At 55.8% G+C, this 115,343-nt stretch carries 97 protein-coding genes, 3 rRNA genes and 6 pseudogenes (2 of these 106 running past the window's edge); 66 read left to right on the top strand and 40 right to left on the bottom strand.

The window, feature by feature from the left end; translation table 11 throughout:
* From CIP100161_RS11450 to dnaB, 8 genes are all read left to right on the top strand, one after another.
* On the top strand, positions 1–268 hold the 3' portion of the coding sequence (locus CIP100161_RS11450) for a DUF5318 family protein (protein ID WP_155874397.1). The gene continues 95 nt to the left of window position 1, outside the view; 268 of the gene's 363 nt are visible here — the last part of the coding sequence; its start codon lies off the left edge, out of view; it ends in the stop codon at positions 266–268.
* A gap of 86 nt (positions 269–354) precedes the next feature.
* Positions 355–2,562 (top strand): transglycosylase domain-containing protein, encoded by a 2,208-nt coding sequence (locus CIP100161_RS11445; RefSeq protein ID WP_155874396.1) that lies wholly within the window; start codon positions 355–357, stop codon positions 2,560–2,562.
* Between the two features lie 212 nt (positions 2,563–2,774).
* Complete coding sequence (locus CIP100161_RS11440) at positions 2,775–4,178, top strand: glycosyltransferase family 87 protein (RefSeq protein WP_232053167.1); 1,404 nt, start codon at positions 2,775–2,777, stop codon at positions 4,176–4,178.
* Positions 4,178–4,357, top strand: coding sequence for a hypothetical protein (locus tag CIP100161_RS11435; protein ID WP_155874395.1), 180 nt, complete (start codon positions 4,178–4,180; stop codon positions 4,355–4,357). Before CIP100161_RS11440 ends, CIP100161_RS11435 begins: the two co-directional genes overlap by 1 nt.
* Before the next feature lie 193 nt (positions 4,358–4,550).
* On the top strand, positions 4,551–4,838 hold the full coding sequence (gene rpsF, locus CIP100161_RS11425; protein ID WP_003853145.1) for a 30S ribosomal protein S6: 288 nt from the start codon (positions 4,551–4,553) through the stop codon (positions 4,836–4,838).
* A 123-nt stretch (positions 4,839–4,961) separates the two neighbouring features.
* Positions 4,962–5,543, top strand: a complete 582-nt coding sequence (locus CIP100161_RS11420) for a single-stranded DNA-binding protein (RefSeq protein ID WP_155874394.1) — start codon at positions 4,962–4,964, stop codon at positions 5,541–5,543.
* A gap of 131 nt (positions 5,544–5,674) precedes the next feature.
* Positions 5,675–6,127, top strand: a complete 453-nt coding sequence (gene rplI / locus CIP100161_RS11415) for a 50S ribosomal protein L9 (RefSeq protein ID WP_003853141.1) — start codon at positions 5,675–5,677, stop codon at positions 6,125–6,127.
* Between the two features lie 574 nt (positions 6,128–6,701).
* The gene (dnaB, locus tag CIP100161_RS11410) at positions 6,702–8,222 is read left to right on the top strand and encodes a replicative DNA helicase (protein WP_155874393.1); all 1,521 of its coding nucleotides are present in this window, start codon (positions 6,702–6,704) and stop codon (positions 8,220–8,222) included.
* 3 nt (positions 8,223–8,225) lie between these two features.
* On the opposite strand, the gene CIP100161_RS11405 is transcribed toward dnaB, so the two are convergent.
* The 3 genes from CIP100161_RS11405 to CIP100161_RS11395 all read right to left on the bottom strand — a co-directional run bounded on the left by CIP100161_RS11405 (position 8,226) and on the right by CIP100161_RS11395 (position 12,275).
* The gene (locus tag CIP100161_RS11405; protein WP_155874392.1) at positions 8,226–9,551 is read right to left on the bottom strand and encodes an MFS transporter; all 1,326 of its coding nucleotides are present in this window, start codon (positions 9,549–9,551) and stop codon (positions 8,226–8,228) included.
* Positions 9,552–9,648: 97 nt separating this feature from the next.
* Positions 9,649–11,904 (bottom strand): heavy metal translocating P-type ATPase, encoded by a 2,256-nt coding sequence (locus CIP100161_RS11400; protein ID WP_155874391.1) that lies wholly within the window; start codon positions 11,902–11,904, stop codon positions 9,649–9,651.
* A 167-nt stretch (positions 11,905–12,071) separates the two neighbouring features.
* Positions 12,072–12,275, bottom strand: a complete 204-nt coding sequence (locus CIP100161_RS11395; protein ID WP_155874390.1) for a heavy-metal-associated domain-containing protein — start codon at positions 12,273–12,275, stop codon at positions 12,072–12,074.
* A 214-nt stretch (positions 12,276–12,489) separates the two neighbouring features.
* Here CIP100161_RS11395 and trxA point away from each other — a divergent pair, with 214 nt between their 5' ends.
* Both trxA and CIP100161_RS11385 read left to right on the top strand, forming a co-directional pair.
* Complete coding sequence (gene trxA / locus CIP100161_RS11390; protein WP_088267105.1) at positions 12,490–12,864, top strand: thioredoxin; 375 nt, start codon at positions 12,490–12,492, stop codon at positions 12,862–12,864.
* 173 nt (positions 12,865–13,037) lie between these two features.
* Positions 13,038–13,802 carry a PspA/IM30 family protein gene (locus CIP100161_RS11385; RefSeq protein WP_155874389.1) on the top strand — a complete coding sequence of 255 codons (765 nt, stop codon included), beginning with the start codon at positions 13,038–13,040 and terminating at the stop codon, positions 13,800–13,802.
* Positions 13,803–13,874: 72 nt separating this feature from the next.
* On the opposite strand, the gene CIP100161_RS11380 is transcribed toward CIP100161_RS11385, so the two are convergent.
* Positions 13,875–15,200 carry an NYN domain-containing protein gene (locus CIP100161_RS11380; RefSeq protein WP_155874388.1) on the bottom strand — a complete coding sequence of 442 codons (1,326 nt, stop codon included), beginning with the start codon at positions 15,198–15,200 and terminating at the stop codon, positions 13,875–13,877.
* Between the two features lie 240 nt (positions 15,201–15,440).
* Here CIP100161_RS11380 and CIP100161_RS11375 point away from each other — a divergent pair, with 240 nt between their 5' ends.
* The 6 genes and pseudogenes from CIP100161_RS11375 (at position 15,441) to rrf (ending at position 22,477) form a co-directional block, all read left to right on the top strand.
* Positions 15,441–15,815, top strand: coding sequence for a GntR family transcriptional regulator (locus tag CIP100161_RS11375; protein WP_155874387.1), 375 nt, complete (start codon positions 15,441–15,443; stop codon positions 15,813–15,815).
* Positions 15,812–15,984: pseudogene (locus CIP100161_RS11370) on the top strand (ATP-binding cassette domain-containing protein); the annotation flags it as partial. The gene CIP100161_RS11375 and the pseudogene CIP100161_RS11370, both read left to right, overlap by 4 nt.
* A gap of 163 nt (positions 15,985–16,147) precedes the next feature.
* Positions 16,148–16,710: pseudogene (locus CIP100161_RS11365) on the top strand (hypothetical protein); the annotation flags it as partial.
* A gap of 544 nt (positions 16,711–17,254) precedes the next feature.
* Positions 17,255–18,776, top strand: a 16S ribosomal RNA gene (locus CIP100161_RS11360).
* 358 nt (positions 18,777–19,134) lie between these two features.
* Positions 19,135–22,217, top strand: a 23S ribosomal RNA gene (locus CIP100161_RS11355).
* A 140-nt stretch (positions 22,218–22,357) separates the two neighbouring features.
* Positions 22,358–22,477: ribosomal RNA gene (gene rrf / locus CIP100161_RS11350) — 5S ribosomal RNA — on the top strand.
* Together the 16S, 23S and 5S rRNA genes form the textbook arrangement of a ribosomal RNA operon.
* Before the next feature lie 317 nt (positions 22,478–22,794).
* On the opposite strand, the gene CIP100161_RS11345 is transcribed toward rrf, so the two are convergent.
* Positions 22,795–23,844, bottom strand: coding sequence for a pseudouridine synthase (locus CIP100161_RS11345; RefSeq protein ID WP_155874386.1), 1,050 nt, complete (start codon positions 23,842–23,844; stop codon positions 22,795–22,797).
* Between CIP100161_RS11345 and CIP100161_RS11340 the strand changes: the two genes are divergently transcribed.
* From CIP100161_RS11340 to CIP100161_RS12280, 4 genes are all read left to right on the top strand, one after another.
* Positions 23,780–23,917, top strand: coding sequence for a hypothetical protein (locus tag CIP100161_RS11340; RefSeq protein WP_166443178.1), 138 nt, complete (start codon positions 23,780–23,782; stop codon positions 23,915–23,917). The two genes, CIP100161_RS11345 and CIP100161_RS11340, sit on opposite strands and share 65 nt — an antisense overlap.
* A 165-nt stretch (positions 23,918–24,082) precedes the next feature.
* Positions 24,083–24,985, top strand: coding sequence for a universal stress protein (locus tag CIP100161_RS11335; RefSeq protein WP_155874385.1), 903 nt, complete (start codon positions 24,083–24,085; stop codon positions 24,983–24,985).
* A 281-nt stretch (positions 24,986–25,266) separates the two neighbouring features.
* Positions 25,267–25,530, top strand: coding sequence for a GlsB/YeaQ/YmgE family stress response membrane protein (locus tag CIP100161_RS11330; protein ID WP_004567434.1), 264 nt, complete (start codon positions 25,267–25,269; stop codon positions 25,528–25,530).
* A gap of 243 nt (positions 25,531–25,773) precedes the next feature.
* Positions 25,774–26,400 carry a TetR/AcrR family transcriptional regulator gene (locus CIP100161_RS12280; RefSeq protein ID WP_155874384.1) on the top strand — a complete coding sequence of 209 codons (627 nt, stop codon included), beginning with the start codon at positions 25,774–25,776 and terminating at the stop codon, positions 26,398–26,400.
* Here CIP100161_RS12280 and yidC read toward each other — a convergent pair.
* Positions 26,330–27,538, bottom strand: a pseudogene (gene yidC / locus CIP100161_RS11325) (membrane protein insertase YidC); the annotation flags it as partial. The gene CIP100161_RS12280 and the pseudogene yidC sit on opposite strands and share 71 nt — an antisense overlap.
* Positions 27,539–27,705: 167 nt before the next feature.
* Here yidC and CIP100161_RS11320 point away from each other — a divergent pair.
* Both CIP100161_RS11320 and CIP100161_RS11315 read left to right on the top strand, forming a co-directional pair.
* On the top strand, positions 27,706–28,527 hold the full coding sequence (locus tag CIP100161_RS11320) for a class E sortase (RefSeq protein ID WP_155874382.1): 822 nt from the start codon (positions 27,706–27,708) through the stop codon (positions 28,525–28,527).
* Positions 28,528–28,533: 6 nt separating this feature from the next.
* Positions 28,534–28,686, top strand: a complete 153-nt coding sequence (locus CIP100161_RS11315) for a hypothetical protein (protein WP_166443177.1) — start codon at positions 28,534–28,536, stop codon at positions 28,684–28,686.
* A 61-nt stretch (positions 28,687–28,747) separates the two neighbouring features.
* Here CIP100161_RS11315 and uhpT read toward each other — a convergent pair whose 3' ends face one another.
* Positions 28,748–30,157: a hexose-6-phosphate:phosphate antiporter gene (gene uhpT / locus CIP100161_RS11310; protein ID WP_155874381.1), complete on the bottom strand. Its 1,410-nt coding sequence runs from the start codon at positions 30,155–30,157 to the stop codon at positions 28,748–28,750.
* A 133-nt stretch (positions 30,158–30,290) separates the two neighbouring features.
* The gene (locus tag CIP100161_RS11305) at positions 30,291–30,815 is read right to left on the bottom strand and encodes a DUF2020 domain-containing protein (RefSeq protein ID WP_232053205.1); all 525 of its coding nucleotides are present in this window, start codon (positions 30,813–30,815) and stop codon (positions 30,291–30,293) included.
* On the opposite strand from CIP100161_RS11305, the gene hrrS reads away from it, so the two are divergent.
* Both hrrS and hrrA read left to right on the top strand, forming a co-directional pair.
* Entirely contained in the window at positions 30,697–32,139 is a 1,443-nt protein-coding gene (gene hrrS, locus CIP100161_RS11300; protein WP_155874379.1) for a heme-responsive two-component system sensor histidine kinase HrrS, read from the top strand. The two genes, CIP100161_RS11305 and hrrS, sit on opposite strands and share 119 nt — an antisense overlap.
* A gap of 81 nt (positions 32,140–32,220) precedes the next feature.
* Positions 32,221–32,859, top strand: coding sequence for a heme-responsive two-component system response HrrA (gene hrrA / locus CIP100161_RS11295; protein ID WP_155874378.1), 639 nt, complete (start codon positions 32,221–32,223; stop codon positions 32,857–32,859).
* A gap of 57 nt (positions 32,860–32,916) precedes the next feature.
* On the opposite strand, the gene CIP100161_RS11290 is transcribed toward hrrA, so the two are convergent.
* Together CIP100161_RS11290 and CIP100161_RS11285 are read right to left on the bottom strand one after the other, a co-directional pair.
* Positions 32,917–33,234 (bottom strand): histone-like nucleoid-structuring protein Lsr2, encoded by a 318-nt coding sequence (locus CIP100161_RS11290; RefSeq protein ID WP_155874377.1) that lies wholly within the window; start codon positions 33,232–33,234, stop codon positions 32,917–32,919.
* Between the two features lie 158 nt (positions 33,235–33,392).
* Positions 33,393–34,025 carry a DUF6474 family protein gene (locus CIP100161_RS11285; RefSeq protein ID WP_155874376.1) on the bottom strand — a complete coding sequence of 211 codons (633 nt, stop codon included), beginning with the start codon at positions 34,023–34,025 and terminating at the stop codon, positions 33,393–33,395.
* A gap of 112 nt (positions 34,026–34,137) precedes the next feature.
* On the opposite strand from CIP100161_RS11285, the gene CIP100161_RS11280 reads away from it, so the two are divergent.
* Complete coding sequence (locus tag CIP100161_RS11280; protein ID WP_155874375.1) at positions 34,138–35,706, top strand: TM0106 family RecB-like putative nuclease; 1,569 nt, start codon at positions 34,138–34,140, stop codon at positions 35,704–35,706.
* Positions 35,707–35,722: 16 nt separating this feature from the next.
* Positions 35,723–37,072 carry a glycosyltransferase 87 family protein gene (locus CIP100161_RS11275; protein ID WP_155874595.1) on the top strand — a complete coding sequence of 450 codons (1,350 nt, stop codon included), beginning with the start codon at positions 35,723–35,725 and terminating at the stop codon, positions 37,070–37,072.
* Here the strand turns inward: CIP100161_RS11275 and CIP100161_RS11270 are convergent.
* Both CIP100161_RS11270 and CIP100161_RS11265 read right to left on the bottom strand, forming a co-directional pair.
* A complete protein-coding gene (locus CIP100161_RS11270; protein ID WP_155874374.1) occupies positions 37,069–37,605 on the bottom strand; it encodes an NADPH-dependent FMN reductase in 537 nt (178 codons plus the stop codon). The two genes, CIP100161_RS11275 and CIP100161_RS11270, sit on opposite strands and share 4 nt — an antisense overlap.
* A 248-nt stretch (positions 37,606–37,853) precedes the next feature.
* Positions 37,854–38,453: a superoxide dismutase gene (locus CIP100161_RS11265; protein ID WP_014311038.1), complete on the bottom strand. Its 600-nt coding sequence runs from the start codon at positions 38,451–38,453 to the stop codon at positions 37,854–37,856.
* 153 nt (positions 38,454–38,606) lie between these two features.
* Between CIP100161_RS11265 and msrA the strand changes: the two genes are divergently transcribed.
* Positions 38,607–39,269 carry a peptide-methionine (S)-S-oxide reductase MsrA gene (msrA, locus tag CIP100161_RS11260; protein WP_155874594.1) on the top strand — a complete coding sequence of 221 codons (663 nt, stop codon included), beginning with the start codon at positions 38,607–38,609 and terminating at the stop codon, positions 39,267–39,269.
* Between the two features lie 338 nt (positions 39,270–39,607).
* A complete protein-coding gene (locus CIP100161_RS11255) occupies positions 39,608–40,735 on the top strand; it encodes an ATP-binding protein (protein ID WP_155874373.1) in 1,128 nt (375 codons plus the stop codon).
* On the opposite strand, the gene CIP100161_RS12275 is transcribed toward CIP100161_RS11255, so the two are convergent.
* Together CIP100161_RS12275 and CIP100161_RS12270 are read right to left on the bottom strand one after the other, a co-directional pair.
* Positions 40,732–41,151 carry an HAD family hydrolase gene (locus CIP100161_RS12275; RefSeq protein WP_232053163.1) on the bottom strand — a complete coding sequence of 140 codons (420 nt, stop codon included), beginning with the start codon at positions 41,149–41,151 and terminating at the stop codon, positions 40,732–40,734. The two genes, CIP100161_RS11255 and CIP100161_RS12275, sit on opposite strands and share 4 nt — an antisense overlap.
* Positions 41,152–41,253: 102 nt before the next feature.
* Positions 41,254–41,403: an HAD hydrolase-like protein gene (locus CIP100161_RS12270; RefSeq protein ID WP_232053161.1), complete on the bottom strand. Its 150-nt coding sequence runs from the start codon at positions 41,401–41,403 to the stop codon at positions 41,254–41,256.
* 211 nt (positions 41,404–41,614) lie between these two features.
* Between CIP100161_RS12270 and CIP100161_RS11245 the strand changes: the two genes are divergently transcribed.
* The 3 genes from CIP100161_RS11245 (at position 41,615) to CIP100161_RS11235 (ending at position 44,317) form a co-directional block, all read left to right on the top strand.
* Positions 41,615–42,571 carry an L-lactate dehydrogenase gene (locus tag CIP100161_RS11245; protein ID WP_004567410.1) on the top strand — a complete coding sequence of 319 codons (957 nt, stop codon included), beginning with the start codon at positions 41,615–41,617 and terminating at the stop codon, positions 42,569–42,571.
* A 145-nt stretch (positions 42,572–42,716) separates the two neighbouring features.
* A complete protein-coding gene (locus tag CIP100161_RS11240; RefSeq protein WP_155874372.1) occupies positions 42,717–43,400 on the top strand; it encodes a glycerophosphodiester phosphodiesterase in 684 nt (227 codons plus the stop codon).
* A gap of 11 nt (positions 43,401–43,411) precedes the next feature.
* Positions 43,412–44,317 (top strand): DUF5926 family protein, encoded by a 906-nt coding sequence (locus CIP100161_RS11235; RefSeq protein ID WP_155874371.1) that lies wholly within the window; start codon positions 43,412–43,414, stop codon positions 44,315–44,317.
* A 61-nt stretch (positions 44,318–44,378) separates the two neighbouring features.
* Here CIP100161_RS11235 and CIP100161_RS11230 read toward each other — a convergent pair whose 3' ends face one another.
* Complete coding sequence (locus CIP100161_RS11230; RefSeq protein WP_155874370.1) at positions 44,379–46,172, bottom strand: acyltransferase family protein; 1,794 nt, start codon at positions 46,170–46,172, stop codon at positions 44,379–44,381.
* 191 nt (positions 46,173–46,363) lie between these two features.
* Here CIP100161_RS11230 and CIP100161_RS11225 point away from each other — a divergent pair, with 191 nt between their 5' ends.
* A complete protein-coding gene (locus CIP100161_RS11225) occupies positions 46,364–47,854 on the top strand; it encodes an alanine/glycine:cation symporter family protein (protein ID WP_155874369.1) in 1,491 nt (496 codons plus the stop codon).
* Positions 47,855–47,982: 128 nt separating this feature from the next.
* On the opposite strand, the gene CIP100161_RS11220 is transcribed toward CIP100161_RS11225, so the two are convergent.
* Genes CIP100161_RS11220 through CIP100161_RS11210 form a run of 3 tightly spaced genes read right to left on the bottom strand, consistent with a single transcriptional unit; the run spans position 47,983 to position 51,144 of the window.
* The gene (locus CIP100161_RS11220; RefSeq protein ID WP_155874368.1) at positions 47,983–49,287 is read right to left on the bottom strand and encodes an LCP family protein; all 1,305 of its coding nucleotides are present in this window, start codon (positions 49,285–49,287) and stop codon (positions 47,983–47,985) included.
* Positions 49,288–49,315: 28 nt separating this feature from the next.
* Positions 49,316–50,011, bottom strand: a complete 696-nt coding sequence (locus tag CIP100161_RS11215; RefSeq protein WP_155874367.1) for a CPBP family intramembrane glutamic endopeptidase — start codon at positions 50,009–50,011, stop codon at positions 49,316–49,318.
* On the bottom strand, positions 50,008–51,144 hold the full coding sequence (locus tag CIP100161_RS11210) for an amidase family protein (protein ID WP_155874366.1): 1,137 nt from the start codon (positions 51,142–51,144) through the stop codon (positions 50,008–50,010). The genes CIP100161_RS11215 and CIP100161_RS11210 overlap by 4 nt, the downstream gene beginning before the upstream one ends.
* A gap of 35 nt (positions 51,145–51,179) precedes the next feature.
* On the opposite strand from CIP100161_RS11210, the gene pheA reads away from it, so the two are divergent.
* Both pheA and CIP100161_RS11200 read left to right on the top strand, forming a co-directional pair.
* Positions 51,180–52,082, top strand: a complete 903-nt coding sequence (pheA, locus tag CIP100161_RS11205) for a prephenate dehydratase (RefSeq protein ID WP_155874365.1) — start codon at positions 51,180–51,182, stop codon at positions 52,080–52,082.
* A 44-nt stretch (positions 52,083–52,126) separates the two neighbouring features.
* A complete protein-coding gene (locus CIP100161_RS11200; RefSeq protein ID WP_155874593.1) occupies positions 52,127–52,753 on the top strand; it encodes a histidine phosphatase family protein in 627 nt (208 codons plus the stop codon).
* Between the two features lie 29 nt (positions 52,754–52,782).
* On the opposite strand, the pseudogene CIP100161_RS11195 reads toward CIP100161_RS11200, so the two are convergent.
* The 4 genes and pseudogenes from CIP100161_RS11195 to CIP100161_RS11180 form a co-directional block, all read right to left on the bottom strand.
* Positions 52,783–53,460: pseudogene (locus tag CIP100161_RS11195) on the bottom strand (DUF4143 domain-containing protein); the annotation flags it as partial.
* A 58-nt stretch (positions 53,461–53,518) separates the two neighbouring features.
* On the bottom strand, positions 53,519–53,866 hold the full coding sequence (locus tag CIP100161_RS11190; protein WP_155874364.1) for a metallopeptidase family protein: 348 nt from the start codon (positions 53,864–53,866) through the stop codon (positions 53,519–53,521).
* A gap of 6 nt (positions 53,867–53,872) precedes the next feature.
* Positions 53,873–54,874, bottom strand: coding sequence for a septum formation family protein (locus tag CIP100161_RS11185; RefSeq protein WP_155874363.1), 1,002 nt, complete (start codon positions 54,872–54,874; stop codon positions 53,873–53,875).
* 1 nt (position 54,875) lies between these two features.
* Positions 54,876–55,649 carry a GntR family transcriptional regulator gene (locus tag CIP100161_RS11180; RefSeq protein WP_166443176.1) on the bottom strand — a complete coding sequence of 258 codons (774 nt, stop codon included), beginning with the start codon at positions 55,647–55,649 and terminating at the stop codon, positions 54,876–54,878.
* 97 nt (positions 55,650–55,746) lie between these two features.
* On the opposite strand from CIP100161_RS11180, the gene serS reads away from it, so the two are divergent.
* The 6 genes from serS (at position 55,747) to glpK (ending at position 63,907) form a co-directional block, all read left to right on the top strand.
* Positions 55,747–57,006: a serine--tRNA ligase gene (gene serS, locus CIP100161_RS11175; RefSeq protein ID WP_155874361.1), complete on the top strand. Its 1,260-nt coding sequence runs from the start codon at positions 55,747–55,749 to the stop codon at positions 57,004–57,006.
* 29 nt (positions 57,007–57,035) lie between these two features.
* Positions 57,036–57,863: a Cof-type HAD-IIB family hydrolase gene (locus tag CIP100161_RS11170; protein WP_155874360.1), complete on the top strand. Its 828-nt coding sequence runs from the start codon at positions 57,036–57,038 to the stop codon at positions 57,861–57,863.
* Positions 57,864–57,875: 12 nt separating this feature from the next.
* On the top strand, positions 57,876–59,708 hold the full coding sequence (locus CIP100161_RS11165) for a lysophospholipid acyltransferase family protein (RefSeq protein ID WP_155874359.1): 1,833 nt from the start codon (positions 57,876–57,878) through the stop codon (positions 59,706–59,708).
* Between the two features lie 195 nt (positions 59,709–59,903).
* On the top strand, positions 59,904–61,628 hold the full coding sequence (locus CIP100161_RS11160; protein ID WP_155874358.1) for a glycerol-3-phosphate dehydrogenase/oxidase: 1,725 nt from the start codon (positions 59,904–59,906) through the stop codon (positions 61,626–61,628).
* On the top strand, positions 61,628–62,368 hold the full coding sequence (locus CIP100161_RS11155; protein WP_155874357.1) for an MIP/aquaporin family protein: 741 nt from the start codon (positions 61,628–61,630) through the stop codon (positions 62,366–62,368). Before CIP100161_RS11160 ends, CIP100161_RS11155 begins: the two co-directional genes overlap by 1 nt.
* An 18-nt stretch (positions 62,369–62,386) precedes the next feature.
* Complete coding sequence (gene glpK / locus CIP100161_RS11150) at positions 62,387–63,907, top strand: glycerol kinase GlpK (RefSeq protein ID WP_155874356.1); 1,521 nt, start codon at positions 62,387–62,389, stop codon at positions 63,905–63,907.
* 628 nt (positions 63,908–64,535) lie between these two features.
* Here the strand turns inward: glpK and CIP100161_RS11145 are convergent.
* The 6 genes and pseudogenes from CIP100161_RS11145 to CIP100161_RS11125 all read right to left on the bottom strand — a co-directional run bounded on the left by CIP100161_RS11145 (position 64,536) and on the right by CIP100161_RS11125 (position 67,632).
* The gene (locus tag CIP100161_RS11145; RefSeq protein ID WP_232053160.1) at positions 64,536–64,784 is read right to left on the bottom strand and encodes a hypothetical protein; all 249 of its coding nucleotides are present in this window, start codon (positions 64,782–64,784) and stop codon (positions 64,536–64,538) included.
* Complete coding sequence (locus CIP100161_RS12265) at positions 64,777–65,037, bottom strand: hypothetical protein (protein ID WP_232053159.1); 261 nt, start codon at positions 65,035–65,037, stop codon at positions 64,777–64,779. Before CIP100161_RS12265 ends, CIP100161_RS11145 begins: the two co-directional genes overlap by 8 nt.
* 393 nt (positions 65,038–65,430) lie before the next feature.
* Entirely contained in the window at positions 65,431–65,646 is a 216-nt protein-coding gene (locus CIP100161_RS11140) for a hypothetical protein (protein ID WP_155874353.1), read from the bottom strand.
* A complete protein-coding gene (locus tag CIP100161_RS11135) occupies positions 65,643–65,792 on the bottom strand; it encodes a hypothetical protein (protein WP_166443175.1) in 150 nt (49 codons plus the stop codon). Before CIP100161_RS11135 ends, CIP100161_RS11140 begins: the two co-directional genes overlap by 4 nt.
* Before the next feature lie 246 nt (positions 65,793–66,038).
* A pseudogene (locus CIP100161_RS11130) lies at positions 66,039–67,280 on the bottom strand (IS256 family transposase).
* Between the two features lie 139 nt (positions 67,281–67,419).
* A complete protein-coding gene (locus tag CIP100161_RS11125; RefSeq protein ID WP_155874352.1) occupies positions 67,420–67,632 on the bottom strand; it encodes a hypothetical protein in 213 nt (70 codons plus the stop codon).
* Between the two features lie 312 nt (positions 67,633–67,944).
* On the opposite strand from CIP100161_RS11125, the gene relB reads away from it, so the two are divergent.
* Complete coding sequence (relB, locus tag CIP100161_RS11120; RefSeq protein WP_155874351.1) at positions 67,945–68,178, top strand: type II toxin-antitoxin system RelB family antitoxin; 234 nt, start codon at positions 67,945–67,947, stop codon at positions 68,176–68,178.
* A 239-nt stretch (positions 68,179–68,417) separates the two neighbouring features.
* On the opposite strand, the gene CIP100161_RS11115 is transcribed toward relB, so the two are convergent.
* Positions 68,418–70,211 carry an N-acetylmuramoyl-L-alanine amidase gene (locus CIP100161_RS11115; protein WP_155874350.1) on the bottom strand — a complete coding sequence of 598 codons (1,794 nt, stop codon included), beginning with the start codon at positions 70,209–70,211 and terminating at the stop codon, positions 68,418–68,420.
* 125 nt (positions 70,212–70,336) lie between these two features.
* Here CIP100161_RS11115 and CIP100161_RS11110 point away from each other — a divergent pair, with 125 nt between their 5' ends.
* The 6 genes from CIP100161_RS11110 (at position 70,337) to CIP100161_RS11085 (ending at position 75,622) form a co-directional block, all read left to right on the top strand.
* Positions 70,337–70,972, top strand: a complete 636-nt coding sequence (locus CIP100161_RS11110; RefSeq protein ID WP_155874349.1) for an iron chelate uptake ABC transporter family permease subunit — start codon at positions 70,337–70,339, stop codon at positions 70,970–70,972.
* 21 nt (positions 70,973–70,993) lie between these two features.
* Positions 70,994–71,257 carry an ATP-binding cassette domain-containing protein gene (locus CIP100161_RS11105; RefSeq protein WP_232053158.1) on the top strand — a complete coding sequence of 88 codons (264 nt, stop codon included), beginning with the start codon at positions 70,994–70,996 and terminating at the stop codon, positions 71,255–71,257.
* 100 nt (positions 71,258–71,357) lie between these two features.
* Positions 71,358–72,383, top strand: a complete 1,026-nt coding sequence (locus tag CIP100161_RS11100) for a type IV toxin-antitoxin system AbiEi family antitoxin (protein WP_155874348.1) — start codon at positions 71,358–71,360, stop codon at positions 72,381–72,383.
* A 203-nt stretch (positions 72,384–72,586) separates the two neighbouring features.
* Positions 72,587–73,750, top strand: coding sequence for a UDP-galactopyranose mutase (gene glf / locus CIP100161_RS11095; RefSeq protein ID WP_155874347.1), 1,164 nt, complete (start codon positions 72,587–72,589; stop codon positions 73,748–73,750).
* Positions 73,751–73,841: 91 nt separating this feature from the next.
* Positions 73,842–74,129 carry a hypothetical protein gene (locus CIP100161_RS11090; RefSeq protein WP_155874346.1) on the top strand — a complete coding sequence of 96 codons (288 nt, stop codon included), beginning with the start codon at positions 73,842–73,844 and terminating at the stop codon, positions 74,127–74,129.
* Positions 74,130–74,986: 857 nt separating this feature from the next.
* Positions 74,987–75,622, top strand: a complete 636-nt coding sequence (locus tag CIP100161_RS11085) for a DUF6923 family protein (protein WP_408609468.1) — start codon at positions 74,987–74,989, stop codon at positions 75,620–75,622.
* Positions 75,623–75,848: 226 nt separating this feature from the next.
* Here the strand turns inward: CIP100161_RS11085 and CIP100161_RS11080 are convergent, their stop codons facing one another.
* The 3 genes from CIP100161_RS11080 to betA form a co-directional block, all read right to left on the bottom strand.
* The gene (locus CIP100161_RS11080; protein ID WP_155874344.1) at positions 75,849–76,433 is read right to left on the bottom strand and encodes a PIN domain-containing protein; all 585 of its coding nucleotides are present in this window, start codon (positions 76,431–76,433) and stop codon (positions 75,849–75,851) included.
* A 23-nt stretch (positions 76,434–76,456) separates the two neighbouring features.
* Entirely contained in the window at positions 76,457–76,897 is a 441-nt protein-coding gene (locus CIP100161_RS11075) for a helix-turn-helix domain-containing protein (RefSeq protein WP_155874343.1), read from the bottom strand.
* Positions 76,898–77,020: 123 nt separating this feature from the next.
* Complete coding sequence (gene betA / locus CIP100161_RS11070; RefSeq protein ID WP_155874342.1) at positions 77,021–78,814, bottom strand: choline dehydrogenase; 1,794 nt, start codon at positions 78,812–78,814, stop codon at positions 77,021–77,023.
* 270 nt (positions 78,815–79,084) lie between these two features.
* On the opposite strand from betA, the gene betT reads away from it, so the two are divergent.
* From betT to CIP100161_RS12255, 17 genes and pseudogenes are all read left to right on the top strand, one after another.
* Positions 79,085–81,310 (top strand): choline BCCT transporter BetT, encoded by a 2,226-nt coding sequence (betT, locus tag CIP100161_RS11065; RefSeq protein WP_155874341.1) that lies wholly within the window; start codon positions 79,085–79,087, stop codon positions 81,308–81,310.
* A gap of 66 nt (positions 81,311–81,376) precedes the next feature.
* Positions 81,377–82,954, top strand: coding sequence for an aldehyde dehydrogenase family protein (locus CIP100161_RS11060; protein ID WP_155874340.1), 1,578 nt, complete (start codon positions 81,377–81,379; stop codon positions 82,952–82,954).
* Positions 82,955–83,023: 69 nt separating this feature from the next.
* The gene (locus CIP100161_RS11055; protein WP_155874591.1) at positions 83,024–83,509 is read left to right on the top strand and encodes a phosphatase PAP2 family protein; all 486 of its coding nucleotides are present in this window, start codon (positions 83,024–83,026) and stop codon (positions 83,507–83,509) included.
* A gap of 84 nt (positions 83,510–83,593) precedes the next feature.
* Entirely contained in the window at positions 83,594–85,579 is a 1,986-nt protein-coding gene (locus tag CIP100161_RS11050; protein ID WP_155874339.1) for a glycosyltransferase, read from the top strand.
* On the top strand, positions 85,579–86,073 hold the full coding sequence (locus tag CIP100161_RS11045; RefSeq protein ID WP_045143503.1) for a phosphatase PAP2 family protein: 495 nt from the start codon (positions 85,579–85,581) through the stop codon (positions 86,071–86,073). The genes CIP100161_RS11050 and CIP100161_RS11045 overlap by 1 nt, the downstream gene beginning before the upstream one ends.
* Positions 86,070–87,047 carry a decaprenyl-phosphate phosphoribosyltransferase gene (locus CIP100161_RS11040; RefSeq protein ID WP_155874338.1) on the top strand — a complete coding sequence of 326 codons (978 nt, stop codon included), beginning with the start codon at positions 86,070–86,072 and terminating at the stop codon, positions 87,045–87,047. The genes CIP100161_RS11045 and CIP100161_RS11040 overlap by 4 nt, the downstream gene beginning before the upstream one ends.
* 30 nt (positions 87,048–87,077) lie before the next feature.
* Positions 87,078–88,751, top strand: coding sequence for an arabinofuranosyl transferase C (locus CIP100161_RS11035; protein ID WP_155874337.1), 1,674 nt, complete (start codon positions 87,078–87,080; stop codon positions 88,749–88,751).
* A 148-nt stretch (positions 88,752–88,899) separates the two neighbouring features.
* On the top strand, positions 88,900–89,916 hold the full coding sequence (locus CIP100161_RS11030) for an alpha/beta hydrolase (RefSeq protein WP_155874336.1): 1,017 nt from the start codon (positions 88,900–88,902) through the stop codon (positions 89,914–89,916).
* Positions 89,917–90,065: 149 nt separating this feature from the next.
* A pseudogene (locus tag CIP100161_RS12620) lies at positions 90,066–90,161 on the top strand (IS3 family transposase); the annotation flags it as partial.
* 451 nt (positions 90,162–90,612) lie between these two features.
* Positions 90,613–92,529 carry an alpha/beta hydrolase-fold protein gene (locus CIP100161_RS11020; protein WP_155874334.1) on the top strand — a complete coding sequence of 639 codons (1,917 nt, stop codon included), beginning with the start codon at positions 90,613–90,615 and terminating at the stop codon, positions 92,527–92,529.
* On the top strand, positions 92,529–93,044 hold the full coding sequence (locus tag CIP100161_RS11015; protein WP_155874333.1) for a hypothetical protein: 516 nt from the start codon (positions 92,529–92,531) through the stop codon (positions 93,042–93,044). The genes CIP100161_RS11020 and CIP100161_RS11015 overlap by 1 nt, the downstream gene beginning before the upstream one ends.
* Before the next feature lie 5 nt (positions 93,045–93,049).
* Complete coding sequence (locus CIP100161_RS11010; RefSeq protein WP_155874332.1) at positions 93,050–93,961, top strand: cutinase family protein; 912 nt, start codon at positions 93,050–93,052, stop codon at positions 93,959–93,961.
* A gap of 74 nt (positions 93,962–94,035) precedes the next feature.
* Positions 94,036–95,850: a FadD32-like long-chain-fatty-acid--AMP ligase gene (locus CIP100161_RS11005; protein ID WP_155874331.1), complete on the top strand. Its 1,815-nt coding sequence runs from the start codon at positions 94,036–94,038 to the stop codon at positions 95,848–95,850.
* 99 nt (positions 95,851–95,949) lie between these two features.
* Positions 95,950–100,710, top strand: a complete 4,761-nt coding sequence (gene pks13, locus CIP100161_RS11000) for a polyketide synthase Pks13 (RefSeq protein ID WP_155874330.1) — start codon at positions 95,950–95,952, stop codon at positions 100,708–100,710.
* A gap of 11 nt (positions 100,711–100,721) precedes the next feature.
* Positions 100,722–102,272 carry an acyl-CoA carboxylase subunit beta gene (locus CIP100161_RS10995; protein ID WP_155874329.1) on the top strand — a complete coding sequence of 517 codons (1,551 nt, stop codon included), beginning with the start codon at positions 100,722–100,724 and terminating at the stop codon, positions 102,270–102,272.
* Between the two features lie 70 nt (positions 102,273–102,342).
* Complete coding sequence (locus tag CIP100161_RS12260) at positions 102,343–103,458, top strand: EndoS/ChiA family endoglycosidase (protein WP_232053157.1); 1,116 nt, start codon at positions 102,343–102,345, stop codon at positions 103,456–103,458.
* A gap of 41 nt (positions 103,459–103,499) precedes the next feature.
* The gene (locus CIP100161_RS12255) at positions 103,500–103,787 is read left to right on the top strand and encodes a hypothetical protein (protein WP_232053156.1); all 288 of its coding nucleotides are present in this window, start codon (positions 103,500–103,502) and stop codon (positions 103,785–103,787) included.
* 793 nt (positions 103,788–104,580) lie between these two features.
* On the opposite strand, the gene CIP100161_RS10985 is transcribed toward CIP100161_RS12255, so the two are convergent.
* The 5 genes from CIP100161_RS10985 to trmB are packed head-to-tail and all read right to left on the bottom strand — an operon-like array spanning position 104,581 to position 109,630.
* Entirely contained in the window at positions 104,581–104,937 is a 357-nt protein-coding gene (locus CIP100161_RS10985; protein ID WP_155874328.1) for a DUF3054 domain-containing protein, read from the bottom strand.
* Complete coding sequence (locus tag CIP100161_RS10980) at positions 104,934–105,977, bottom strand: lysylphosphatidylglycerol synthase transmembrane domain-containing protein (RefSeq protein ID WP_155874590.1); 1,044 nt, start codon at positions 105,975–105,977, stop codon at positions 104,934–104,936. Before CIP100161_RS10980 ends, CIP100161_RS10985 begins: the two co-directional genes overlap by 4 nt.
* Before the next feature lies 1 nt (position 105,978).
* Entirely contained in the window at positions 105,979–108,219 is a 2,241-nt protein-coding gene (locus CIP100161_RS10975; protein ID WP_155874327.1) for an MMPL family transporter, read from the bottom strand.
* Between the two features lie 14 nt (positions 108,220–108,233).
* On the bottom strand, positions 108,234–108,854 hold the full coding sequence (locus tag CIP100161_RS10970; RefSeq protein ID WP_010935644.1) for an NYN domain-containing protein: 621 nt from the start codon (positions 108,852–108,854) through the stop codon (positions 108,234–108,236).
* On the bottom strand, positions 108,851–109,630 hold the full coding sequence (trmB, locus tag CIP100161_RS10965) for a tRNA (guanosine(46)-N7)-methyltransferase TrmB (protein WP_155874326.1): 780 nt from the start codon (positions 109,628–109,630) through the stop codon (positions 108,851–108,853). The genes CIP100161_RS10970 and trmB overlap by 4 nt, the downstream gene beginning before the upstream one ends.
* Positions 109,631–110,086: 456 nt before the next feature.
* On the opposite strand from trmB, the gene CIP100161_RS10960 reads away from it, so the two are divergent.
* Positions 110,087–111,925 carry a phosphoenolpyruvate carboxykinase (GTP) gene (locus tag CIP100161_RS10960; protein ID WP_155874325.1) on the top strand — a complete coding sequence of 613 codons (1,839 nt, stop codon included), beginning with the start codon at positions 110,087–110,089 and terminating at the stop codon, positions 111,923–111,925.
* Positions 111,926–111,949: 24 nt separating this feature from the next.
* Here the strand turns inward: CIP100161_RS10960 and CIP100161_RS10955 are convergent, their stop codons facing one another.
* Positions 111,950–112,684 (bottom strand): class I SAM-dependent methyltransferase, encoded by a 735-nt coding sequence (locus CIP100161_RS10955; protein WP_155874324.1) that lies wholly within the window; start codon positions 112,682–112,684, stop codon positions 111,950–111,952.
* A gap of 71 nt (positions 112,685–112,755) precedes the next feature.
* On the opposite strand from CIP100161_RS10955, the gene CIP100161_RS10950 reads away from it, so the two are divergent.
* A complete protein-coding gene (locus CIP100161_RS10950) occupies positions 112,756–113,880 on the top strand; it encodes a glycosyltransferase family 4 protein (protein WP_155874323.1) in 1,125 nt (374 codons plus the stop codon).
* Here CIP100161_RS10950 and CIP100161_RS10945 read toward each other — a convergent pair.
* Positions 113,763–115,175 carry a hypothetical protein gene (locus tag CIP100161_RS10945; protein WP_155874322.1) on the bottom strand — a complete coding sequence of 471 codons (1,413 nt, stop codon included), beginning with the start codon at positions 115,173–115,175 and terminating at the stop codon, positions 113,763–113,765. The genes CIP100161_RS10950 and CIP100161_RS10945 overlap by 118 nt on opposite strands.
* Positions 115,166–115,343, bottom strand: the end of a protein-coding gene (locus tag CIP100161_RS10940) for a DUF3068 domain-containing protein (RefSeq protein WP_155874321.1). 917 nt of this gene lie beyond the right edge of the window; 178 of the gene's 1,095 nt are visible here — the last part of the coding sequence; the start codon falls outside the window, past its right edge; it ends in the stop codon at positions 115,166–115,168. Before CIP100161_RS10940 ends, CIP100161_RS10945 begins: the two co-directional genes overlap by 10 nt.

Genomic DNA, 115,343 nt, shown 5'->3' with positions numbered 1-115,343 from the left:
CGACGCCGACTTCGTGCTCGTCACCGCCTCCAAATTTCACGGAAGTCGCGTCCCAACACCTTGCCCAGTCTGCGATAGTGACCAGTTGCGCCATGTCCTGTGGGTGTATGGCGAAAACCTCGGCAGAGCTTCCGGCAGCGCTCGCACGATGGAAGAAATTGCAGCCTTTGCGCAATCCGGAAAAGAATTTACGGTGCACACGGTCGAAGTGTGCCCTGATTGTCGATGGAATCACCTACTGAATTCGGTGACAGCTATGCCACAGTAGCGCCTGTGTGCATCTCCCGTTGGACTATTTTGGTATGTAAAGTGTGGGTATTGAGCTCAACCGCAATCAAGGAAGCATGAACAAAGTTGGCAGATTCAGGTAAAGGCAAGCCATCTCCCAAGCGGAAGAAGGCCAGTGCCCAAAGTAGTGCGAAGCGTCGTCCAGCACGGGCACCGCAGGCGCGTCGCCCGAAGAAGAAATGGGTTAAGCCAGCTATCGGTGGCAGTATCGCCGCAGTGCTGCTGGCCCCCTTCCTCGTGTTCATGGTCGCATACATTGTGACCGATGTTCCCGAGCCTAGCGAGTTGGTGACCAAGCAAGTTTCCCAGATTTTTGCCTCCGACGGTCAAACGCAGCTGGCACGCATCGTGCCTCCGGACGGAAACCGCACCGAGGTGCCTATCGACAAGATCCCCGAGGTGACCCGCAACGCAGTCCTCGCAGCTGAAGACCGTGAGTTCTACACCAACTCCGGCTTCTCTTTCACTGGCTTCGGCCGCGCTATCTTGGGCCAGCTCACCGGCAACGCTTCCGCCGGTGGTGGTTCGACAATTACTCAGCAGTATGTGAAGAACATGGTGGTGGGTAATGACTACTCCTACATGCGTAAAGCAAAGGAGCTGGTGTACTCCGTCAAGATGGCCAATGAATGGTCCAAAGACGAAGTCCTCGGTGCGTACCTCAACACCATTTACTTCGGCCGCAATGCCTACGGTATCGACGCCGCCGCCCACGCCTACTTTGGTGTTCCCGCTTCCGAGCTCAATGTAGGGCAGTCTGCCATGTTAGCTGCCGCCATTCAGCGTCCTAGCCAGCTAGATCCGTGGAGCAATCGCGTCGAAGCAGAGCAACGCTGGAACTACGTGCTCGACGGCATGGTGAGCGAAGGCTGGCTCGACCCCAACGAGCGCGCTGGTGTTGTATTCCCCGAGGTCACTGACCCTGCTCAGAACCAGGCCTACACCGAGGCCACCGGCGCAAACGGCCTGATCAAAAACCAGGTCATGAATGAGCTGACCACCCTAGGTATCACCGAGTCTGATGTGCAGACCCTTGGCCTGCGGATCACCACCACTATCGACGACGCCACCCAGAAGTCTATGGTGGAGGCCGTCGACCGCAACATGGCCGATGAGCAATCCAATACCCGTGTTGCCGCCGTTAGCGTGGACCCCAAGACCGGCGCTGTGCGCGCCTACTACGGCGGCGACGATGCCACTGGCTACGACTTTGCCAACGCACCACTGCAAACCGGTTCGACCTTTAAGATCTTTGGTCTTGCCGCAGCAGTTCAACAAGGCATCCCAACGTCGACCTACTACAGCTCTGATTCGTACCAACTCCGTGGCGGCATTACCGTCACTAACGTGGACAGCGGCTGCGGTAGCTGCTCGCTCAAAGAAGCCCTGAAGAATTCCTACAACACCAGCTTCCTGCGTCTGCAAGATGACTTGAAAAACGGCAGCCAAGACACCGCCGACATGGCGCACGCCCTTGGCGTGGCACGCTCTCTCCCAGGGATTGAGAAGACCCTGACCGAAAACGGCCAGCAGCCTTATGAAGGTGTAATCCTCGGCCAGTACCTCTCCCGCCCACTCGACATGGCACACGCCATGGCTACCTTGGCTAACTACGGTGTGTGGCACCAAGAGTACTTCGTGGAAAAGATCGAAACCGCCGAAGGAAAACTGCTCTACCAGCACGAAGGTACCCAAGGTGAACGACGCGTTTCCGAGAAGGTAGCCACCAACGTGCTTGACGCAATGGCACCTATCGCAGCATGGTCTGGCGGAAACGGCCTCGCAGGTGGGCGTCCGTCGGCAAGCAAAACTGGCACCACCCAGCTTGGCGACACCGGCTCCAACAAAGATGCCTGGATGATCGGCGCCACCCCACAACTGGCTACCGCGGTGTGGGCCGGCACCTCTGATAACTCGCCACTGCTGAACTCCTGGGGCGGCCTCATGTACGGCTCCAACTTGCCAGCACAGCTGTGGAAAGACATTAACGACTCTGCCCTTGCCGGCAAGGATTGGGAGAACTTCAAACCAGCACAACGTATTGGCTGGGCGAAGTATGGTTACGGAACTGTTCCTCGGGCTACTACTGATAAGACTCGAACTGAGACCTCGACCAGCTCGGCGGTGGCTACCAGCCCTGCAGCACCAGGAACACCTGGCGCACCAGCAGTGCCAGGCGCACCAGAGTCCGCATCAGAGCCCGCACCGACACAGCCTGCGCCAGCTCCGGAAGGCATTGAGATTCTGCCAGGCGTAGTCCTGCCGGTCCCATAACCTAGCCCTCTCGAAGTGCCTCCTGATCCTTACAGGGGGCACTTTTTGTATGCCACGCGCCAGCCCGTGACGAATTTTTGTACCCTAAGAAAATCTGAAGCCCTGTTTCCGCAGGTCGCAATTTGTGGTCGCGCTCTTAGGGCACAAAAATGTGTCATGAACCTTGTCCGAGAGCGCAACCCAGCAGCGCCAACTATTGGAAGAACAGCTTCGTGACCCCACCTAGCAACCACATCATTACCCGTATCGGCGGCCCCGCCGGACGTTTTGCGCTCCCGCACCGCTGGTGGAGCCCCCTTCGCATCATCATCCTGCTAGGTCTACTTACTTTCAGCATGGCGTATCTTGCCAAGGCGAATTGCCTGCACGGTGTGTTTGTCAACGGCGTAGCGCAGTTGGATTGGAGTGGGAATCGCCAGTACACCTCTGCCTGCTATAACGACATTGTGCCGTTGTACAAGGCGCGTGGCCTTGATCAGGATGGCTTTCCTTATGCCTATTCATGGTTGGAAAATGGCCATACTCGTTATATGGAGTACCCAGTGCTTGCGGGTCTGTTTCAGTGGTTCATGGCGATGATCACGCATGTTGTGTATCCCGTGGTGTCTGGGATTGCTTCGGCTATTCCGCAGGCTTCGGTCTATTTCACGATCACTGCTGTTGTGTTGGCGGCAGTGTGGGTGGTGGTGCTGCAGATGGTGGTGGCGCTGGCGGGGCGTCGTCAGTGGGATGCGGTGATGGTGGCGGTGTCGCCGCTGGTAGTTGCGCATGGGTTGACTAACTGGGATGTGGCGTCGATTGCTTTTGCGGTGGGTGCGTTGTGGGCGTGGTCGCGTGGCCGTCCTGGGCTTGCTGGTGTGTTGATTGGTGCTGGTGCTGCGTTTAAGTTGTGGCCGCTTTTTCTGCTGGGCGCGTATTTGGTACTGGCGGTGCGTAGTGGTGCCTTGCGTGTATGGCTGCGGGCGGTGGGGGCGTCGATAGTTGTGTGGTTGGTGGTGAACCTTCCGGTGGCGTTGGTGTTTCCGCAGGCGTGGGGCGAGTTTTTGCGGTTGAATTCTGAGCGTGGTTGGGAGTGGACCACGGTGTATGCGGTAATGTCGCGTGAGTTGGGGTGGGCGGTGTCTGTTGATGTGCTTAATGCGGTGTCGTTGGGGCTTTTTGTTGTGGCGTGTGTGGGGATCGCGTTGTTTGGGTTGTGTGTGCGCCGGCGGCCGCGGGTGGCGGAGTTGGCGTTTTTGATTGTGGCGGCGTTTTTGTTGGTAAATAAGGTGTGGAGTCCGCAGTATTCGCTTTGGTTGGTTCCTCTTGCGGTTTTGGCGTTGCCGTGTTGGCGGCTTGTGCTGTGGTGGGGGCTTATCGACGCCCTCACGTGGCCGGTTTTGATGTGGCACATGATGGGAAGTGACGCCAAAGGTGCGCCGGCGGGGTTGTTGGATCTGTTTGTTGTGGGTCGTGATGTGGCCATTGTGGTGATTGCGGCGATGATCATCTGGCAGATGTTGGGCAAAAATGAGGATAAAGTGCGAAGGGACAACGATGGATGTGATCCTTTAAGCGGCAGCTTGGGGGATCATGATGTGTGGGTGTTGCCCCGCAGAATAGGAACGGTGAACTGATGCTAAGCCCTGTCATGATGATGACTATCGGGAGTGTATTTTTGGGGTTTTTCCTGTTCACGGGTGCATTTGCAAGCTATTCCTATAAGAAGCCGCAGGCGTTGACGTGGACCCTTTTTGCCTTCGCAGTTTTGTTTGTCACCCTCATTCCTGTGACATTGGCCCTGATCATCGCCTAGGATGTTGCTTTGGCTTAACTAGCCAACAGGCTCGTTGCGGTGGTAGCCGTCATAAATTTTCCCGTCGTGCCTATCGACTTTTCGCAGGCGATGGGGTATCTTGGAACGGTTGCTGACGCAACGACCCTCCTGCTACATCCAACCGGGATGTAGCCGATTCAAAAATACAAGACCATAGGAGGTGATGAGGTCCGTGCGTCACTACGAAGTAATGATTATTCTGGATCCTTCCCAGGATGAACGCACTGTAGCCCCGTCCCTGGACAAGTTCCTCGAGATCGTCCGCAAGGAAAACGGCACCGTGGAAAAGGTTGATATCTGGGGCAAGCGCCGTCTTGCTTACCCGATCGCCAAGAAGGAAGAGGGCATCTACGCCGTCGTTAACCTGACCTGCGAATCCGCAACTGTTCTAGAGCTCGACCGCGTGTTGAACCTGAACGACAGCGTTATGCGCACCAAGGTTCTGCGTGGCGACAAGTAATCCGTCACGGATTGCTTACGCGCAGCACGAATCAAACTAGCGCACAGCGAAGAAACCTCGCTTACCGCGCACAATCACACTGGACGCGTTCAACTAGTTCAGTGTTGTACAGAAAGGCAGAACATGGCACAAGGAGATGTCAACATAACCGTTGTCGGCAACCTCGTTGCTGACCCGGAGCTTCGCTTCACCCCTAGTGGTGCAGCGGTGGCAAACTTCCGCATTGCCTCCACCCCACGTCGTTACGACTCTCAAACGAACCAGTGGGTAGACGGCGAAGCCTTGTTCCTGCAGTGCAACATTTGGCGCCAAGCTGCCGAGAACGTCGCAGAATCCCTGACCAAGGGCATGCGCGTGATCGTCACTGGCCGTTTGCGTCAACGCTCCTACGAAACTCGTGAGGGCGAAAAGCGCAGCGTCATGGAGTTGGAAGTCGACGAAGTCGGCCCATCCTTGCGCTATGCAGCCGCAAGCGTGAACCGTAACCCTCGCGAGGGTGGAAACGGCGGAGGAAACTTCGGCGGCTCCCAAGGTGGTTTCGGCGGAAACACCGGAGGCAACTCAGGTGGCGGATTCGGCGCTCCTCAAGGTGGATTCGGAGGTGGCCCGCAGAACTCCCCGAGTGCTGCACCAGCTAACGATCCATGGAGCAGTGCCCCGCAAGCAGGTGGATTCGGCGGTGCGGAGCAAGATCCACCGTTCTAAATCACTTAAAACGGCGAATCTCTTTGCACCACATATCAACTTTTTAATCAAACTTCACCGAGCCGCTTCGGTTCCCACCACATAAGTGATGAGAAATCGGGTCTCGGTTAGTACCACGAAAGGCAGGGATCATGAAGCTGATCCTCACCGCTGACGTTGAAAACCTCGGTGTCGCTGGCGACATTGTCGAGGTTAAGGACGGCTACGGACGTAACCTCCTGCTTCCTCGCGGCTTGGCAATCGTTGCCACCCGCGGCGCAGAGAAGCAGATTGAGGGCATCAAGCGCGCCCAGGAAGCTCGCGAGATTCGCGACCTGGACCACGCACGCGAAGTTAAGGCTCAGCTGGAAGCACTTGAGGGTGTTTCTGTTGCAGTCCGCACTTCTGAGAAGGGTAAGCTCTTCGGTTCTGTTAAGGCCGAGGATGTCGCCGCTGCCGTTAAGAAGGCTGGCGGTCCGAACCTGGACAAGCGTTCCATCGAGCTGCCAAAGAGCCTTGTTAAGGCAACCGGCGCTTACAAAGTGAACGTGAAGCTGCACTCCGACATCGCAGCAACGGTTAACTTCGAGGTCGTAGCCGCTTAACAAGCGTCTGACGACGGCTACATGAGATGTAGCCCAACGACAACAGCAACCTTAAGGCCCCCGCCTAGATCTATACGATCTGGGTCGGGGCCTTAAGGCTATTTCGGGGTGGCACTACTTGGGGATAACTTTCTTCTAGAAGCGTGTAAAAGTGCTGTTACCTCCAATTCTCACATTCTGTGGGGTGACACGCCGAGAAGTGGAATGTCTCGAGTCAAGTTGTCAAACTTGCTGGTTGAAAAGCTGGACCAAAGTTATCCACAGTGTGTGCAGTTGCCAGATATACGGTTTGACCTGCATATATAGAAAAACAAGCAACATGAACCGCACAACTATCCCCATATTTTCCACAGAGATTGTGGATAACTTGTGGATAGTTGACGTGCGATTCTGTAGGAAAATCACACCCCTGTGTATAAACCTGTGGATAACTTTGTGGGGTAAGAAATATCACGTAGAATAAGCGCGATGTTTTCGGGGTAAAAATGCGTGTTGGAACGAAGAGGAGTACGAACACGCACAAAGATCCCACAAGAAATAGTGATAAGGCCGTGTCGATGGAGGATGTGTAGGAATGACCACGCCCAGTTTTGATGACGATTACGTCCCACCGGGTGATGCGGGTGTTCCTTCCGATACCGCAGATTATGCGGAGACAGAGTACGCCGAGGTAGAGGTGTACGATCCGGCCCCGCCGGCTTCCTCGGATGTGCCAGTGCAGCGGGAGCACAGGGGCTATAAGCGTCGTGAAGCGGCGATGGCGAGCACTGAGTTCCGTCAGCCTCCTCATGACGCGGAGGCTGAGCAGGGCGTGTTGGGGGCGATGCTGCTAAGCCCGCAAACGGTGATCGATACGGTGGAGTTGCTGGTTGCGGAGGATTTTTACCGCCCTGCGCATCAGTTGATCTTTGAAGCGATCGTGGGTTTGTTCTCCGATAACAAGGAGATCGACCCAGTGATCGTGGCTGCGCGCTTGGATCGTAATAATGATCTGGAGCGTGTGGGCGGGGCGCCGTATTTGCACACGCTGATTTCTTCGGTGCCTACGGCTGCGAATGCTCGTTATTATGCGGAGATTGTGGCTGAGAAGTCGTTGCTTCGTCAGCTGGTTAACGCTGGTACTCGTGTGGTGCAGTTGGGCTATGAGGGTACTGAGGGCGCTGAGGTTGAGTCGGTTATTGACCGTGCTCAGCAGGAAGTGTTCAAGGTTTCTAAGAAGAACCAGGCTGAGGATTATGCGGTGTTAGCTGACATCGTGGGGCCAACAATGGATGAGATCGATATGATCTCGGAGAATGGTGGCTTGGCGCAGGGTGTGCCAACGGGCTTTGTGGATCTAGATAACCTGACCAATGGCCTGCATGGTGGCCAGATGATTATTGTGGCTGCTCGTCCTGGTGTGGGTAAGTCGACGATCGCGCTGGATTTTGTGCGTTCGTGTGCGATTAAGCATGACAAAGCTGCTGTGATTTTCTCTTTGGAAATGTCAAAGAGCGAGATCGTGATGCGTTTGTTGTCGGCGGAGGCTGAGGTGAAGTTGTCGGATATGCGCTCTGGGCGTCTCGACGATTCCAGCTGGGCGAAGTTGGCCACACGCGTGGGGCAGATTGAGCAGGCCCCTATTTATATTGATGACTCCGCGAATTTGACGATGATGGAGATTCGTTCGAAGGCGCGTCGTTTGAAGCAGAAGCATGATCTGCAGATGATTGTGGTGGACTATCTGCAGCTGATGAGCTCGGGTAAGCGTGTGGAGTCGCGTCAGCAAGAGGTGTCGGAGTTCTCGCGTCAGCTTAAGCTGCTGGCTAAGGAGCTGGATGTTCCGCTTATTGCGATTTCGCAGCTAAACCGTGGTCCGGAGTCGCGTACTGATAAGCGCCCGCAGCTTGCCGACCTGCGTGAATCTGGTTCGTTGGAGCAGGATGCCGATATGGTTATGCTGCTGTACCGCCCAGACTCCCAAGACCGCGAGAATGAGCGTGCTGGTGAGGCCGACATTATTTTGGCTAAGCACCGTGGTGGTCCTATCGACACCATCCAGGTGGCTCACCAGCTGCATTACTCGCGGTTCGTGGATATGCCGCACGCCGGCTAACGCCTAGACGAGGGCTTTGCCGCGCTGTTCTGGCAGGGTGAAGGCGGCGATGGCTGCTGCGAGGAAGGCGGCCCCGAAGAGCGCGAAGAGCGCTGGGGTGCCTGCGGCGGCCACGATGGGGGGAACGATTAGTGGTGCGATGATGGACGCAATGCGGCCGAATCCTGCTGCTGATCCAGTGCCGGTGCCGCGGATTTGAGAGGGGTAGAGCTCTGGGCTGATGGCGTAGAGCGCGCCCCACGCGCCGAGGTTGAAAAAGGAGAGGCAGCAACCGGCGGCGATGATGAAGGCTGTCGTGTCGGCGAATCCGTAGAGGGCTGCGGAGGCAGCAGATCCGAGGAGGAATACTGCCAGTGTGGTGCGACGGCCCCAGATTTCGATGAGCCATGCGGCTAGTGCGTAGCCTGGGAATTGGGCCAAGGTGATAATCAGCGTGAACTGGAAGGATTTGACCAAGGAGAAGCCGTCGGCAACCAGCAGGGATGGAATCCAGATGAATGCCCCGTAGTAGGACAGATTGATGCAGAACCAAACTGTCCATAGGCCGAAGGTGCGGCGGCGCATGTTGGGGGCGAAGATGGAGGCTGCCTGATCGGCAGGGTCTTCGGTTGCGATGACGGGGGTGTCGGGGATGGTTGCGCTGGCTTTTTCGAATTGTTGGACGGCGGCTTCGGCTTCGTCGTGGCGGCCGCGGGCTTCGAGGAAGCGGACGGATTCGGGTAGAGAGCTGCGCACGTAGGCGGAATAGAGGGCTGGGACACATCCTAGGACGAGTGCCCAGCGCCAGCCGGATTCGGAGGCGGAGACGACGAAGGCGCCGATGATGGCGGCGAGGATCCAGCCGACGGCCCAGAACGCTTCGAGGATGACGACGAGGCGGCCGCGGTGGCGCAGCGGTGCGAATTCGGAGACGAGGGTGGAGGCCACAGGCAGTTCGGCGCCGAGGCCGAGGCCGACGATGAAGCGCAGCACGATCAACACAGCGAGGCCACCGGCTAATGCTGAGGCACCGGTGGCGAGTCCGTAGACGAGGAGGGTGAGGGCGAATACGTTGCGACGCCCCCACTTGTCTGCAAGGAGGCCGCCGAAGGTGGCGCCGACAGCCATGCCGACGAAGCCTGCTGATGCCAGTATGGATGTTTGGCCGTGGGTGAGTCCCCAGTGTTTGATCAGGGCGGCCATGACGAATGAGATCAGGCCGACATCCATGGCGTCGAGTGCCCAGCCGAGGCCGGACCCGACGAGGAGGCGTTTGTGTTGACTATTCAGCGGCAACCGGTCGAGGCGCTGGTTGCGGGTAAGTGGTGGACTTTGTTGAGCGCCTAACACGCTACCTCCCTAAAATGAGTGGTTTAAGGTTTCCAAGAAACAAACCAGATTGTGACGTTTCTTGCAATTACCACGTCATAACGGGGGATAGATTCGGCTAGGAAAACACGCTGCGTACGCTGCGAAGACGAAGCGAATTAGTCACCACGAACACCGAACTTAGCGCCATTGCAGCTCCTGCGAACATGGGGTTAAGCAGGCCTAACGCAGCAACTGGAATAAGTATCACGTTATATGCAAAAGCCCAGAACAAGTTGCCTTTAATAGTGCGCAAACTACGTCGTGAGAGATTGATCGCATTTGCGATGGAACGCGGATCATTGTTCATGATTGTGATGTCGGAAGCCTCGATGGCCACGTCGGTTCCAGCACCCATTGCAAGACCTAAATCGGCCTGAGTCAGGGCCGCAGCATCGTTCACGCCATCGCCCACCATGGCTACCACACGTCCCTCTCGTTGCAGCCGTTCGACCGTTTGAACTTTGTTCTCTGGAAGCACACCGGAAATTACGCGGTTGGCAGGAATACCCACCTCGCGGGCAACTGCGGCGGCAGCACCGGCGTTATCGCCAGTAAGCAACATCGGAGTAAGGCCCATAGCGGTGAGCTTGTCCACACTCAGCCGAGCGTGCTCTTTCACAGTGTCACGCACGCTGATCACACCGGCGAGGTGGTCGTCGATACGCACCACCACACACGTAGCACCCTCATTTTCCGCGGCCTTGACCTGTTGCGTGGCCTCGTCGTCGGCTGGGCGACCCACCCACACGCGGTGATCCTCTACGGTGCCGGCAACGCCGTGACCTGCCTGATTATTAAAGTCGGTTACCTTAGGCAAAGTGCCGGTACGAGTCTGAGCCACAGCTGCCGCCGTGATCGCACGAGCAATAGGGTGCTCCGAAGCCTGCTCCACAGCACCCGCCAAACGCAACACATCCTGCTCCTGCCAACCAGAATGGCCATAAACATCGCGAACCTGCATATCACCAGTAGTGATCGTGCCAGTTTTATCCAACACCACCGTGTCGATGTTTCGTGCTTGCTCCAACACCTCGGGGCCTTTAATTACCAGACCCATTTGCGCGCCACGGCCAGTACCCACCAACAATGCCGTGGGAGTGGCAAGACCCAGCGCACAAGGACAAGCAATGATCAGCACGGCTACTGCGGCTGCGAAGGCGTCGGCAGTAGCAGACCCCGTGGCGAGGTGAACCGCCAGCGTAATCAAAGAAATCACAATCACCGCGGGCACAAAAATCTGCGAAATCTTATCCACCAGCTTTTGCACCGGCGCTTTATTCGACTGCGCCTCAGCAGCCAACCGCCCCATGGCCGCCAGCGTGGTATCAGCCCCCACGCGCTGAGCAGTGACCAACAAACGCCCAGAGGTATTCATCGTCGCACCAGTAACCTGAGAGCCTTGAGAAACCTCAACAGGGACAGACTCGCCGGTAACCATCGACTGATCTACCGCAGAACTGCCCTCAACAACCACGCCATCGGTGGCGATCTTCTCACCAGGGCGCACCACAAACACGTCGCCTACCTGCAACGACTGAATCGGAATGCGCACCTCACGGTTATCGCGGATCACCGCCGCATCCTTCGCGCCCAGGTTCAACAACGAGCGCAGCGCCTCACCGCTTCGCCCCTTCGCACGAGTTTCAAACCAGCGTCCCAACAGCAAGAACACAATCACCATGGCGGCCGACTCAAGATAAATCTCGTCCATGCCGCCATGCGCGTGGGCAGTAAAACTCATGTGCATGCGCATAGCGGGATCACCGGCGTTGCCAATAAACAACGCCCACACCGACCACAGGTACGCAGCCGACGTGCCCAGCGAAATGAGAGTATCCATGGTGAAGGAACCATGACGCAGATTACGCAGCGTAGCGCGGTGGAACGGCCAGCCACCCCAGAAATACACCGGCGATGCGAGTGCGAAGGCCAACCACTGCCAGTTATTAAACTGCAGCTGCCCAAACATGGACATCAAAAACACGGGCAGGGCTAACACGGCCGAGTACACCAAGCGAGTCTTGAGCTCCTCGGCGTGACGATCACGCGCGCTATCGCTGGGGTCTGCGGTAGCGGGGGCGTGGTCAAGCGAGGTAGTGGGCTCAGCCTCGGCGACCTCGAAGGCATCGTAACCAGCGCCGCGGATGACGTCGATAAGCTGCGCGGGCGTTGTCGACGCCGGATCGTAGCGTACCGACGCCGTCTCCGTCGCGTAGTTGACCGTAGCCTCCACACCCGCAACCTTGTTGAGCTTGCGCTCCACCCGCGCCGAACACGACGTACACGTCATGCCCGTCACCCCGAAATCAATATCGACCACAGCGTTGGTCATCGAGCCACCTTCTCGTATCGCAATTTATTGGTGCACATTATCACTAGGCTTACCAAACAATAACAACGCGCGTGAGAACTAAATTCCGCAGTACAAAGCCCCCAGCGCAGAGCCAAAACTCGCGCTGAGGGCCGCACACATGCTGCAGCTACACAGAGCAGAAAGAATTAATCCTCACGAAGAGTAAAACCAGCCTCTTCGATGGCAGCCTTAACCTCAGCGTCCGTGAAATCCTCACCAGTGACCAATACGCGACCAGTCTCCAGATCGACGTCAACACCCTGAGTGCTAGGCAGCTCGAGCAGTTCTTCCGTTACAGATGCAACACAGTGCTGGCAGGTCATTCCGTCAACATGGTAATTCTTCTTCATTTTCACGCCTCTATTCCTTGGGTTCTCTAAATAATTGACTACAGACTTGCACATTTGGGTTTTGATAGGAAACCGCGCCCATAAGATGCCACCCCGTCTTAGATGAAAATAACTCGAGTGATCTTGCGGTAATGGGGCCCAGTGGGAATAAGAATGGGGGTACCGTAGTTGAGAAGCACGAAACCTCTAAAAAATCTTTAACGAAGGAGCATACATGGCAACCATCGACGTCACCGAAGACACTTTCGAGCAGACCGTTACCAAGGACGGCATCGTGCTGGTCGACGCGTGGGCTTCCTGGTGCGGACCATGCCGTGCATTCGCCCCCACCTACGAAAAGGCCTCTGAGAACCACTCCGATGCCGTATTTACCAAGCTCGACACCGAAGCAAACCAAGGTCTTGCTGCAGCTTTGCAGATTCAGTCCATCCCAACCTTGATGATCTTCCGCGATGGCATCATGGTCTACCGTGAGGCAGGTGCTTTGCCTCCAGCAGCTCTAGAAGACCTGATCACTCAGGTGAAGGGCTTGGACATGGAAGACGTGAAGCGTCAGATCGCTGAGCAAAACGCTCAAAACGAGAACTAAGCTACCAAGCTCAAACCCCCATGAGGCACCCCCGCATGGGGGTTTACTTTTACCTGTATCTCATTGTTGATCTGGTTCATGTCATACAAAAACGTCGTAAACTGGTGAGCAAGGCTGTGCGCAGGCACCCAACCCTCTCACGCGTGGGGGTCCCGTAGAAGAATCGAGGAACAATGCCGAATCCGTTTTCCAAGGGTTGGAAGTACCTAACCGCATCACTGGATAACAAGATCGAAGAAAACGCTGATCCCGTCATCCAGATCAAACAGGCCGCCGAGGCCGCCAAGAAACAACACGCGGACATCGAGCAACAAGCAGCTTCTGTGATTGGTAACCGCAACCAGCTGCAGATGAAGCTCAACCGCTTGCTCAAAGACCAACAATCCATCCAAGAAAAAGCGCGCCAAGCCCTCACACTTAGCGATAACGCGACGGATCCGGCAGAGCAACACAAGTACCTCAATGCTGCCGAGGTATATGCCTCACAGCTGGTAGGCGTGGAATCCGAGATCGAGCAGACCACCATCCTGCACCAGCAAGCCGAGCAAGCGGCTGAACAGGCAACCCAGCAGGTTAAACAGTCAGAAGCTCGCCTGCATGAGCAGCTCGCGCAGGTCAACGAGCTGACCACCCAAGCGCAACAGGCCAAAATGCAAGAAGCTGCCGTAGCTGCAAGCGATCAGATCAGCAACATTGACCCTGACCGCGATGTGCCCACAATGGACAGCATTCGGGAAAAGATTGAGCGTCGTTACGCCGATGCTTTAGGCTCCCAAGAGCTCATGCAGTCTTCGATGAATGAACGCATCCACGAAATCGAAGCCACCACCAGTGAACGCGACATGCGCGCAAGCGCAAAGCTTGACGCCATCCGCGCCCAAATGCGTGGCGAGCTCCCCGCCGGATCGGAAGAAACCGAGCCACCAGCGGATAAATAAAGCTCAAGCCTCCTTCCTAGCGGGTTAAACCCAGCAGGGGAAGGAGGCTTTTTACTATGTTGTGTAGAGGTCTTAAGAGTTCTGATTATTAATCAGAACGCCGCGGATACCGGAGTGGAATCCATCGCGTAGCCCTACGCGCTGTGCTTCTGTCAGCGTGTACTCGTGAAGAGTCTCGCAAGCGAACTGGAGCAACGGACGATCGATCTCTGGAGGCAGGCCGCCACCAGACAACAAGTGGGCAGAATCGCGCTGCTCAGGGGTGGCCGCGTTATCGAACCACCACAGGGCGTACTGCTGGCCTACGTCGAAAGGCGTTTGGTAGCCGGCTGAAGCCCATACCTCATTAGGCAGTGGGACATAGCGTGAGCGCAGCTTGCGGCGAGGGGCCATCATCGATGGGTTCGGTGCCGGACGCGGTGTTGTGGGGGCGTCTGCTTCCTCTACCTCAGGTGCGATCTCCGCGGAGTTGCTTACCGTCACCTCAAGGGATTCCTCTACCGTGGAAGTGACTCGCACAGTTCTGCTGCCCGGTATTGGCGCAGGTGCGGGGGTAGGTACATCCGTGGGCAGGTGCGCGCCGGGCTTAGGTGCCACCGGCTTGGGCATTTTCGCGGGGACTTCCGCCATGCAGTCTTCTTCAGATAGCGCTGGTTCCCCTGGGCGCTGCGGGCATGGAATAGGTGCGGCTGGTACTTCCCGCTGGCTTTTCTCTGCGACCTGTTCTGGCGTTGGCACTGGAGGCGTTGCCTCGGTGTCCGTTGCGTCGGTCGTGGCTTCGGCAGCTGCGGCGGGGAATTCGCCTTCTTCACCTTCCTCATCGGGGTTGCGCACGACGGGAGGTAGTGGGCCTTCGAGGATTTCGAGCTGCATGCAGTCGGCGAAGTCTTCTCGGGGGTCCAAGATGGTGGTGGAGTCGCAGGCGTGGCGGAGGGCCGAGCTCATGGAATCCCATCCGAATCCGTAGAGGTGGACGCGGACACCGGCGTTGACTGCTTCTTGGACGCCTGGGATCATGTCGGCGTCGCCGGAGACGAGGACGATGTCGGTAAATTCTCGGCGTACGCCGGCGAGGACCATGTCGGCTACGAGGCGGGTGTCGACGGCCTTTTGGGTGCGTCGTTCGCCCCATTCAATGAGTTGACCTGCGCGAAGTTGTACTCCGTCGCATGTGCGCAGTGCCCGCTGGTAGCGGTGTGGGCCGGATTCTGGGATGCCGTCGTACCAGAATTGGCGGTGTACTGGTTGGCCGAGTTGGTTGTGGATCATATTGCCCAAGGTGGCCACGACCTCGGGTAGATCGATTTCTAATTGTGCGCGAGCGCCGATTTCCCACGAGTTATAAAAGCTCGCGAGTAAATATGAGGTATCGACGAAGACCTGTGTGCGTTCAAGCATGGCTCCTGTACTGTCCGTTTCATTGTTCTAAATAATTTATTTTGTGGGTTCTGGTTATCTAGTGTGCCGTATGTGAGGGGGGTACGTCGATACGCCACGGTAAAACTGCTGGCTACGTGTGCTTTTATTTGCGGGGTTTGCGGGGTTTGGGGGTGTGCGTGGTCACTTTTTATTGTCGGGTTGCGCCTTTGGTTCTATGGTTAGTTGCATGAGTAGCCAACCAACTGGGTGGTGGTGAGGGTGGACGAAACAACAGCCCCCCTGTTTCGGCAGATCGCCGCGCTGATTGAAGACTCCATCGTGGAAGGCTCCCTCTCCTCCGGCGAGCGCGCGCCCTCCACCAACGAGCTCGCAGCGTTTCACTCCATCAACCCCGCCACCGCACGCAAGGGCCTCCAATTGCTTGTCGATGCTGGCGTGCTGGAAAAGAAACGAGGACTAGGCATGTTTGTCACAGACAACGCCGTCGAACTGATCCGCGGCCGGCGACGCGACGATTTCGCAGCGGCCTATCTCGCCCCGCTTGTCGACGAAGCCGTCAAACTCACCGTCTCTAAAACCGAACTCCATAACCTCATTGACCGAGTAGCAGAAAGCCGAGGACTCTACGAATGACCACGATTCATGTCAGTGACTATCCAAAACCTACGGCACGGACACCAATGCGCCAGTCCTGAGCAACGTCTCCTTCGACCTCACCTCACCTGCTATCCACGATCTTATCGGCGCGAATGGCGTGGGAAAGACAACTCTGCTGAGGATCCTTGCCGGTCAGTCGCGTTGTAGAACTAGTCGGCCCCAAAGCCACGATCGAAGGCTTCGTCTCTAACCCTGCGCGTCGAATTGGCGAGGTGCATACAGCCGGCGGCGTGGCAAAAGTCCTAGTGGAAGCTCGTGCCGAATACTCCGCCTCATGTCTCGAGGATCAATGCTTAGTTGCATCATGGTTGTACCGAGACTCCTTCCGCATGAAAAACGAAGACCCACAGAAACTGTTCTGACTCAAAGCGGAGAGATTTTCCGATCTCGGGAGACGAATTACGGCGGTGGTGTGGGCCTGGTAGTTGTCATGATGGCGATGGGCTCTAAAGGGGTCTATAGATCCTTAGATAACTGGGTGGCGGCCGGCTATCGGCGTATCAACTGGCTAGCCGCCCAAACCACTCTTATTATTGCGCAAATCTCCGTGGGGCTATGTGTGGGCTTTTATCTCAAATTCATCGGAGATGCTCCCTCATTGGTCTTTCTTGCCCTTGTGTCACTGACGATGGGTTGGGTCTTCCTAAGCGCCTGCATATCTAAGAGATGGAAACAGTTCTTTAGCGTTGTACACCTATTCGCTGCGGCCGCACTGTGGGTAGTCCTCTTTGCGGCAGGGCCTTACCTGCTCTATTTCATCGCCGCCATGATCGTATCGACGATCCTATCGATCTGGGCCACACATCGAAATGTGACCAACTGGGAGATCGAAAGTGAAAAATCTGACAAGATGTTGGGAAAATTCGCCTAAAAACCCGTTGTGACCTGCGGGGTTGTGTCAACAGGTCGTGGTGTGTACATTTATGTGAGTCGCCGCGACCGACACCGCCCCTCACGAGGTGAGAGTAGGCGGGAGGAAAACAAGCTGGTAGACAAAAATACAAGTAATTCTTCACTGGGCATCGTTGTTTTTATGGTGGTGTGTGGTGGTGTGATTGTGTTGTTTGAGAACTCAATAGTGTGCCAATGTACTTTTGATTCCCATCCTTGATTGATCGTGGGTGGGGGTTGGATTCTAAGAAAAAGATACATGCAATGATAACAGGCATGATGTGTCATACGCCCGGCAAGTGTGCCATGGCTTGTAAATAACATTTGTGGTTGTTGTGAATTGTTGTATTGGTGGTCATTGTTATTTTTTTTTTCCCGTCAAGGGATGGTGACCATGTTTGATAGAGCAAATCATTATTTTTTTTTTATTTTGCCAGTTGCAAACAATTGTTGTTTGTGGTGGTTTTAGCCAGTTGGTTGGGCTTGTTCCAGCTTGAAGGTTGGTCTTTGACTGATTTTTTTTTTTTATGGAGAGTTTGATCCTGGCTCAGGACGAACGCTGGCGGCGTGCTTAACACATGCAAGTCGAACGGAAAGGCCTCAGCTTGCTGGGGTACTCGAGTGGCGAACGGGTGAGTAACACGTGGGTGATCTGCCTCGTACTTCGGGATAAGCCTGGGAAACTGGGTCTAATACTGGATAGGATAATATGCTTTAGTGTGTGTGGTGGAAAGTTTTTTCGGTACGAGATGAGCCCGCGGCCTATCAGCTTTGTTGGTGGGGTAATGGCCTACCAAGGCGTCGACGGGTAGCCGGCCTGAGAGGGTGGACGGCCACATTGGGACTGAGATACGGCCCAGACTCCTACGGGAGGCAGCAGTGGGGAATATTGCACAATGGGCGCAAGCCTGATGCAGCGACGCCGCGTGGGGATGACGGCCTTCGGGTTGTAAACCTCTTTCGCTAGGGACGAAGCTTTTGTGACGGTACCTAGATAAGAAGCACCGGCTAACTACGTGCCAGCAGCCGCGGTAATACGTAGGGTGCGAGCGTTGTCCGGAATTACTGGGCGTAAAGAGCTCGTAGGTGGTTTGTCGCGTCGTCTGTGAAATTCCGGGGCTTAACTTCGGGCGTGCAGGCGATACGGGCATAACTTGAGTGCTGTAGGGGAGACTGGAATTCCTGGTGTAGCGGTGGAATGCGCAGATATCAGGAGGAACACCGATGGCGAAGGCAGGTCTCTGGGCAGTAACTGACGCTGAGGAGCGAAAGCATGGGGAGCGAACAGGATTAGATACCCTGGTAGTCCATGCCGTAAACGGTGGGCGCTAGGTGTAGGGGTCTTCCACGACTTCTGTGCCGTAGCTAACGCATTAAGCGCCCCGCCTGGGGAGTACGGCCGCAAGGCTAAAACTCAAAGGAATTGACGAGTACCGCACAAGCGGCGGAGCATGTGGATTAATTCGATGCAACGCGAAGAACCTTACCTGGGCTTGACATATGCAGGATCGGCGTAGAGATACGTTTTCCCTTGTGGTCTGTATACAGGTGGTGCATGGTTGTCGTCAGCTCGTGTCGTGAGATGTTGGGTTAAGTCCCGCAACGAGCGCAACCCTTGTCTTATGTTGCCAGCACGTGATGGTGGGGACTCATGAGAGACTGCCGGGGTTAACTCGGAGGAAGGTGGGGATGACGTCAAATCATCATGCCCCTTATGTCCAGGGCTTCACACATGCTACAATGGTCGGTACAACGCGCTGCGAGCCTGTGAGGGTGAGCGAATCGCTGAAAGCCGGCCTCAGTTCGGATTGGGGTCTGCAACTCGACCCCATGAAGTCGGAGTCGCTAGTAATCGCAGATCAGCAACGCTGCGGTGAATACGTTCCCGGGCCTTGTACACACCGCCCGTCACGTCATGAAAGTTGGTAACACCCGAAGCCAGTGGCCTAACCTTTGTGGGAGGAGCTGTCGAAGGTGGGATCGGCGATTGGGACGAAGTCGTAACAAGGTAGCCGTACCGGAAGGTGCGGCTGGATCACCTCCTTTCTAAGGAGTTTTTATTGTTGGGTGACAGTTGTTACCTGTTTTGTTTTTTTTCCCGGGTGGATGCGTGTGACCTGTGATGGTTTTTTTCTGCACTGTGTGGTGTGGGGTGTCATGGTTGTTGTGTGTGTTGTGTTGTTGTGTGTTTTTTCTTAAGGTTTGTGTGTTGGTGCGCTGTTGGGTGTCTGGGACAACGTGGTTGTTCTGGTTGATCACTCACGTGGTTTCGTGTGGTGTGGCTGGTTGTGTGCTGGTTGTGCTGTCATGGGGTCTTGTGGTTGGTGTGTTGTGTGAGAACTGTATAGTGGACGCGAGTAATCTTTATTCTTTAATTGTTCTTGGTGTTTTGTTTGTTATATTCGTGTTGTTTGTTAAGGGCACACGGTGGATGCCTTGGCATTATGAGCCGATGAAGGACGTGTAAGGCCGCGATAGGCCTCGGGGAGTTGCCAATAGAGCGTTGATCCGAGGGTGTCCGAATGGGGAAACCTGGCCATGGTTATGTGTGGTTACCCATCAGTGAATTCATAGCTGGTGTGGGGGGGGGTGACGCGGGGAAGTGAAACATCTCAGTACCCGTAGGAGAAGAAAATAATTAATGATTCTGCTAGTAGTGGCGAACGAACGTGGATGAGGCTAAACCGTATGCGTGTGATACCTGGCAGGGGTTGCGTGTGTGGTGTTGTGGGGCGTTGTTGGAGGAGGCTGCCGGCTCCTCGCTTGTGATATGTGTGTGTTAGCGGAAGTGGTTTGGAATGGCCTGCCGTAGTGGGTGAGAGTCCCGTACGTGAAAGTGCATGCATGCGAGTGGATGATGTTCCCGAGTAGCAGCGGGCTCGTGGAATCTGCTGTGAATCTGCCGGGATACCCGGTAAGCCTAAATACTTGTGATGACCGATAGCGGATTAGTACCGTGAGGGAATGGTGAAAAGTACCCCGGGAGGGGAGTGAAATAGTACCTGAAACCGTGTGCTTACAATCCGTCAGAGCCTTTTGTGGGGTGATGGCGTGCCTTTTGAAGAATGAGCCTGCGAGTCAGCGGCATGTCGCGAGGTTAACCCGTGTGGGGTAGTCGTAGCGAAAGCGAATCCTAATGAGGGTGTTGTTAGTGGCATGTCCTGGACCCGAAGCGGGGTGATCTACCCATGGCCAGTGTGAAGCAGCTGTAAGAGGTTGTGGAGGCGCGAACCCACTTAGGTTGAAAACTGAGGGGATGAGCTGTGGGTAGGGGTGAAAGGCCAATCAAACTCCGTGATAGCTGGTTCTCCCCGAAATGCATTTAGGTGCAGCGTTGTGTGTTTCTTGCTGGAGGTAGAGCTACTGGTTGGTTGAGCGGGACTACAATCTTAGCAATGTCAGCCAAACTCCGAATGCCGGTAATGTTAAGCATGGCAGTGAGACTGCGGGGATAAGCTCCGTTGGTCGAGAGGGAAACAGCCCAGATCGCCGGTTAAGGCTAAAGGGTGTACTAAGTGGAAAAGGATGTGGGATCGCGAAGACAGCCAGGAGGTTGGCTTAGAAGCAGCCATCCTTGAAAGAGTGCGTAATAGCTCACTGGTCGAGTGGTTCTGCGCCGACAATGTAGTGGGGCTCAAGTACACCGCCGAAGCCGCGGCAGTCAGCATTTTTTTTTGTTGGTTGGGTAGGGGAGCGTCGTGCACTGCTGTGAAGCACCTGGGTGACTTGATGGTGTGGAGTGTGTGCGAGTGAGAATGCAGGCATGAGTAACGAATGAAAAGTGGAAAACTTTTCCGCCGGATGACTAAGGGTTCCTGGGTTAAGCTAATCTTCCCAGGGTGAGTCGGATAAGGCGGCGAGGCCGACAGGCGTAGTCGATGGATAACCAGTTGATATTCTGGTACCCGTGTATGTGCGCCCAGTGGTGAATCAATGGTACTAACCATCCGCTGATCTTCTGGTCATGCTTTTGTGTGGTTGGTGGTGATGTGCGTGGGATCTTCGTTGGTAGTAGCCAAGTGATGGGGTGACGCAGTGAGGTAGCTGAGCCACTTAGTGGATTGTGGTGTAAGCGTGTGGCTGTGGCATAGGTAAATCCGTGTCGCATTGTGGGTGAGGCGTGATGCGTAGACCGTTTGGTTGATGTTGGTGATCCTGTACTGTCGAGAAAAGCCTCTAGCGAGTGCATATATGGCTGTACCCATAACCGACACAGGTGGTCAGGTAGAGAATACTAAGGCGATCGGGTGAACTGTGGTTAAGGAACTCGGCAAATTGCCCCCGTAACTTCGGGAGAAGGGGATACCATTGCTGGTGACCGACGTGGTTGAGCTGGTGGTGGTCGCAGAGAATAGAGGGAAGCGACTGTTTATTAAAAACACAGGTCCGTGCGAAAACGTGGAAGTTGATGTATACGGACTGACGCCTGCCCGGTGCTGGAAGGTTAAGATAATATGTTAGGACTTTTTTGTGGTTCGAAGCGGAGAATTTAAGCCCCAGTAAACGGCGGTGGTAACTATAACCATCCTAAGGTAGCGAAATTCCTTGTCGGGTAAGTTCCGACCTGCACGAATGGCGTAACGACTTCCCTGCTGTCTCAACCACAGGCTGGTGAAATTGCAGTACGAGTAAAGATGCTCGTTACGCGCGGCAGGACGAAAAGACCCCGGGGCTTCACTATAGCTTGGTATTGGTGTTTGGTTCGGTTTGTGTAGGATAGGTGGGAGACTGTGAAGTGGTCACGCTAGTGGTTGTGGAGTCGAAAGTTGAAATACCACTCTGATCGGATTGGATACCTTAACCTTGGCTATGATCTGGGTTGGGGACAGTGCCTGGTGGGTAGTTTAACTGGGGCGGTTGCCTCCTAAAGTGTAACGGAGGCGCCCAAAGGTTCCCTCAGCCTGGTTGGCAATCAGGTGGTGAGTGTAAGTGCACAAGGGAGCTTGACTGTGAGACTGGCAGGTCGAGCAGGGACGAAAGTCGGGACTAGTGATCCGGCACCTACTTGTGGAAGTGGTGTCGCTCAACGGATAAAAGGTACCCCGGGGATAACAGGCTGATCTTCCCCAAGAGTCCATATCGACGGGATGGTTTGGCACCTCGATGTCGGCTCGTCGCATCCTGGGGCTGGAGTAGGTCCCAAGGGTTGGGCTGTTCGCCCATTAAAGCGGCACGCGAGCTGGGTTTAGAACGTCGTGAGACAGTTCGGTCTCTATCCGCCGCGCGCGTTGAAACTTGAAGAAGGCTGTCCCTAGTACGAGATGACCGGGACGGACGTACCTCTAGTGTGCCAGTTGTCACGCCAGTGGCAGGGCTGGTTGGCTACGTACGGGAGGGATAACCGCTGAAAGCATCTAAGCGGGAAGCCTGTTTTGAGATGAGGTTTCTTTTGAGGTTCCCTCTAGACTAGGGGGTTGATAGGCCAGATCTGGAAGCGTAGTAATGCGTTAAGGTGACTGGTACTAATATGACCGAGTAATAACATTGTGTGTAACGAGCAAAAAAAATATAGCATTATTGAGCGTGTCACCTGTTGGGTGATAGTGAAGGTGTAGAAGTGTTTCTCGCGTCTGCTGTGCAGTGTCTGGCATGACACGCCTTCTTCGTGTGGGTGGTTGGTTGTGTGTGTTGGTGGTTATTGTGTCGGGGGGGGGTACGCCCGGTCCCTTCCGAACCCGGAAGCTAAGCCCGATTGCGCTGATGGTACTGCACCTGGGAGGGTGTGGGAGAGTAGGTCGCCGCCAACCTAAAACTTAAAAAATGATAGTTGATGGTGTAGCAAGAGAAGCAGTGTGTTTTGCTTGCTACACCATTTTTTTGTGCACCCACACGTGTGGGGGTGTGCGGTGTGCGGGTGGTGTGTTTGTGTGTGGGGTGTGTGGGGTGCGCCCCCCCCTTTTTTTTTTGCCCGCAGTAAGGGGGGTGGGTTGGTTTTTTTCGTGTTCTCGTATTCGAGACTACGTAAACCCATGCTCGGGGCTGGGGTGTGGGTGGGGTGGTGGTGGGGTTTTCGTGATCACGGATTCGTGGTGGAGGTTCCAAACACACCACCAACCAGCCCCTGTTATCGGATCACTGCACCAGTGAACAAACAGTGGCGGTTGGTGAGAGGATCCGTGAACTCAAGCTCAGTACTCGTCAGGTGCATGGGTCGGGAATAGTCTTCAGCATCTTCTGCGAGGATTGTGGGGTAGATGGTGTCGCCAAGGATGGGGACGCCAGCTGCAAGCATATGGAGGCGGAGTTGATGGGTCTTTCCGGTATGAGGTTTGAGGGTGTAGCGGGCAAGGTCTACGTCGGTTCCATGGAGGGAGTGGAGGCGTTGTTGCGTGGGGGCGTCGATACGCTCGATGGCGGCGACGAGGGTTTCGGCGTTGGGGGGTGCGTCGATAATGTGGCCCTGGATTTCACCGGCGGTTTTGGTCATGTGTGAGCGCCATACGGTACCAGGCGTTATGACTGGGTTATATTCGGCGGTGGCGACGTAGGTTTTGCGGACGTTTCGTTCGCTGAAAAGTGTTTGGTAGGCGCCACGTACGCGTTTGTGCTTTGTGAACAGCAGTAGGCCGCTGGTGAGGCGATCGAGGCGGTGTGCGGGACTGAGCTCATCGATACCCGTGCTGCGGCGTAGTTGAACCGTGGCGGAGTTGGTGATGTGTTTGCCGCGGGGCATCGTCGCAAGGAAGGGGGGTTTGTCGGCGACGAGGATGGTGTCGTCTTCGTAAACCACCGTGCAGCTGTAGGGGATCGTCGGTTCGGGGGCAGGAATGCGATAAAACCAGACGTCGTCGTTGGCGTGGAGTACGGAAGTGGGGCTGGCGATACGAAACCGCGGTCCGATGATGACCTGGTCGGCTTCAAAACGGTGCACGAGAGCATCGGGGGTGTCCTCGGGGTGCCGGTGGCGTTGCGAGGCAATGAGCTCCCAGACGAAGTCGTAGGCGGAGACGCCATCGCGTTGCTCGGGAACGCGCACGCGGGTGGGGTTGAGTCCATCTTTTATGCGAAGCGGTGCGTGCCCGCGGGGAATCTGTACTACCCTATCTGTCATGAATATTGATGCTATCGTGAACCCCCTCATGGACTTCTTTAGCCACGGCATTGGCGAGGTCATTGCTCGTGTCCTTCAGTTCCTCTACACCTTCATGTACCCCTCTAACGCTCCTGCGGCTACGCTGCAGCAATAACATGTGATTTTTCCCGCATCCCACCCCTGAACTGGTTGTAACCAGTAGTGTGTGCTGGTCTTGCGCGCTATCATAGAAGTGTTTGGTGCCACAGTGAGGATTCTGTGAGTACCCGCTACCTCAAGCGTGGAAATTCCGCCTTGTGCTTGATAGAAAGGCTTTACAATGACTGCCGAAAACATCGTTGTCGTTGCTGTCGATGGTTCCGAGGCCTCTCAGAACGCCGTTCGCTGGGCAGCAAATACAGCCAACAAGCGTGGCGTTCCGCTTCGCCTCGCCGCAAGCTACACCATGCCACAGTTCCTCTACGCTGAGGGTATGGTGCCACCACAGGAGCTTTTCGACGAGCTCCAGTCCGAGACAATGGACGTGATCGAGGCGGCCCGCGTAGTTGCCCATGAGGTCGCCCCAGACATCAAGATCGGATACGTCATCGCCGAGGGCAGCCCTATCGACATGCTTCTCGACATGTCGAGCGACGTCACCATGATCGTCATGGGCTCCCGTGGCCTAGGCGGCCTCTCCGGTATGGTTATGGGCTCCGTTTCTGCGGCAGTGGTCAGCCACGCCGACTGCCCAGTGGTAGTCGTGCGAAACGACAACCACGTCACCGAAACCAATAAGTACGGCCCAGTGGTCGTCGGTGTCGACGGCTCCGACGTGTCCCAGCGCGCAACCGAGTTCGCCTTCGAAGAAGCACAAGCACGCGGTGCAAAGCTGGTTGCTATCCATACGTGGATGGATATGCAGGTCCAGGCTTCCTTGGCTGGTCTGGCGGCTGCACAACAGGAGTGGGAGATCATCGAGAAGGAGCAAACCACCCTGCTCAAGGATCGCCTGCAGCCATTGCTGGAGCGTTTCCCAGACGTAGAGGTCGAAATGGTGATCACTCGCGATCGCCCAGTACGCGCCCTCGAGGACTGTGCACACAACGCCCAGCTACTGGTGGTTGGCTCCCACGGCCGTGGCGGTTTCCGCGGCATGCTGTTGGGCTCTACTTCCCGTGCGCTGTTGCAGTCTGCACCTTGCCCAATGGTGGTCGTGCGTCCCAATGAAAAAGAAAACTAAAGGCCTAATCTCCTAAGGTTTTAAGAGCCGCCAATGTGCCCGCGAAGGGTATGTTGGCGGCTCTTTTTGGGTTACGTAACAATTTGTAGCCTAATTGTTACGTAACACCTATAGCACCTGTTCAAAGGTATTTATTCGTGATAACGAACTGGTTGAGATGACTACAAAGCGTGGAATTTTCTTGCACGATATCTGCAAGAAAATTGATTCGTGTCTACTGTGGAAATCAAGAACCACCGCGCTCGAATCCGAGGGCGGCAACAAATATCAAGGAGGACAACATGCTCGGACTAGGAATTATCGGCTGGATTATTATCGGCGGCCTTGCAGGCTGGATTGCGTCCAAAATTAAGGGCACTGACGCCCAGCAGGGCATCGGCCTGAACATTATCGTCGGTATTGTTGGCGGTTTCTTGGGCGGCTGGCTGTTGAGCCTTTTTGGTGTCGACGTTGCAGGTGGCGGTCTCTTCTTTAGCTTCTTCACCTGCTTGCTAGGCGCGGTCATCCTGATTAGCTTGGTGCAGCTAGTTACTCGCAAGAAGTAACGCAGTAGCGCTTTTTAGTTCAATGCTCACGAGGATTTTCTCCTCGTGAGCATTTTTTGTACCTTAAGGCCAATTTTTGGAAGTGCTTCTTGGGGAAATGCGATCTTAGGGTGCAAAAATTGCTCACACGCCCGCAGTACAAAATGCTGATTCAGCCACAAAAGGTGAATAGACTGATCTGTTCAGATATAGTGAAAAGCACTTGAATTTTTCGTAGAACTTCTGGAAAGGAAGTGGATCGCTTTGGCCGAGGCGAAAAGCACGAAGACGATGAGTCGTCGACGTAACCGTCCGAGCCCTCGTCAGCGCCTTTTGGATGGCGCAACGCAGCTTTTTACCACCGAGGGAATTCGGGTGATCGGCATTGATCGCATTTTGCGTGAGGCTGATGTAGCCAAGGCGAGTTTGTACTCTCTGTTCGGATCCAAGGATGCGCTGGTTATTGCCTATTTGCAGAACTTGGATGAAAAGTGGCGCGAGCAGTATTACGAGCGCACTGCTGAGATGGGTTCGCCAAGCGAGAAAATTCTCGCATTTTTTGACCAGTGCATTGATGAGGAGCCGTTGAAGGATTATCGCGGTTCGCACTTCCAGAATGCTGCTAACGAGTATCCGCGCCCAGAGACGGATAGTGAGCGCGAGATCGTGTCGGTTGTGATGGAACACCGCCGATGGTGTTTGGAAACGTTAACCCAGTTGTTGACGGAGAAGAACGGGTATCCCGGTACTGTTCAGGCTAATCAGTTGATGGTTTTTCTGGATGGTGGTCTTGCGGGTTGTCGTCTGAATCGCTCGGTGGAGTCGTTGAAGACTGCTCGGGATCTTGCGGTTCAGTTGTTGTCTGCTCCTCCTGCTGATTATTCGATTTAGGATCAAGGCCCTTCTTAGCGGCCTTTTTCTTTTTATATTTTTCTACGTGCCGAGTGATTTTTTCGAGACGTTCGGCATTTTTTTCGTTGTTGATTTCGTTTTCGGCTTCGCGACGTTTCTCGCGGATGGCCTTCTTGCGGGCTTTTTCGGCTTCTTTTTCTTCGCGGACTTCATTTTTAATGGTGCGGGCTTGCTGGCGTAGTTCCGCAATCTTCCATGGTTGGATGAGGCTGCGGTTGCGGAGGCGTCGTAACGCTTTTTTGCGAGATTTTTTTAGCACTACGCGTTCTGCGCGCTGGGCACGGCGCTCGGCTTGGAAGGCCCTATGGTCGTTATCGTAAGGGTACTTCCACCGCAGGGCGAGGAACATGCCGTTGTTTTGGAGAAGGGTCCACAGGTTATTAGCAACCCAGTATAAGCAAATTGCAGCTGGGATCGGGCCAAACAGGCCGGCCTGGAGTAAGCCAATGGGGGCGACGAGCACCATAACGATGAGGAAACGGTACGTACTCACCGCAAATTCGGAATCATGGTCGATGGAATAGCGGGTGCGCAGGGTGGAGACGATCATGTTGATAGTGGTGAACACACAGGCGGCGATGATAAGCGGCAGAACAAAGGCGTGGATGGTGGGCTGGTCGGTACCAAGGTGTGCGAGCTGCTCTGGGGACATGGAGTTATAAGCGGGCAGCGGCACGCCGAAGAATCGGGTGTCTAGGAATGAGCGCACGTTGTCGGAGGTGAGCAGGCCGATGGGCTCGTGAACGGTGGCGTCGAGGCCCTCTTTGGGGCGTGCCATGCGCAACAGCACCTGGTAGAGACCCAAAAACACTGGTACCTGAATCAATGCGGGAACACAGCCCGCTGCCATGCTGTAGCCGTATTCCTCTTGGATTTCTTTTTGGCGACGTTCCTGTTCAAGGATGGACTCTTTGTCGGTGCGCTCCGCGTATTCCTCTTTGAGGCGTTTGATTTTCGGGCGCATCATGATGGCGAAGCGTCCGGACTTGAACTGCATCCACGAGAAGGGGGCGATGATGGATCGGACTGTCACAACCAGTGCGAAGAGCGACGCAACCCAGGCTTGTGACTGGGAGACGCCAAATAGATCCGCAAATATGTAGTGCCATAGCCGCATCACACCGGATACGGGGTAGATAAACATCTCAAGCACGGGGAAACTCCGATCGGGACGTATCACGAACAAACAGACTTAAATGGTACGCGCAATCGGGTTGTAGAGGGGAAACGGTGGGCTGCGCTACGATTGTGGGCACACCAACCTAAAACAACGATAAGGAATGTATGAGTAGTCCCGTGGTTTCTCCCGAGCAACACCTCACGGCGCGGCGTCGTCCGCGGGTGACGGTCACGCAAGTGATCGGGGAGCTGCTGCTCACAGCAGGTGTGCTGTTTTTCCTCTTCGCTTTCTATGAGGCGTATTGGACCAACATTGAGGCTGGTAAGGCCCAGGCTGCGGTGAGCGACAAGATGGATGACCAGTGGAAAGAGCGGGTGAATCCGCGTAAGAAGCTCACCCCTGAGTTGGGTGAAGCGTTTGCGCGTATGTACATTCCGCAGTTTGGTTCGGATTTCCAGTTCGCGATCGTGGAAGGCACGACGGATGCGGATCTAGAGGCTGGTCCTGGTCATTACAAGGACACGCAGCTGCCGGGTGAGCGCGGCAACTTTGCGGTTGCTGGTCACCGCGTGGGCAAGGGCGCGCCTTTTAATGATCTGGGCAACTTGAACGTGTGTGATGCGATTGTGGTGGAAACGCGCACGTCGTGGAGCGTGTATCGCGTCATGCCGGTGGATTCTTCTGGCCAACAGCGTTACGACGAAGCCATGGGGTGCTTTACTCCTGAGCAAGCTGAGCGGATAACGCATGGCGATTATGAGCATGTTAATGGCCGGTTTATTACTACTCCAGGTGATGTGTCGACAATTAGCGCGCTGCCGGAGACGGATGTGATCGAGGCAGATCCTGGGATGGAAGGCATTATGACGATGACGACCTGCCACCCGCAGTTTTCCAATGCGGAACGCATGATCGTGCACGCCATGCTGACCGAGCACTTCCCTAAAAACGGGGACAATAAACCAGCAGCGTTAGAGGAAGGCTAAAAAATAATGTATGGATTTTTGTGGCATATCATTCCTGGGCCGCGATTGGTCAAGGTTTTCATTGCTGTTGCCCTTTTAGTGGCGGTGTTCTTCTTGCTCATGGAAGTGGTATTTCCGTGGGTGTCGGCGATGATGCCTTATAACGACGTGGCTGTGTAAAACAAAAAGAACTCGCCTGCGGCAATTCCTGCCGCAGGCGAGTTGTGTTATTGGTGAGCTGCTAGGCGAGTGTCTTTCCCACGGCCTCTGCAGCTTGGAGTTTGCGGATGCGGCGTTCTTCGCCGACGGCGACGATCATGAGCAAGATGATACCGACGGTCAGTGCGAAGTAGAAGACGGTAAAGACGGCACCCCAGCCGTGGAGGAGGTGTCCGAAGACGGTGAGACCTTTTTGTTCGGGGTCTGCGATGGCGGCGAGGCCGACTTTGGCCATGGAGTCGCCAAAGAGGTAGCCGAAGGTACCGGTCATGCCGTTAGCCACGCTGATTGCGCGCTTAGGTACGAAGCCGACGAGCGAGACGCCGATGAGCAGCTGAGGTCCGAAGATGAGCGCGCCCAAGATGAACAGCGACAGGTTGACCATGGTGACGCTGCTGGCGTTGCGGTAGAGCATCACGGCGAAGTAGATCATGGAAAGGCAGCCGATTGCCACGATGGCGCGGCGACCTTTGAGCAGGTCGGAGACGTAGCCCCATAGCAGGCTGGCCACCAGTGCGCCGATCTCGAAGTAGAAGATGGTGTTCACGGCGTCGCCCTTGTCAAAGTGGAGTTCCTCGGTGACGTAGAGCGGTGCCCAGTTGTCGATACCAATGCGGACGATGTAGACGAAGACGTTGGCGATACAGAGCGTCCACAGCCAGGGGTTTTTCAGCACGTAGTTAAGGAAGATTTCGCGCTGGGGCATGGTTTCTGCCTGGGAGTTTTCTGCTTCTACGGCCTCGCCGAAGATTTCCTCGCTGCGGTTCCAGCCCAGTTCCTCGGGGTCGTCTTTGCCGACGAAGAGGCCGATGATACCGATGGTGAGGCCGATCAGTGCTGGGAAGATGAACATGCCGACGACGTTGCCGCCGAAGAATACGTTAGCGCCCCAGAGCGCTAGGCCACCGGCGAGTGCGCCACCGACGTTGTGGGAGGCGTTCCATAGGCCTAGGTATTTGCCGCGTTTGGTTCGGGGTGCCCAGCGAGAAATCGTCGAATAGGAGGCGGGGCCGCCTGCGGATTGGAATAGACCGTTAAGGCCCCACAAGACGATAAAGATGCCGATGACTGAGCCGAAGTAGCTCAGCAGCAAGCCCATCAGGAGGACCACGGTGGAGGCGCAGATCAGCAGAGTAGAGATGATGCGCTTGGAGTTGTGACCGTCTACGAAGTAGCCGACCAAGGTTTTGCCGATGCCGTAGGTGATGGAGAAGGCGAGGCCGATGTAGCCCAGTTGGAGGGTGGTGAGGCCGAAGTCTTCTTTGAGCATCGGCTGTGCGGCTTTGAAGTTGTTCCTGATGAAGTACATCGACATGTACACGAAGAACACGACGAAGAACGCCTTGAGGAACTGTCCCAGCCACATCTTGCGTTGTTGCTCGAGTGGTATTCCTTTGTTGGGGATTTTCTTGAGATCGAACACGCTGAACATATCTGAATCGTTACAGAAAATATGTTGTTTCACAAGATTGAATATTATTAGCAATATGCAAAACCGCAGGTCGCGTTGTTCAAAAATGTGAAATCTCACATAAACAAGAGTCCGATTTGTCCGATTGGGGGAGTTAGAGACCTAATCGGACAATGGCCTCCTTAGCCATCAGCTCCGCCTTCAACGACTGCTGCTGGTTACTCCACACCACCACAGCAACAGGGCCCTTTTGTACGGCATACACCGCACCCTCCTCATGGCCGGCACGGCCACCCGACCAGCCCTCCGGTTCCTCGGCAGGCTCGGTGGTATCAATAGGGGCCGCCCAATCAACCACCCGAATGGCCTCTTCCTCAGAAGGCATATGACGCACCATCACCGTGGCCTGCGGGGCCTCGGGATAAGACCAGAACACGCACGCGGGGGTATCAAAACGCGTATCCACGCCTTGGCCCGTCATGCGCTGGCCATTTGTGTCGGCAACCCACTGGGAATCAAGATACGGGCACTCCTCGAACCCCTCGCGGCCTTGGGGCGGCATGGGGAGGGCGTCGAAAGGCAAAGCGGAATCGTGCACCACCGCGGGATCGGCGGGGGCAGGGGCGCCGGAAACCTCGTTGGAGCTAGGGGTGTTCTGGGAAGAACAAGCAGATAGCAGCACTGACACGCCCAACGCCGCAGCAGGCAGTAATGTACGTTTCATGCAGTCAAGCCTAGATCCTGAGAAGCCCTCAGGCACATCACACCTCACCGACACGGGGCAACTCGACGTTTCCCACCACTCTGGACGCCCCGGGGCCGCGCTGTACTACCGCTCCATGAACGTGCTCACCAGCGTGTTGTTGCTGGTATCGCTCGCCGGCGTGGTCAGCTTGGATCGCCGCAGCGCCATCGTCGCAGTCATCCTCAGCACGCTTTTTGCCTTGTTCTATGCTGTGGCCGCGCTGAGCCGACGGCGCGCCATGTGGACCAAAGCCATGCTGCTGGTCATCCTCACCGTGTTGTGGGTCTTTATGTTGCCTATCATCCCCGTGAGTATCTACATGGTATTCCCGCTGTTTTTCCTTTATCTGCGGGTGCTGCCCGATATTCGAGGCATTATTTTGGTGGTCGGCGCAACGGCAATCGCGATTACCAGCCAATTAGCGCAGCTGACCATTGGTGCGGTGATGGGGCCGGTGGTGTCGGCGCTGGTGGTCATCGCCATCCATTTCGCGTTCGAAGCGATCTGGAAGGGTGCGCGTGAGCGCGAGGAGCTTATCGACGAACTCCTAGCTACCCGCAATCAGCTGGCAGAAACGGAACGCGCCGCAGGTATCGCCGCAGAGCGCCAGCGTATCGCCCACGAGATTCACGACACGCTCGCCCAGGGGCTTTCGAGTATCCAAATGCTGCTGCGGGTTGCCGAGCAAGACATTAAAAAGTCCGGGATGCCGGAAGCGGAACAACAAGCACCCCTGCACCGCATGGAGCTTGCACGCTCGACCGCGGCAGAAAACTTAAGCGAAGCTCGTGCGATGATCGCAGCCTTGCAGCCAGCAGCGTTGAGTAAGACCTCGCTTGAAGGGGCATTGAATCGAATCGCGGAGCATGTGGTGGGTCCAGAGATCAGCATTGAGGTTGACGGTGAGGGACGCCAGCTACCCATGCGCGTGGAGGCGGCTCTGGTGCGTATCGCCCAAGGGGCGCTGGGCAACGTCGCAAAGCATTCGGGTGCCACGCATTGCCACCTCACACTTAGTTACGGGGAAGAAGAAGTGCGTCTCGACGTTGTGGACAACGGTCACGGCTTCGACCCCGAGCAAGTAGCCCAACGCCCTGCGGGGTTGGGGCACGTGGGCATTAGCGCTATGCAGCAACGCGCTGCGGAACTAGGTGGGGAGCTGGTTGTGGAGTCGGAACCTGGTCAAGGAACCGCGGTGTCGGTGGCGTTGCCTGTAGACATCGAGGAGATTCATTCAAAAGATCAGGATCAGTGTTAGCAATTAGTTGTACAGCTGCGCTAGGTTAGTGAGAGGGTACCTGCACGCGCAAGCGCATAATAGAAAGGGCGTGGAGAACGCATGATTCGAGTTTTGCTCGCTGACGATCACGAAATTGTCCGCTTAGGCCTTCGAGCCGTACTCGAAAGCGCTGAAGACATCGAGGTAATCGGCGAAGTAGCCACCGCTGAAGCCGCCATCGCTGCAGCAGAAGCCGGCGGTATCGACGTGATCCTCATGGATCTGCGCTTCGGCCCAGGCGTGCAGGGGACAAAGCGCACCAGCGGTGCAGACGCAACCGCTGCCATCCGGCGCAGAATGGATAATCCGCCAGAGGTACTCGTAGTAACCAACTATGACACCGACGCGGACATCCTCGGCGCTATCGAAGCCGGTGCCTTGGGCTACATGCTCAAAGATGCGCCCCCAGAGGAACTGCTGGCGGCGGTGCGTTCCGCAGCAGAGGGTGATACCGCACTGTCGCCTACCGTGGCCAATCGTTTGATGTCGCGTGTGCGGGCCCCACGTAATTCGCTTACCCCACGCGAACTGGAAGTGCTCAAGCTGGTCGCCGGTGGCTCGTCCAACCGCGATATTGGGCGCAGGCTGCTGCTGTCTGAGGCGACGGTGAAAAGCCACCTCGTGCACATCTATGACAAGCTGGGTGTGCGTTCCCGCACCTCGGCGGTGGCTATCGCACGCGAACAAGGTGTGCTGTAACTAGGCATAAAATATCACCGTTGCAGAGTCGATTGTGCTCCGCAACGGTGATATTTTTTAGCGCTTGGTGGACTTAAGGAACGCCTCGATCACATTCGACGGGATCTTTCCTCGATCGGCTACCTGATAGTTATGCTTTTGGGCCCACGCACGAACCGTCTTGGGGTCGTAATGTGTCGACTCGTCGACCTTAGCCCGGTGTGCCTTTTCTATGAAGGGCGCTAATGCGTCCTCAAACTTTTGTGCATTATCGGCCGAAAGGTCCAATACGTAATTAATACCGTTGACGCCGAATCGCACAACATGAACCTGATCTTCGGCCAGTGGGGTGTTGTCAATATCGTCAAAGTACTGGGTGATTTCACGACGTGCCATGAGGAAGTGTCCTTTTCAAAAGAAATAATTGGTTTCTATTACATGATAGAACGAATTGGCATTCCCCAAAATAAAAATTCGAAAATTTTGGTTATTTGGGTGTGAAAACTCATTAATGGGGTTACTTCTCGTGGAGAGAAGCAACCCCGCTGGCCACATTATTCGCCGATTTTATCTTGGATTTGACGCGCTAACTGGTCTAGATCATTAGCAATGCTGCGGTGGCTACGCTGGCGCAGTTCGGGGGTCATGTATTCGGCATTATCCACGGCGAAGGTGAGGTCGTCGAGACGCTGCTCCACATCAGCTATAAATCCCTTAGGTAGCGACGATACCTTCACCGAACAGCGGATACCCTCAATGCGGGCTTTGAGCTCAGCGCCGTGGCCGGCAAAACGGGCAAGGTCGGAAGGATCAATACCAAGGCGCAGCGCGCGCTTGGTATTTGCCTGCTCTTTAGCCAAAGTAATTCCGCGATAAATGAGCGGCAATACAATAGGGGCTAAGGTGCGTGCAGCGCCGGCGTAACGCAAGACATTATCTTTATTAAATTTGCCAGCCTTGAGTTGTTCCAAAGTGGTTTTGGCGAGTTTTTCTTCGTGCTTACGCTTTGCCTTGAGGCCCTTGCGTTCTTCTTTCAAGAGAGCCTTTTCTTGTTGGGCGAGAAGTTTATTTCTTTTTATTTCCAGCTTTGTGGCGTCTTTAACTTCTTGGCGAGCCTTGGCTTTGGCTGCCTTGATTTCTGCTTTAGTTTTCGCGCGAGCCTTACGGAAGGATTCGAATAGTCCCATTATTTCATCCTTATCGAATACGTGAGCCATTTTTATTGAGGGGCACAAACCATAAACCAGTGCCCAGTTCAATTCCACACTACCCGCGTTCGTGCAATAAGCTGGAGAACTTGTGGAAACTGATACGTACCTGCAACCTTCCGACCTAGTCGGTTGCCGCTACCGCCAAGTGCAGCGGCGGCGCTTCCCAGACGTATCGGCAACCGAAAACTCCCAGCTCAGGCGCGAACGCCTCCTTGATTCCCGCCGAGCCGTCTTTGACTTGCTGCCCACCAAGCCCCAGATCGGGGACACCCAGCGCTTCCTGCGTATTGATCTTCGCCCCGACTATCCCGCCCGCGTAGACCACGAGGATATATGGCAGACGTATCTGCAGACGTTGGAAGCCATCGCCGATCAAGCCAGCATTATCACTGGTGCAGTCCTCATCGGTGAGAGCGAGGGGATTGGGTGGCACGCAGAACTCGACGCGCTTATCCGACGCCCCGATGGCTGCTACCTTCCCCTGCTGGTGTCCAACCACCGGGTGGCCCGCCCCGCGCGCAGCACCGACCAGGCCAAAACGGTTCGGATGATCGCCACTGGGCGCCTAGGGCTGGGGCAGCCCTACAAGGTGGCCACCAAGCTCAAGCACCACTCCATTGACTCGTTCACGTTGGGTCTTGCTGCTCAGGCACTCGATAGCCTCGGAGTGGGGTGCCGGCGGGCGCTTATCATTGGGCAAAGCCGCGATCAGGCGTTTGTGCTCAATACCGACTTTTTCCAGCAGGGGCTTAGCAATGCGCTGCGCGCGACGATCCCAACGGGGCCGCGCCGGGTCAAGGAGTGTGCCAGCTGCAGGTTTGTTGACTTGTGCGGCGCTCAGCTGCGGGAGCGTGATGATCTGAGCCTGTTTTTAAGCGGTGATCGCGCTAATCCATTCCGCGAGCGGGGGATCGACACGGTCCAGGGGCTTATCGACGCCCGCCTCGGGCGACCTTCCGAACTTGCGGCGGCATGGCGCGCCCACATTCCCGTTCTCGCCGTGACTGAGCACGTAGATCATGAGCGCTTTGACGTAGAGATCGACATCGACGTAGAGGCCTACCTCGACCACGGTGCCTATCTGTGGGGTGCCTACGATGGTGAGAGCTATCATCCGTTTGTAACCTGGGAGCCTCTTGGAGGTCAGGCGGAAGGAGGAAACTTCGCGCGATTCTGGGCGTGGTTGATGGGGCGTCGATACGCAGCCGAGCAGGCCGGACAGACCTTCGGGGCATTTTGTTACTCCGCCCACGGCGAAAACCACTGGCTGCGCTTTAGCGCGCGCCGGTTCCACGGCAAAGTAGAAGGCGTGCCCAGCGAAGCCGAGGTGCTGGACTTCATCCAATCGGGGCAGTGGCACGACGTATTCGTGGTCGTCAAACGCAACCTCGTGGGCCCGGAAGGATTAGGGCTGAAGATCGTGGCCCCCGCCGCAGGGTTTAGCTGGGAGGCGAACGACGTTGACGGCGAGGCAAGCGTGAACCTCTACCGCGAAGCCGTGGGGCTCGATACCCACGCGGACGCAGAAACCAGGATACAGGCGCGCGCGACGCTGCTGAGCTACAACGGTGACGATTGTCGGGCGACCGCCGCGGTGCGCTCGTGGTTGAACGCGGGGGCACCTGGCGTGCCATTGTTGAACACAATGCTGCATTGATACTGTTACACGCGTGATAAATAACTGCGACGAGCACAGTTTGCTGCGCTTCCTCCGCTGGCGCAGCACTATGGTGGTGGCCTGGCTGGTTCTTGCGACGATCCTTGTCCTAGGCGTAATGGACCACGATGCGCTCTTTATGCGCAAACCCATCTACGGTTTCGACTCGTTATTTATTTACCACTACGACTTCGGCGTGTACTACGAGGGTGCGAAGGCATTTGCCGAGCAAAAAAACTTGTACACGCAGGGCTACCAAGTCCATAACATCAGCCTGCCGTTTACATATCCGCCATTCGCGGCGCTGGCGTTCGTGCCATTTACGATCTTGCCGGTGCGCGTGGCTGCCCTCCTTTTCGACCTCGGCTCCGTGGTCGCCCTATGGTGGTGCAGCGTCCTAGTTACGCGCGCTATCGCAGGGCAGCGCCCTGAATGGACGCGTATCGACGCCTACCGCCTCGGACTCGTAGTCACCGCAGCCGCCGCAGTGCTGGAACCCATGCGTGAAAACATCTGGTTCGCCCAGATCAACGTCTACCTCATCTTGCTGGTGCTGATCGATACCCTCGCTAGGAAAACACTGCTGCCCCGCGGTGTTTTAGTAGGCATTGCCGCAGCTATCAAACTCACGCCAGCAGTTTTTGGTCTGTACTTCCTGATCAAACGCGACTTTAAAGCCGCCGCTTGGTCTATTGCCTCCGGCGTGGGAATGAGCGCGCTTGCGTGGGGAATATCCCCAGAAAACTCTCGCAGCTACTGGCTGGATGTACTGCATGATTCGGGGCGTATCGGTGAGCTGAGCTGGCCGTCCAACCAGTCCTTGAAAGGTGTGCTGGCGAGGCTATTCGGGGCAGATACCAGCGCCGTGCCTTGGGCCCTACTATGCGTGGTCACCATCGCGCTGATCGCCTGGATCATGCACAAACTGCTCGCTCAAGAAACCCCGCAGGCAGCGGTTGTTGCTGTCTGCATAAACGCGCTCGTGGCACTGCTGTGCTCGCCAGTATCGTGGAGCCACCACTGGCTCTGGATCGTCTTTGCAGTCCAAACAGCTCTTTTGGTGCTTGTAAACCAAAAAGGTGCGCCACGACGCATGCTCGCGGCAGGCGCGCTATCAGGTGTTGTGGCAATGATCTGCCAAGGGCACTGGCTGCTGCCACGAAGTGACCGCGCCGCTGAGCGCTGGCCACTATGGCAACACATTATCGGTGATAGCTACGTGATCCTCGCGGTTGCCAGCCTCATAGCGATTGCCCTGTGGCTGGCAAGGCCGTGGACGGCTGCGCAGGATCGCAGCTACGCAGCTATCACCACCGGTGTGCTGGCGGTCTACGCCCTTGCGTGCGCTGCCATCGCTATCGCCTAGCTCTGTGCGTTTTTGCGCACGAGCTTTTCAAACGTATCGATGTAGCGCTGCACGAAGGCTGCGGTGTCGGGGACCAGCTTGTCGCCGTCGAAAAGCGTAGGGGACTGACCGAGGAACACCTCAGGCTGACCCGTAATAGGCATCTCGAAGTAGGACAGAGCAAGGCGCAGGTTCTTGTGCGCGCTGTAGCCGCCCATGCGGCCAACGGAGTGGCTCATGATGCCGGCAGGCAGGCCGGTCCACGAAGGGGTGGGCTTGGAGCCGACATCGACGGCGTTTTTCAGGCAAGCCGGAATCGTGCGGTTGTTTTCCGAGGTGACAAACAAGATGGCGTCGCAACTTTGGATGGCGTTGCGGAAGTCGGTGTACTCCTGCGGCGGGTTGGCCTCGAGGTCTGCGTTGTAGAGTGGGAGGTTGCCAATTTCAATGATGTGGCCCTCGAAGTCCGCAGGGAACATGTCGATGGCATTGAGAGCAATTTTGCGAGCGTAGGACTCCTTGCGGAGGCTTCCTACTAAGACACCAATTTTCATGGGCTTCCTTTCGTTGCTTATGGGAAGCCTTTAGTCTATCCTAGAGTTCAAGCCATTGAACAATAGTGTTTAATTGCATTCTTCCGTTCTGGATGGCCGAAAGATAAGGAGTGTTATTGAGAGTTTCTTTCCTTAGTTGAGATGTGCGAAAAGGCCCCCTTAAAAAGGGGGGCCTTTGAAAAACGGCTCCGTTGATACCGAGCCACAGTAGCTCAACGCTACTGAGTGCTACATAGGCTTATGTGGGTTTACTTGGTAGCAGCCTCGAAGCGAGCAGCAACGTCGTCCCAGTTGAAGACGTTCCAAACAGCCTTCACGTAGTCAGCCTTCACGTTCTTGTACTGAAGGTAGAAAGCGTGCTCCCACATATCGAGCATAAGAAGTGGGGTCAGGTTTGCGGAGATGTTGCCCTGCTGGTCAGTGAGCTGCTCGATAACCAGACGGCCACCGATGTGATCGTAGCCGAGCACAGCCCAGCCGGAACCCTGCAAGCCAAGAGCGGCAGCAGAGAAGTGATCCTTGAACTTCTCAAAAGAACCGAACTCCTTGGCAATTGCCTCAGCCAAAGCGCCGGTTGGCTCGCCGCCACCGTTAGGGGAGAGGTTCTTCCAGAAGATGGAGTGGTTGGTGTGGCCACCCAAGTTGAAAGCCAGATCCTTGGACAAAGCGGTGACAACAGCACCGATCTCACCGTTCTCGCGAGCCTTCTGCAACTTCTCCAGAGCGGCATTTGCGCCGTTCACGTAGTTAGCGTGGTGCTTGGAGTGGTGCAGCTCCATAATCTCGGCAGCGATGTGTGGCTCGAGAGCGTCGTATGCGTAATCGAGTTCAGGAAGGGTGTACGTCATTCTTCGTTCCTTTCGTTGGATGTGCCTACCATGATAGGTGAATCCTCACATTTGGCAACAATTATTTGGCGAAATGTGTCTTTCGTGGTCAGAAAAACGAAGAACTGCACGAAATTGTGGAACATAATTCCCAAAGTGCACGTTGATGTCGATATGGGATGGTTATTTGGCGCACCGCGCTTAGTAGAAGAAAAAGACGCACTCAAAGGCGGACCGCACCCGGTCCTGCCCAACCCACAGCCACACGCTGTACTAGGAACCCTTCGAGGTCAACCAGGCACCGAAACCCTATATATAGGTATCGGCTGCTACTGGGGAGCAGAAAAACTGTTCTGGGAAACCCCAGGCGTGGTGTACACCTCCGTAGGCTTCGCCGGTGGAATCACACCGAACCCCACCTACCGCGAAACCTGCACCGGACGCACCAACCACACCGAAGTCGTCGAAGTTGTCTACGACCCAACACAGGTCACCTTCGACGAACTCGTGGTCAAAGCCATGGAAGCCCACGACCCCACTCAAGGCTACCGACAAGGCAACGACACCGGAACGCAGTACCGCTCCGCGATCTACACCGCCGGCCCCAACGCCGAACAGCAGGCGCAACGCGCCCGCGAGATCGTAGAACACTACGCTCCTAAACTTGCCGCAGCCGGCCTCGGGCGCATTACCACCGAAATCCTGCCACTCGCCAGCACCCCAGCCGGCGAATACTACATGGCTGAGGATGAACACCAGCAGTACCTGCACAAAAACCCACTAGGATACTGCCCGCACCACTCCACCGGAGTGGCCTGCGGAATCCCAGAAGCGTAGGGCGCTGGGTCTCATTAACACTTTATTGATACTTCATTAACGATTTTTCTCAATGAGAGTGTCAATGAAGTGTTAATGAGGCTATCATTGAGAGATATTTTGTTAATCAAGTATTAATGAGGTTCTCAATGAACGTGTGGGATGAGGAGCAGCTACGCCAATTACTGGCGGAGCTGGCCCTAAGGGGTGGCTTCTCAGGCACGCGTGGCAGTACAGCCACCGGTTTTCGTCGATACGCACACAGTTGCTATTGATGGGAAAACGTTGTCGTTATTGAGGTCGCAGGTTTACCGCTCATAGACCGGCCGGCGCGCTACCGCGGCGAAAGCTATCTGCGGATGGCGGACGGTGACTACCGCATGACTAGCTCTGAGCTTCGCATGCTAGAGGTTGCTAAGCTCCATGCAAGCGAAGCGGTAAATTACGATGCCGTTGTCGTAGAAGGAACGAGCGTCGATGATCTTGATGCGACGCTGGTGAAAGACTTTCTTGCCCAAATCCGCGCCACCAGCAGCCGGTTGCGTCAAGTAGAAAACGATGAAGAGCTGCTAAGGCTTCTTGCAGTAACGACGGCGTCTGGTGAGCTCACGCGTGCTGGGCTTTATGCCTTGGGTTTTTATCCGCAAGGACACTTCCCCTCGCTTTCTGTCACGGTGGCACAGCGGCTTCCCGACGGCAGTGCGCATGGCCGCATTTACGACTTGGAAACCTTTGATGGTCCCGTTCCAGCACTGTTGCAATCAACGATGGAGTGGTTGGCTAATCGACTGGGAAAGATTCGTCGTTACGATCCGAACGGATCATTGCGAGAGCACCCCGAGTTGCCCCTCGAAGCGGTGCGGGAAGCAGTAGCCAATGCGCTTGTCCACCGGGATTTAGGTCCTAACACCCTTGGCGTGGGCAAAGCTATCGACGTTCGCCTCATGCCCGACAAACTCGTCATCGTAAGCCCTGGTGGGCTTCGTGATCTCACCGTGAATCAGTTAAAGTCGCGCGACTTGGCAAGGCAAGAGGTCAACCAGCGCCTTTACCGGATGTGTCAAAGTATCCGCATGTCAGACAACTCTTTTGTGATTGAAGGTGAAGGTGGCGGAGTGCAAATGATGCTCAAGGCTGCACGTGCGGAAGGTCTCCCAGAGCCCGATCTCATTGATACAAGTACGCAGTTCACTGTGAAAATATGGCGCCCAATTTTCAATGCCCCGCCGCAAGAGCCGCAACCTGAGCCACAGCCGACCGTGCAAGTACCTGCGCCTACAGAGAAACTAAGCGGCAATGCTGGTGTGATCGCCAAGCTGCTCCGTGCCCAACCTTCGGGAATGACCGTCGACGAGATCGCGGAAGCATCAGAACTCAGTGTGAGCCAAGCCCGCTACGCGCTGAACAAGCTACGTGCGACTGGGTTGGTCACAATGGAAGGAAAGCGAGGTTCCCAAGCCACTCGATACGCATGGACTGGGAGCTAAGCGAACTCGATTTCCCTAAGGCTTGCTACCTCTCCTGCCCCCGTGCGATCGAGGTGAATCGCATGCATGCCTGCGGCGCGCGAGCCGAGGACGTCGTTACGCAAACTATCGCCGATCACCAATACCGACTCCGCCGGCAACGCAAGACGCTCCAACACCGCCGCGTAGCTGGCCGGCTGGGGTTTTGCCGCCCCGAGCTGCGCGGTAGCGAACATAACAAGGCGGTCATCCCACAGGCCTGTGCGCACCAACTTGTCCTTTTGGAGATCCTGCGCGCCGTTAGTAAAAATGCCCACCGTGGCAGAAGTGGCCAGCGCACGGCGCAGCGCGTCCACGGCGTCAGGGTAGGCGCGCCAAGAGTCGGCATAGTGCTTGAGGTAGACCTGAAACAGCTCCATGGCGCGCTCTTCTGGCATGTCGGGGCTGTGGAGGTAGTCGCGGATGCGCTCAATGCGCTGGCCACGGTGGGTGACCTCGCCGCGTTCGAAGGCCTTAAACCATGCGATTTCGATGGCGTTTCAGCGGTCGGGGTCTTCGGAGACTCCGAGTTCACGGGCCCAGCGGCGTGCGCCTTCAAGGCATGCGGATTCGTGATCGACAAGGGTGCCGTCGAGGTCGAAAAGGATGGCGGCGAAGTGGGGTGTTGCGGGGTGTGTTGCGGAAGGCACGGGCTTGGTTCCACCTTTAAGGGGTTACGTTTGGGGCTATATCTGGGGCTGTAAGGTATATCTCAACACAAAAAGCAAATAACACGGGCATATTCCAACATTATCGGGCATAATGGGGTGTTGGGTCCCGCTGTGCACGATACTGCCACACCGCTGCACACTAGGCACACTAGAGGCTCACGAGCCGATCACGAATTTTAGAAAGGTCATTGTGAAGAACATCGTCGGAAACAAGGTCGTTCTCATCGGAGCAGGCGACGTGGGAGTGGCCTACGCATACGCGCTGGTCAACCAGGGCACAGTAGACCACCTCGCCATCATCGACATCGATGAGAAAAAACTCGAAGGCAACGTGATGGACCTCAACCACGGTGTGGTGTGGGCGTCGTCACGCACGAAGGTTTCTAAGGGCACCTACGCCGACTGTGAAGACGCAGCCGTCGTAGTCATCTGCGCAGGCGCGGCACAAAAACCAGGCGAAACCCGCCTCCAGCTCGTCGACAAGAACATGAAGATCATGAAGTCCATCGTGGACAACGTCATGGCCAACAACTTCGACGGCATCTTCCTCGTAGCCTCCAACCCAGTCGACATTCTCACCTACGCCGTATGGAAGTACTCCGGATTCGACCACCACCGCGTCATCGGCTCCGGCACCGTCCTCGACTCTGCACGCTTCCGCTACATGCTCGGCGAGCGTTACGACGTCGCCCCAAGCTCCATCCACGCCTACATCATCGGCGAACACGGCGACACCGAACTCCCCGTCCTCTCCTCTGCAACCGTCGCCGGCGTATCCATGCGCCGCCAACTGCAAAAGAACCCAGGGCTCGAAGAAGAACTAGAGAAAATCTTCGAAGAAACCCGCGACGCCGCCTACACCATCATCGACGCCAAAGGCTCCACCTCCTACGGCATCGGCATGGGCCTAGCACGCATTACCCGCGCCATCATCCACAACCAAGAAGTAGCACTGCCTGTCTCCGCCTACCTCGAAGGACAATACGGCCAAGAAGACATCTACATTGGTACCCCAGCCGTGATCAACCGCGGCGGACTCAACCGCGTTGTGGAACTCGAGCTCACCGCCCACGAAATGGAACGCTTCATCCACTCCGCGAACACCCTTCGCGAGGTCCAGGAGAAGTTCTTCCCACCAGCTAACTAAGGGCGCTTATTGTGATAAGTGAGTAGTTCGTGCCAAAACTTTTTCGCCTCCGCAGCGTTTCCGCAGGTCGGAGATATTAGAAAATATTTAATTTGGCACGAACTACTCACTTTGCTCTTTTTAGCAACAGAGTAGTCTCAAAAATATGGAGATCATTGCACATCGCGGATTTCGGGGCCGCTACCCAGAAATGACAGCACAGGCATACGAAAAAGCCTGCGAGCTGCCAATTCATGGGGTGGAATGCGACGTACGACTCACCGCCGACGGCCACCTCGCCTGCGTCCACGACCGCACCCTGCTGCGCATCGCAAGCTGTGGACTCGTCGTCTCAACAGCAACCATGGACCAGCTCAGAGAACACGGGGTGATCACCCTCGACGAGCTCATCGACATCCTCCCCGAGGACAAACACCTCTATATAGAAACAAAACACCCCATGCGCTACGGGGTCATGGCCGAAGAACAAGTCGCACTACGCCTGCGCTATCGTGGCCTACTCCACGACCCCCGATTCCACCTCATCTCCTTCTCCCATGCGGCCATCCGACGCATGGGGCGTATCGCGCCGGGCTTTGACACCATCTACCTGCGCAGAGAATGGGAACTACGCTACAACCCCAAGGACTTCGCCATCTCCCGACCATCGGCTTGGGGGCTTTCCTTGGCACATGCGAAGCTGCGGCCCCAGCTTATCGGTCGCGACGGCAAAAAGACCTACATGTGGACGGTTAATGACGCCGACGATGTACGCTGGGCACGCGACAACGGGGTGCAGTTGCTGGCCACGGATTACCCGGATGTAGCTCTTGAGGCGCTTGCCCAATAGACTTAACCCTTATGGCTAAGAAAAAGAAGAAGGAACAGCTGCCTGAGGGCATGAGCCGCAGGCAGGCTAAGTTGGCGGCTCGTGCCGCCGAACGCGCCGCTTTTGAACGCGACCCCCGCCCCTACGGCGGTTTCTCCTTTGAAACCGACCTCGTGGCAGTACAGGAATTTGTCCCCTCTGCTATCGCAAAGATCGAGGTCGAAGGCCTGGATAACGTCTACTTGTGCACCGTGCTCCCCGGTGGATCCGCAGCACTCGTGCGTGAAGAGTCCGCCGGTGGCGAAGTGTTCGTCGCATTGCAGACCCAGGCTCGCTCCCAGAACCCGAACCGCGACCTCGCATACGCCCTGAACTGGGCAAAGACCGCTAAGCCTGGCGACATCCTAGAAAAGGGCCTCGCAGATGGCACCGAGCCAAAGCTTGCGGAACTGCTCAAGGACCAAACCCTTGAGATCATCGAGTACTCCAACTTTGACTGGTGGCTTCCAGAAGGCACGACCGTGAACCCTATGCAGGCCCAGGCAATTCAGGCTGCTAACGATTCCGTCTTGCCATCCGCGCGTATCGACGCCCCAGTCCCCGGCACCGTCTGGTGGATCAACCCCGGCGAGAAGGCCCACATCCGCTGGGTTCGCGTCGAAGCTGAGGATGCGCTGCTGCGTGCCCTCGCTCGTATCGCTGCACGTGGCGAGCTCAAACTCGGTGAAGAAACCAAGTTCGCAGGCGCGTTCCGCACCCACGGGCTGGTCGTGCCAGTGTGGGACCTCGACCCAGAGCGCGCACCAGAAAGCTACGCCGACGACCTCGTTGTGCTGAACGAGAAGATCGAAGCAGAGTTGGCTAACGACGCCCAGCTCACCGCCGATGAGCGCAAGCAGCTCGAAAACATCAAGTCCCGTCAGGTGACCATCCGCTAACACGGCACTGGCGACAAAAGGAATGCCACCGAGGATCATGCGGTCCTGGGTGGCATTACTGCTATTGGCACGTTGATGTGAAGCTGCGGTCGTTGTTCTTCCACCGCTCGAAAGCATCTGTGATGGCCTTGGTGTAGGCTGCGGCACCTTCGGGGCCAGGGTGGATTTGGTCTTCGCGGAGGTACTCGGGGTGACCTTGGGCTGCGCCACACCAGTCGGCGATGACGATGTTGTCGTGGGTGGCGGCTGCGTCGAAAATTTGCTGACGAGCACGAGGTATCCATGCGCGGTCGCCGTAGGGTAGGACCATCACAACGGTGTGATCGGGGCCGATCTTGTTCAGGATCTCCTCGATTTGGCCGTCGAAAGCTTGGCTGTTGGTACCAAGGCCCAGCACTACCCATGGGCGTACGGGGAGGGTGTCGAGCAGTCCGAGGACTGCTGTGTAGTGGCGGGAGACGGCGGCGTCGACAAAGCTGCCGGGGTAGGCGCTTTGGATGGCGTCGATAGACGCGAGCATGACGGAATCGCCGATGGCTACGATCTCCTCGCCCTTAGGCAAACGACGACGCTCCGTTTCCGCCAGCAACTGTGCCTTGGCGCGCTCCTCCGCAGCCCGCGCCTGCTGCTCCTCCTGTTGCGCCTGCAAACGCTCCAAATCCATCTGCAGCGCAGTCTTCTCGGGGGCGCTCCACAATGCCACGGGAACGCACAGCAACAAGACCGCCATCACTGTTGGGAGTGAGAGCACCCGCATAGGGCGAGTCTGCTTCCGCCACTGGCCAAAGTAGCGCTTGTACCCTTGGCGACGCAGCGGATTCTCCACCGCATGGTACGACCATTCCGCAAGGATCGCGGAGACCACTGCCGACAGCAACGCGATCAGAATCGAATGCGATTCCATCACCGACGCCAGCAAACTGACCACCGGCCAGTGCCAGAGATACAAGCTAAACGAGCGACGCCCCAGCCAGCGCAGCACTGGATTAACCATGATCCTGGAAACAACGCCGCGCTCATTGACCACCGACCACAACACAATGGCCGTGAGCAGCGAACCCAGCACAATAATTCCGCGGTACGTTGTGGGGTGCGTTGCGTGAACCATCACAAGCATGACCAGCAGCCCCACCAGTGCAATCGGGCCAGCGATCAGGCTGATCCGGCGTTGGCGTATCGACGCCGGCCACGAGTCACCCTCGGTGCGGCTAGTAATCGCAAACGCCAAAAACGCGCCGATGAGCAGACCAAAAGAGTGCGTGTCAGTCCCGTAATAAACGCGAGAAGGATCTACCTCGGGGTTATAGGCAAGCGCCATCCACACCGCCGACGCGACCGCCAGCGAGAACGTGAGAATTAACGGCACAATACGCTTACTCAGCGCGACGACAGCCACGAAAATAAGCGGCCACACCACATAAAACTGCTCTTCAACTGCCAGTGACCAATAGTGGGCAAAAACCTGCACGCCTGCGTCGGAGAAATAACTCTGACTCTGCGCAATTTGCACCCAGTTATTGGCAAACAGTAAAGAGCCGAAGAACTGTGAGGTCAGCCCCACGGCAGCGTCGCCACCAATGGTGGCTGTAACCACGCTGACCGTGAGTAGCACTGTGACCGCGGCGGGGAGGATACGCCTTGCACGACGTACCCAGAAATGCTTTAAGTCAATACGGCCGGAACCCGCGTGCTCGCGAATAAGCAGGCTGGTGATCAGGAAACCGGAAAGCACAAAGAAGATATCAACTCCCAAAAATCCGCCTGGTAAGGCGGCACCATAGAAGTGATAGACGATCACGGCCAAGACGGCGATTCCGCGAAGCCCGTCAATGCCCGGTACGTTTCTAATTCTCATGCTCTGCTTTCTTGGTTGATAGCGTGCAAGAATGAAAATTTACTCGGCATAAAAACTATTAGCAACGACAACCAGTCACAGGTGTAGCACTTCTGCTTTGCCGGTGGTGGGGGGGGAGGGTGATGCATATTAAATCTGCTGGATGATAGGTTGTAAGACACTCTTATTGTCAGGAACCTCCGGAGCACAGCATGAATACGCTCATCGAAACTCTTAATTCGATCATCTGGTCACCCTTCCTTGTTTTTCTCTGCCTCGGAGCAGGCCTGTACTTCACCATAGCCACCAAGTGCGTTCAGGTAACCGGCCTCCCCGACATGCTTCGCCAGCTCCGCGCCGGTGAAAAATCGGCAAACGGTGTGTCCTCCTTCCAATCCCTCATGATGTCCCTTGCTGGCCGTGTGGGCGTAGGAAACATTGCCGGCGTAGCCACCGCCATCGCCTTCGGCGGACCCGGTGCCGTGTTCTGGATGTGGGCCGTCGCCTTCCTCGGCGCTGCCACCTCCTTTGTCGAATGCACCCTCGCACAGATCTACAAAGAACGCGACCAAGACACCGGCGAATACCGTGGTGGGCCCGCCTACTACATTGAGAAAAGCCTCAAGCACACCAAAGCAGCTCCCTTCATGCTGTTCTACGCCATTGCGTTTGCAGTGGTTATGATCTTCTCCACCAGCTACTTCATGCCAGGTGTGCAGGCCAACGGTGTGGCGTCGGCAATGCACAACGCATGGAACCTCGACGTTCGTATCGTCGGTACCCTCCTCACCGTGCTGCTCGCCCTCATCATCTTCGGTGGCGTGAAACGCATCGCCTGGTTTGCGTCGCTAGTCGTTCCCTTCATGGCAATCGTCTACATCGCGGTAGCCATCGTCGTCTTGCTCATGCACTTCGACCAGATCCCACACGTGTTTGGCACCATCTTTAGCTCCGCATTCAACGCCAACGCCACCTTCTCCGGACTCCTCGGCTCCGCCATCATGTGGGGCGTGCGCCGCGGAATCTACTCCAATGAAGCAGGCCAAGGCCTCAACCCCCAAGCCGCAGCCGCAGCCGAAGTATCCCACCCCGCAAAGCAAGGCTTCGCACAAGCCTTCGCCGTCTACGTGGACACTCTCTTTGTATGTTCCGCAACCGCCTTCATCATCATCTCCACCGACATGTACCGCGTATTTGAAGGCGGCACCGAAGACAGCCCCGTGCGCTACGCCGGCTCCCTGCCAAGCGACACCCCCGTCGGCCCAGGATTTGTGCAACAAGGCCTCGACTCCGTCGCCTCAGGTGTGGGACCCTCCTTTATCGGCGTAGCCATCCTCTTCTTTGGCTTTACCACCATCTTGTCCTACTACTACATCTCCGAAACCAACTTTGCCTACCTCATGCGCTGGATCCCCAACGCAACTGTCCGGCGTGCCACCATCTTCGGGTTGCGCTGCCTCATGCTGGTGTCGGTTGGGATCGGCGCAGTATCTACCCCAGGTGCTGCATGGGCATTGGGCGACATCGGAGCCGGTGCCACTGCATGGCTCAACGTGATCGCCATCCTGATCCTGCAGGTTCCAGCTATTAAGTGCCTGCGCGATTATAACGAGCAGAAGAAAGCTGGGTTGGATCCGCAGTTTGATCCGGCAGCGGTGGGAATCAAGAACGCTGAGTTCTGGGAGACGTACAAGGCTCGCTAAGGGCGGCTAGAAGCCGAAAGTGAGTAGTTCGTGCCAAATTAAATCTTTTCTAATATCTCCGACCTGCGGAAACGCTGCGTAGGTGAAAAAGATTTGGCACGAACTACTCACTTTTGGCTTTTGGGGCACTAGCGCAGGGAGGCGAACAGCTCCTCAGAGGCAACTTCGTCCCACAGGACCACATTTCCGACGTCATAATCAGCGAAGCCCGCATACGGCACCGTGACCGTTTCCACACCCTCGCGCATCGCGAGCGCCACACGAGCCAAATGCCACGCATGGTCCTTCTTACCTACCGTGAACGAGCCTGCCACTGTGTTAATAGTGGGCATGATTCGGAACGGATTAGCCAAGGTCGACGTGGAGGTGACCTTGTTGACCAGTGCCGCGAAGAATTCACGCTGGCGCTGGACGCGGTCAAGATCGCCCAGAGCTGTGTGTCGGGTGCGCACATAACCCAAGGCAGTAGGACCATCGACCTTCTGGCAACCGGCTGCGATGTTGAGGCTGGCGAGGGGGTCGTCGATAGGCTCGGCGGGGCATACCTCAATACCGCCGACCGCGTCGACCACATTGGCCAACCCGCCCATACCAATTTCGGCATAGTGGTTAATGCGCAGGCCAGTGGAGCTTTCTACGGTTTGAGTGAGTAGAGGTGCGCCACCGTAGGTGAAGGCCGCATTGATTTTGTCCATGCCGTAGCCCGGGATTTCTACATAGGAGTCACGGGGGATCGACATGAGCGTCGCCTTGCCTGACGACGGAATATGCAACACCATGATCGTGTCCGTGCGCATGGAACCGATGTCGCCACCCGTGCCCAACCGCTGAACATCCTCCTCGGACAGGCCGGTGCGGGAATCGGAGCCCACGAGCAGCCAGTTTGTGCCGGATGTCTTAGCGATGTGTTGCGGCGAGGCAGCCTGAACACGATTAAGCCTAGTGTCTAGCCACAGCGTGCTAGCGATACCAAGAACCATGACAATGACGAGCGTCCACACCAAGCCCGCAATGCAGCCGCCAGGGCGCAAACGACGACGCTTCTTTGGCTCTGGAGGAAGGGTGACCTGGCTGCGACGGTAGCGTTGATTAGGCTCAAACCCCGGCTGCCCCGGCTGCACCGGCTGACCAGGATGCACCGGTTGCTGCTGGTAGTACTGCTGTGCGCGGTAGCGTTGCTGCTCTTCGGGGGTAGGAATGTATTGCCGTGGGCGCTCCTGCGGAACACTTCCAGGCTGAGCTGGCATTTGGGTGGTTTCCGTGCGGATTATCCGTGTGGCTTCGCTGGGTGCAGCACGCCGAGGTTCAGCGCGGTCAGGCTCAGGGCGGCGCGGTGCGGCGCGTCGCCGCCGGATGGGGCGACCGTAGCGGTCCAAGAGGGGTTTTCCATCCGAGCCGAGAAGGAATTCGCCCTGATTACGCTGTTCATCCATGTGTTAGAGCATACAGTGCCGGTGCAGGTCAGCCGTTAATAATGGCGTAGCCGACGAAGGCGACTGCGTCGATAAGGAAGTGGCCGATGATTAGCGGCCAGATGGATGTGGGGCGGTAGCGCAGATAAAACCAGCCATAGATAAGCCCCATGATGATATTGCCAATACCTGCGGAAACGCCTTGGTAGAGGTGATAGCTGCCACGCAGCAGGGCACTGGCAACCAAGGTGAAAACAAGGCCGTGGCCGAGCTGGTTCAACCTTGTACTCAGCCACTTGACCACTACGATTTCTTCGGCGAAGGCGTGCGCGAAAGAAAACAGGAGCAGAACGGGGATACTCCAGAAGTGTTCCAGTGCTGAGGGGATAACTTCTTTGCTTAGCCCGAGGTGAACCGCAGCATAGTAGAAGCCAAGTCCTGGGATTCCAATGATGGCGGCAAGGCCCACACCCCAACCAAAGTCAGTGTTCCGGGGTTTTTCTAGGCGCTCGCCAAGGAGGAAAAGCGCAAGCAACCCCCACGCTAGGATGGTGGTTGCCCCGCACACTTGGAGGGCGAAGTCGAGCCAGGCTGCGGTGGCGCGTGGGGCGTTGAGCGTCACGCTTTGGGTGTTCAGTGGGGCGGAGAGGGCGTCGATAAGCGTGAAAATGGAACGTAGCCCCGCCATGCCGAAAGTCAAGGCAAGAACAAGGAAGACCTCGTAACGCAGTCGGCGAGTGTTCACAAGTCACCTGCCAGGCCGAAAAGCTCCGGCACGCTGCAACGAAGCGCCCCTAAGTGGATATTGCGGCCCGCATACGGCATGCTGAGCGCCGCCGCCCCAGACATGTTGAACATCGTGGCCCACGGGGTCCACTGTGTTTGCGCGTGAAAATCCTGCTCAGGGGACATCGCCGAAAAGTAGCCCACCGCCGGCGGGTCGAAGGCCAACACAGGGGAGAGCACCGCGTCGACATCCCAGGCGGCAAGAAGCTGCGCGCGCACCGACATGAACTCGGCTATCGCCTCCGCTTTTCGACGCCCCCCAATGCGGCCACCACGATCCCGCAGCCACGACACCAACGGTGACGCCTGCCCATGAATCTTGGCAGAACGCAACGCAAGAATGTCAGAAAACGCCGCAAACGGCTCATCCCCATACGGGCGCTGAACCTCAACCAGTTGATGGCCCGCCCGCGACAACGCAGAAGCCGCAGCATCTATCGCCGCCAACATCGGATCCGCAACCTCCACCTCAGCATGAACCGGCTGGGTTAACACCCCAACCCGCAACGGACGGCGAACTGGGGTTATGGCGTGGAGGAAGGCGGCGTCGGCAAGCGTGCGCGTAAGAAAACCCTGCGTCACCGGCACCGCACCCGCCGTATTATGCGGCGGCTTAAACCCCACCAACCCACAACACGCAGCAGGAACCCGCAACGAACCCCCACCATCAGAACCATGAGCAGCCCGCACCAAACCGCGAGCCACCATCACAGCAGCACCACCCGAAGAACCACCAGGCGTATGCCCCTCAAACACTGGCGCCGGCTGATCCACCGGCTCCGTATACGCAGTCAACCCCAACTCAGGAGTCAGACTCTTACCCGGCACCACCGCACCTTCGGCCATAAACCGCGCCACAAACGCATCCGTCTTATGAGGGTGCGTAACCCGATAATGCGCACCGAACGTCGTGGGCATACCAGCCACATCAGACAAATCCTTCGCCGGGATAATCCACCCTGACAACCGCCCGCGCGCATGCTCCGCCTGCTCATGGGCGGCATCAGCATCAAAATAACAAAACCCGTGATCCGAAGCAGACATCTGAGCTACCTGTGCTGCAAGGAGATCAATCTGCTCATGGATAGGCATGACGAATACCTTACCGTCCAGATAGAGTAAGACGCATGAGGATTGCCTATCTCGGGCCAGAAGGAACATTTACCGAAGCCGCACTGTGGAAATTCACCACACGCCTCGGACTAGAATCCGTGAACACCATTGCGGCCGCCAACCCCCGCGAGGCCATCGCTGCCGTCGCCGCAGGAGAAGCCGACTACGCCTGCGTTGCCATCGAAAACTCCGTCGACGGCCCCGTCACCCCCACCTTCGACGCACTCGCCACCATCGACGGCGTGCGCATCTTCCACGAACTCGACCTCCCCATCGCCTTCGCCATTATGCAGCGCGCCGGCGCACCGCTACGCCGCTTTGCCACCCACCCCGTGGCCTACCAGCAGGTAAAAACTTGGCTTGCCGCCAACACACCCGACGCCGAGTTCGTCCCCGCGTCCTCCAACGCTGAGGCCGCCCGTATGGCAAAAGAAGGCATTGTGGACTTCGCCGCAGCCCCCGCCCGCGCCGCAGAAGTGTACGGACTCAATATCATTGCCGACGGCGTCGCCGACGTCACCGGAGCTCGCACCCGATTCGTCCTCGTCGGGCACACCGCCACCCCCACCGCACGCACCGGCCACGACCGCACCTCCGTAGTGTTCACACTCAAAAACGAACCCGGCAGCCTCGTCGGAGCCCTTTCCGAATTCGCCATGCGCGGCGTAGACCTCACCCGAATTGAATCCCGCCCCATCGAAGAAGGCCTAGGAACTTACCGATTCCACGTGGATATCAACGGGCATATCGACGACCTCAACGTCGCCGAAGCACTCCGAGCACTCTACCCACGGTGCAACGCGCTAAAATTTATCGGTTCGTGGCCAGCCATCTCCGGCCAGCCCGTCACCGCAGTCGATCCCACCGTCGCACAGGCCGCATCCGAATGGGTGGAAGCTGCCCGCAACGGTGCCTAATCAGAAAGAAAAATAAGGAAATAACCTTGGGACGTCTCATCCTCATGCGCCACGGGCGCACCTTTGCCAACGCCGCAAAAGTCCTCGACACCCGGCCCCCAGGAGCCGAACTCACCGTCATCGGACGCACCCAAGCCGACGACGCCGGCCGCAGCCTCGCAACACTGAGCCGAGACATCCGCACCGTGACCTGCTCCATTGCCATCCGTACCCAGCAAACAGCAGTAGCAGTGCTCAAAGCCTACGAAGAAACCCTCGGAATCGCGCCGGGCACCATTCCGCTCAGCATCAACGCCGATCTCCGCGAAATCGACGCCGGATCCATCGAAGGCAACACCGACAGCCACTCCCATGACCTGTACACCCGCGCCCTCCACAGCTGGATGAACGGCGACCGCAGCGCAGCCATGCCCGACGGTGAAACCGCAGGCCAAGTAGTAGACCGCATGCGCCCCGTACTTGAAGAACTCGCCACCCAGGACGGCGACCATCTGATCGTGAGCCATGGCGCAGCTATGCGCATTGTCACCCGCTTTGGCACCAACGTCACCGCAGACTTCGCACTCCAGCACTACATCGATAACACCTCCACCATCGTCATCGACCCGACCGGAGAATACGGTCAGTGGAAGCTGATTACTTGGGCAGGGGCGGAGCTAGGCGCCGAATAGTGCTAACGGCACTACGGCGACTCCGTCGCTACCTCGATAGCCACAAGATCGCCGTCATGATTCGACGCAATGAGATCAACTTCATGGTCTCCGCGTCGAGTACGCAGGTGCCTAACGGAACCGAATTGTGATTCCGCGGCGACTCGAACGCTTAATGTAGCTAATGATTCAAATAGTGGGCCCAAAATGGCGATAACGCTCTGTGACCAGACGATTAGCTGGTACGCCTAAAAGACGAAGAGCAAAGGCAGGATCGGCCAATTGGTGTTTTGGTGCTCGTGCGAGTCCAGCAAGCGGCGATCGTACAAAGTCCCATGCTGGGACCTCGTCGAGCATCCAAATCTCAGTCAATTTGCTGCGATATAGTGCAGCAGTGTGCCCCTGCTCAGGGAGATCCCGATCAACGATTCTTTCAATATAAGAGCCAAACTCCACGTTGATAGCGCGTTGTGACTGTTCATTAAACCCCAGAAAACCGCTTCGTGCGATTTCTGAGAGATAGCCGTTAAGCGTTAAGTCTGTCGTTCCGCTAATAGGGCATTGCCAAGAAAAAGATCAGCTTCAAGAACCTAACGATCACCGGCGCGGTCTAATCGCAGTAGATGTTTACTGCGCCGAATTGCTGATTCTGTTTTCCCCACTCCTTTCACGCCTTCGACCGCAATTGCTCCGGCAAATTGAAGCATTTCATCCCTAAAGGACACCATTTTACGGCCACGAACTACCCCACTTTGTGCTCGCGAAGGGTACAAATTGTACAAGGGTTTAGGCGTAGCCAAGGCGGTGCAGATCATCCTCATCGAGCCCAAAATAGTGACCGATCTCGTGCATAACGGTCACGCGTACTTGCTCGACCAGTTCTTCGTGGGAACTGCAAAAATCCTTGAGAGCTTCGCGATAAATCGTGATGGTATCGGGTAGAAAACCAGTATGGTCAAAGGTGCGCTCGGTTAACGCAACCCCGTGATACTGGCCGAGGATATAAGGGGACTCCTCGGCATAGTCACTGATGAGGAATGCAAGGTTGGTGATGCGGTCGGCGACGGGATCCGGGATGGCGGCGAGGGCTTCGTCGACAAGCGTTTCAAACTCCTCGTTGGAAATCTCAACCATGGTGCTTTAAGGAGCCGTACCTTCGAGAACCTCGGGGTTGACGATCGGAGCGCGCTCGGGGCGAGGCGCAGGTGGCTGGCCGTTGATAGTAAAGCCATGTTTGGCGGTGCCGTGCAAGACCCCAAAATTACCACCCTCTTGGCCGGAGACTAGAGCACAGTTCACACTGTGAGAACCGCCCGACCAAGAATTATCGGGCAGGGTAGTCCAGAAGGGCTGCAAGGTTGAGTAGTAGAGGGGGTCGTCGCCACCGAGGTAGTCGCGAGCTGCTTGGGTACACAGCTGCTGTAAGTGCTTGTCTTGGTCCTCAATTGACGGGATGAATTGTGGGAAAACAGGTTGCAGGTCTACTACCGAGGTGATTTCTAGCTGGTGATCTTGCTGGCAATCAACCACACGGGTGGCCTTAGCTGCGTCGATAAGCAAGCATTGCCCCGCGCTAAAAATACGAGATTGATCCTGCTCAGCGGCCTTGCCAGAGGTGATAATCACCTTGCCGGAATCATCTGTGGCCTGCACACCGCACAGCAGCGTGCGGTCGCCTTTATCCCACGCATCCTGTGGCGGCAGGATCGACGCGACCGAGTAGCGGCCCAGCGGATCATAGGTGCCGCCCAAGTATTGCAAGGTGGGGCTGAGGCAGAGCTCTTCACGCAGTTGCGCCTGGCGGGTCAGGTCCGGTTTAGCGGCGTTGTTGGAAAACTCTTTGGACGGGTAGGCGTTGAGATCCTCGCGGGAGGACACCTCGAAGCGGTGCTCGCCTGCACAGTCGGTTTGTTCGAACTTAGACACCTTGCCGCCATTATCTGCCCATGTCAGGCATGCGCCAGCGTCAGCGCTGGTAAACGACCCGACGGAAGCGGCTGGTGCGCTAGATGTTGCGGTCTGCTGGCGGGGCTCGCTGTCGTGTTGCGACGCCGTGTACGTGTACGCGCCTACGCCGCTGGCTACTACGAGGGCAGCCACACCTGCAAAACCTGCAACCTTTTTCGAACTCATTTCGCCCATACTACTTCGTAATAAACGTCCTTAATGCGAAGCGGTCAGTGCGGTAGAGCGAGGAGCACCACTCGATGGGGTTTTCTCCTGCGTGTGCGTGGCGTTCCACCTTCAGTAGGGGTTCGCCAACATCCACGCCGAGAATCCGTGCGGTTTCTGGAGTGGCGGCTACCGCTGTGGTGATTTGTTCGGCACCGGTGATGGAGGCGCCGTAGTTCTGCTCAAGGATGGAGTAGACGGATTTGTATACGTCGTTTTCGAGCAGGTCAGGGGCGATGGTGGAGTTGTACCAGGCGTCGTTAATGCAAAATGGTTTGCCAGCGCCGAGGCGGACGCGCACGAGGTGGGTGTGCGGGGTGCCTTGTTCGGTGCCAAAAAATTCGTGGACAACGGCGCTGGGTGATGACCATGAGGATGCGAGGATCTTGCTGGAGGCTTCGATCTTGCGGGCGGCCATTTCGTCGCTAAACGACGCCAACTGTAGCCGAGTAATCATCGGCGCTTGGGCAACAAAGGTGCCTTTGCCGCGGCTGCGTCGTAACTGTCCGGTGGCGACGAGGTCGCCGATGGCGCGTCGCACCGTGATGCGGCTGACTCCGTATTGTTCCTCTAGGGCACGTTCGCCGGGAAGCATGTCACCAGGTTTGAGCTGGTTACGGCAGAGTTCTTCGAGAATTTCCCTGAGTTGCTGGTGTTTCGGAGTGCTGGTTCCGTCAGTCAGGGTCCTGGCGGGCAACTCCAGGAGAGTGTCGACCATAGGTATGAGCATACCGTGAGTGGTCATAACCAGCGAGGGTTTCTGGTGTGATCTTTGAACCATTGCGGGGTCTGGGGCGGTCCGAACCACCCTCTTAACTAAGGAACACGGTAGTGTAAGTTCCGTGATTGATCTAAAGTTCCTCCGCGAAAACCCTGATGTTGTCCGCGAGTCCCAGCGTATTCGTGGCGAAGACCCAGCTCTGGTGGATCAGCTCCTCGAGGCTGACGAGAAGCGCCGCGAGGCCATTAAGTCTGCCGACGACCTGCGCGCCGAGCACAAGGCCTTTGGCAAGAAGATTGGCCAGGCATCCCCAGAAGAGCGTCCTGCTTTGCTGGAGGGCTCTAACGAGTTGAAGTCCCGCGTGAAGGCAGCGGAGGAGGCCGAGGCTGAGGCATTGGCCAAGGTCAACGAGATCCAAATGCTGTTCGGCAACGTTGTTACCGATGCACCAGCTGGTGGCGAGGATGACTTCATTGTTCTTGAGCATGTAGGCACCCCACGTACCTTTGATTTTGAGCCAAAGGATCACCTCGATCTTGGTGAGTCGCTTGGGCTTATCGACGTCAAACGCGGCACCAAGGTTGGTGGCGCACGCTTCTATTACCTCACCGGCGATGGCGCATTCCTGCAGTTGGGCATGCTGAATCTTGCGGCGCAAAAGGCCCGCGAGAATGGCTTCCAGCTGATGATCCCACCTGTGCTTGTTCGCCCAGAGGTCATGTCCGGTACCGGTTTCTTGGGTGCTCATTCGGATGAGATCTATTACCTTGAGCGCGATGACCTCTACCTCGTGGGTACCTCCGAGGTGGCGTTGGCTGGCTACCATCAGGATGAGATCATCGACTTGTCTGATGGTCCTATCAAGTACGCGGGCTGGTCGAGCTGCTTCCGTCGTGAAGCGGGCTCCTACGGCAAGGACACTCGCGGTATTTTGCGTGTGCACCAGTTCGACAAGCTGGAGATGTTTGTTTACTGCAAGCCGGAAGAGGCTGTTGCACAGCACCAAGCTCTGTTGAACATGGAGCGCGAGATGTTGGCTGCTGTTGAGGTGCCTTACCGCATTATCGACGTCGCCGGTGGCGACCTTGGTTCCTCTGCTGCCCGCAAGTTCGACACCGAGGCATGGGTTCCAACCCAGAACACCTACCGTGAGCTGACCTCGACCTCGAACTGCACCACCTTCCAGGCTCGTCGTCTGCGCACCCGCTACCGTGACGAGTCCGGCAAGGCACACACCGCAGCAACCCTGAACGGTACGTTGGCTACCACTCGTTGGCTGGTCGCTATCCTTGAGAACAACCAGCAGGCTGATGGCTCCGTGATCGTTCCTGAGGCACTGCGTCCATTCGTGGGCAAGGAAGTACTCGAGCCAAAGAAGTAATTTCTCAGCGAAAATATGCAAGGAGAGCGATGAGCGCACTTATTGTCAGTGATATCGACGGAACGCTCATCGACTCTCGGGAACGAATCCCCAGTGCGGTGAAGGAGTCGCTTGCGGCTGCCCAGCGTGCTGGGGTTTCGTTCGTTGTGGCCACGGGGCGGCCTGCGCGCTGGATCCACCCGATCATCGATCAGTTATATACCCCACCTACGCTGTGTGTTTGCGCGAATGGTGCGGTGATTTATGATCCCGCCCGTGATCGCATTACACATCGTCGTGAGCTTGCCCCCGACGCCATGCGCACGGTGGTGCGCGTTGCGCGTGAGGCGCTGAGCGATGTTGGCGGTTGCGGTGTGGGAGTTGAACGCGCAGGGGTGTCTGCCCACGACATGTCTGGCGAACTTTTCGTGGTGACCCCAGATTTTGTGCACTCGTGGGAGTCTATTGAGCATTCCACAGTGGAGCTTGATCAGGTGTTAGCGCGTTCTGCTGTGAAGCTGTTGTTGCGCAATGATGCGCTGACATCGGAGCAGATGCACCGCTTGGTTGCCCCCGTGGTACCCGCAGATGTGGCACATGTGACCTATTCCATGTCGGATGGTTTGTTGGAGGTTATGCAGCCTGGGGTGAATAAGTCCTCGGCCTTGGATGTGGTGGCACAAGACCTTGGTGTGGATCCTGCGGATGCTATTGCGTTTGGCGATATGCCCAATGACCTTGAGATGATTCGTTGGGCGGGCACTGGCGTTGCGATGGGAAATGCGTGCGATCAGTTGCAGCGTGCTGCTGATGTGGTGGCACCGACGAACGATCAAGGAGGCATTGCGGTGGTAGTGCGGGAGTGGCTGCAGGGGTAGCAACCCCGTAACATGGCAGGCATGTTCCAAGATCTTTTGTACCTCAACATAATTGGTGCTGTGCGCGCGATCACGGCTGCCCAGGGCATCAAGATCCGTATTTCGGGCGAGGAGAATGTTCCAAAGTCTGGCGGCGCTGTTGTGGTGATTAACCACACGGGGTACTTGGATTTTATTTATGCGGGATATCCGTTTAGGAAGTTCCGTAGGTATGTTCGCTACATGGCTAAAGGGGATGTGTTTAAGCATCCGGTTGCTGGTCCGTTGTTGCGGGAGATGCGTCATATTCCTGTGGACCGTATCGACGGCACCGCGGCTTTTGACCAGGCGGTGGACATGCTCAAAGAGGGGGAATTGGTGGGCATTTTCCCCGAGGCGACGATTTCGCGCAGCTTTGAGATTAAGACGTTGCGCCCGGGTGCTGTGCGTATGGCGCAGGCGGCGGGGGTTCCGATCATCATGGTGATGGTGGTGGGGTCGCAGCGGGTGTGGACTAAGGGGCATAAGAAGAATCTGATCCATCCTGGTTCGCCGATCCATATGAAGGTGTTCCCGGCGTGGTATCCCGAGGGCGATGTGAATGAGGCAACGCAGGAGTTGCGTCGTCGGATGATCGCGGGCCTCGAGGAGGTGTGGTCTGATTATCAGGCGGAGGAGCCTATTACTCCTGGTGCATTGTGGGCGCCGGCGCGGTTGGGTGGCGGTGCGCCGACTTTCGACGAAGCCCAGGTGGAAGATGAGAAGGTGGAGCAAGAGCGTCGCCGTGTGCGGGTGCTGACGGAGGAGATTGCGCAGCTGACGGAGTGGATTACGCAGGCGACGAAGGCAGGCGCGAATGCTGTCGACGCTGCCCGTCACCGTGTGGAGGATGTGTTGCACAGGGAGGTGGTCACCAAGGCGGATACAGGTAAGGCGTTGTCGGTGTTGAAGGACACTGTCGACGAGTTCGTTGAGGAGGTTGTCTCTGGCGCGAAGGAAGGCAAAGACCGTGTGATGGATGCCGGTGAGCAGCTGCGTCGTAGTGTTGCGGATCTGTATGGGCAGGCGGTGACTGCCAGCCAGGTGAATCCTGTGGTGGTGCAGGCAACTGCGCAGGTCAGTATGTTGTTGGATCGCTTGCCGCAGCGTAAGGATGCGCCGAAGGCTGAGTTGCCGCGTGTGCTGGTGTTGAGTGCTGATGGTGCGGTGGCTACGTATCCTGAGGCCACGCTGTCGCCGTCGGCGCTGTCTAAAGTGGCAGCGTTGGCGCAGCAGCGTCCGGTGGTGTTGACCACGATCAGTGGCATGGATCGGGGGGTGGCGCTTGCGCGTCAGGTGGCACAGGAGTCGGGTGCGGATGTCTGGGTCAGTGTTAGCGCTGGTGCGGTGGCCGCCAAGGTGAGTGCCACAGATGTCTCGGTGTTGTATGAGTGTGTGGTTTCCGATGAGCTTCGCGTGGCTGTGCAAGAGTGTGCGGATGGTGTGGGGCTTGATGTGGAATGGAAGGATTCCCATCATGGCGTTGTGTCTGGTTTGGGGGCTGATCCGGAGCCGTGGCAGAAGTTATCGCAGGTGGTGCGGGTTGTTCCGTTGCCGGGGGAGTCGGATCGTTGTGTGATTGTTTCATCCGAGGCTTCTGTTGAGGCGGCTGTGCAGGCGTGTGTGGGGGATGTCTGGGATGAGGCGTTGGTGTGTGCCGCTGATGCGTCGGAGGTGGATGCGTTGGCGCGTGCGGGGCGTCGTGTTGCGGTGGTGTCGGCACCGGTGGTGGTGTTGCGGGAGGCTGCGCAGTGGTGCGATCGTCCGGACAAAGACGGGGTAATTAATTTCTTAGACAAGCACTTTATTACCCCTGAAAGTGTGTAAATTGCGGGGTTAGCGGGCTGTGTGGTGTATATCGCGCGGCCCGTTTTTTGCTGCCACCACCACTGGTTATACCACCTGCAACCAGTTGTTATTATCTCCGAAACTAAAAAATTTGCTCTGAGGGTCTAGTCTGCCTAACTTACGGTTCAGTAGGGTTGGGGCAAACCTCGGAAGCAAAGAAGGAGTGTGGCAACTATGACCACGAAATCCCATTGCACATTCAACCCCGACTACTACCAGAACGTCTGGCAGCGCTTCGGTGAAGAAGAATACGACGTTGTCGTCATCGGTGGCGGCTCCGTCGGCGCAGGTGCAGGCCTCGACGCAGCCATCCGCGGCCTTAAAGTGGCCGTCGTAGAGTCCCGAGACTTCGCAGCCGGCACCTCCTCACGATCATCAAAAATGTTCCACGGTGGCCTGCGATATCTCGCCATGCTGGACTTCAAGCTGGTGGCCGAATCCCTCCACGAGCGCGAACTCAACATGTCCACGCTCGCACCACACCTGGTCAAGCCGCTGAAATTCCTCTTCCCCCTCACACACCACGTGTGGGAACGGGTGATGATGTTCGGCGGCTTTACTCTTTACGACCTCATGGGTGGCGCAAAATCAGTCCCCATGCAAAAGCACTACTCCCGTAAGGGAACACTCGCCATGGCCCCAGGACTAAAAGACGACGCTGTGGTCGGATCCGTCCGCTACTTTGACACGCTTGTCGACGACGCCCGCCACACCATGACAGTCCTACGCACCGCCGGCGAACTCGGCGCAGATGTTCGCCCCTCCACCCAAGTAGTCGGCTTTGAAAAAGACGGCAACCGCGTGGTCGGTGCCATCCTCCAAGACACCGACACCGGCGAACAAACCACCATTCGCGGCAAGGTATTCATCAACGCCACCGGCGTATGGAACGACCACATTGAAAAGCTCGCCGGCGGCAACGGCCCCTTCTCGGTCCACGCATCCAAGGGCGTGCACATCGTGGTACCAAAGAACGTCTTCGATGCTGACGCAGCCATGTGCTTTGTCACCGAAAAATCCGTGCTCTTCGTGATCCCATGGGGTGAATACTGGATCATCGGTACCACCGACACCGACTGGGACCTCAACCGCGCAGATCCTGCACCAACTGCCGCCGACATCAACTACATCCTCGACGAGGTCAACCAACGAGTCCGCCGACCCATCCAACACTCCGACATCGTTGGCGTCTACTCCGGACTCCGCCCACTGCTCTCCGGCAAATCCGACACCACCACCAAGTTGTCGCGCAACCACGCCGTTGCAAAGGTCATGCCAGGACTCGTCTCCGTCGCCGGCGGTAAGTACACCACCTACCGTGTGATCGGCAAGGACGCAGTCGACCTCGCCGCCGAAGACTTGGACTTCCGTGTACCAGCCTCGGAATCGGAACGCACCCCGATCCTCGGTGCCGACGGCTACCATGCCCTACAAAACCAAGCACCACGCATTGCCCGCGCCTTCGGCACCACGGTCGACGTCGTCGAGCACCTGCTCGGCCGCTACGGTTCCCTCGTCCATGAGGTCCTAGAACCGAGCGTCGACAAGCCTGAGTTGCTCGAACCCATCCCAGGTGCGCCGGGCTACATCAAAGCAGAGGCCGTCTACGCCGTCACTCACGAGGGTGCCTTGCACGTCGAGGACATCGTGGAACGTCGCCTACGTGCCGGCATCGAATACGCCGACCGTGGCGTTGCCGCAGCTCCCGCCATCGCCGAGCTGGTTGCCGATTACCTTGGCTGGGACGCTGAGCGCACCGCCGCCGAGGTCACCGCGTTCACCGACCGCGTGTCCGCCGAAATTGCCGCCGAGAAGGAGCTCACCGACAAAGCCGCCAACGAGCACATCGTGGCAGGCTCCGCGGTGCGTAGCTATGTGGATGTGTCAGGTGATAACTGATGACCGCCCTACAAGCATTCGGCTGGGAGTTTTTGGGCACAGCCCTCCTACTTCTCCTCGGTAACGGCGTTTGCGCCGTCAACAGCCTGCGCACCTCTGCAGGCAAAGGCACTGGCTGGGTGCTTATCGCTTTCGGCTGGGGCATGGCGGTATTCGTTGGTGCCTCAGTGGCAAGCCCCAGCGGCGGCCATCTCAACCCAGCGGTCACTATCGCGCTGGCGATCAAAGGCAGCACACCATGGAACCTGGTAGGCGGCTATGTTCTCGGGCAATTCCTCGGAGCCATGTTTGGTGCGATCCTGTGCTGGCTGACATTCAAGCAGCTTTTCGACGCCAACAACATCGACGAAAACGGAAACGTTACGGGAGCTAACCGCACCACCGGCGGCATCTTCTTCACCGGCCCCGCCCACAATCAGAACGGGTGGAACATGGTCACCGAGTTCATCGGCACCTGCGTGCTGCTGCTGTTCATTTTCTTCGGCCCCACCGGCGGCGACCTAGGTCCCATGACCTATTTCGCAGTCGCCTTCGTGATCGTTGCCATAGGCTTGTCACTAGGCACACCGACCGGCTACGCCATCAACCCTGTGCGTGACCTCGGCCCCCGCCTGATGTACGCCTTCGTGCTGCCCATTAAAGACAAAGGATCCGCGAACTGGGGCTATGCCTGGGTTCCGATCGTTGGCCCCATGCTCGCCGCAGTCTTCTGTGGAGTGCTGGCCACTGTAGTGCTGTAGTGAAAGGGAACCACACCAATGAATCAACCACAGTATGTTGCTGCGATTGACCAAGGAACGACGTCGACACGCTGCATCATTTTCGACCACAACGGCCAACAAGTAGGCGTTGGCCAGTACGAACACGAACAAATCTTCCCCCAAAAAGGCTGGGTAGAGCACGACCCAATGGAAATCTGGGCCAACACTCGTCAAGCCGTTGGGACAGCACTCGCTGAAAGCGACGTCTCCCGTGAAGACATCGTGGCCGTAGGCATAACAAACCAGCGTGAAACCACGGTGGTCTGGAACAAAACTACTGGTGAGCCCATATATAACGCCATTGTGTGGCAGGACACCCGCACTAACTCCATCTGCTCGGAGTTAGCCCAAGGCGACCCTGCCCGGTGGCAGAAACGTACCGGTCTGCTCATCAACTCATACCCCGCGGGCCCTCGACTCAAGTGGATATTGGACAACGTCGAGGGTGCCCGCGAACTAGCAGAGAACGGCGATTTGCTCTTCGGAACCATTGACACGTGGTTGTTGTGGAACCTGACCGGCGGTGCCGAGGGCGACAACGGTCAACCCGCCGTTCACGCCACCGACGTAACCAATGCCTCCCGCACCCTGCTCATGGACCTGGAATCCCTGCAATGGGATGAGGAACTATGTGCCGCGTTGGACATTCCGATGCAGGTGTTGCCAGAGATTCGTCCTTCAGTTGGTAACTTTGGCCAAGTACGTGCTCGTGGATCACTAGCTGGTGTTCCGATCCGCGCCATCCTCGGCGACCAGCAAGCCGCAATGTTCGGACAGGCATGCTTCCGCCCAGGTGACGCCAAATGTACATACGGCACGGGGTTGTTCCTTCTAGAGAACACGGGCAAAACCCCGAAGCATTCCGAAAATGGTTTGCTCACCACCGTCTGTTTCCAACTCGAAGGCGAAAAACCGGTCTATGCCCTTGAAGGATCCGTCGCCATGGGTGGCTCGCTCGTCCAATGGCTACGCGACAACCTCCAAATCATCCCGAACTCGCCCGCCATCGAAAACCTCGCACGCGAAGTACCGGACAACGGTGGCGTGTACATCGTTCCCGCATTCTCCGGACTATTCGCACCACGCTGGCGCCCCGACGCCCGCGGGGTCATCGTGGGCCTGACCCGCTTTGCCAACCGCAAGCACCTCGCCCGCGCAGTGCTCGAAGCTACCGCCTACCAAGTACGCGAAGTGATCGATGCCATGGTCGCGGATTCCGGAGTAGAACTCACCGAAATGCGTGTCGACGGCGGCATGGTCATGAACGAACTACTCATGCAATTCCAAGCCGACGTCCTACGATCCGACGTCACCCGCCCCAAGAACATCGAAACCACAGCCACCGGCGTAGCCTACGCAGCCGGCCTCGGCGTGGGCTACTGGGACAGCCTCGACGTACTCCGCAGCATGAACGAAGTAGACAAAACCTGGCACGCCAAGATGGACGCCGACAAGATCGACGAACTCCTTGCCGAATGGAACAAAGCAGTCGAACGCACCTACAACTGGGAAAACTAACTGCCTCCACCTGAAATAACAGCAAACCCGACGAACTATCCAGCTCGTCGGGTTTGTTTTGTGGGGTGGGGTTTGATGATTGTGCTGTGCATCCAGAGTATTAACTGGAACGAGCGTGGTTCTGGTAGCAGCAGAGGGCTTCGATTCTCAGATTTCAATTGGTGGTTTTGCACGCTAGCCGATACAACGTCAATCCGGTGGCCAGAGGTAAAACATAGGCATATGGAGCAATACGGTGCTTATTGGTTGTGATAGCACACTTTGGTGATCGGGTTACGATTTGGTATGAGAAAAGATTATTTGAAGGATGCTGCACTTGTAGCGATGCATGAGTAGTTCACTGCTCGTGATGTTCTCGCGGAGAAGCGGAGTGTTGCAAAAAAGGCGTTGAAAACTGCGAAACTTTGTGGCGTTACGAACCGTGAACTAGCTGAAGAGCTGCCCACCTCAGAGAGTGCTTTATCAAGGTTTTCCGCAAGCTAAAAATAAGTTTTGATGCTATCGCAAACATTTGGGATGTCTTTTTCTGGAAAGTACCTCCGCGTGTGCGGAGAAGACGGGCCGCCACGACCTTACCTTCCAAAATGAGAAAGCCGCCACAAATGTGACGCCCATACCATTCATCAAATTAAACTGACTCTACAGATTGGTAATACAGCAATGCGTCAAGCATGTCGATGACAGGGCCATCATCATAATTTTCTCTGATCAGACTAACCACTGCATCAGACAGCCCAACAGACGTATAAGCATCGTCTAACAGCGCGGTGATAGCGTATTCAATTTCTCCCGCATTAAGGTTAGATTCTGCATCTTCACGATCAACGCTAGACGGAAGAATGGCATCGAGTCGAGCATAAACTTCCTTGCTACTCAACAACTCTCTTCGCCTCCCTATCTGGGGTATCGCTGTATGCCGTGTCCGGTATAACTCTACCATCAGGCAAAACGTTGTAGCTCACTCTCGCAGTTGTTCCATGGATGTCTTTCCGCACAACTCGTTTAACTTTACCTGAGAGTGCGTAATCTGGGTTCTCCAATGTGGCAACGATAGCGTCAACAATATTTTGATCAGACCACGACTTATCAAACTTAGATACATCACGCTTGCTATCCCACGTATGCCCCATACGAATATTCTCCGTGTGCGGATAATCCACTTCACCGCGACGAGGACGATCCCGCCACCCATAAAGAACATGTCCAACCAACCGGTTAAGGTCCTTAGGTAACGGTTCCCCCGGGGAATGCCTTAGACATCCCATCGCCTTGATACGAAGGAACCTTTACCCGTTGAATCTCAGGCCACCGCTTAGCCGCTTTGAGCTCGCGGAAATACCTCCGCGTGTGCGGAGAAGACCGCTCGGTCCTTCACCATCAAGCCACATAAGCCCCCTGGTTGTGGGCATGGATAGCATTGGTGTCGATTCTGGGAGGGAATCAGATGCACCAAGCGCTAGTGTGCACATATCGGCTGTGATCCACCATAGTTCCATGGTTCTGTTGTATTTGGGGTGCGTTTGCTACAGGGGAGCCTGGGCGGTTTTGTGCCATGTTTGGACTTCTTCGGCGCCCCAAAGTGGCATTCGTTTTCCGAGTTCGGCGACTGGCAGGGGGGCGCGTCCCGTGGATGTGTAGGTGCTGTGCCACGTGTTGGTATTGATTCCGCAGTGTTTGGCGCAGTCTTCTACTCGCCATAGTTCTCGTCCACTGTCTTTGTCGGTGATGGTGGGGTTCATTCTTTTTCTTTTCGGAGTTGGGTTCGGATATTGATGATGGATATGGTTGCGAGTGCGGTGGTGATTGGCCATATTGCTGGCGCGACTATTGTGCAGCTGATAGCAACGGTGAGGCCTGCGAGTGGGCCGATAATTCGAGATGTCATTGCGTGTCTCCTTTTGGTATGGTTTTGTGGCTCTTCCGGTTTTAGAGTGCATTGATTAGTTCGCCGGGGGTTCGGGCGTGGCACAAGATATTAGGGTCCTTGGCTTTTGTAGGAAAAGGGTATCTAAACCATCCACCCCAAAACCAAGAACCTACTGTGCAGCCTAACGGAAATGTCATCGTCGATACCATCTGCGGCACCGCAGACTAGGAGAGGGTGTCAGTCCTTTTGTGTACGGGGGTTGATTTACAAGTATGCGGCGAACCTGTCGGGGTAGGCCACGGATAGCTGATTGATTGCCTGCTTCCAGTTGCTGGTCTTGCTGCCTTCGACAAGTCGCTTGGCTGAAGCAGACACCTTGGCTCCTTCTTTAGCGCGGCGGGCAGCACGACGGTCCTCGATGTTACAGATCATCAACCACAGCGTTTTCACTGCCGCTGAATCCGACGGGAACTGAACGCGGTTTCGTGTTGCTTTCCGCAGCTCACTGTTCATCGATTCGATGGAATTCGTGGTGTAGATAACCTTCCTTGCCGCTGGCGGGAACTGCAGGAACGCAATGAACTTGTCCCACGCGTCGCGCCAGACTTTCACTGATTGCGGATACTTCTGGCCAAGCTCGCTGGCCTCAAACTCATCGAGTGCACTTCGAGCTTCATCCTCGTTGACAGCGGTATAGATGCCTCGTAGATGCTTCGAGACCTCTTTCCGGTCGCCGTAGGCTACCCCACCTGTTAGCGGCACGAATCAGATGCACCACACAGGTTTGGACCATGGAGTCCAGCAGGTTGCCTAGATTGCTTCGGGAAAGCCTTTCAGTCCGTCACAGCAGACGATGAAGATATCTGCTACTCCACGGTTGGCGATTTCTGTGCACACCTGCGACTAGAATGCTGCACCTTCATTGGTGGCCACCCATAAGTCCAGGATGTGTTTGATGCCTTCCATGTCCACACCAACAGCTATGTAGACCGCTTTGTTGACGACGTGTTCGTTGTCACGGATTTTTACACGTAGGGCATCAAGGAAGATCACTGGGTAGAACTCGTCGAGTTGCCTGGTCTGCCACGCGGTGACTTCCTCTAAGACCGCATCGGTGACCGCGCTAATGGTATCTGGCGACAAGTTCACGCCGATGGTGGTAGCCAGATGATGTTCGATGTCACGCACGGTCATTGCGCCCGCATACAAACTAATGATCATGTCATCGAGGTCGGTAAGTCTGCGGCTGCCCTTGGGAACCATGCGCGGCATAGAGGTGCCTGCTCGATCTCGAGGGACACTGATATCAACTGGTCCGTATGCCGAGTCCACGGTTTTGGGATAGGAGCCGTTACGGCTGTTGGATTGGCCGGCAGCTTCCTTAGCAGCTCGGTCGCTGTTGACGTAGCCTGGGTGTGCATCCATTTCCGCGCTGAGCCCACTGTTAATCGTGGCCTGCAGCAAGCCACGCACCAGCTCGTTGGCGTCGGCGGTTGATTGACCCAGCTGCTAGATCAGCTTGGCGGTTTCCGGGTTGCTCATCAGCCGGCGGCTGATATCGGCGACGCGCTCAGCGTCACCATGTTTCTTGGGGGACTTAGGCAGTCATTGTTGCGCACTCTCCTTTGTGATTGAGGATTAAACCTCATACACAAAGCTTCCGACACCCTCCTGCTTGGGCTTTATCATGCACGGCTTTAATGTGTGCACGCTTTTTCGGTGTCGTGCTTTTGGCCCAAGAATGCAGCGAGTCACGGTTGATATCGAGCTCTGCTGGTGCTGCGTTCAGCGAGAGGTCCTCATTGTTCTCATAGAGAGCTACAGCATCGCGTCTGAACTGTTCGGAGTACTTGGACATGATGGTAGGTTACCTTTCTTCCCAGCCCGACTGGGCTGGATATCAGGTGTCCACCAAAAAAGGGGTCAGGTCCTTCTTCCTTCCGAGGAGATGTAGGAGTTGATTCGAAAGGTACCCGCGATGGTCGCCTGTATGCGCACCGGCACAAGGCTTACCGCGGGCGACAGATACACCACACCAAAGGGCACAACCTAGCTTTCCTGCTTTACTTGAGCCAGCGCTACCGGTAAACACTAAAAGAGCAAAAGAACGAGCAAGCCTAGAAATAGCTAAGATCTGGACTACTCACCCTGCTTATGTAAACATATTTACATGATCAATCCTGTTATAAGCTTACGTATCGGGGCGAGTGAAAAAGAGCGGCTTGATGAGCTATCACGGCGTACCGGTCGGTCAGGATCTTTTTACATACGAGAAGCCTTAGAAAAACATCTTGACGAGCTTGAGTACGTCTATGGTGTTCGCAGCGAGTATGAAGCTATTCGACGCGGAGAGCTGGAGACAATCAGCTTGGACGAGGTAGAGCGTGACCTCTTGGACGGTTGAGTTTTCTCCGCGTGCTGCTAAGGAGTTCCGGAAGCTTGACCGGCCAGTTCAAAAGCGCATTGTTGCGTATCTTCGAGAAATCTCTGCGTCACTACGTCGCGTAGTTTGTTTTCCAGATTTTTAGGATTCGAGATCATTCCGAGTCATCTATAGCGTCTAAACCTAAATCCTACAACCACATTGCTGGCAGACCATGGGTAAACAAAAAGCTCGCCCCAGCTGGGGCGAGCTTGTGTTTGTTACTGCACCTGGATGTCGACGGCGCTTGTTGTTGGGTTGAAGGTGATGTAGCCGTGTTGGAAGTTCACGCGTTGGAGGCCGTCAACTTCAAAGACGGAGCTGGTGGGTAGTCCTAGGGGGCCGGCTTCGAAGCCTTGTTGTGCCCATAGGTCGCCGATGGTTCCCCAGAGGGCGTTGGTGCCGGTTTCTGGGTTGCTGATTACGATGCCGTTGTCAAAGAGGGCGTAGTCGATTGGGGTGCCGGTGGCAGAGGCGTAGTGGGCGATAGGGGAGCGGGCGTTGCCGAGGGCTGCGTCGGCGAAGGTGTTTACGTCGCGCCATACGCGGGAGACGTCGTTGTTGCCAAGGAGTTCAACGATTTTGCCGATGATGGGCTGGAGCTGGGAGAGTTTCAGCCCGCCGATGACGGGGACGTCGCCAATGTTGTTGAGGTTGCCGATCAGACCGAGCGCGGTGGCTGCTGCGACGGCAAGTCCGACCAAGGAACCTGTGTTTGCAGGGGTGGAGCCTTGGCTGAGTAGCGCGATGGGATTAGTGCCAGCGGTTGCGGCTGGTGCAGGCGCTGGGTTTGATGGCGCAGAAGGTGCTGCGGGTGCTGCCGCGCCGGAGCCGGAGCGGATCGAGTCGTATTTCTGCTTGGCGATGTTGCGGATGTTGTCCATTTGGGCGTATCCGTATTGGCCTGGGCAGGAGGTGTTTCCTACGTCGCGGTGGGCGAAGATGTTGGGCAGGCGTACTGCTTGGCCGTAGGGGTAGAAGGTGTAGCTGGAGCCTTCGGAGTAGTGGGTGTCGTAGCCCTTGGGGTCGATACCTGCGACTTTGGCGCGCCAGCCGGCGAGTTCGCCAACGGATTTGATCATGGCTTGTGGGGGCTGGACTACGTCATAGTTACCCATCATGGAGATAGCCCAGGTGTTGGAGTTGAAGCCACCTGCGTGTGCGCCAACGATGCTCTTGTTTAGTCCGCCGTAGCGGCCTTCGAAGAGGTTGCCGTATTTGTCGGCGAGGGCGTGGTATCCGATGTCGCACCAGCCGAGGGTTTGTGCGTGGTACTTGTAGATGCCGCGCATGATGCCGGGGGATTCGTTCTGGCTGTAGTTGTTGGATCCTGCGGTGTGGTGAATCACAATGGCTGATGTGCGATTCTCATATTCTGGTGCTGAGCAGCGGAGGGATTCGTCGGCACCCCAGCCTGCGCGGGAGATGACGCGGGGCATGCCGTCGGAGTCGGCGGTGAGGTTGATGCCGTTTTCGGGAAGATCGGAGGTTCCGCCGTCGATAAAGACTGCGTCCAAGTTGGCTGCGTCGGGGTCAAGGAGGTCAACGCCGCTGATGGACACCTGCACCGCGGTGGTGGGTTCGATGTAGATCAGGTCGGTGCCCTTTTTATGATTGGGGTTGTCTGATCCATAGTCGAGGGGTTCGGTGTCGAACCATTCGGTCCAGGTGCCGTCGGGGCGTTGGCCGCGGACGAAGGCTGCGATGTCGCGTTCGCCGTTCCAGGTGAGTGCGAACTGTGAGAAGGGTTGTTCGCGGTGGAATTCTTTGACGGTTTTGGGGCCTTGGCCTTCACCTTGGGTGACGATTGCTGGGTCGGTGACCAGCACGTTGTTGCCGTCGGCAAGGCTGGAGGTGGTCAGCTCTGGGTTGATGGGGGCGATGGCGTCGCCTTGGGTAAATAGCACGGTGTTGGTGCTTACGCCTACGGCTGCTGCGCCGACCAAGGTGATGGCCATGATGGCTGCTGTGACTGGTTTCGGCGTGCGGCTTATCAGCCTTCGTCGTTGCTGCACTGTGTTCTCCCTCGATGTGATGTGCGCGTGTGTCTTCTGAGGAGAAAGACAATCTTTGTTAACTCTAGTGCACCTAGTAGCAAGAAGAAACCCCTGAGACGTGTGTGATTAAGGGGGAAACGCATATGAACACAGCATGCAGTGTTGCTCAATGTTCGTCTCCCGCGCATTGCGACGGCAGTGGTGGTCGGGGCGATGTTGGCGACGCCACCACCGTGATCCTCGCCGGTGTGGCTGTGGCGGCCTTTGCTTCTGCTGCGCAAACCTACATCCAGCAAAGCAACATCGACCACGTGCAGCGCATTTTCTCGTGGATGTTGGGCAGCCTCAACGTGTCCAAGTGGAGCACCGTGGCAACAGTGGCCCTGCCGGTCGCGGTGTGTTTACTTGTGCTGGCCTGTGCCCACCGCCAACTCGACGTGATCACCCTAGGTGATGCGGAAGCTGCAGCTCTTGGCGCTAATCCGCGTCTTATCCGGGGTGTGCTCATTGCTACCGCCACGTTGGGAACCGCCTGCGTGCTGGCTCCCTCGGAACTTCCCGTCGGCGTGGTCACCCCCGTGCTTCACGACGTCTCCCTCCGCCTCGCCTCCAGCGAATGGCTCACCGTGGTGGGCCCTAATGGTTGTGGTAAATCCACGTTGCTCAACATTGCGGCTCGTGTGATCTCGCCGACCACGGGCGAGGTGAGCGTCGCAAAGCTACAAGCGCGCACTACGTCGCCGCGACGCTGGGCGCAACACGTAGCTCTCATGCCCTAACGCCCCGTGATCCCGGCGGGAATGACCGTAAAAAACTATGTAGAACTGGGATTTTATGCCGCAGGTAGTGTCAACCGGACGTTGCTCCAAGAAGTGACGGATACCCTCGACCTTAGCCTCAAAAGCGAGGTTGCACGGCTATCTGGCGGGCAGGCACAACGAGTGGTCCTCGCACTCGCCAACCTCTACTCACAACGCGTAGCACTCATGGATGCCGGCCGTATCATCGCAGTGGGCAAGGATGTGCTCACCGTCGAACGAGTAGAAAAAATCTACAACGCGTAGGTCACGGCATGCGGGTCCATCATAGTGCCACGGCGATGACCAGCACTGTTCAGGAATGATGAACGTTCACTATTCCTGAACAGTGCTGTAGGGTTGCTTTATGACCACTACGCGAACTGGCTCGCAAATATTCATGCGCTCGGGGCAATGGAACGAGTTATGGAAAGAAAAAAATGTTCCACTGCGATTTACCAACCCCAACATCAGTTTTGATGGATCGGACCGGGCAAAAGCTGAAATTGAAGTGGTCGATTCACAAGGGAAAAGCCTTGCTACACGGAATATGCAGATCATTCCGTGGCAGCATGACATAGCGAATCTTCACCTGCCAGAAAGAGATTCGCTCGTACTAATGCCATGCGCCACTAGAACAGTAGGACGGCGGCTTACGGCAAGAAATATCGGATTAGCTGACACACGCGGCAATTGCGATATTTCGTGGCCAGGCGTGATGATTAAAATCTATGGTCAGCAAGCTGTTACTAGTGCGCGATCCCGCCAAAAAACCGCAATGCTTTTTAGCGTGCGACGTGCCCAAGTCGCCGCGATGATATTGACGTATCCATGGCTACTGTCGGAGCCAGTTCGAGTGATAGCCCGATACTCGGGAGTTTCCGTAGGCACCGTAAGCAACGCCCTCAAGGTTTTCCAAAAAGCAGGTTATCTTGCCGAAACCATGGACGGGCACCGACTAGTTAACGCGGAATTATTTCTTAGTGCTTGGGCCCGTGCGTATCCCACAGGGCTGGGAGCAGATCTAGAGTTGCTGCGCGGAAAAGCACAACAACTGCCTCCATATAACCTTGAACATTTGGGTGTTAAGGCAAGCGAAAACGCAGTATCAGACCACATTTCTGATGGACAATCTGCTTCGCTATACCTAGGAGAAGAAACCTTTTTACCCAAAGTGATCAAGGAACTTAGGCTGGTAAAAAACCCAGCTGGAACAATAACTTTGCGACGAGCTTTTTGGAATACGATAGATGTCAAAGAGATTCCAGAGGCGATTGTGTACGCCGATCTTCTTAATTCTGACGATGCCCGCCTTTGGGATGTTGCTCAAATAATAAAAGCCATTATCTTTAAACGAGCAAGGGGAGACTGGTTAGGGGGCCAAGATGGATGATATTAAACGAGTTGTAACGGCACTCAGCAGTGTGGTTGCAACTGAGAAGCTCAAGCGGTTGAGAGATGCGTGCAGCATTTAGAAATTCCTAGCAAGAACCCTCCTCAGATTGAGGTGCGCTATGCGCAGATTATGGCAGTGCTTGAGGGGATTTGTGGTGCCTAACCCCCATAAGGTTGAGCTTTCCGGCTACACTCATACCCATGTCTGACTTTGATCTGATCGTGGTAGGTTCTGGCCTGTTTGGCCTGACGGTTGCTGAGCGCGCTGCTAGCCAGCTGGGCAAGAAGGTACTCATCGTGGAGAAGCGTTCTCACTTGGGTGGCAATGCTTATTCGGAGGCGGAGCCAGAGACGGATATTGAGATCCATAAGTATGGTGCGCACTTGTTCCACACTTCTAATAAGCGGGTGTGGGATTACGTGAATCAGTTCACCGCTTTCACCGATTACCAGCACCGTGTGTTTGCTATGCACAATGGCACTGCTTACCAGTTCCCTATGGGCTTGGGTCTGATTAACCAGTTCTTTGGCCGTTACTACACTCCTGATGAGGCTCGCGAGTTGATCAAGGAACAATCTGCGGAGATTGATTCCAAGGATGCAACTAACTTGGAGGAAAAGGCGATCTCGCTGATTGGCCGCCCGTTGTATGAGGCGTTTATTCGCGATTACACGGCGAAGCAGTGGCAGACGGATCCGAAGGAGTTGCCAGCCGGTAACATCACGCGGTTGCCTGTGCGTTACAACTTTAATAACCGTTATTTTAACGACACTTATGAGGGTCTGCCTGTCGACGGCTACGCGCAGTGGTTGAGTAACATGGCTGATCACGAGAATATTGAGGTGCGGTTGGACACCGATTGGTTCGAGGTACGTGAGGATCTCCGCGCACAGAACCCTGAGGCTCCTGTGGTCTACACCGGCCCACTGGATCGCTACTTTGACTACTCTGAGGGTCACCTTGGTTGGCGTACCTTGGACTTTGAAACTGAGGTGCTGAACACGGGTGATTTCCAAGGAACCCCTGTGATGAACTACAACGATGCGGAGTTCCCGTACACGCGTATTCACGAGTTCCGTCACTTCCATCCTGAGCGTGAGGATCGCTACCCAAAGGACAAGACGGTGATTATGAAGGAGTACTCGCGCTTCGCGGAAGAGGGCGACGAGCCGTACTACCCAATTAACACCCCAAGCGACCGCGAGATGTTGCTCAAGTACCGCGAGCTTGCCGACGCCGAGACGGAGTCCAGCAAGGTGTACTTCGGTGGGCGTCTGGGCACGTACCAGTACTTGGACATGCACATGGCCATTGCTTCGGCATTGTCGATGTTTGATAACAAGCTTGTTGATGAGCTTTCTTAGAGGATTGTACTTTATGAAAGTTCTGATACAATTTCATGTTGTTCTTATTTTCCCTTGGTTATGACTATCCCTCAGATAGGTGTGATTTCTGATGAAGAAAAAGCTGGCTTCTATTGCACTTTCCTTCCCCTTGTTGATGGGAGCCGGTGTTCTGGCTGCCGCTCCTGCTCAGGCAAGCGTTGAGGTGTGCTACGAATTTCAAGATCCTTACAAGCCTGACGTATGCTTTGCTGAGATAGAAGATGAGAGTGACTCGCCGGTCGTGAAGCATGAGACTCCCACCGCTTCGGGAGCGCATAACTTCTGGGGTAATCTTTTTGCTCAGCTAGCTGGGTTTGTTACCAAGATGTTCTCTTGGTTTACAGGTTTGTCCTCTTAAAATATTCAGAAGTTTTTACCCGAGTGGGTTAGTCAGTAAAGTACTGGCTGTCCTACTCGGGTTTCTGTGTATGGGGTGTTTCCACCTTAAAGTTAGCAGATGTGATTATTAAGTGTATTGAGGTGTCTGCTGACAATGACGCAGCTTTTATCGAGAGTGGACTTTAAAAAAGAGTAGTGGCACTTTCCCAAAGAAAGAGTTCGGGTGTGGGGAGTGTGGTAAAGATGAAACCACGCTTATCACAGATCTTTCTCAGTCAGAGCATGCTAGTTCTGGTGTAGATACACGTGCTGGAGACATTTTTGAACTCAACTTTACTGATGAATATGCAGACGATGAGTCTCGTTATTCTTATAAGGTCTATGTGTGAGATGAGCCCGAGACCAATGCTTTAGAAGAATTAGCTGCAAACACTGATGCAAACTTTCCGGCTAGCGATGATCCTGCTGTTATTCAACCTCGCGCTTACAAGGCTAGTAATGACTACGCTTCGGCTAGGAAAAGAAATGTTGATACCGAACTGGCGTCTAATACACATACACTATCGGTTTTAAGGCAACAACGGCGCCCAGCTGTTATTGCAAAATACGCGGGATTGTAGAACTTCATGCTCGTGTGAGCAGGCTCCTTGAGCTAGGTAGTGGCCCCGTAGATTGGTCTAGTTCTGGCATAACAATTGCATTTTTAAAAAAGATAAAAGAACAACCACAAACTTATAATTTCCTGAGAATCTAAAGTCTCCTTGGAATGCACATGGGCTGTTAGCGGCAGACAGAAACCTGTTGCGGAGCAAGCTTCTTTGGTTGTTAAAGGCAGCGGCACAGGAGTAACTGAAAGCTCAACGCTTCCTGGCGGAGGTGAACCAGTATTTCAACAGTATTCGGAATCGGGTGGGACAGTATGGGTTGGTATGTCTGCGCACAGCAACCCTAACCAAACATTTAACGATAGAAACACTAAGCAACTATATGAGCAAAGAATACGGACCAACCATTTTCCGTAAAATCGGTGCACCTACCAACTGGGTATATAACGCATTAGCGTATAACCCTCTTGATGGTTACCTCTATGGAATTAGTCGAGGACGTATTAAGATGCTTCGTTCAATATCTTCCCGCTCTACTTACGATGAGGACCCTAGTTATCCAGCTGGGCATTTGCTGAAGATTTCTCCTGTTAATGGAACTGTAGAAGATATCGGGCCTATAACAGGGATTCAAAGTCAAAGAGCCGATACTTGGCCGAATGATCTGTGGGGCGGTATAACGTCAGGAGTTATCATGGCGGATGGAACCTACGCATTTTCTAATTCATCACAGTCTGGTACCCACAATCTATATATCTTGGACTTGAGTAAGCTGGCGAACAGAACTGCTCGACGTTTTATGAATACTAATCTTCAATCAAATGACTACACTTATTCAGAAGATGCTTCCATCAGAAGATGCTTCCAATGGATATATACGGAATCCGTAACCGTAGCAATGTATTAGAGTGTATTGACTTAAAACTGGTGCTATTGCAACTATAAATCTACAAGGGCTTACGGATGCATTGGGGCAATTCTGTCTCTACTGGCATTTACGGTACAACATGGACTTATGCTAACGGCAATCTAGGCTGCGGCATGGGTTTTTAGGACAAGAGAGGGGAAGTAGAAATATTTCATGACGTAGGGTAACCGCACGCGATTCGACCGGTTACCCTACGGTACAGGTATCAAAAAATCATTCGGTGACCGTTGCGTTTTACGTAGTCGGTCGCCCATTCAACTCGTAGGCTAAAAACTGGGCACCCTGCATTAGCAAGAGATTCACTCAAACTTTTTCTTGAATTCCGGTGATATTTCAGCTGTTCTTTTAGTGGTGCCCATAGGGAATGCGGGTTATTGTCAACCACTAAAGTAAAAAATTGATCCGCGTTAAGGATCTCATAGTATTCTTTCTCCGGTGCTTGTGTGATATCGCTGGGATGGTTCTGCGTTAGTAGAATGTCTGCGTTGCAGGAACTGGCTGCTGCATGTATGTGGTAGTCATGAATGTCCTTACCTGTAAAAGTCGAGGTGGGACTGAAATTAGAAACGACTTCGTCAAGGTTCAGTCGGATAAGTTCAGCTCGTCGCCGAGTGTAGTGCCCTGGAGCCATAGGGCTTTTTGCCCTCATATTGGCAAGAACCTCGGCAATAACATCTTCGCTGGTGTGGAGTTGAAAAATTCCTTCGTTGGAATACCGTAGAAGAAACATCCAGTCCATAAGAGTTTTACTAAAGAAAATGTTGGCATCAACGAATACCCGTTTTGTCACGTCCTTGGCCTCATAGTAGAAAATTAATCTTCGATGTGAGACTCTTGATCCAATGCGCGCAGTGTTGTGAAAGCTTGCAGTTGTTCTTGGCGTCTCTTCTCTTTTAATCGGAGCACGTCTTTTCGGTAAAAGCGGTTATGCGAACCAATTTTAAAACTGTTGATTTTCCCTTCTCGCACCCATTTCATTAGCGTGGGACGTGATATTTCGAGTAGTTCTGCAGCAGAAGTACTAGTGAGTTCATCCGGGATTTTGTATAGACCGATAGTTTCTCCTCTCACGAGTGAGTCCAAGACTGAACTCAGAATGTTTTGGATAGCATCCGGAAGTGGTGAAAAGGTTCCATCGGCTTGGCGGATGCCCATAGCGCTGGCTTCTATATCTAATGGTTCGAGTTGCTGGGCTTGCGCATATATAGAATCGAATACCGGGATGCGTCGGTGGTGATGTGCTGTGGACGCCATCTTTTCCTTTCACTTTCCTAAGGGTGGCCAACGCTAGATTAACGAAGTTTCAGTTATAAGTGAAATCTAGTGTGAAAAGTAGTGCCGCTGAACAACATATTCAGCGGCACTACTTAAGATGTCTTAGTGGCAGGCGCCAGGGATGGCCTTCGTGTGATCGCGAACTTTCTCGCCCTCGGCGTACAGCGGCATGCCCTGCTTCGCCTTGTAGAACGGAACGTCGATAGGTGCCAGCGGCTTAATGCCCTTAATCAGATCGGCAGCCTTTTCTGCCATCATGATCACAGGTGCATAGATGTTGCCGTTAGTAATAATCGGCATTGCAGAAGCATCGCACACATACAAGCCATCGATACCGTGGACTTGCATGCTTTCTGGATCTACTACAGCCATAGCGTCGTCAGCCGACCCCATCTTTGCGGTACACGAAGGGTGCAGAGCGGTTTCAGCGTCGTTACGCACCCACTCCAAGATCTCCTCATCGCTCTGCACGTCCGCGCCGGGAGAAATCTCGCCGTCGGTGTACTCCTTCATGGCATCCGTGTCGAGCAAACGACGCGAAACGCGCACGGCCTCAACCCACTCGCGACGATCCTGCTCAGTGGCCAGATAGTTGAAGATAATCTCCGGCTTGGCCTTAGGGTCTGGCGAGGTAATGTGCACATGCCCCAAGGTGTCGGAGTACATGGGGCCGACGTGGAACTGGAAACCGTGATCGCCTTCCGGTTGGGTGCCGTCGTAACGAATCGCCATCGGCAGGAAGTGGAACATTAAGTTCGGGTAGGCCTCATCGTCATTCGAACGTGCGAAGCCGCCAGCCTCAAAGTGGGAGGAAGCTACAGGGCCTTTCTTGGTGAGCAACCACTGCAAGCCGATAAACGGACGACGCGTCATCTTGTAGTTCGGCTGCACCGACACTGGCTTGGTCACGTTGTACTGAACATAAACCTCCAAGTGATCCTGCAAGTTAGCGCCTACGCCTGGCAGATGTTTGACCACATCAACGCCAGCCTTTTCCAAAACCTCACGATCACCCACACCACTGATCTGCAATAACTGTGGAGTATTAAATGCACCGCCACACAAGATAACCTTCTTGGCTATCACGCGACGTTTCTTACCCTTCCACTCATACTCAACACCGGTGGCCTGCGTGCCAGCTTCGTTGAACAAGATACGAGTGGTGAATGCACGGGTGCGCACCTCAAGGTTGGTGCGATCCATAACTGGGTGCAAATAAGCGCGAGCGGCAGAAAGGCGCTTGCCCTTCAAAATGTTGCGGTCAAAGGGGGCAAAACCCTCTTGGCGGTAACCGTTGACGTCGTTAGTGAGGTTGTAGCCGGCCTCTTGAACGGAACGGAAGAATGCTTGGAACAGTGGGGTAGTAGCTGGGCCACGAGTCAGCTTCAGTGGGCCGGTGTGGCCGCGACGGGGATCGTTAGCATCGGCACCCAATGCTGTTTCCATCTTGTTGAAGTACGGCAGCACGTGCTTGAAGTCCCAGTTCTGCATACCTGGCAGCGCGCCCCACTTCTCGTAATCCATGGGGTTACCACGCTGGAAAATCATGCCATTGATGGAGCTAGATCCGCCGAGAACCTTGCCGCGGGCATGGTAGATGCGACGGCCGTTCATGTGTGGTTCTGGTTCGGACTCGTAAGCCCAGTCGTAGTACTTATTGCCGATGGGGAAGGAGAATGCTGCGGGCATATGGATGAACAAGTCCCACAGTGAGTCGGAGCGACCGGCTTCCAGCACCATCACACTTGTGTCGGGGTCTTCCGAGAGGCGATTGGCAAGCACGGATCCGGCGGAACCGCCACCCACGATAACCACATCGCGTGTCCGGTCTTGAATAAATTCGCCGTCTGTATCGTGCTTAGAAATTGAGGTGCGGAGTCGGTTTCGTAGACTCATATATCTCCTTTTTCTTTCAGATTTATCAGCTTCTTCTTTTATCTAGTGTGCCAGTGAGTTGAGATTGCTGCCACATAAAACTGCTGCGCTGTGTAGTGTCGACAGTGATGTGCCGGAGAACGAACACGGTGGAAACAAGCAAAAATGCGACTTCGAAACCGTAATTTTGTCTAAAAAACCAGTGAGTCAAAACTGCTGTCTCACATGGCGAAACATCGGCTCCGGCAACAGCAATGACGATGAGTGGATGATAAGAAGAGGTGACACGGCGTGAAAGAAGATGCTCACACAGACGGTGACGTGTCCTCGGTGGACGCATCAACCTCACATGGGGGTAAAATGCAGGGGGTAAGGGAAGCTGCACCAAAAGTTTTGGTCGGTTCATATAAAGCCGGTGCGGGGGGAGTTTCGAGTGCTGGTTTCGCGGGTGCCAACGACATCCCCGAACCCACTACAAACTGGCCAGTTTTCAGTGCATCCGCAGTAGGTATTATCGCACTGACACTCTGGGCATTCTTCGCCCGTGACAAGGCTGCTGCAGCCCTTGGTGCTGTCACCGAGTGGATCTCCACCAACTTGGGCTGGTTCTATATCCTCACCGCCACTGTGGTGATCGTCTTTGTTATCGGTGTTGCTGTCACTAGAACTGGCAGTATCCGTCTAGGGCCCGATCACTCCCGCCCACAGTTTAAACTTTTCTCGTGGTCGGCCATGCTGTTCGCCGCCGGTATTGGCGTGGACCTTATGTTCTTCTCAGTCGCGGAACCGGTGGCCCAGTACTATGGCCCGCCAGTCGGGCAAGGTGAAACCCGCGAGGCTGCCGAACAAGCCGTGGTGTGGGCACTGTTCCACTACGGCATGACCGGGTGGGCACTGTATTGCTTAATGGGCATGGCTTTTGGTTACTACGCCTACCGTTTAAATATGCCACTGGCTATCCGGTCGGCGCTATATCCGTTGATTGGCAAGCGCATTCACGGTGCTGTGGGTAACTGCGTAGACATCGCTGCCATGCTCGGTACCGTCTTCGGTATTGCAGCCTCGTTGGGTATCGGCGTGGTGCAGCTGAATTACGGCATGAAAGTACTCTTTGGGGTAGAAGAAGGCCCTATCTGGCAGATCATCCTTGTGGTGGTATCAGTGGCCGTCGCAACGCTTTCTGCGGTATCCGGCGTCGATAAGGGCATTAAGGTGCTTAGTGAAATCAACGTTTTGCTCGCCATAGCCCTCATGGTCTACGTGGTCATTGCAGGTAAAACCGCATTTTTGCTTGACGGTCTTGTGATGAACATCGGCGACTACGTGTCCTCCCTACCAGGGATGACCATGGATACCTACGCGTTTTCCGACGATCCAGAGCACACCAAGGCATGGTTGGGTGCGTGGACCCTCTTTTTCTGGGCATGGTGGGTGGCATGGGCGCCGTTCGTGGGTTTGTTCCTCGCCCGCATCTCTCGCGGACGCACCCTGCGCCAATTCGTGTTCGGTACCTTGAGCATCCCATTCCTGTTCATCGTGCTGTGGATGAGCTTCTTTGGTAACTCGGCACTTGCCATCGTGCGCGGCGGCAACGACGCTTTTGGTCACGAGGCTGCCGCTAACCCCCAGAGTGGCTTCTATGATCTACTAGCTACCTACCCAGGGGCGATATTCCTTGTGGGACTGGCCACCATGATCGGCCTGTTGCTGTATATTACCTCCGCCGACTCCGGCGCGCTGGTGATGAGTAACTTCACTTCCACTACCCACCACAGCAGTCAAGATGGCCCAGTATGGTCTCGAATCTTCTGGGCTGTGGTTGTTGGTACGCTCACTATTGTGATGCTGCAGCTCGACGGTATTGCCACCGTCCAGTCGGCCACCGTGGTTATGGGACTGCCGTTTACCATCGTGATCTATCTGGTCATGGCCGGTTTGGTGCGCTGCTTTCGATTGGAGCAAACCCAAAAAGATGCTCGCGTGGTGTCGGTTCACGCTGCTATGTCGGGGCGTAGCGCCATCGGTGAACAGCAGGGACACTCTATTTCGTGGCGCCGTCGCCTTAGTCGTGCCAACACATGGCCAAGTGCGGTTAAGACGCAGGCGTACATTACCAATGTGGCAGCACCGGCACTCACGCAGGTTGCAGAGGAATTGTGCCATAAGGGGATTAATGCACGATTGGTTACCACGGAGTCGCAGGAGGTTGAGGGCTTGGACCTGATCGTGGAGATGGGCTCTGAGCAAAACTTCCGCTACCAGCTGCTACCAGTGCGCAATCCCGTGCCGCAGTTCACCCGTAAGGCCAATGCCTCGGAGAAGGAAACCTACTACCGCCTTGAGGTGTGTGACCTTACAGGTTCTTTGGGGTACGACGTCTACGGCTATACCCAGGAGCAGCTCATCGACAACGTGCTGGATTTGTACGAGCGTCACCTCGAATTCCTGCACATGCATAGTGATCTGCCGGGGTCCTCGGATCTTAGCGACGGTGCAACTCCGCCGTTGTTCTCCTAAGATCGGGGGCCCGCTAGGGCACTTTCTAGGTAAATAATCAACATAGTATTAAAGGAGAAAATATATATGACCACATCGAACGCAGTATTTGATCCCCAGAAGTCTGAGCTTCTTGCTGGCTGCTTTAGCGATTCCAACAAGCCTGCCACCTTATATATCAATGGCATGTGGCAGCCTGCCGGTAGCGGTGAGGTGCGCACGATTACTAATCCTGCCGACGGCAGCGTGGTGGGTACCGTTTCGGAAGCGGGGGAGCAGGATACTGAGCGTGCGATTGCGGTAGCTCGTGAGACGTTTGATCGCGGTGAGTGGTCGACGGTGCCTGCAGTAGAGCGCGGCAAGATTTTGCTCAAGGTGGGTGCGTTGCTGCGTGAGTATAAGGATGAGTTTGCGCGCGCGGAGTCCGCTGATACTGGTAAGCGCTTGGCGGAATCTGAGCTGGATATGGATGATATCGCCAATGCTTTTGATTACTTTGGCACCCTCGCCCAGCACGAGGCGGGTCGCGTGGTTGATCCAGGTGATCCAAACGTTCGCTCGCGTATCGACGTCGAACCGGTTGGTGTGTGCGGTTTGATTACGCCATGGAATTACCCATTGCTGCAGGTTTCGTGGAAGGTGGCTCCGGCGCTAGCTGCTGGTAACACCTTTGTGCTGAAGCAAGCGGAGCTTACGCCGCATACAGCCATGATGTTGATGACCCTATTGGAGCGTGCGGGCGTTCCAGCTGGTGTGGCTAACTTGATTACGGGTGCTGGTGCTAATTGTGGCAATCCGTTGTCTACCAGCCCGTTGGTAGACATGGTGTCTTTTACCGGTGGTCTGGTCACCGGCCGTTTGATTGCGCGCAATGCATCTGAAACCGTGAAGCGAGTTGCTCTCGAATTAGGCGGCAAGAACCCGAACGTGATCTTTGCAGATGCGGACTTTGATGCTGCCGTAGATAACGCACTCAACGGTGCTTTTGTACACTCCGGTCAGGTCTGCTCGGCAGGTTCGCGCATTGTGGTGGAAGAGTCCATCCATGACCGCTTTGTGGAGGAACTTACTCGCCGCGCTGCTCAGATTAAGCTCGGCGGTCCTCTCGACACCGCCGCTGAAACTGGCCCATTGATCTCCCTTGAGCATCGGGATAAGGTGGATGCATATGTGGTCGCCGCCAAGGAGCAGGGGGCTACGATCACCACTGGTGGTCGTGTTGCTGATGCCGGCGACAATGATGGATCGCACGCCACCGGAAACACCGATCTGGCAGCCGGCGCTTTCTACTTGCCGACGATCATCGACAACTGCACCCGCGACATGGATTGTGTGCACGATGAAGCATTTGGCCCAACCGTGACTGTGGAAACCTTCCGTACTGAGGAAGAAGCCATCGCCATTGCCAACGACACCGAATATGGTTTGGCTGGCGCCGTGTGGACCCAGGACGCTGGAAAGGCGGAGCGTGTTGCCCGCAAGCTGCGCCATGGCACCATCTGGATCAACGACTTCCACCCTTACCTGCCGCAGGCTGAGTGGGGTGGCATGAAGCAGTCCGGTAATGGTCGCGAGCTAGGCCCTACCGGTTTGGCTGAGTACCAAGAGCACAAGCACGTCTACCAGAACATCGCTCCTGCCGTGACTGGATGGTTTGCCGGTTAAACTAGCTTTTTGTTTAAACAAGAAGCTAGGGAGTTTTCGTTGGGTATCGACCACGCCGTGTGGAGCTACATGATCTCACTACGTTCGGAGTGGTTGACCTCCCTCGTTGTACCCTTCACTTTGGCATTCGCGCCGCGTTACGTCCTGTTGTACTCCGCACTGTGGTCTGCGTGGCGCGCTCGCCATAACCCACCGCTACAAGCAGCATTTCCCCTGTTAGCGGTGGGTTTTGCGGTGTCTCTTAGTCCAGTGCTTAAAACACTCATCGGCCGCGAACGCCCGCCGATCGCCGAGCAGTTGCTGTACCACTTCAATCCATCGATGCCCTCCGGCCATGCGGTGGCAGCCTTTGCCCTTGCCACGGTTATTTCTTATCTCTCAACACGCACTTGGGTGCAGCAACTGGCGTGGTGTGTAACGGTGCTTGTGGCGCTTAGCAGGCTTTATGTTGGGGTGCATTGGCTTAGCGACGTCCTCGTCGGTGGCGCAATTGGGGTTATTGCAGTGTGGTTAATTTGGTCTATTTGCCACTTCAATCAGCCTAATTCAGCATAAAGCAACTACGCTGTTATCTGAAGAGTGCCCACTTTCCCTGTTTTGCGGTGGGTGAGGCACGACCGCACTTATTAGAAAGGCCCCATGCTTACCATGAGTAAAGCAGTCGAATCACTGCAGCGCTTCCTGATGCCTAAAGCAGGAGAGCCGCACGACGTCCGCATGCTCTACCTGATTGAGTCTGAGCACAACAATGGCCGCGCCATGTGGAACGACCGCCACTCCGTTGCTATCTCTGCTGGCAACGAAGTGAGCTTTCAAACGTACTTCAATGCGTTCCCTGCTAGCTACTGGCGTCGTTGGACACAGCTGGACAACGTAATCCTGCGCGTAGAGGTCACGGGTACTGCCCGTGTGGATGTGTTCCGCACCAAGATCGACGGGGCGTCGTACGCCGAGCAAGGCCAAGTGGTCAGCGATGGCGTTGTAGAATTCGACCTGAGCTTGGCTCCTTTCGAGGACGGTGGCTGGCTGTGGTTCTACGTCACCGCAGAAACCGACGTCACCTTCAAGGCCGGTTGGTACGCTGCACAGGCACCGCAGCCACAGGTCATGCCAGATGGCAGCCAGGTGGGACCTTTTGATAAGCGCGTGACGGTGGGTATCCCTACCTTCAACCGCCCAACCGACGCTGTTGCCGCGTTGACAGCGCTGGCAGAAGACCCAGAAGTCGACGCTGTGATCGACGCTGTGATCATGCCCGACCAGGGCAACAAGCACCCAGCAGATGAACCGGGCTACAAGGAAGCAACCGAGCACTTCGGTGATCGTTTCTTCGAGTTCCGCCAAGGCAATCTCGGTGGTTCCGGCGGCTACTCCCGCATTATGTATGAAGCGCTCGGTGGCGTGGATGGCACCAAGCCAGCCGGTGCCGCACAGTCGCCTTACATCCTGTACATGGATGACGACATCGCCATCGAGCCGGACTCCGTCCTGCGTGCACTTCAGGTAGCTCGTTACGCCAAGAGCCCTATCTTGGTCGGTGGTCAAATGCTCAGCCTGCAGGAACGCAGCCACCTGCACTCCATGGGTGAGGTTGTGGACCGCAACATCTTCATGTGGACCTCCGCACCATTCGTGCACTACGACCACGACTTTGCCAAGTACCCCTTGAGCGATCGCCCAAGCCCCGATGCTCCAAGCGATCGTCCTAAGACTGAGGACCTGCACCGCCGTATAGACGTTGACTACAACGGCTGGTGGATGTGCATGATCCCACGCGTGGTTGCCGAGGAGATCGGCCAACCACTGCCACTGTTTATCAAGTGGGATGACGCTGAATACGGCCTGCGCGCCGGCAATGCCGGATTCGCCACCGCCACCTGGCCTGGTGTGGCTATCTGGCACCTCGCATGGTCGGATAAGGACGATGCCATCGACTGGCAGGCCTACTTCCACCTGCGCAACCGACTGATCGTTGGTGCTATCGAAAACGGCAACCCAGCCGGCATGGTGCGATCCATGCAAAAGGCCACCCTCAAGCACCTCCTGTGCTTGGAGTATTCCACGGTCGCTGTTCAAAACGAGGCAATGAAAGACTTCCTCGCAGGACCATCGCATCTTTTCGACATCCTTGAAACCTCCCTGCCACGCATTAATGCGCTGCGCAAGAACTACTCGGATGCCGTCGTGTTGCCCAGTGCCGCTGATTTGCCACGGCCTTCCGGCGCGCCGGGTGTGCCGACGGTGTACAACCTGAGTGGTCCGTTGGCTGCGGTAAAGAAGGTTGGCTGGTTGTTCAAGGGCATTAAGCACACCTTGTCTAAGGAGAATCCACAACACCACGATGTACCACAGGCTAACTTGGCTCCGATTAACGCGCGGTGGTTTAGCTTGTCACGTCTCGACGGTGCCACGGTGTCGACTGCCGATGGACGCGGGGTTGTCTACCGCAAGCGTGACCGTGCTCAGGCCAAGGCACTTTTGCAGGAGTCGTACCGCCTGCAAAAGGAGGTCGCTGCGAACTTCGATCGCCTGCGTGAGGAGTACCGTGCGGCTCACAAGGAGCTGACCAGCCGTGAGGCGTGGGCGAAGATTTTCGAGGAACCACAAGGGGCTGAGGAGTCCTAGTGAAAGAAGCAGACATACTTGTAGAGGTGCAAAAACACCTTGCTACCCCAGGCGTGTTGGCTACGGCTCGCGGTTTGAGTCATTTTGGTGAGCATGCCTTGGGTTGGATGGGCATGGGTGCGCTGGGCGCGCTTATCGACGCCCCCCGTCGTGGGCAGTGGGTTCGTCTCGTTGCAGCCGCCTTTGTGAGCCACGCCATAAGTGTGGTGGTAAAGCGAATCGTGAGACGTAAACGCCCTCACGATCCACGCATCAAAATCGGTGTCGGAACCCCGTCCAAGCTGAGTTTTCCCAGCTCACATGCGACGTCGACAAGCGCTGCGCTGGTGAGCCTCGCACGAATCACCCGCAACCCACTGCCGCTGCTGGGTATCCCTGTGATGATGGTGTCGCGTATGGTTCTCGGAGTACATTATCCGACCGACGTGGCCACCGGCGCTCTAGTAGGTGCGGTCACTGCAGAAGCAATTGCACGAACTGGGAAGGTGAAATGAGCAAGAACCAAGGCTTTATCGAGCCGGAGCCACACACCCGCGGCGTTGAGCTAGACAAGAAACGGCAACCGCCTAAAAACCTTGTCGACGGCATGATCAAAGCGCTACGCCCGAAACAGTGGGTGAAAAACGTTCTGGTTCTTGCTGCCCCAGCGGCCGCCGGTGCCGACGCCCTGCTGAACACCCGCACCCTGCTCGACATCCTCATCGCGTTTGTGGCGTTTTGTATGTCTGCCTCCGCGATCTACCTGATCAACGATGCCCGCGACGTAGAAGCTGACCGCGCACACCCCACCAAGCGTTTCCGTCCCATCGCGGCCGGCGTGCTCCCCGTGGAATTGGCCTACATCATGGCCGTGGCCCTTATCATTGCCGCAGTTGCCATCAGCTACACCGCATCGTCTGGCCACGGCTTGGCCATTGTGGTTGCAGTCTACATTGCACTGCAGCTGGGCTACTGCTTCGGTTGGAAGCACCAGCCGGTGATCGACATTGCGTTGGTGTCCTCTGGTTTTATGTTGCGTGCGATGGCCGGTGGTGTTGCTGCCGGAATCGATCTATCACAGTGGTTTCTGTTGGTCGCCGCATTCGGTTCGCTGTTCATGGCATCGGGTAAGCGCTATGCGGAGATCCTGCTGACGCAAAAATCTGGTGCCAAGATCCGCAAGTCACTTGAGGGCTATACGCCTACTTACCTGCGCTTTGTGTGGACGCTTTCTGCAACTGCCGTGGTTATGGCTTACTCCCTATGGGGTTTTGAGATGGCAAAGGCCGCAAGCGGTACTGCTTCCGTGTGGTACCAAGTTTCTATGGTCCCATTTACCGTGGCAATTCTGCGCTACGCGGCGGACGTTGACCGTGGTGAAGGCGGTGCGCCTGATGAGATTGCATTGTCGGACCGTCCGTTGCAGTTTTTGGCCTTGGGCTGGGTTATCTGTATCGGTATCGCTGTCTACCTAGTTCCAGTTTTTTAAAGAGACTTCGGAATTAGAATGAGCATGCGTATGAATCGAAACTGGAATTGGAGTGTGCCTCAGTTATCCACCCTGATCAGCGTGATTGTTGTGGGTATGCTCATGTTCTGGGGTGGTTGGGCTCGTCGGTGGATGAGCGACGACGGCCTTATTGTGTTGCGGACCGTGCGGAACCTACTTGCTGGCAACGGTCCAGTTTTTAACATCGGGGAACGTGTTGAGGCTAACACCTCAACACTGTGGCAATACATTATTTATCTTTTTGCCCTTATCAGTGGTGTGGATATTCATCGCATTGCATTGGGTACCTCACTAATTTTCAGTGTGGTAGGGCTCATGGTGGGCGCTTATGCCACGGCAGCTCGCTACCGCGAAAGTACCCACCTGCTGGTTCCCTTTGGTGCATTGATCTATATTGCGCTTCCACCTGCTAGAGATTTTGCAACTTCCGGCCTGGAGTGGGGTCTTTCGATCTTCTACCTTGCGGTGGTGTGGTGGCTGAGTGGTACCAAACGTACTTACCTTTTTGCTTTCTGGTTAGGCATTGGTTGGCTAGTCCGCCCCGAAATGTTACTGTATAGCGCCATTTTTGGGCTTTGGCTGTTATATAAGGCCACCGACTGGCGGCAGCGCTGGAAGATCATTGGCGTGGCCATTCCAGTCCCGCTGGCCTATGAAATCTTCCGCATGGGTTACTACGGGTTATTGGTACCACATACGGCCGTTGCAAAGTCAGCGAGCTCTAGTGACTGGTCCGGCGGCTTGAGTTACCTGTGGGACTTGGTGAGTAGTTATGGCATGTATCTTCTCCTGCCGCTGGTTGCTCTCTTGGCAGTACGCCTAGAACGCCGTGGCGTTTTGATGATCGTCTGTGGTCTGCTTCATGCTGTCTATGTGATCAAAGTCGGCGGCGATTTCATGCATGGTCGCATGCTGCTTCTACCGCTGTTCGCACTGCTGCTGCCCATCATGGTGGTTCCGGTGACGAAGAAAAACGGTTGGGCTGCCGCCGCGGTGGTTGTCTGGGCGCTGGGGGTTACCCTGCAAGGGCACACATATGAGCGGCCTATCGGTACTCAGGCGCAGACGGAATTAAACATTGTTGACGAGCGGGAGTACTGGACCCAAACTTTGCACCGCGACACACCACCACGCCACGCTAGCCACTTTTTAAGTGCGCCTGCGCTACGCAACTTTGATTCCGCCTTGGACGAAGGGCATACCACCAACGGTGCCTACTTGGTTAATTACGTGGTGGATAAGGAGCAGGATCTGCTTTCTTGGGCTGTTGTGCCGCGCGAGGGTGATCAACCGTTGGCACTTATGCACTTAAACCTTGGCATGACGAGCATGAATACTGGTCTTGATGTGCGCGTGCACGACACCGTTGGACTGAGCACCCCATTGGCGGCACGCCAACCCAAGATCGACGGTGGGCGTATCGGGCACAACAAACAGCTGCCGCTAGAATGGGATCTGGCCGATTCCAGCGCGGATCTCAACATCTTGCCCACGTGGGTAGATAAAGAGGAGACGCGTCAGGTACGGGAGATGCTGCAGTCAGGGGACGCCGCAGAACTGATGGCTTCTTATAAGGAACCAATGAGCGTGAAGCGCTTTATTAAGAACATGAAGTTCGCGGTGACTAAGGGGCTTACCTTGCAGTTTGATGACGTACCTCGTGACGATGAGAATCACAAATAGAACCTGAATTACCCTTGAGAGTGTTCCAAAGGTGCTGTGGCTGCTGCCGGTGTGTTATTTTTATCAAGATTTTGTCTCAAATCCGTAACAGAAGCCTGCGAATGGCGATATAACGTGAAGAGACACTTGGTTGAAGTCGAGGAGATTTATGACAATCACATCACGGTTGAAAAAGGTTAGCAGGAAAGCTGCCGCCACTGTCGCAGCTGTCGCTGCAGCCGCATCCATGGTTGTGGCAGGTACGGGCATCGCAACGGCAGGAAACCGTGACTTCCTGCGACCTGATGCTACCGGTACCTGTGAATGGGACGGCGTAAATTTCTGGGTTCAACGCTGTGACGTTTTCTCTCCAGCAATGGGTCGTAACGTCACTGTTCAGATTCAGCCAGCTCAGCGCGGCGGCAACGCCGGCCTGTATCTCTTGGACGGTGCGCGTGCCAACGACCTTGCTAACGCATGGACGGTAGACGCTCACGTGCAGGATCTCTTCGTTGACCACAACATCACCTTGGTTATGCCAGTTGGTGGCGCTGGTTCCTTCTACACTGACTGGGTTGGTCCTGCGGGTCCTCAGAATGCTGTGTACAAGTGGGAGACTTTCTTGACTGCCGAGCTGCCAAGCTACTTGGCTGCTAACTTCGGTGTTTCCCCAACCAACAATTCCATCGCTGGCCTGTCCATGGGTGCTACCGCAGCTATGAACTTGGCCGCGCTGCACCCAGATCAGTTCCGTCAGGTGCTCAGCTTTTCTGGTTACCTTTCTATGTCGATTCCTGGCACCTACTTAATGATGGGATTGGCACTGCAGGAAATCGGTGGCTTTAACGTCAACAACATGTATGGTTCGTTCTTCGGCCTGCGTCGATTCCAGCTCGATCCACTGATCAATGCTGGCGGCCTTGCCGGTAAGGATGTTTATGTTTCTGCTGCTAGCGGCATCTGGGGTGTTCCGGACTTCAGCTACTCAGTGGGTGACCGTATCAACGGTACCTTGCTGGAGATTGCATCCCGTGCGTCTACTCGTATCTGGGAGGCACAGGCTCGCGCTATAGGCTTGGACATCACCACGAATTACCCAGCTGCGGGTATTCACAACTGGTTGCAGTGGCGCTACCAGATTGAAATCACCAAGGGGCGCATCCTTGACGTGATGAACGCTTGGTAACGAGTTTTCTAACTTCTGAACTGAACTGCTCCCTGTTAGTTGGACTGAGAAATCAGACACCAACTAATAGGGAGTGTTTTTGTGAGAGCATGACTTAGGTTATGCGGCTGCGTCGAATCGTATTGGGGGCGGTCGATGTCGTGCAAGGGGGTAACTGCTACGACAACGCAGTGATGAAAAACTTCTTCGGTCATCTGAAGACCGAAATGTACTACGGCGAGCACTTCGCCAATGATAAGAAGTTCATCTTGGTGCAGTCGGGCGATTAGGCTAGTTTGTGGAGCGTAGCCAACATGGTCGCTGATGGGAAGCGTGGGTCCTTTTCTGGGAATGAGTGGCCGGGTTATGCTTTCGATATTTCCGAATTAGCGCCCTATGCGTACCTTTTTGTTCACAACTCATTGCTGGTGCCGGTGAACCAGTCGCTGAATTCGTTGGGGACGCAAAAAGATTTGAAACCAGATGTGGGGAGTTTACGGAGTGTCACTGGATAAAGTCTCAAGTTCAACTTAAAGTTACTTCTAGACTCATGTTTCACGATTGTCACAATGGTACCCACATACTATTGCGACGTGGATCGAGTAGACGTTGAACGACGGACGAACACCCGACGGAATTTGGGAGCGTTTCACAGGAGGGGAACCTGTGAAGCCTCGTGGGTTTTGTTGGCGTCCCCTGCACTCAGGAGAATTTTTTATGCGCGACACCGCATTCCGCAAGCGTGGTTCCCTCTGGATTGCCACCGCTGCCGTACCCGTTGCTTTGGCAATGGGTGCCTCGGTTATGGTTCCAGCCAACGCTCAAAGCTCAGGTAGCTCAGGTCTACTGGGCAGCCAGACCGATTACCTTAATCAACAGGGTGTGAAGCGCACCCCTGTGCGCACCGATCACCCTAAGGTTGATGGATTGCCTGCTGGCGTGTCCGTCGACCGCGTGGAGTGGCTCGGTGGCCGTCGTGTTGCCGTCTACGTGAATACCCCGTCCATGGGCCAAGTGCAGGTTCAGATTCTCTTGGCTCGCGACTGGTTCCAGGATCCTAACCGCAGTTTCCCATCTGTGTGGGCACTTGATGGCCTGCGCGCTACCGATGTGGAAAATGGCTGGACCATTGGTACCAACATCGAGCAGTTCTACTCTGATAAAAACGTTAACGTGATCTTGCCAGTCGGCGGCCAGTCCTCTTTCTACTCTGATTGGCAGCAGCCAAACAATGGCAAACACTACAAATGGGAAACATTCCTGACTAGCGAGCTCATTCCTGTGCTTAAGAATGGTTTCCGTACCAACGACGATCGTGCTGTATTCGGTCTGTCCATGGGTGGTACCGCAGCGATCAACTTGGCTGAGCGTCGGCCTGACCTGTTCAAGTTCGTTGGTTCCTTCTCTGGCTACTTGGACACCACCTCGATTGGTATGCCAGCAGCTATCCGCGCGGCGCAAAACGATGCCGGTGGCTACGACAGCACCGCTATGTGGGGGCCGGAAGGTAGCCAAGATTGGATCGATCATGATCCGAAGTTGGGAGTTGAGGCACTTCGTGGCATTACCACCTATGTTTCAGCAGGTTCAGGCCGTGATGACTTCGGTGAGCCAGGTTCGGTTGCTAATAAAAAGGGTAGCTACGCAGGTATCGGCCTCGAGGTGATCTCTCGTATGACCACCGAAACCTTTGTAGCTCACGCTCGCCGTGCAGGTGTTGAGGTCCAGACGTTTTTCCGTCCATCGGGTGTGCATGACTGGCCTTACTGGCAGTTTGAGATGACTCAGGCGTGGCCTTACATGGCTAATGCGCTGGGCTTGTCGGAATCTGACCGTGGCGCGTCCTGTGCTCCAATCGGTGCGATTGCAGATGCCGTGAAGTCCGGAAAGGTGGGATCGTGCGTGAACAATGAGTACGACGTGCTAGGCGGTAAGGCCGAGGACTTTGTCAGTGGTCGTGCTTACTGGTCACCATCGACCGGTGCGCATGCACTCTACGGTCGTATCAACGCCCGCTATAGCGAAATGGGTGGCCCACAGTCGTGGCTGGGATTCCCAATTAGCAGCGAGTTCGCCATCAAGGACAACGCACGCGTGGTGCAGTTCCAAAACGGCAACATCTACTGGTCCCCTGAGCGTGGCGCTATTGCCGTGCCAAAGGACATCGTGGATAAGTGGGGCGAGCAGCAGTGGGAGAATGGATTCTTGGGATTCCCTGTTGCTGAGGCTAAGGAAGTAGCTGGCGGATTTGTTCAGGAGTTCGAGGGCGGCCTTGTGGTACGCACCAAGGACAACAAGAACCAGTGGCTGCGTGGCGAGATCGCTAAGAAGTACCGCGAGATGAAGATGGCTGATTCCGAGCTGGGCTTCCCAGTCTCTGATGAAATCAAGATCAATGGTGGTGCTTTCCAGCAATTCGAGCACGGCAACATCTACTGGTCTGCCGCTACCGGAGCACACTTCATTCGTAAGGGCGACATCTTTAACACCTGGGGTGTAAAGAAGTGGGAGCAAGGAGAGTTGGGCTTCCCAGTAACCGACCACACCCAGATCCCAGCTGGTGGTGAGGAAATCACCTTCCAGCACGGTAAGATTTCGCAGGTCAATGGCGTTATCCGTGAGGTGCGTCGCTAATGCGTAGGGCCGTGATTGTTGCGGCCGCCGCATGTCTTGCGCTGGCCGGCTGTGGCAAAGCCACGGTGACTGACGAGGAACAGAGTACCTCGGTGGCACCGCTGACCAAGCCGTCGAAAGCCGCGGCAAAGGGCTCGGAATCGAGTTCCGCTAAGGCATCGGCGTCGAGCAGTCGCAGCGCTGAGCCCACCGCAGTGATGGGTGGCCCAGCAGGCGAGCCACAGGAAAACGACGTGCCCGGCAAGCAGGTCAGCGAAGTGCCACAGCAAAGCTTTGAGCCCACCAAGCAGGACAAGGGTTATCTCGAGTCTTTGGAAAAGGGTGGCGTAAAGGTTGAGGGTGTAGAAAGCCAGATGGTTGGCTTGGGCAACCTCGTGTGCGGCAAGGCTGATGGCGTGAATCCGGCGACGGTTCAGGCGGTTGCTGGCCAGCTGATTGAACAGAAGCGAACCACCAAAAACTTTGATGAGCTGGTCAAGCTCATTGAAAGTTCTGCGAAATCCGCGTACTGCTAGTAGTTATGAAAAAACTTCTGACGGTCTTAGCCACCGTGGTTGTACTGGTGATTATTCTCGCTGGTGTGGTTCGCTGGATGAATACAGCTTCTGATGAGCAACCGGGCTCGCAGGCAGCTCCTTCAAGCAGTGAGCAGCCAACTCAGCCTGATTCCTGCCCTGCGGTTGAGGTTATCTCGGCGCCGGGCACGTGGGAGTCGGCGCGTAACGACGACCCCCTGAACCCGATGGCGAATCCGGCGTCGTTCATGCTGAGCATTTCTCGTCCGCTGCAGGAGCAGTATGCGGGCAATGTGTTGGTGTGGACGTTGCCGTACACCGCGCAGTTCCGCAACATCAATTCGCAGCAAGAGATGTCTTATGACGAGTCGCGTCAAGAGGGCACCTCGACCTTGGAGGGTGAGTTGGTGCGGATGCATAAGGAGTGTCCGCAGACTGACTTTGTGATGGCGGGCTTTTCGCAGGGTGCTGTGATTGTCGGCGATATTGCTAACCGTATTGGTACCGGCACTGGGGTTATCCCAGCGGAGCGTGTCAGGGGTGTCGCCCTGATTGCTGATGGTCGCCGCGAGTCTGGTGTGGGCCAGGCCGTGGGCAACCCGGTGGCCGGTGTGGGTGCAGAGATCGCCTTGCAGCCGCTGAATTTGCTGGTTCAGCCGATTGTGCCGGGCGCTACTATGCGCGGTCCGCGTGTAGGTGGTTTCGGTGAGCTGGATGCCAAGACTGTAGAGATTTGTGCACCGGATGATTCGATTTGCGACGCCCCTCGGGACGTTGGCAACGCGCTCGCGAGGGCACAGGCGCTGGTAGAGGCCAACGGTGTGCACGCCTTGTATGCCACCAACCCGAACGTGTTCCCTGGGACGACCACCAACCAGTGGGTTGTTGATTGGATCAAGGGGCTTATCGACGGATAACCCAACGTCCATGTAACATTTTTGTCATCGAAAACAATATGTTGCATGGACGTTGTTTACATTGAAGGAGACGTATGGATCTGCATAAAGCCATGGGCCAGTTCTTTGACGCCAAGGGCAACATTGCGCTACCGCCACAAATTACGCTCGCAGGTCTAAGCGAGTTGTTCTACCAAGCGGATGTCGATGGCGGTGACCGTCACTGTATGCGCTACTGGGATTACAGCACTGAAGGTGGCGTGGCTCGTGACTACAACCGACGCGAGATCAACACTCGCATTAAGTCGGTGGCGGCTCGCCTACAGCAGGTGGCACAACCTGGCGACCGTGTAGCTATTTTGGCTAACAATAGCCCTGAGTATCTCTTTGGCTTTATCGGTGCCCTGTATGCGGGTCTGGTTCCAGTTCCGCTGTATGACCCCTCTGAGCCAGGCCATGCGGATCATCTCACCGCTGTGATGGCTGACGCACAGCCAGCTATCGTGCTGACGAACAACGCATCAGCTGCGGCGGTTCGTCGATTCTTCTCTGTGCTGCCAGGTGCGCAGCGCCCTCGTATTATCTCCATTGATTCGCTTCCGGATACGCTTGCGCAGAGCTATCAGATCCCTACGCCGTCTATGGCTGCTGCTGCCATCAACCCTGTTGATTTGCCGGCGTTCTTGCAGTACACCTCGGGTTCTACCCGCACCCCTGCCGGTGTGGTGCTGACCAATCGTTCGATCGTGACCAACTTGTTGCAGATCTTTACTGCAGCACAGTTGAAGACCCCGTTGCGTTTGGTGTCGTGGCTGCCATTGCACCATGACATGGGCATCATTTTGGCTGTGTTTGTTACGTTGTTGGGCCTCGAATTTGAGATGATGTCACCTCGCGACTTCATTCAGCAGCCTAAGCGTTGGATCGATCAGCTTGATCGTCGTGAGGGTGATAATGCAGTTTATTCTGTGATTCCTAACTTTGCTCTTGAACTTGCTGCGCGTTATGCAACCCCATCCGAGGGCTTGGATCTTTCTGCTGTTGAGGGCCTGATTATTGGTTCGGAGCCGGTCACGGAAAAGGCCGTGGAGGCATTCGCTGAGATATTTACCGCTTATGGTTTGAATAAGCAGAACATGCGCCCATCCTATGGTCTTGCTGAGGCTTCCTTGCTGGTGACTACTCCGCAGACTCCCAACCGCCCAGTGATTTCTTACTTTGACCGTGAGCAGCTCGCTGCTAACCGCGCGGTGATCGTTGATAAAGGAGATAACGCTGTGGCGTTGATCGGTGTGGGCCAGGTTGTACGTCCTCAGAACTTGGTCATCGTGGATCCTGAGACGCGTACCGAGGTTGTTGATGGCACCATTGGTGAACTGTGGACTCATGGTGAGAACATGGCTGCCGGTTACTTGAATCGCCCAGAAGACACCGCGGAGACCTTCCACAACATCTTGGCAGGACGTTTGGAGAACTCCCGTGCGACGGGAGTTCCGGAGGAGTCCACAAAGTGGATGGCTACCGGTGACCTCGGTGTGATCGTGGATGGTGAGTTGTACATCACGGGTCGTTTGAAGGATCTCGTGATTATTGCGGGACGTAACCACTATCCGCAGGATATTGAGTACACGGTGGACCATGCGTCTGAGCACATCCGTCCTGCTGCTGTGGCTGCCTTTGCAATTGAGGGCGACGCCGTGGAGCAGCTGATTATCTTGGCGGAGCGCGATCTGGGTCGTGATCCTTCTGGTGATGCGGACGCCATCGAGGCTATCCGTGCTGCTGTCACAGAGGCTCATGGTGTGGTTCCTGCGGATATCCGTATTGTGGCCCCAGATGAGATCTTGCGTTCTTCTTCCGGCAAGATTGCTCGCCGCGTGAATAAGAAGGCGTATCAAGAATCCCACTAGAAATTTTCGGAATGTTGCCCCGCGCGTGAAACATCTGTGACGCGTGAGACGATATAGAATAGAACGACTGTCTCGTCTGCAATATTCTGAGGTTAAAGTATGGATTCTCGCGTCACGGCTATGACCACTTCGCAGCTACGCACATGGCTGCGCGACTGGGTCTTAGCCACCACAGGTTTGCCCGCGGAAGAAATCACCGATGATAAACCGATGCAATCTTTTGGGCTTTCCTCCCGTGACGTGGTGCTACTTTCAGGGGAATTAGAAAACCTCCTGGGCGTCAAGCTCGACGCAACCATCGCTTATGAGTACCCAACGATCGCGGCGCTGAGCCAGCGCCTGATCGAGGGGGCTCCTGAGGCGGCCGCACCCGTCTTTACACAGCGAGAAACCCAGCGCACCGCGTCCCATGACATCGCTATCGTGGGCATGGCTGCCCGTTACCCTGGCGCACATGACATCGACCAGATGTGGTCAATGCTCATTGAAGGCCGCGATGGTATCACCGACTTACCGGAGGGGCGTTGGTCGGAATACGCTGCTGATGAGGTCACCAGCGAAAAAATAGCTAACACTGATTTACGTGGTGGCTATTTGGATGACATTGCGTCCTTTGACGCGGAGTTCTTCGGACTATCCCCGCTGGAAGCAGTCAACATTGACCCACAGCAGCGCATCATGTTGGAGCTGACGTGGGAGGCCCTCGAGCACGCACACATTCCAGCATCGTCCCTGAGGGGCAAGCCGGTGGGAGTGTTCTTTGGCTCCTCCAGCAACGATTACGGCATGTTGATCGGCGCAGATCCTGCCGAGTCGCATCCTTATGCCATGACGGGTAACGCAAGTTCGATCGTGGCTAACCGAGTGTCTTATGCGTTCGACTTCCGTGGCCCGTCGGTAAGCGTCGATACGGCGTGTTCCTCGTCCTTGGTGTCGGTGCACCAAGCTGTGCGTGCACTGCGTGAGGGCGACGCTGATGTTGCTGTCTCCGGTGGCGTGAACATCATGGCGGCACCGTTTGTATCCACCAGTTTTGGCGAGCTTGGGGTGTTTAGCCCAACGGGTAAGATCCACGCGTTTTCCGATGATGCTGATGGCTTCGTGCGTTCCGACGGTGCCGGTGTGCTCGTGCTCAAGCGCGTTGAGGACGCGGTCGCCGATGGCGATACCATCCTTGCTGTGATCAAGGGCTCCGCGGTGAACTCCGATGGACACTCCAACGGTCTGACCGCCCCTAACCCAGACGCACAGGTCGATGTGCTGCAGCGCGCCTACGCCGATGCTGGTATCGATCCACGCTACGTGGACTATGTGGAAGCACACGGCACCGGCACCATCTTGGGTGACCCCATCGAAGCAACCGCACTGGGCAAGGTCCTAGGCCCTGGCCGTGACGCAGCAACTCCTACCTTGCTGGGTTCTGCTAAGACCAACTTTGGTCACTCCGAATCCGCTGCTGGCGCTGCGGGCCTGATCAAGGTCGTGTTGTCGATGATGAACAACACGCTGCCAGCGTCCCTGAATTTCGCTGGTCCGAATCGGTACGTAGATTTTGATGCCGAGCACCTCGAGGTCGTGGAAGATCCACGCGAATGGCCTGAGTATTCCGGCAAGAAGATCGCCGGTGTGTCCGGATTTGGTTTCGGCGGCACCAATGCGCACATTGTGCTGAGCTCGTATGAGCCGGCGGCTGATGCGGAGCGTCGTCACGCTCCGAGCCTGATCGACCCAGACAACCCGAATGCTGTCACCCTTGAGGTGTCGGGATTGTTGCCGTCGCGACGTCGTGAAGCAGCCGCCGCGCTGGCGGATTTCCTCGAGGGGCGCCCCGACAGTGACCTGCCTAAGGTGGCGCGGTCGACGGCAAAGCGTAACCATGGCCGCTCCCGTGCTGTGGTCACTGCAGAAACCACCGAAGAAGCCGTTAAACGCCTGCGTACCGTCGCTGAGGGCAAGACCGCTATGGGTATCGCAGTTGCCGACGCCCCCAGCAACGCACCCGTGTTTGTTTACTCCGGTTTTGGCTCGCAGCACCGCCTGATGGCCAAGAAGCTGCTGGGTGTCTCCGAGGAGTTCGCGCAGCGTATCGCGGAGCTCGACGAGCTCGTGGTCTTTGAAGCCGGCTGGTCTATGCTGGACATCATCACCAACGATGAGGAAACCTACAGCACGGAAACCGCGCAGGTTACTATCACCGCTATCCAGATCGCATTGACTGATCTGCTGGCTTCCTTTGGTGCCACCCCAGCGGGTGTTGTGGGTATGTCGATGGGTGAGATCGCTGCGGCCTACGCCGCCGGCGGCTTGTCTGATCGCGATGCGATGACCATTGCTATCCACCGTGCTCGTTTGATGGGCGAGGGCGAGAAGTCGCTGCCAGAAGACCAGCTCGGTGCTATGGCCGTGGTGGAGTTCTCCGTGGAGGCGTTGGAGGTGTTCCGTCAACAAAACCCAGAGTTCAGCGGTGTGGAGCCAGCTGTGTATGCTGCACAGGGCATGACCACAGTGGGTGGCCCGCGTGAGGCTGTTACCGCGTTGGTGGAAAAGCTTGAGACAGAGGGCAAGTTTGCTCGTTTGCTCAATGTGAAGGGCGCAGGCCACACCAGCGCTTTGGATCCGCTGCTGGGTGAGCTCGCTGCAGAAACCTCGATGATTGAGCCGAAGCCGCTGCGTATTCCGCTGTATAGCTCGGTGGATCGTGCGACTGTGTATCCTGCGGGTTCGGTTGTGCACACCACTGATTATTGGTTGCGGTGTACTCGTCAGTCGGTGTGGTTCCAAGATGCCACAGAGCAGGCGTTTGCTCATGGTGCGATGATGCTGGTGGAGATTTCTCCGAATCCAGTTGCGCTCATGCCGATGATGAACACTGCTTTTAGCGTGGGTAAGTCGGATGCGCAGTTACTGTTTGCGTTGAAGCGCAAGGTGGACGAGGTGGCGTCGATACGCGATCTGCTGGCCAAGATTTATGTCACGGGTGCGCCGATTTCCTTCGACTATGGCGATGGGGAGATTCTTCCTGCGCCGCATATTCCGTGGAAGCGTCAGCATTATTGGACGTCTGCGCGGCCGTCGTCAGGCAATCGTATTGCGATGCCGGGCACGAAGGTCACGCTGCCAGGTGGCGCGCTGGCGTTTACGATGGTCGCCGATCAGGTGCCGTCCACGGCGGCGCTTATCGACGCTACCGTCACCGCCGTACAACCAGGTTCGCAGGTAATAGCGGTTTCTGAAACCGCAACGCTGCCCGCAACCGGTGAGCTGACCACTGTTGCTACCCCGAACGTTGGCGGTGTGGCAGTGGTGGTCTACCGCGTGATCGACGGACAAACCCAGCAAATCGCCGAGGCATTTGCTACCACGCTTAATGCCACGCATACCCCAGTGGCTGAGGCTGCCTCTGATTCGGAAACAAACCAGCTGGTGGAGGTAGAAGTCCCAGAGGCGCCCGATAATCTGCTATGGGATCCAGCCACGGAGACTGTGGAGGAACGCCTACGCGCTATCGTTTCCGAGGCCATGGGCTACGAGGTTGAGGATCTTCCTCGCGAGCTGCCGTTGATCGATCTGGGCTTGGACTCACTGATGGGCATGCGCATTAAGAACCGTGTGGAGCATGACTTCCAGATTCCGCCGCTGCAGGTACAAACCCTGCGCGATGCTTCTGTTGCTGACGTTGTCGCCCTTGTAGAGAACCTCGTTGCCGATCGTGGCGCAGCCCAGTCGGCAGAAACAGAGATTGCTATCGAGCACACTGCTACCGCCGCGGAATCCCATGAGGTGGGCGTGGCGCCACGTGATGCTTCCGAACGTTTGGTCTTTGCTACATGGGCCGGTATCACAGGGGCTGCGGCAGCAGGTGTGACCAGCACTTTGCCAGAGATCACTGAAGAACAGGCTCGAGAAATCGCAGAGCGCCTCACGGAGCGTGCCGGTGTTGCTCTGTCTGCGGAGCAGGTACAGCAGGCGGAAACGCTTGAGCCGTTGGCCAACATTGTGCGCGAGGGGTTAGAAACCGATGTGGAGGGCAACATCCGTGTGCTGCGCGCCCGCCCTGAAGGTTCTACTCAGCCAGCTGTGTTCATGTTCCACCCAGCCGGTGGTAGTTCCGTGGTGTATCAGCCACTGATGCGTCGCCTGCCTGCGGACGTTCCTGTCTACGGCGTGGAGCGTCGGGAAGGCTCTTTGGAAGAGCGCGCTGCAGCCTACCTTGATGAGATCAAGCAGTACTCCGATGGCCTACCGATCATTTTGGGTGGTTGGAGCTTCGGTGGCGCACTGGCCTATGAGGTGGCTTACCAGCTGCAGGATTCCGACGTAGAGATTGCGACCATTGCGTTGCTGGATACCGTTCAGCCTGCGCATTTGGCACCGGACACCAAGGAAGAAACAGTTAAGCGCTGGGAGCGCTACTCCGCGTTTGCAAAGAAGACTTATGGTCTTGATTTTCCAGTGCCGTATGAGTTGCTGGAAACCGCTGGTGAGGATGCGCTGCTCGCTATGTTGGCGGAGTTCTTGTCCACCACCGATGCCACAGAGCACGGTTTGTCGGCGGGTGTGCTCGAGCACCAGCGTGCCTCCTTTGTGGACAACCGCATTTTGGATCGTATGGATATGCAGCGCTGGGCGAATGTGACGACTCCGGTGATGTTGTTCCGTGCGGAGCGCATGCATGACGGGGCTATTGAGCTGGAACCCGCGTACGCTGAGATTGAGCCTGATGGCGGATGGTCGGCTATCGTTGAAGATTTGGTGATCATCCAACTATCTGGCGACCATTTAGCAGTGGTGGACGAGCCGGAGATCGGTAAGGTTGGTGCGGCGCTCACCAACAGGATTGAACAGCTACAGGTTAAGTAGGAGATTGGACTGTGAGTACGACAGCGGAAAAGCTCGCTGACCTTCGGGCGCGCCTAGAAAAGGCGCAGGATCCCGGTAGCGAGCGAGCGCGCGCGAAGCGCGACGAGGCTGGTTTTACAACCCCCCGCCAGCGTATCAACCGCCTTCTTGATGCCGGCTCTTTCGTGGAGATCGGTGCCTTGGGTCGTACTCCAGGCGAGCCTGACGCCCCTTATGGTGATGGTGTTGTTACAGGCTATGGACGTATCGACGGCCGCCCCGTGGCCATCTATGCTCACGACAAGACCGTGTATGGCGGTTCGGTGGGCGAGACGTTTGGCCGTAAGGTGTGTGAGGTCATGGATATGGCCATCAAGATTGGGTGCCCTGTGATTGGTATCCAAGATTCTGGCGGTGCTCGTATCCAAGATGCTGTTACTTCGCTGGCTATGTATTCGGAGATTTCGCGTCGTCAGTTGCCGTTGAGTGGCCGCAGTCCGCAGATTTCTATCATGATGGGTAAATCTGCTGGTGGTGCGGTGTATGCCCCTGTGACTACTGACTTTGTGGTTGCCGTGGATGGTCGTGCAGAAATGTACGTTACTGGTCCTGCGGTGATTAAGGAGGTCACGGGTGAAGACATCACTTCCCATGATCTAGGTTCTGCACGCCAGCAGGAGCTGAACGGCAATGTGTCGTATGTGGCTGTCGATGAGGACGATGCCTTCAACTATGTGCATGATTTGCTGCAGCATTTGCCGCTTACGTGCAATGACCCCAACCCTGAGTATTGGGCGCCGTCGGATGAGGACATCATGGAGGCTGACCACAACTTGGATACCTTCATGCCGGATGACACCAATGCTGGCTACGATATGCATTCGCTGCTCAAGTTGATCTTCGACGAGGATGATTTCCTTGAGGTTCAGCCGAACTTTGCCCCCAACATGATTGTGGGCTTCTCGCGTATCGACGGCCGCAGCGTGGGTGTGGTTGCTAACCAGCCGCTGGAATACGCAGGGTGTATCGACGCCGATGCGGCCGATAAGGCGGCTCGCTTTATCCGCATTTGCGACGCTTACAACATCCCGATCCTCTTCGTTGTAGACACCCCTGGTTATCTGCCTGGTGTGGACCAAGAAAAGGTTGGTTTGATTCACCGCGGCGCGAAGCTGGCCTTCGCGCTGGTAGAGGCCACCGTGCCGAAGATTTCTCTTATCGTGCGTAAGGCTTATGGCGGAGCTTATGCGGTGATGGGATCGAAGAACCTTTCCGGTGATATCAACTTGGCGTGGCCTACTGCCCAGATCGCAGTAATGGGTGCCGCTGCCGCTTCGGTAATGATTCAGGGCAAGCAGCTAGCTGCAGTGGAAGATCCTGCACAGCGCGCCATGATGAAGAAGCTATTCATGGATTTCTATGATGAAAATATGACGTCGCCGTATGTTGCTGCTGAACGAGGGTATATTGATGCCATGATTCAGCCGCATGAAACCCGCATTGCTTTACGACGTGCCCTGCGTCAGCTGGAAACCAAGGATGTCCACGATCTTCCTAAGAAACACACGATCGCTCCTATGTAGCTAAAAAATATATTAAGGATTAAGCTAACGACAAACTTATTATTATTTTCACTGATTTTAAGGAGGGCTAGTGAAAATTTGCCGTTATGCTGCGTCCTTGATCGTTGCAACCTCGATGGTTATAGGCGGGGTTACTCCGGCTATCGCGGAAACTTCTCTACGTGGGGGTACCGGCCAGCATGAGACTCCAGGATCTCAAAAGTGTGATTCTGAACCTGTATTTTTTGCCTATTACAGAACTTGGCGTGATAAAGCAATAGTGCAAAATGAGTCGGATAAACCAAATAGAGCAAATAAAATTGCGTTGACTGATATTCCTCAGCACGTTAACATGGTTTCTCTTTTTCATGCCGGTAATGACCATTATCAAAGTGATGCTGAATTCTGGAAAACCTTTGACGATGTTTATTATCCAGAGTTAAAGCGACGTGGTACACGGGTTGTCCGCACTATTTCTGCTACAGAACTCTTAAAAGAAACGGATTCTCTACGTGCAGTTGGGGTGGATACAGATGCTGCAGATTACCGGGAGGTAGCCGAAAAAATTAAAAAAGAGTATGTAGATGCGCATAACCTTGATGGCTTAGATGTGGACATGGAGGTTTTGCACCTAGAACGTAACTGGCGTTCGAGCTGGGAAAAGCGGTGGCGTATCCGGAAAACTATGGCGGCACTTTCAGAGCTTCTTGGACCTAAAGCTGATGTTAACCAAGGAAAAAAGAAAGATGATTCTGGCTATAAGTTCCTGATCTATGACACTTTCGATGATGTAGAACGCTCTCAAATTCGTGCGATTGCTGAGCTTGTTGACTATGTACTACCTCAAACGTATAAGAGTGGTAAAGCGGAAATTGATCAGTTGTGGAATCAGTCCAAAGGGATTTTAAGTTCTTGCCAATTTGTGCCAGGCTATGCGCATCCTGAAGAAGGTGACACTGTCAATCGTTTTGAAACTGCTATTGGTGATGTTGATTCATCTAAAGCAATGGAGGTGGCAGCATGGCAGCCAGCAGGCGGAGAAAAAGGTGGTGCTTTTGTTTATGCCATCGATCGCGATGGACGCACCTATGGGGAAGATGACCTCAAGAACGTTAAAGAAACTGATTTTTCATTCACTAAGCGTGGTGCAGCCTTGGCACGCTCAGTTACTTTTGCTAAAGCGAAAAATGAAGCAAAAGCAGGATAAATAGTGATTATCCGTCAGCCTCGGGTTCTTTTATCGGACAAGTGGATAAGGCACGTACCTTCGAAGAAATAGAAGAACTATTGGAAAAGGCACGTCAAGAATCTCTAGGAGTAGAATCGAAATCCGATCCTCATAGCAATGCAGAGCATAATCAGGGGGATTCCCAGAGTAATGTTAACGGTGATGCGGAGTTAACTGGGCGAGGTTCTGTCGTTGATAAAGAACAAAAGCAACCATCGAGTGGTCGCAGTGTGCTTGCCATTGTGATGTCTGTGATCGGAGTAGTGGCAGCTGCTTTTTTCGGATGGTTTAGTATTTTTATGCGCTAAGTTTTTAGCGAACACCTTTATTGGGCTTAGACCAGAAAACACAATGATCTTACCAATTATGAGACCGTATGTGTTGTGGTTTAGCCCTTTAAATTTTTTTTACGGTAGCTTTTATCGTGTTAGATAATAGTTTTAATCTGCGCAAGTGGTTCTTCTGGGCTTGAGTATCCGAACATGCGTGATCGTCTGATTCACTGCCTGCAGTGGTAGTGCTTCAGAGTGTATGGAATCTGATAAAGGCCCAGCCCACGATCAGTAGGCGTCTTTTGGTGTAAAAACTCACGTTTGACCGAATTCGGACACATATCCACGGCCTTGGCCGGCGGTTCGTGACTGGATTCCGGCCCTTATCTTTCCCACTGACGTCAGTTAGATGCTTGAGATGACGAGTTTGTTCTCATCCGATGCAGACACCGTGATGTCCTAGCGAACACGCCTCACAGGCTTGTCGTCACGCACCGCGCGCTGAGGAGCGCTCCGCACTCGGGCGTCTGGCCTGCTGAGCCCACTGTCGGGTAGCATGCGAGGACACCTCGAGGTTCGGAACGACCGGTTGCCCCGTGATCTGATCAAACTTCTTAGGCGTATTCGAAGAATTTTCCGTCTATTCAAACGGAAGAAAACCTAGATCACTTCAGTTTTAAATGTTTTCCAAAACTCGATATCACTAGGTGATTTTTAATGTGCAATAAATAATTTTCTGAACTAGTTCAGACATTGATGAGATTAATTTGAATTAGGAATGACGGTTCTAGTGCGTAAGACATAAACGCATGTCATTTTGTATGAAAACCTAATATTTTTTAGAAATATTTTTAAGGCGACTAATTAGGGTGACAATACTACGCCACCCGAGGATAAGCAGGCCGGCCATCATGACGGCGACGATGATGAAGGACCAGTGGGGGATGGCTCCGTGGCGTAGCGCCCAGAAGGTGAGGCCGGCGACGGCGGTGCAGATCCACACGGTAATGCCGTAGGAGAGTGTAAGTGGGTCCTTGCCACGTTGGAGTGCCCAGCCGAGGATGGTGCCGATGGTAAATGGCCACCATGTGTCGAGGATGTGGGCGATTTCGAGGCCGCCGTGAGCGGCGCGGGCGAGGATGGCGAAGACCAGGACGGCGAGGACGTCGATAGCAAAGTATTTCATGGGGTGTTCCTTTGGTGTGCGCGTAGTCCGCCGCGGGCGATGGAGATGAAGTAGATGACCCAGCCTGCGAGGGTGATGAGTGCGAAGGCGATAATGCGGAAAACGAAGACGGAGGCGAAGGCGCTGGCGGCGGGCATGCCAACAGCCACAAGGCTGGCGGTCATGGCAGCCTCAACGGGGCCTAGGCCGGCGGGGGTGATTTGGGCGGTGCCGACGATCTTGGCAGTGACGAATGCGAGCACCACGCCAAGGATTGAGGGAATCTCGCCGACGCGTTCGAGTCCTGGCAGGGTGTCGGTGACTGCCCAGATACACAGCCACAGTGCGAGGATCTCAAAAAGCCAGTTGCAGAGGGAAAACAGGGAGGCGATGGCGAATCGCCCTGGGGTGAGCGTCACGGCGTGCAGTTGACCAACTTGGGCTTTGACTGTAGGGATCCATCGCTCGTGGTCGGCGCGGGTAAGGCGGTTGAATGCTCGAACGATACTGCATGCAACTGCTGAGGCTTGCCGAGGGTTGTTGGTGGCTGCGAACAGTAGGGTCGACAACCCGATCATGAGTGCTGCGGTGCTAATAAGCGGCATAACGCTAAAGTGTGCGCCGAGGAAGAGCACTGCGACTAGTCCTAAGGCGACCAGCCATAGAGTAGATAGTGCACCGGAAACAACGATGAACCATGAGCTGACTACCACGCTGACGTCCCATGCGCGCATGGTGCGGAATTGGTACACAGTGGAGATCGCAGCGCCGCCGGGGAAGGTGCCGGACCATGAGTTAGCGATAAATGTCAGCTCTGTGGTTCGTAGTAGGCTCACGTGGCTGCCACCGGCTCTGAGGAGTTGTCGCATGACTTCTGCCATCGAGACGATGGAGATCACTACGGCGGCAACGGCGAGGAAGAGGCCGGTATTGTTGGCGGCTAGGACCTGGGTGTAGCCCTCTGCAAGGAAGGGCATTTTGCTGCGGAGAAGAAAAGCTGCGATCACCAGAACAACAAGTGGGAACAGGAATCGTACCCACTTGTTGTTGAGGATCTGCATCTTAGGATTCTTCACTCAGTCGTTTCATTAGTTCGGAGAATGGGACTAGCTCGGCATCGTCTTTGACGGTGCGTCCGGATCGTCCGGCTGTATCCAAGTCTACGGTGAGATGGTGAAGAGGGTCGTGTTCAGTGGAACCGCCCTCGGAGACTTGCATCTTCTTGAGCCAGGCCGGCCCCCACCAGTTGTCTTCGCGTAGGAGGTGCATGACTGCAGGGACGAGCATCATGCGGATGATGGTGGCGTCGAAAAGCAATGCTACGACCATGCCAAAGGCGATGTACTTCATCATCACGATCTCAGAGAACCCGAAGGCGCCGCAGACCACGATCATGATTAAGGCTGCCGCGGTGATGATGCCGCCGGTGTGTGCGGTGCCGTATTTGATGGCCTCGTCGGTGGATTCGCCTTTGGCGCGGGCTTCCACCATGCGTGAGACTAGGAAGACCTCGTAGTCGGTGGATAGTCCGTAGACGATGGCCATGATGAGCACGAGAACGGGGCTCATCAGCGGGCCGGCGGAGAAGTTGAACAGCGAGGAGCCAACACCGTCAACGAACATAGCGGTCAGGATTCCTAGGGTGGAGCCCAAACCTAGGATGGTCATGATGATGGCCTTGGCTGGCAAGATCATGGAGCCGAATACGAGCGACATCAGCAAGAACGTGGCGGTGACGATGTAGATCGCCATCCATGGCAGCTTGTCAAAGAGCGCCTCGATGGATTCGACTTCCATTGCTGGGGTGCCGCCGATGTAGATGGATACGCCCTCGGGAGCGTCGATAGCGCGCAGCTGTTCTACGACCTTGGCGTTGTCTTCGCGGTTTTCAATGCCGGCGGATAAGACTGTGGTGCCGTCTTTGGTAGCGGAGCTGGGCTTGAAACGATCGGTGAGGCCTTCGACCTTGTTGGCCTGCTGGTAGACGTTGACCAGCTGTTGGTTGGTGGCACCGGTGATGACGAGCTTGATAGGCTCGGTACGGAAGTGCGGGAAGTTCTCATCAAAGGAGGCCTGCGCAGCGCGCACAGTGTTGTTTGGCGGCAGGTAAGTTTCGTTGATACCGCCGAATTTCACGCCGGCAAGGGGCAGAGCAAGACCGAGGAGCACTGCGACGATACCGACGGTGACCAGCGCGGAGCGCTTCATGGCCCATGCCGGGATGCGGTACCACGCGGTGGAGCGTAACGACGTAGCCTTGCGGGAGGTGCGGCGCAGCGTCCACTTGTCGATGTTTTTGCCCAACATGCCAAAAAGCGCTGGCAGGACGGTGATGGACAGCAGTGCTGCTAGGCCCACGGCGCTGATTGCACCGTAGGCAACCGACTTGAGGAATGCTTGAGGGAATACCAAAAGTCCAGATAGCGCCACTGCGACCATGGCTGCGGAGAATGTTACCGTTTTGCCGGCGGTGGCAGTGGTGACGCGTACGGCATCGGGGATGGGGCGGCCGGCGTCGAGCTCCTCACGGAAGCGGGACACCATGAACAGGCCGTAGTCGATAGCAAGGCCGAGGCCTAGGAGTGTGACGACGCTCTGCGCGAACACGTTGACCTGCACAAAGCCTGCCAAGATGGACAGCACACCCAAGGATCCGAGGATGGACAAGATGCCCACGATCAGTGGCATGCCTGCGGCTACTACCGAGCCGAAGACGATGAGCAAGAGCACGGCGACGACGGGCAGTGCTACTACCTCTGCACGTTTGATGTCGCCGGACATGCCCTTATCGAGGGCGTCGGCCACGGCGGTGGAGCCGGCTACCTGGACGGTGACCTCTGGGAACTGGGGGTGCAGATCGGATTCGATGGCACGGAAGTCTTTCAGGGTTTGTTCGCCGTCGCCACGCAGCGAGACAGCTGCGAATGCGGTGGTGCCGTCCTCGGAGATGAGTTGCGCGTTGCGTTTGTCAAAGTAGGAGGTGACGTCATCAACGTGGTCGCTGTGATCAGTTTTCAAGGAGTCGAGGTACTTCTTGATCTTGTCAAAGCTTGGACTGTGTGCGATGCCGTCTTTCGCTGTGAAGAGCAAAATCACATCGCCGTTGTTATCGCGGCCGAAGGTATCGTGCTCAATCGTGGCAGCCTGTGCGGACGAGGAACCGGGATCTTCCCAGCCTTCTTGGCTCATGCGATCTGCCAAGCGTGCTCCGAAGAGCGTGTACACGGCGAGGATCAGCGCCACAATGACGATAGGTACGACCTTGCGGTGGCGGTATGAAAAGTCTCCCCAGCGAGAGAACATACGGGTTTCCTCTCTTATTTGCTCTTGGAAAGTAGAGCGCTGAGCGGTCGGATGGGCTTAAGCCAGGCTCCCTCTTCGGGGAGGTTGTCGAGGCTAACACGCGGTAGTGGCTCGCGGAAGACGCCGGGGATTTCCTCCAAGTCGACGAAAGTGATGCGGTCGTCGGCAAGCGCCCACGTGGCGTGCTCGTGGAAGCCGATCACCGTGATAGCAACGCCTGCCGACGCCAGCTCGTCCAACGTCTCTTGGAAGTTGCGGCCATCAGCACTTGCGACGATCACCCCTGCGAGATCGCCTTCCTCAAAACGCTTGCGGATGTGGGCAAGCATGTCGGGGTCCACATCCGTGTCATCCCGCAGCTTTGGTTTAGCAAACACTGCGAAACCGACATTGCGTAGGGCCTCGACCCACGAACGAATGCTGTCGGCAGAGCCTGGTACCACGTTGGCAAACACCGTGGCTTCTGATTCCACCTTGGAGCCCGTGGTATGCGCGAGTTCGCCTGCCTTGGCCAGTAACCAGCGGCCGACGGCGTCGAAACGCGGGCGATGAGCCGTGGTAGGGCGACCGCCGAGCAGCGCCCCTAGACCCATATCAAGGTTGGGGGCATCCCATACGAGTAGCAGCCGGCTCACTTACGCCTCCACAGGAACTCTGTGATGGTGTGGTCCTTATCCAAGCCCTTTCCTTCGAACTTGGTGATCACTTGGCGATCGGTTAGTTGTGGGCACTCATCCCATGGCCAGCCCATGAACTCCAACTGTGGCTCTACTTTGACTAGCTCGGTAATCCACTCGGCGTAGTCAGCGTGGTCGGTTGCCACATGGAGTACGCCGCCTGGCTTGAGGCGTGACGCGATCAGGTTGAGCACGCCGGACTGAATGATACGGCGCTTGTGGTGGCGGGCTTTAGGCCATGGATCTGGGAAGTAGATACGCACACCGTCGAGACTTTCCTCTGGGAACATGCGGGTGAGTACTTCAACGCCGTCGCCGCGGATCATGCGCACGTTGGTGATGTCGCCGCGTACTACTGCGCCGAGCAGCTTGGCTAGGCCTGGCTTGTACAGCTCGACGGCGATGATGTTGGTGTCGGATTCTAGTGGTGCCATGGCTGCCGTAGAGGTGCCGGTGCCGGAGCCGATCTCGAGGATGGTTTTGTGGCCGCTACGACCGAACCACTCGGCGACGTTGATACGCTGGTCTTCGGCGTCGGTGAGATCTTTGCCCAAGATAGGCCAGTGAGCGTCCCAGAGGGATTCTTGGTTGTCGGTGAGGGTGCCGCGGCGGAAGCTTACGGAGCCAAGGCGTGGATAATCGAGGTCGTTGCCGAACTCGGTGTTGAAGTCCGTTTGGGGTGGACGATAGCCAGTGGGCTTGGTGTTCTTATCAGAATTATCAGTATTAGACATCCCGACTATTGTGCCCCTCGGTTGTGATTAGTTCAATATCCGACGAGTGATAAATATGTGACAGGTGTGAAAATAGTGACATGGGAGGGGGTAGAGCGTTAACAGGCACACTGCACTGAATGTGGATATGTCCAGTTGTTTGGAAAGTTGAACATAGGGCGCCCTTGACTGCATGTCGAGTGCAAGAATCTGTGTGTTAACGCGCGTAAATTACGGAGGTCTAACGGGTTCCGTGTTGACCTCGTCGAAAGTGACACCCCCTGAAGGGGGTAATTTTATTCAACGCTAAGACGTCAGACGTGATCGTTTACCTGTGGTTTTTGGGGGTGCGTGGCAAGAATGGCCTGATGTGTGACGTGCGTCTCCCGCTGCATTGTTATTTGCTGTCCATCTTCTGGCTACTGTGTGGGGTGGAAGAACTGTCAATTGACACGCGAAACTATGTCAGGAGAAGCGATGTCCACCGTGTCCATTAAGGGCCTTGAGGGTCAAGCACCCACCAAAAATGAAGTACTGCTGAATTGGATTGCGGAAAACGTCGAGCTTTTCCAGCCAGACCGAGTTGTTTTTGCTGACGGATCCCAAGAGGAATGGGACCGCCTGACAACTCAATTGGTAGAATCCGGCACTCTCATTCGACTCAACGAAGAGAAACGCCCCAACAGCTTCTTGGCTCGTTCCAACCCAGCCGATGTGGCTCGTGTTGAGTCCCGTACCTTCATTTGCACCCCAACCCCAGAAGGCGCAGGCCCCACCAACCACTGGGCTGACCCAGTGGAGATGAAAGCCGAGCTCACCGAGCGCTTCCGTGGTTCCATGAAGGGCCGCACCATGTACGTCGTGCCATTCTGCATGGGTCCTATCGACGACCCAGCCCCCAAGCTAGGCGTACAGCTCACCGACTCCGAGTACGTTGTGCTCTCCATGCGCACCATGACCCGCATGGGTGCAGAAGCACTGGCCAAAATCGGTGATACCGGCTCCTTCGTTCCATGCCTGCACTCTGTGGGCGCACCTCTGGAACCGGGCCAAGAAGATGTGGCATGGCCATGCAACGAGGAAAAGTACATCACTCATTTCCCAGAAACCAAGGAAATCTGGTCCTACGGTTCCGGCTACGGCGGAAACGCCATCTTGGCTAAGAAGTGCTACGCCCTGCGTATCGCCTCTGTTATGGCTAAGGAAGAGGGCTGGATGGCTGAGCACATGCTCATTCTGAAGCTCACCTCCCCTGAGAAGAAGGTCTACTACATCGCTGCTGCCTTCCCATCGGCATGTGGCAAGACCAACCTCGCTATGCTCCAGCCCACTATCGACGGCTGGTCCGCCGAGGTCGTAGGCGACGACATCGCATGGCTGCGCTTCGGTGAAGACGGCCGCCTCTACGCCATTAACCCCGAAAACGGCTTCTTCGGTGTTGCTCCTGGCACCAACTACTCCTCCAACCCGAACGCTATGCGCACCATGGAACCAGGCAACACCCTGTTCACCAACGTTGCGCTTACCGACGACGGCGACATCTGGTGGGAAGACCTGGAGAACATGCCAGAGCACCTCACCGACTGGTTGGGCAACGACTGGACCCCAGAAAGCGGCCAGCCATCCAGCCACCCGAACTCCCGCTACTGCGTCCCGCTGGCACAGTGCCCAGTCGCAGCAGAAGAGTACAACGACCCACAGGGTGTGCCGATCTCTGCAATCCTGTTCGGTGGCCGCCGCCCCGACACCGTGCCACTGGTATCCCAGGCTCACAACTGGGATCACGCCACCATGATCGGTGCGCTGCTGTCCTCCGGTCAGACCGCTGCCGCAGAAGGCACCGTCGGCGCACTGCGTCACGATCCCATGGCCATGCTGCCATTCATCGGTTACAACGCAGCAGACTACTTGCAGCACTGGATCGATATGGGCAAGAAGGGCGGCGACAAGATGCCTGAGGTCTTCTTGGTCAACTGGTTCCGCCGTGGCGACGACGGACGCTTCCTGTGGCCAGGTTTCGGCGACAACAGCCGCGTTCTCAAGTGGATCGTTGACCGCATCGAAGGCCGCGTTGAGGCAGACGAAACCATCGCCGGTTACACCGCCCGAGTAGAAGACCTCGACCTCACCGGCTTGGACACCCCGATCGAGGACATCCGCGAGGCGCTATCGGCTCCAGCAGCACAGTGGAAGGGCGACCTCGCAGACAACGAGGAATACCTCGCATTCTTGGGTTCCAAGGGCTCCGCAGTTCCTGCTGAGGTTCTTGAACAATTCGAGGCACTCAAAGCTCGCGTAGCAGCAGCTGAATCCTAAAGCGTTACCCCCTAGGTGGCTTCCTTACGTAAGGGAGCCACCTTTTTGTATTACCAGCACCAAGTTACTGACCAAAAACTCCCGCAGCACTGGTACCCGAACCAGCCACCACGCCCAGCGCGGATGATAACGCGGAAATGCCAACGCCAACTGGCCAGTGCTCAAACCCCAGCGCAGGCCCTCGGCGCAACTGACTGCAAACAACGAAGAACCGAATACGTTTTTAGGGGGATGTCCATGCTTGCGGGCATACCGATCCCGCGCAAACGCGCCTCCAATATAGTGCTGCCACAAGCCCGTCTCATGCCCGCCGAACGGTCCCAACCAGACGGTATAGCTAAGAATTACCACGCCACCGGGGCGCACAACACGGAGCATTTCTTCGCCCATCGCCCACGGGTCTGGAACATGTTCCGCCACGTTGGAGGACATCACCACATCAAAAGTAGAGTCCGGGAACGGTAGTGCTGACCCCGACGCGCGAACCGCCTGCGCGACCGTGATCCCCGCCGCAGCCATCTCGCCTGCCGACGGCTCCACGCTCACATACCGCTTCGAGCTAAAAGCATCGGCAAAATATCCTGGTCCGCCGCCAACATCGAGAACCGAATGATACTGAATCCCCACCTTGTTGCACACATGATCCACGAGGTCCCGAGTGTCTTGCGCCAGCAACGAATAGAAACGGTCGGGGTCTGACTGCTCGTACTTGAAGCTGCGCAGGAGGCGGAGGGAGCGTCGCAAAGTGGCGAAATGCATGCCCTTTATCTTGGCACAATACCTGCGACAACGGGCCGGTTGTGGGGTGAGCGCCTACGATGGAGACTGATATGAGGATTTTGTTACTCTGCTGGCGCGACACCACCCACCCCCAAGGCGGTGGCAGTGAGCGCTACTTGGAGCACATTGCAAAGTATTTGGTGGCGGCTGGGCATGAGGTGATTTTTCGGACGGCGCGCCATACGGATGCGTCGCGACGCGCCGTGCGTGACGGGGTGGAGTACCAGTACGCGGGCGGCAAGTATTCGGTCTATGTTCGGGCTGCGGTGGCACAGCTGCTGGGCCGGCTGGGAATTGGTCGGCTGCGTGGGGTGGACGTGGTGGTGGATACCCAGAATGGGATTCCGTTTTTCGCTCGGGTGTTTTCGGGCGTGCCGACGATCCTGCTTACCCACCATTGTCATCGCCGGCAGTGGGATGTGGCTGGTCCGCTTGTTGCGCGTCTGGGCTGGTTTATTGAGTCGAAGGTGTCCCCGTGGGTACATCGGGGTGTGCGGTATGTGACGGTGTCGGAGCCGAGCCGCGACGAAATGGTAGAACTTGGTGTCCCCGCAGAGCATATTACTATTGTGCGCAATGGAATAGATGATCCTCCGGTTCCAATGAGTTTGCCGCCGGTAGCAGGCCCACACCTTGTCACCTTGTCGCGGTTGGTGCCGCATAAGCAGATCGAGCATGCCATCGATGTAGTGCGCGAACTTGAGGGGGTGGTGCTCGACATCATTGGTTCAGGTTGGTGGGAGCCGCAACTGCGGGAGCATGCGCGGGATGTGGCCGATCGTGTGATTTTCCATGGTCAGGTGGCAGAAGATCACAAGCATGCGTTGTTGGCGCAGGCTGCCGTGCATGTGATGCCCTCGCGGAAAGAGGGGTGGGGTCTTGCCGTGATTGAGGCTGGTCAGCACGGGGTGCCTACTGTTGGCTATGCCCATTCTGGTGGCCTGCGGGATTCGGTGCGTGGCGGTGGGATTTTGGTAGAAACTCCAGCCCAACTTACGTGTGCTATCCGCAAGTTGCTCTCGGACCAAAGCTATCGCGATAAGTTGGGGCGACGTGCTTATGATTTCGCGTCAACATTTTCGTGGGAAGATACTGGTCGCGAGTTTCTGTGTGTGATTGCACAGCCGCAGATCCCAGCTACAGTCCACAGCGCCAAGCATCCCAACCCGAGATAAAAACCAGCGGGTCGCTGGGGTGTGGAATCAGCGATGGGGGTGAGCTGATCGTGATCGATCACGGCTGTGATTCCTTGTTCCTGAAGGTAGTCAATGTCGCCGCGGTGCCAAGCGGCGGTTGCTTCGGCGTGGGCAGGGGAGGGGGCGTCGATAAGCTGCCCGTCGACGCTGAGCGCACCGGATTCCACTGTGCTATTGGCCTTGATACGGGGATCGACGATCGTGCGGCTCTGATAGCTGACAAGCCCGTGGGAATCGATAATCAGCAGCCTTCCGGTGGTTCGCGGGAGCGCAGGCTGCGGCACGGGGGCAAGCGGGCGGACCACAAGAGGTGCGTCAGGGACTTGGAGGAGTGCCGCAAGGATCGCCGCAGCAACCAGTGGGCGGGGGCGGATCCGCGCAGCACCATAGATCATCGCCGGTAGCAATAACATGCTGAACTTGGCGGAATCGCGAAACAGCACAACACCTGGGATGTGCGCCAACGTCCACGGCGTAACCACATACATGGCCACCACCCCTACAAGAGCTAGGAGCTGATAACGGCGGGGCGAAAACCACACCGTAATTGCGCACAATATAATTCCCGCGATGGCGAAGCCGGACTCTCGTGAAGGCGGTATCACCTCCGCATTCCATATGCCACCAAGCCCCACAAACGCACCAAGTCGGCCCACATAGCCCTCCGCACGGGGAAAGAACACATCCGTCACACCCGCAGGAGGTGCGATCATACTGGGCAATAACCACGGCAGAAACAACACCGCGCTGATCGCCATAACCACCAAGCGCAGCCTTCGAGTTGGGGCAGACACCGCCGCAATCACCGCGCTCAGAACAGCACCCGTGGGCGTTATCGACGCCACCCACAACGCCACCAAACGCCCCTGACCAAGTAATAGGGGAACCAGCCACGCGGCGATCACCAACGACCAGTGGCCCTGCAAGAGGCGCTCCACCACAAAGGGGTTCCATAAGGTCACGGTTATCGCGGCGATACGCTGCCACTGCGATTTGCCCAAGCGTGCAGCGCCCACCGCACCAGCAATAGCGGCGGCAAGCAGCGCCACCCGCACAGCCCATGTTGCTGGGATGATCTGGCCGATAATCGCTAACAGCCCATCTTGAGGAGCATTACGGGCGGGGAGATTTCCCCAGCCTAAGGCGTTTTCGCTGAGAGCTGGGTGGTCGATAACCACCATGTCCCGCAACGCCAGCATGCCATCGTGGGGTAGCAGAAACGGCCACAAAAGTGCCGTGATAAGAGCCGCTGCCCAGCCGACGACTAGCGGCATTGGGGTTCGCGGCGGCGTCGAGAAGCCAAAACCACACCGATAATCAGTGCTGCTACACCAGCCATCTTGACCAAGAAGCCACCCACGCGGGCAGCCTTTAACGCCACTACCGTCGGGCGGGCCTCCGCACGAGCGTCCGCCTGGGTATCCGCGTCCCAGTTCAACGAA

Origin of the sequence: Corynebacterium rouxii (genome assembly GCF_902702935.1) — a bacterium.
Classification (GTDB): Bacteria; Actinomycetota; Actinomycetes; order Mycobacteriales; family Mycobacteriaceae; genus Corynebacterium; species Corynebacterium rouxii.
This window is presented reverse-complemented; position numbering and strand designations above follow the sequence as displayed.

Excerpts from the sequence above, each read along its gene's own strand:
- CIP100161_RS11050 (WP_155874339.1), top strand. The coding sequence starts at position 83,594 with ATGCTTACCATGAGTAAAGCAGTCGAATCACTGCAGCGCTTCCTGATG.
- CIP100161_RS10955 (WP_155874324.1), bottom strand. The coding sequence starts at position 112,684 with ATGCATTTCGCCACTTTGCGACGCTCCCTCCGCCTCCTGCGCAGCTTC.
- CIP100161_RS11155 (WP_155874357.1), top strand. The coding sequence starts at position 61,628 with ATGACCGCCCTACAAGCATTCGGCTGGGAGTTTTTGGGCACAGCCCTC.
- CIP100161_RS11105 (WP_232053158.1), top strand. The coding sequence starts at position 70,994 with ATGACCGTAAAAAACTATGTAGAACTGGGATTTTATGCCGCAGGTAGT.
- CIP100161_RS11265 (WP_014311038.1), bottom strand. The coding sequence starts at position 38,453 with ATGACGTACACCCTTCCTGAACTCGATTACGCATACGACGCTCTCGAG.
- CIP100161_RS11270 (WP_155874374.1), bottom strand. The coding sequence starts at position 37,605 with ATGAAAATTGGTGTCTTAGTAGGAAGCCTCCGCAAGGAGTCCTACGCT.
- CIP100161_RS11200 (WP_155874593.1), top strand. The coding sequence starts at position 52,127 with ATGCGCCACGGGCGCACCTTTGCCAACGCCGCAAAAGTCCTCGACACC.
- CIP100161_RS12265 (WP_232053159.1), bottom strand. The coding sequence starts at position 65,037 with ATGGGGCATACGTGGGATAGCAAGCGTGATGTATCTAAGTTTGATAAG.
- CIP100161_RS11285 (WP_155874376.1), bottom strand. The coding sequence starts at position 34,025 with ATGGGACTATTCGAATCCTTCCGTAAGGCTCGCGCGAAAACTAAAGCA.
- CIP100161_RS10980 (WP_155874590.1), bottom strand. The coding sequence starts at position 105,977 with ATGCAGATCCTCAACAACAAGTGGGTACGATTCCTGTTCCCACTTGTT.
- CIP100161_RS11395 (WP_155874390.1), bottom strand. The coding sequence starts at position 12,275 with ATGAAGAAGAATTACCATGTTGACGGAATGACCTGCCAGCACTGTGTT.
- CIP100161_RS11110 (WP_155874349.1), top strand. The coding sequence starts at position 70,337 with ATGAACACAGCATGCAGTGTTGCTCAATGTTCGTCTCCCGCGCATTGC.
- glpK (WP_155874356.1), top strand. The coding sequence starts at position 62,387 with ATGAATCAACCACAGTATGTTGCTGCGATTGACCAAGGAACGACGTCG.
- CIP100161_RS11060 (WP_155874340.1), top strand. The coding sequence starts at position 81,377 with ATGACCACATCGAACGCAGTATTTGATCCCCAGAAGTCTGAGCTTCTT.
- CIP100161_RS12275 (WP_232053163.1), bottom strand. The coding sequence starts at position 41,151 with ATGCCAGAAGAGCGCGCCATGGAGCTGTTTCAGGTCTACCTCAAGCAC.
- CIP100161_RS11380 (WP_155874388.1), bottom strand. The coding sequence starts at position 15,200 with ATGCTTGAACGCACACAGGTCTTCGTCGATACCTCATATTTACTCGCG.
- CIP100161_RS10960 (WP_155874325.1), top strand. The coding sequence starts at position 110,087 with ATGTCCACCGTGTCCATTAAGGGCCTTGAGGGTCAAGCACCCACCAAA.
- CIP100161_RS11170 (WP_155874360.1), top strand. The coding sequence starts at position 57,036 with ATGAGCGCACTTATTGTCAGTGATATCGACGGAACGCTCATCGACTCT.
- trxA (WP_088267105.1), top strand. The coding sequence starts at position 12,490 with ATGGCAACCATCGACGTCACCGAAGACACTTTCGAGCAGACCGTTACC.
- CIP100161_RS10985 (WP_155874328.1), bottom strand. The coding sequence starts at position 104,937 with ATGAAATACTTTGCTATCGACGTCCTCGCCGTCCTGGTCTTCGCCATC.
- CIP100161_RS11315 (WP_166443177.1), top strand. The coding sequence starts at position 28,534 with ATGTATGGATTTTTGTGGCATATCATTCCTGGGCCGCGATTGGTCAAG.
- CIP100161_RS11160 (WP_155874358.1), top strand. The coding sequence starts at position 59,904 with ATGACCACGAAATCCCATTGCACATTCAACCCCGACTACTACCAGAAC.
- CIP100161_RS11225 (WP_155874369.1), top strand. The coding sequence starts at position 46,364 with ATGAATACGCTCATCGAAACTCTTAATTCGATCATCTGGTCACCCTTC.
- CIP100161_RS11220 (WP_155874368.1), bottom strand. The coding sequence starts at position 49,287 with ATGGATGAACAGCGTAATCAGGGCGAATTCCTTCTCGGCTCGGATGGA.
- CIP100161_RS11345 (WP_155874386.1), bottom strand. The coding sequence starts at position 23,844 with ATGACCTCGCCAATGCCGTGGCTAAAGAAGTCCATGAGGGGGTTCACG.
- CIP100161_RS11030 (WP_155874336.1), top strand. The coding sequence starts at position 88,900 with ATGACAATCACATCACGGTTGAAAAAGGTTAGCAGGAAAGCTGCCGCC.
- CIP100161_RS11330 (WP_004567434.1), top strand. The coding sequence starts at position 25,267 with ATGCTCGGACTAGGAATTATCGGCTGGATTATTATCGGCGGCCTTGCA.
- CIP100161_RS11075 (WP_155874343.1), bottom strand. The coding sequence starts at position 76,897 with ATGGCGTCCACAGCACATCACCACCGACGCATCCCGGTATTCGATTCT.
- CIP100161_RS10975 (WP_155874327.1), bottom strand. The coding sequence starts at position 108,219 with ATGTTCTCTCGCTGGGGAGACTTTTCATACCGCCACCGCAAGGTCGTA.
- CIP100161_RS11320 (WP_155874382.1), top strand. The coding sequence starts at position 27,706 with ATGAGTAGTCCCGTGGTTTCTCCCGAGCAACACCTCACGGCGCGGCGT.
- CIP100161_RS11185 (WP_155874363.1), bottom strand. The coding sequence starts at position 54,874 with ATGGGCGAAATGAGTTCGAAAAAGGTTGCAGGTTTTGCAGGTGTGGCT.
- CIP100161_RS11400 (WP_155874391.1), bottom strand. The coding sequence starts at position 11,904 with ATGACCAACGCTGTGGTCGATATTGATTTCGGGGTGACGGGCATGACG.
- CIP100161_RS11035 (WP_155874337.1), top strand. The coding sequence starts at position 87,078 with ATGAATCGAAACTGGAATTGGAGTGTGCCTCAGTTATCCACCCTGATC.
- CIP100161_RS11235 (WP_155874371.1), top strand. The coding sequence starts at position 43,412 with ATGGCTAAGAAAAAGAAGAAGGAACAGCTGCCTGAGGGCATGAGCCGC.
- CIP100161_RS11135 (WP_166443175.1), bottom strand. The coding sequence starts at position 65,792 with ATGACATCTCGAATTATCGGCCCACTCGCAGGCCTCACCGTTGCTATC.
- CIP100161_RS11005 (WP_155874331.1), top strand. The coding sequence starts at position 94,036 with ATGGATCTGCATAAAGCCATGGGCCAGTTCTTTGACGCCAAGGGCAAC.
- trmB (WP_155874326.1), bottom strand. The coding sequence starts at position 109,630 with ATGTCTAATACTGATAATTCTGATAAGAACACCAAGCCCACTGGCTAT.
- CIP100161_RS11385 (WP_155874389.1), top strand. The coding sequence starts at position 13,038 with ATGCCGAATCCGTTTTCCAAGGGTTGGAAGTACCTAACCGCATCACTG.
- CIP100161_RS11090 (WP_155874346.1), top strand. The coding sequence starts at position 73,842 with ATGAAGAAAAAGCTGGCTTCTATTGCACTTTCCTTCCCCTTGTTGATG.
- CIP100161_RS11020 (WP_155874334.1), top strand. The coding sequence starts at position 90,613 with ATGCGCGACACCGCATTCCGCAAGCGTGGTTCCCTCTGGATTGCCACC.
- CIP100161_RS11340 (WP_166443178.1), top strand. The coding sequence starts at position 23,780 with ATGAATATTGATGCTATCGTGAACCCCCTCATGGACTTCTTTAGCCAC.
- betA (WP_155874342.1), bottom strand. The coding sequence starts at position 78,814 with ATGAGTCTACGAAACCGACTCCGCACCTCAATTTCTAAGCACGATACA.
- CIP100161_RS11420 (WP_155874394.1), top strand. The coding sequence starts at position 4,962 with ATGGCACAAGGAGATGTCAACATAACCGTTGTCGGCAACCTCGTTGCT.
- msrA (WP_155874594.1), top strand. The coding sequence starts at position 38,607 with ATGGGATGGTTATTTGGCGCACCGCGCTTAGTAGAAGAAAAAGACGCA.
- CIP100161_RS11290 (WP_155874377.1), bottom strand. The coding sequence starts at position 33,234 with ATGGCACGTCGTGAAATCACCCAGTACTTTGACGATATTGACAACACC.
- CIP100161_RS11335 (WP_155874385.1), top strand. The coding sequence starts at position 24,083 with ATGACTGCCGAAAACATCGTTGTCGTTGCTGTCGATGGTTCCGAGGCC.
- CIP100161_RS11435 (WP_155874395.1), top strand. The coding sequence starts at position 4,178 with ATGCTAAGCCCTGTCATGATGATGACTATCGGGAGTGTATTTTTGGGG.
- CIP100161_RS11015 (WP_155874333.1), top strand. The coding sequence starts at position 92,529 with ATGCGTAGGGCCGTGATTGTTGCGGCCGCCGCATGTCTTGCGCTGGCC.
- rplI (WP_003853141.1), top strand. The coding sequence starts at position 5,675 with ATGAAGCTGATCCTCACCGCTGACGTTGAAAACCTCGGTGTCGCTGGC.
- CIP100161_RS11055 (WP_155874591.1), top strand. The coding sequence starts at position 83,024 with ATGATCTCACTACGTTCGGAGTGGTTGACCTCCCTCGTTGTACCCTTC.
- pheA (WP_155874365.1), top strand. The coding sequence starts at position 51,180 with ATGAGGATTGCCTATCTCGGGCCAGAAGGAACATTTACCGAAGCCGCA.
- pks13 (WP_155874330.1), top strand. The coding sequence starts at position 95,950 with ATGGATTCTCGCGTCACGGCTATGACCACTTCGCAGCTACGCACATGG.
- CIP100161_RS11190 (WP_155874364.1), bottom strand. The coding sequence starts at position 53,866 with ATGGTTGAGATTTCCAACGAGGAGTTTGAAACGCTTGTCGACGAAGCC.
- CIP100161_RS10950 (WP_155874323.1), top strand. The coding sequence starts at position 112,756 with ATGAGGATTTTGTTACTCTGCTGGCGCGACACCACCCACCCCCAAGGC.
- CIP100161_RS11100 (WP_155874348.1), top strand. The coding sequence starts at position 71,358 with ATGACCACTACGCGAACTGGCTCGCAAATATTCATGCGCTCGGGGCAA.
- hrrA (WP_155874378.1), top strand. The coding sequence starts at position 32,221 with ATGATTCGAGTTTTGCTCGCTGACGATCACGAAATTGTCCGCTTAGGC.
- CIP100161_RS11210 (WP_155874366.1), bottom strand. The coding sequence starts at position 51,144 with ATGCCTATCCATGAGCAGATTGATCTCCTTGCAGCACAGGTAGCTCAG.
- hrrS (WP_155874379.1), top strand. The coding sequence starts at position 30,697 with ATGGGGAGGGCGTCGAAAGGCAAAGCGGAATCGTGCACCACCGCGGGA.
- CIP100161_RS11180 (WP_166443176.1), bottom strand. The coding sequence starts at position 55,649 with ATGACCACTCACGGTATGCTCATACCTATGGTCGACACTCTCCTGGAG.
- relB (WP_155874351.1), top strand. The coding sequence starts at position 67,945 with ATGATCAATCCTGTTATAAGCTTACGTATCGGGGCGAGTGAAAAAGAG.
- CIP100161_RS11040 (WP_155874338.1), top strand. The coding sequence starts at position 86,070 with ATGAGCAAGAACCAAGGCTTTATCGAGCCGGAGCCACACACCCGCGGC.
- CIP100161_RS11230 (WP_155874370.1), bottom strand. The coding sequence starts at position 46,172 with ATGAGAATTAGAAACGTACCGGGCATTGACGGGCTTCGCGGAATCGCC.
- CIP100161_RS11255 (WP_155874373.1), top strand. The coding sequence starts at position 39,608 with ATGGCGGACGGTGACTACCGCATGACTAGCTCTGAGCTTCGCATGCTA.
- uhpT (WP_155874381.1), bottom strand. The coding sequence starts at position 30,157 with ATGTTCAGCGTGTTCGATCTCAAGAAAATCCCCAACAAAGGAATACCA.
- CIP100161_RS11140 (WP_155874353.1), bottom strand. The coding sequence starts at position 65,646 with ATGAACCCCACCATCACCGACAAAGACAGTGGACGAGAACTATGGCGA.
- CIP100161_RS11125 (WP_155874352.1), bottom strand. The coding sequence starts at position 67,632 with ATGTCCAAGTACTCCGAACAGTTCAGACGCGATGCTGTAGCTCTCTAT.
- CIP100161_RS10945 (WP_155874322.1), bottom strand. The coding sequence starts at position 115,175 with ATGCCGCTAGTCGTCGGCTGGGCAGCGGCTCTTATCACGGCACTTTTG.
- CIP100161_RS11165 (WP_155874359.1), top strand. The coding sequence starts at position 57,876 with ATGGCAGGCATGTTCCAAGATCTTTTGTACCTCAACATAATTGGTGCT.
- CIP100161_RS11010 (WP_155874332.1), top strand. The coding sequence starts at position 93,050 with ATGAAAAAACTTCTGACGGTCTTAGCCACCGTGGTTGTACTGGTGATT.
- dnaB (WP_155874393.1), top strand. The coding sequence starts at position 6,702 with ATGACCACGCCCAGTTTTGATGACGATTACGTCCCACCGGGTGATGCG.
- CIP100161_RS11240 (WP_155874372.1), top strand. The coding sequence starts at position 42,717 with ATGGAGATCATTGCACATCGCGGATTTCGGGGCCGCTACCCAGAAATG.
- glf (WP_155874347.1), top strand. The coding sequence starts at position 72,587 with ATGTCTGACTTTGATCTGATCGTGGTAGGTTCTGGCCTGTTTGGCCTG.